103 protein-coding genes, 3 pseudogenes and 1 riboswitch (1 of these 107 running past the window's edge) are annotated in these 111,509 nt (G+C 71.1%); of the genes and pseudogenes, 55 read left to right on the top strand and 51 right to left on the bottom strand.

The genetic code is table 11. The features are described 5' to 3' along the window. The 10 genes in view from C7444_RS09520 to C7444_RS09475 are tightly spaced (at most 17 nt apart) and all read left to right on the top strand, a layout consistent with a single transcriptional unit that may run on beyond the window. Window positions 1-1,830 carry the 3' portion of a hypothetical protein gene (locus tag C7444_RS09520; protein WP_170130694.1) on the top strand. Its footprint begins 378 nt before the window's first position, so the window shows 1,830 of its 2,208 coding nt (coding positions 379-2,208); its start codon lies beyond the left edge, outside the window; it ends in the stop codon at window positions 1,828-1,830. A 17-nt stretch (window positions 1,831-1,847) separates the two neighbouring features. Continuing rightward, window positions 1,848-3,332, top strand: a complete 1,485-nt coding sequence (locus C7444_RS09515; RefSeq protein WP_110400618.1) for an O-antigen ligase family protein — start codon at window positions 1,848-1,850, stop codon at window positions 3,330-3,332. Further along, window positions 3,329-4,756 carry a lipopolysaccharide biosynthesis protein gene (locus C7444_RS09510; protein WP_110400617.1) on the top strand — a complete coding sequence of 476 codons (1,428 nt, stop codon included), beginning with the start codon at window positions 3,329-3,331 and terminating at the stop codon, window positions 4,754-4,756. The genes C7444_RS09515 and C7444_RS09510 overlap by 4 nt, the downstream gene beginning before the upstream one ends. Window positions 4,757-4,762: 6 nt before the next feature. Further along, window positions 4,763-5,908: a glycosyltransferase family 4 protein gene (locus C7444_RS09505; protein ID WP_110400616.1), complete on the top strand. Its 1,146-nt coding sequence runs from the start codon at window positions 4,763-4,765 to the stop codon at window positions 5,906-5,908. Beyond that, a complete protein-coding gene (locus C7444_RS09500) occupies window positions 5,895-6,764 on the top strand; it encodes a PIG-L deacetylase family protein (protein WP_110400615.1) in 870 nt (289 codons plus the stop codon). Before C7444_RS09505 ends, C7444_RS09500 begins: the two co-directional genes overlap by 14 nt. After that, window positions 6,761-7,402 carry a serine O-acetyltransferase gene (locus C7444_RS09495; RefSeq protein ID WP_110400614.1) on the top strand — a complete coding sequence of 214 codons (642 nt, stop codon included), beginning with the start codon at window positions 6,761-6,763 and terminating at the stop codon, window positions 7,400-7,402. The genes C7444_RS09500 and C7444_RS09495 overlap by 4 nt, the downstream gene beginning before the upstream one ends. Beyond that, on the top strand, window positions 7,395-8,012 hold the full coding sequence (locus C7444_RS09490) for a hypothetical protein (RefSeq protein ID WP_170130693.1): 618 nt from the start codon (window positions 7,395-7,397) through the stop codon (window positions 8,010-8,012). The genes C7444_RS09495 and C7444_RS09490 overlap by 8 nt, the downstream gene beginning before the upstream one ends. Next, window positions 8,009-8,971 (top strand): glycosyltransferase family 2 protein, encoded by a 963-nt coding sequence (locus tag C7444_RS09485; protein ID WP_110400612.1) that lies wholly within the window; start codon window positions 8,009-8,011, stop codon window positions 8,969-8,971. Before C7444_RS09490 ends, C7444_RS09485 begins: the two co-directional genes overlap by 4 nt. A 10-nt stretch (window positions 8,972-8,981) precedes the next feature. Further along, window positions 8,982-10,712: a hypothetical protein gene (locus C7444_RS09480; RefSeq protein WP_146219369.1), complete on the top strand. Its 1,731-nt coding sequence runs from the start codon at window positions 8,982-8,984 to the stop codon at window positions 10,710-10,712. After that, window positions 10,709-12,001 (top strand): glycosyltransferase family 4 protein, encoded by a 1,293-nt coding sequence (locus C7444_RS09475; RefSeq protein ID WP_110400610.1) that lies wholly within the window; start codon window positions 10,709-10,711, stop codon window positions 11,999-12,001. The genes C7444_RS09480 and C7444_RS09475 overlap by 4 nt, the downstream gene beginning before the upstream one ends. Before the next feature lie 9 nt (window positions 12,002-12,010). Here C7444_RS09475 and C7444_RS09470 read toward each other — a convergent pair whose 3' ends face one another. From C7444_RS09470 to C7444_RS09435, 8 genes are all read right to left on the bottom strand, one after another. Beyond that, window positions 12,011-12,724: an RNA polymerase sigma factor FliA gene (locus C7444_RS09470; protein ID WP_110400609.1), complete on the bottom strand. Its 714-nt coding sequence runs from the start codon at window positions 12,722-12,724 to the stop codon at window positions 12,011-12,013. Window positions 12,725-12,742: 18 nt separating this feature from the next. Next, window positions 12,743-13,573 carry a flagellar biosynthesis protein gene (locus tag C7444_RS09465; protein ID WP_245909487.1) on the bottom strand — a complete coding sequence of 277 codons (831 nt, stop codon included), beginning with the start codon at window positions 13,571-13,573 and terminating at the stop codon, window positions 12,743-12,745. 21 nt (window positions 13,574-13,594) lie between these two features. Further along, window positions 13,595-15,409 carry a flagellar biosynthesis GTPase FlhF gene (gene flhF / locus C7444_RS09460; protein WP_110400608.1) on the bottom strand — a complete coding sequence of 605 codons (1,815 nt, stop codon included), beginning with the start codon at window positions 15,407-15,409 and terminating at the stop codon, window positions 13,595-13,597. Further along, entirely contained in the window at window positions 15,406-17,499 is a 2,094-nt protein-coding gene (flhA, locus tag C7444_RS09455) for a flagellar biosynthesis protein FlhA (RefSeq protein ID WP_110400607.1), read from the bottom strand. Before flhA ends, flhF begins: the two co-directional genes overlap by 4 nt. Then, on the bottom strand, window positions 17,496-18,659 hold the full coding sequence (gene flhB, locus C7444_RS09450) for a flagellar biosynthesis protein FlhB (RefSeq protein WP_110400606.1): 1,164 nt from the start codon (window positions 18,657-18,659) through the stop codon (window positions 17,496-17,498). Before flhB ends, flhA begins: the two co-directional genes overlap by 4 nt. Before the next feature lie 207 nt (window positions 18,660-18,866). Beyond that, the gene (locus tag C7444_RS09445) at window positions 18,867-19,064 is read right to left on the bottom strand and encodes a heavy-metal-associated domain-containing protein (RefSeq protein WP_110400605.1); all 198 of its coding nucleotides are present in this window, start codon (window positions 19,062-19,064) and stop codon (window positions 18,867-18,869) included. A gap of 74 nt (window positions 19,065-19,138) precedes the next feature. After that, window positions 19,139-20,374, bottom strand: a complete 1,236-nt coding sequence (locus tag C7444_RS09440) for a cyclic di-GMP phosphodiesterase (RefSeq protein WP_110400604.1) — start codon at window positions 20,372-20,374, stop codon at window positions 19,139-19,141. Window positions 20,375-20,512: 138 nt separating this feature from the next. Beyond that, on the bottom strand, window positions 20,513-21,166 hold the full coding sequence (locus C7444_RS09435; RefSeq protein WP_110400603.1) for a c-type cytochrome: 654 nt from the start codon (window positions 21,164-21,166) through the stop codon (window positions 20,513-20,515). A 206-nt stretch (window positions 21,167-21,372) separates the two neighbouring features. On the opposite strand from C7444_RS09435, the gene C7444_RS09430 reads away from it, so the two are divergent. From C7444_RS09430 to ubiA, 3 genes are all read left to right on the top strand, one after another. Continuing rightward, complete coding sequence (locus C7444_RS09430; protein ID WP_110400602.1) at window positions 21,373-22,305, top strand: LysR substrate-binding domain-containing protein; 933 nt, start codon at window positions 21,373-21,375, stop codon at window positions 22,303-22,305. Window positions 22,306-22,502: 197 nt separating this feature from the next. After that, the gene (locus C7444_RS09425; RefSeq protein ID WP_170130692.1) at window positions 22,503-24,902 is read left to right on the top strand and encodes a putative bifunctional diguanylate cyclase/phosphodiesterase; all 2,400 of its coding nucleotides are present in this window, start codon (window positions 22,503-22,505) and stop codon (window positions 24,900-24,902) included. Window positions 24,903-24,939: 37 nt separating this feature from the next. After that, window positions 24,940-25,815 (top strand): 4-hydroxybenzoate octaprenyltransferase, encoded by an 876-nt coding sequence (gene ubiA, locus C7444_RS09420; RefSeq protein WP_110400600.1) that lies wholly within the window; start codon window positions 24,940-24,942, stop codon window positions 25,813-25,815. A gap of 10 nt (window positions 25,816-25,825) precedes the next feature. Here the strand turns inward: ubiA and pdxA are convergent, their stop codons facing one another. Continuing rightward, window positions 25,826-26,884: a 4-hydroxythreonine-4-phosphate dehydrogenase PdxA gene (gene pdxA / locus C7444_RS09415; protein WP_110400599.1), complete on the bottom strand. Its 1,059-nt coding sequence runs from the start codon at window positions 26,882-26,884 to the stop codon at window positions 25,826-25,828. 47 nt (window positions 26,885-26,931) lie between these two features. On the opposite strand from pdxA, the gene hisI reads away from it, so the two are divergent. From hisI to tatC, 7 genes and pseudogenes are all read left to right on the top strand, one after another. Continuing rightward, a complete protein-coding gene (gene hisI, locus C7444_RS09410; RefSeq protein WP_110400598.1) occupies window positions 26,932-27,324 on the top strand; it encodes a phosphoribosyl-AMP cyclohydrolase in 393 nt (130 codons plus the stop codon). Then, a complete protein-coding gene (locus C7444_RS09405; RefSeq protein ID WP_110400597.1) occupies window positions 27,321-27,671 on the top strand; it encodes a phosphoribosyl-ATP diphosphatase in 351 nt (116 codons plus the stop codon). The genes hisI and C7444_RS09405 overlap by 4 nt, the downstream gene beginning before the upstream one ends. A 22-nt stretch (window positions 27,672-27,693) precedes the next feature. Then, complete coding sequence (locus C7444_RS09400) at window positions 27,694-28,041, top strand: histidine triad nucleotide-binding protein (protein WP_110400699.1); 348 nt, start codon at window positions 27,694-27,696, stop codon at window positions 28,039-28,041. Window positions 28,042-28,081: 40 nt separating this feature from the next. Beyond that, on the top strand, window positions 28,082-28,321 hold the full coding sequence (tatA, locus tag C7444_RS09395; protein ID WP_110400596.1) for a Sec-independent protein translocase subunit TatA: 240 nt from the start codon (window positions 28,082-28,084) through the stop codon (window positions 28,319-28,321). Window positions 28,322-28,353: 32 nt separating this feature from the next. After that, a pseudogene (gene tatB / locus C7444_RS20990) lies at window positions 28,354-28,579 on the top strand (Sec-independent protein translocase protein TatB); the annotation flags it as partial. Between the two features lie 98 nt (window positions 28,580-28,677). Beyond that, window positions 28,678-28,836, top strand: a pseudogene (tatB, locus tag C7444_RS20985) (Sec-independent protein translocase protein TatB); the annotation flags it as partial. Window positions 28,837-28,881: 45 nt separating this feature from the next. Further along, entirely contained in the window at window positions 28,882-29,688 is an 807-nt protein-coding gene (gene tatC, locus C7444_RS09385; protein WP_110400594.1) for a twin-arginine translocase subunit TatC, read from the top strand. Between the two features lie 36 nt (window positions 29,689-29,724). Here the strand turns inward: tatC and C7444_RS09380 are convergent, their stop codons facing one another. After that, the gene (locus tag C7444_RS09380) at window positions 29,725-30,897 is read right to left on the bottom strand and encodes a S1C family serine protease (RefSeq protein WP_110400593.1); all 1,173 of its coding nucleotides are present in this window, start codon (window positions 30,895-30,897) and stop codon (window positions 29,725-29,727) included. 31 nt (window positions 30,898-30,928) lie between these two features. On the opposite strand from C7444_RS09380, the gene C7444_RS09375 reads away from it, so the two are divergent. Next, window positions 30,929-31,666, top strand: coding sequence for a Nif3-like dinuclear metal center hexameric protein (locus C7444_RS09375; protein ID WP_245909486.1), 738 nt, complete (start codon window positions 30,929-30,931; stop codon window positions 31,664-31,666). Window positions 31,667-31,706: 40 nt separating this feature from the next. Here C7444_RS09375 and C7444_RS09370 read toward each other — a convergent pair whose 3' ends face one another. After that, complete coding sequence (locus C7444_RS09370; RefSeq protein ID WP_110400591.1) at window positions 31,707-32,576, bottom strand: DODA-type extradiol aromatic ring-opening family dioxygenase; 870 nt, start codon at window positions 32,574-32,576, stop codon at window positions 31,707-31,709. Between the two features lie 100 nt (window positions 32,577-32,676). On the opposite strand from C7444_RS09370, the gene C7444_RS09365 reads away from it, so the two are divergent. Next, complete coding sequence (locus tag C7444_RS09365) at window positions 32,677-35,250, top strand: ABC transporter permease (protein ID WP_110400590.1); 2,574 nt, start codon at window positions 32,677-32,679, stop codon at window positions 35,248-35,250. A gap of 19 nt (window positions 35,251-35,269) precedes the next feature. On the opposite strand, the gene C7444_RS20780 is transcribed toward C7444_RS09365, so the two are convergent. The 7 genes from C7444_RS20780 to C7444_RS09330 all read right to left on the bottom strand — a co-directional run bounded on the left by C7444_RS20780 (window position 35,270) and on the right by C7444_RS09330 (window position 44,571). Then, the gene (locus C7444_RS20780; RefSeq protein ID WP_110400589.1) at window positions 35,270-37,207 is read right to left on the bottom strand and encodes a methyl-accepting chemotaxis protein; all 1,938 of its coding nucleotides are present in this window, start codon (window positions 37,205-37,207) and stop codon (window positions 35,270-35,272) included. A 73-nt stretch (window positions 37,208-37,280) separates the two neighbouring features. Then, the gene (locus C7444_RS09355) at window positions 37,281-39,005 is read right to left on the bottom strand and encodes a methyl-accepting chemotaxis protein (RefSeq protein WP_211317511.1); all 1,725 of its coding nucleotides are present in this window, start codon (window positions 39,003-39,005) and stop codon (window positions 37,281-37,283) included. A 28-nt stretch (window positions 39,006-39,033) separates the two neighbouring features. Beyond that, window positions 39,034-39,588, bottom strand: coding sequence for a chemotaxis protein CheW (locus C7444_RS09350; RefSeq protein WP_110400587.1), 555 nt, complete (start codon window positions 39,586-39,588; stop codon window positions 39,034-39,036). A gap of 45 nt (window positions 39,589-39,633) precedes the next feature. Further along, entirely contained in the window at window positions 39,634-41,415 is a 1,782-nt protein-coding gene (locus tag C7444_RS09345; RefSeq protein ID WP_110400586.1) for a methyl-accepting chemotaxis protein, read from the bottom strand. A 26-nt stretch (window positions 41,416-41,441) separates the two neighbouring features. Further along, window positions 41,442-43,595, bottom strand: a complete 2,154-nt coding sequence (locus C7444_RS09340; protein WP_110400585.1) for a chemotaxis protein CheW — start codon at window positions 43,593-43,595, stop codon at window positions 41,442-41,444. A gap of 78 nt (window positions 43,596-43,673) precedes the next feature. Next, entirely contained in the window at window positions 43,674-44,036 is a 363-nt protein-coding gene (locus C7444_RS09335; protein WP_110400584.1) for a response regulator, read from the bottom strand. Window positions 44,037-44,109: 73 nt separating this feature from the next. After that, complete coding sequence (locus C7444_RS09330) at window positions 44,110-44,571, bottom strand: hypothetical protein (protein ID WP_110400583.1); 462 nt, start codon at window positions 44,569-44,571, stop codon at window positions 44,110-44,112. Between the two features lie 206 nt (window positions 44,572-44,777). Between C7444_RS09330 and C7444_RS09325 the strand changes: the two genes are divergently transcribed. Then, complete coding sequence (locus tag C7444_RS09325) at window positions 44,778-45,956, top strand: hybrid sensor histidine kinase/response regulator (RefSeq protein WP_110400582.1); 1,179 nt, start codon at window positions 44,778-44,780, stop codon at window positions 45,954-45,956. Continuing rightward, the gene (locus C7444_RS09320) at window positions 45,953-46,582 is read left to right on the top strand and encodes a response regulator (protein ID WP_110400581.1); all 630 of its coding nucleotides are present in this window, start codon (window positions 45,953-45,955) and stop codon (window positions 46,580-46,582) included. The genes C7444_RS09325 and C7444_RS09320 overlap by 4 nt, the downstream gene beginning before the upstream one ends. 21 nt (window positions 46,583-46,603) lie before the next feature. Here the strand turns inward: C7444_RS09320 and hisF are convergent, their stop codons facing one another. The 11 genes from hisF to C7444_RS09265 form a co-directional block, all read right to left on the bottom strand. Next, on the bottom strand, window positions 46,604-47,383 hold the full coding sequence (hisF, locus tag C7444_RS09315) for an imidazole glycerol phosphate synthase subunit HisF (protein WP_110400580.1): 780 nt from the start codon (window positions 47,381-47,383) through the stop codon (window positions 46,604-46,606). A gap of 15 nt (window positions 47,384-47,398) precedes the next feature. Beyond that, the gene (gene hisA / locus C7444_RS09310) at window positions 47,399-48,148 is read right to left on the bottom strand and encodes a 1-(5-phosphoribosyl)-5-[(5-phosphoribosylamino)methylideneamino]imidazole-4-carboxamide isomerase (RefSeq protein ID WP_110400579.1); all 750 of its coding nucleotides are present in this window, start codon (window positions 48,146-48,148) and stop codon (window positions 47,399-47,401) included. Window positions 48,149-48,196: 48 nt separating this feature from the next. Next, window positions 48,197-48,859 carry an imidazole glycerol phosphate synthase subunit HisH gene (gene hisH, locus C7444_RS09305; protein WP_110400578.1) on the bottom strand — a complete coding sequence of 221 codons (663 nt, stop codon included), beginning with the start codon at window positions 48,857-48,859 and terminating at the stop codon, window positions 48,197-48,199. 1 nt (window position 48,860) lies between these two features. After that, the gene (gene hisB, locus C7444_RS09300) at window positions 48,861-49,466 is read right to left on the bottom strand and encodes an imidazoleglycerol-phosphate dehydratase HisB (protein ID WP_110400577.1); all 606 of its coding nucleotides are present in this window, start codon (window positions 49,464-49,466) and stop codon (window positions 48,861-48,863) included. Between the two features lie 13 nt (window positions 49,467-49,479). Next, entirely contained in the window at window positions 49,480-50,589 is a 1,110-nt protein-coding gene (gene hisC / locus C7444_RS09295) for a histidinol-phosphate transaminase (protein ID WP_110400576.1), read from the bottom strand. After that, entirely contained in the window at window positions 50,586-51,929 is a 1,344-nt protein-coding gene (hisD, locus tag C7444_RS09290) for a histidinol dehydrogenase (protein ID WP_110400575.1), read from the bottom strand. The genes hisC and hisD overlap by 4 nt, the downstream gene beginning before the upstream one ends. Before the next feature lie 29 nt (window positions 51,930-51,958). Then, window positions 51,959-52,600, bottom strand: a complete 642-nt coding sequence (gene hisG / locus C7444_RS09285; protein ID WP_110400574.1) for an ATP phosphoribosyltransferase — start codon at window positions 52,598-52,600, stop codon at window positions 51,959-51,961. Beyond that, window positions 52,597-53,877 carry a UDP-N-acetylglucosamine 1-carboxyvinyltransferase gene (gene murA, locus C7444_RS09280; RefSeq protein WP_110400573.1) on the bottom strand — a complete coding sequence of 427 codons (1,281 nt, stop codon included), beginning with the start codon at window positions 53,875-53,877 and terminating at the stop codon, window positions 52,597-52,599. Before murA ends, hisG begins: the two co-directional genes overlap by 4 nt. A gap of 105 nt (window positions 53,878-53,982) precedes the next feature. Then, window positions 53,983-54,258 carry a BolA family protein gene (locus C7444_RS09275; protein ID WP_110400572.1) on the bottom strand — a complete coding sequence of 92 codons (276 nt, stop codon included), beginning with the start codon at window positions 54,256-54,258 and terminating at the stop codon, window positions 53,983-53,985. Between the two features lie 65 nt (window positions 54,259-54,323). Beyond that, complete coding sequence (locus C7444_RS09270; RefSeq protein WP_245909485.1) at window positions 54,324-55,103, bottom strand: ABC transporter permease; 780 nt, start codon at window positions 55,101-55,103, stop codon at window positions 54,324-54,326. Continuing rightward, window positions 55,100-56,032 (bottom strand): ABC transporter ATP-binding protein, encoded by a 933-nt coding sequence (locus C7444_RS09265; RefSeq protein ID WP_110400571.1) that lies wholly within the window; start codon window positions 56,030-56,032, stop codon window positions 55,100-55,102. Before C7444_RS09265 ends, C7444_RS09270 begins: the two co-directional genes overlap by 4 nt. Window positions 56,033-56,142: 110 nt before the next feature. On the opposite strand from C7444_RS09265, the gene C7444_RS09260 reads away from it, so the two are divergent. From C7444_RS09260 to C7444_RS09240, 5 genes are all read left to right on the top strand, one after another. After that, window positions 56,143-56,826, top strand: coding sequence for a TetR/AcrR family transcriptional regulator (locus C7444_RS09260; protein ID WP_110400570.1), 684 nt, complete (start codon window positions 56,143-56,145; stop codon window positions 56,824-56,826). A 141-nt stretch (window positions 56,827-56,967) separates the two neighbouring features. Continuing rightward, a complete protein-coding gene (locus C7444_RS09255; protein WP_110400569.1) occupies window positions 56,968-57,984 on the top strand; it encodes a sulfate ABC transporter substrate-binding protein in 1,017 nt (338 codons plus the stop codon). Next, window positions 57,959-58,906, top strand: coding sequence for a sulfate ABC transporter permease subunit CysT (gene cysT, locus C7444_RS09250; RefSeq protein WP_110400568.1), 948 nt, complete (start codon window positions 57,959-57,961; stop codon window positions 58,904-58,906). The genes C7444_RS09255 and cysT overlap by 26 nt, the downstream gene beginning before the upstream one ends. Window positions 58,907-58,908: 2 nt before the next feature. After that, window positions 58,909-59,781 carry a sulfate ABC transporter permease subunit CysW gene (gene cysW, locus C7444_RS09245; RefSeq protein ID WP_110400567.1) on the top strand — a complete coding sequence of 291 codons (873 nt, stop codon included), beginning with the start codon at window positions 58,909-58,911 and terminating at the stop codon, window positions 59,779-59,781. A gap of 15 nt (window positions 59,782-59,796) precedes the next feature. Then, window positions 59,797-60,852 (top strand): sulfate/molybdate ABC transporter ATP-binding protein, encoded by a 1,056-nt coding sequence (locus tag C7444_RS09240; protein WP_110400566.1) that lies wholly within the window; start codon window positions 59,797-59,799, stop codon window positions 60,850-60,852. A gap of 208 nt (window positions 60,853-61,060) precedes the next feature. Here C7444_RS09240 and C7444_RS09235 read toward each other — a convergent pair whose 3' ends face one another. Both C7444_RS09235 and C7444_RS20565 read right to left on the bottom strand, forming a co-directional pair. Then, window positions 61,061-62,017: a CysB family HTH-type transcriptional regulator gene (locus C7444_RS09235; protein ID WP_110400565.1), complete on the bottom strand. Its 957-nt coding sequence runs from the start codon at window positions 62,015-62,017 to the stop codon at window positions 61,061-61,063. Window positions 62,018-62,146: 129 nt separating this feature from the next. Further along, entirely contained in the window at window positions 62,147-62,296 is a 150-nt protein-coding gene (locus tag C7444_RS20565) for a hypothetical protein (RefSeq protein ID WP_375136922.1), read from the bottom strand. 4 nt (window positions 62,297-62,300) lie between these two features. Here C7444_RS20565 and C7444_RS09230 point away from each other — a divergent pair, with 4 nt between their 5' ends. Further along, the gene (locus C7444_RS09230) at window positions 62,301-62,753 is read left to right on the top strand and encodes a Bug family tripartite tricarboxylate transporter substrate binding protein (protein ID WP_245909483.1); all 453 of its coding nucleotides are present in this window, start codon (window positions 62,301-62,303) and stop codon (window positions 62,751-62,753) included. A 12-nt stretch (window positions 62,754-62,765) separates the two neighbouring features. Here the strand turns inward: C7444_RS09230 and recG are convergent, their stop codons facing one another. Then, window positions 62,766-64,880: an ATP-dependent DNA helicase RecG gene (gene recG, locus C7444_RS09225; protein ID WP_110400563.1), complete on the bottom strand. Its 2,115-nt coding sequence runs from the start codon at window positions 64,878-64,880 to the stop codon at window positions 62,766-62,768. Between the two features lie 51 nt (window positions 64,881-64,931). On the opposite strand from recG, the gene queA reads away from it, so the two are divergent. Both queA and C7444_RS09215 read left to right on the top strand, forming a co-directional pair. Continuing rightward, complete coding sequence (gene queA / locus C7444_RS09220) at window positions 64,932-66,050, top strand: tRNA preQ1(34) S-adenosylmethionine ribosyltransferase-isomerase QueA (RefSeq protein WP_110400562.1); 1,119 nt, start codon at window positions 64,932-64,934, stop codon at window positions 66,048-66,050. A 196-nt stretch (window positions 66,051-66,246) separates the two neighbouring features. Next, window positions 66,247-66,654, top strand: a complete 408-nt coding sequence (locus tag C7444_RS09215; protein ID WP_245909482.1) for a c-type cytochrome — start codon at window positions 66,247-66,249, stop codon at window positions 66,652-66,654. Window positions 66,655-66,683: 29 nt separating this feature from the next. Here the strand turns inward: C7444_RS09215 and C7444_RS09210 are convergent, their stop codons facing one another. The 7 genes from C7444_RS09210 to C7444_RS09180 form a co-directional block, all read right to left on the bottom strand. After that, on the bottom strand, window positions 66,684-67,352 hold the full coding sequence (locus C7444_RS09210; RefSeq protein ID WP_110400561.1) for a LuxR C-terminal-related transcriptional regulator: 669 nt from the start codon (window positions 67,350-67,352) through the stop codon (window positions 66,684-66,686). Between the two features lie 61 nt (window positions 67,353-67,413). Next, entirely contained in the window at window positions 67,414-68,547 is a 1,134-nt protein-coding gene (locus tag C7444_RS09205) for an alpha-hydroxy acid oxidase (protein ID WP_110400560.1), read from the bottom strand. Between the two features lie 10 nt (window positions 68,548-68,557). Beyond that, window positions 68,558-68,977, bottom strand: a complete 420-nt coding sequence (locus C7444_RS09200; protein ID WP_110400559.1) for an ExbD/TolR family protein — start codon at window positions 68,975-68,977, stop codon at window positions 68,558-68,560. 24 nt (window positions 68,978-69,001) lie between these two features. Beyond that, window positions 69,002-69,787, bottom strand: a complete 786-nt coding sequence (locus tag C7444_RS09195) for a MotA/TolQ/ExbB proton channel family protein (protein WP_245909481.1) — start codon at window positions 69,785-69,787, stop codon at window positions 69,002-69,004. Window positions 69,788-69,864: 77 nt separating this feature from the next. Further along, window positions 69,865-70,578 carry an energy transducer TonB gene (locus tag C7444_RS09190; RefSeq protein WP_110400557.1) on the bottom strand — a complete coding sequence of 238 codons (714 nt, stop codon included), beginning with the start codon at window positions 70,576-70,578 and terminating at the stop codon, window positions 69,865-69,867. Window positions 70,579-70,610: 32 nt separating this feature from the next. Continuing rightward, complete coding sequence (locus tag C7444_RS09185; RefSeq protein ID WP_110400556.1) at window positions 70,611-71,315, bottom strand: Fe2+-dependent dioxygenase; 705 nt, start codon at window positions 71,313-71,315, stop codon at window positions 70,611-70,613. A 34-nt stretch (window positions 71,316-71,349) separates the two neighbouring features. Then, window positions 71,350-73,674 carry a TonB-dependent receptor gene (locus C7444_RS09180; protein ID WP_245909480.1) on the bottom strand — a complete coding sequence of 775 codons (2,325 nt, stop codon included), beginning with the start codon at window positions 73,672-73,674 and terminating at the stop codon, window positions 71,350-71,352. A gap of 649 nt (window positions 73,675-74,323) precedes the next feature. Between C7444_RS09180 and C7444_RS20225 the strand changes: the two genes are divergently transcribed. Beyond that, the gene (locus C7444_RS20225; protein WP_170130691.1) at window positions 74,324-74,467 is read left to right on the top strand and encodes a hypothetical protein; all 144 of its coding nucleotides are present in this window, start codon (window positions 74,324-74,326) and stop codon (window positions 74,465-74,467) included. A 26-nt stretch (window positions 74,468-74,493) separates the two neighbouring features. After that, window positions 74,494-74,877, top strand: a complete 384-nt coding sequence (locus tag C7444_RS09175; RefSeq protein ID WP_110400555.1) for a hypothetical protein — start codon at window positions 74,494-74,496, stop codon at window positions 74,875-74,877. 50 nt (window positions 74,878-74,927) lie between these two features. Here the strand turns inward: C7444_RS09175 and C7444_RS09170 are convergent, their stop codons facing one another. From C7444_RS09170 to C7444_RS09155, 4 genes are all read right to left on the bottom strand, one after another. Then, window positions 74,928-76,163, bottom strand: a complete 1,236-nt coding sequence (locus C7444_RS09170) for a DUF2325 domain-containing protein (RefSeq protein ID WP_146219367.1) — start codon at window positions 76,161-76,163, stop codon at window positions 74,928-74,930. A 105-nt stretch (window positions 76,164-76,268) separates the two neighbouring features. Further along, window positions 76,269-77,378: a ChuX/HutX family heme-like substrate-binding protein gene (locus C7444_RS09165; protein ID WP_110400553.1), complete on the bottom strand. Its 1,110-nt coding sequence runs from the start codon at window positions 77,376-77,378 to the stop codon at window positions 76,269-76,271. 105 nt (window positions 77,379-77,483) lie between these two features. Beyond that, a complete protein-coding gene (hemP, locus tag C7444_RS09160; protein ID WP_110400552.1) occupies window positions 77,484-77,660 on the bottom strand; it encodes a hemin uptake protein HemP in 177 nt (58 codons plus the stop codon). 109 nt (window positions 77,661-77,769) lie between these two features. Then, the gene (locus tag C7444_RS09155; RefSeq protein ID WP_110400695.1) at window positions 77,770-78,198 is read right to left on the bottom strand and encodes a Fur family transcriptional regulator; all 429 of its coding nucleotides are present in this window, start codon (window positions 78,196-78,198) and stop codon (window positions 77,770-77,772) included. A gap of 127 nt (window positions 78,199-78,325) precedes the next feature. Between C7444_RS09155 and C7444_RS09150 the strand changes: the two genes are divergently transcribed. The 11 genes from C7444_RS09150 (at window position 78,326) to C7444_RS09100 (ending at window position 92,846) form a co-directional block, all read left to right on the top strand. Continuing rightward, window positions 78,326-79,495 (top strand): imelysin family protein, encoded by a 1,170-nt coding sequence (locus C7444_RS09150; protein WP_110400694.1) that lies wholly within the window; start codon window positions 78,326-78,328, stop codon window positions 79,493-79,495. Between the two features lie 8 nt (window positions 79,496-79,503). After that, window positions 79,504-80,988 carry a di-heme oxidoreductase family protein gene (locus tag C7444_RS09145; protein ID WP_110400551.1) on the top strand — a complete coding sequence of 495 codons (1,485 nt, stop codon included), beginning with the start codon at window positions 79,504-79,506 and terminating at the stop codon, window positions 80,986-80,988. Next, entirely contained in the window at window positions 80,985-82,085 is a 1,101-nt protein-coding gene (locus C7444_RS09140) for an imelysin family protein (RefSeq protein ID WP_110400550.1), read from the top strand. The genes C7444_RS09145 and C7444_RS09140 overlap by 4 nt, the downstream gene beginning before the upstream one ends. Next, entirely contained in the window at window positions 82,072-83,199 is a 1,128-nt protein-coding gene (locus tag C7444_RS09135) for a DUF1513 domain-containing protein (RefSeq protein WP_110400549.1), read from the top strand. The genes C7444_RS09140 and C7444_RS09135 overlap by 14 nt, the downstream gene beginning before the upstream one ends. Window positions 83,200-83,334: 135 nt before the next feature. Next, window positions 83,335-83,817, top strand: coding sequence for a bacterioferritin (bfr, locus tag C7444_RS09130; protein ID WP_110400548.1), 483 nt, complete (start codon window positions 83,335-83,337; stop codon window positions 83,815-83,817). Window positions 83,818-83,955: 138 nt separating this feature from the next. Then, a complete protein-coding gene (locus tag C7444_RS09125; RefSeq protein ID WP_110400547.1) occupies window positions 83,956-84,162 on the top strand; it encodes a (2Fe-2S)-binding protein in 207 nt (68 codons plus the stop codon). Between the two features lie 55 nt (window positions 84,163-84,217). Further along, on the top strand, window positions 84,218-85,357 hold the full coding sequence (gene tgt / locus C7444_RS09120; RefSeq protein WP_110400546.1) for a tRNA guanosine(34) transglycosylase Tgt: 1,140 nt from the start codon (window positions 84,218-84,220) through the stop codon (window positions 85,355-85,357). Then, window positions 85,347-86,702: a leucine-rich repeat-containing protein kinase family protein gene (locus C7444_RS09115; protein ID WP_245909479.1), complete on the top strand. Its 1,356-nt coding sequence runs from the start codon at window positions 85,347-85,349 to the stop codon at window positions 86,700-86,702. The genes tgt and C7444_RS09115 overlap by 11 nt, the downstream gene beginning before the upstream one ends. An 84-nt stretch (window positions 86,703-86,786) precedes the next feature. Beyond that, window positions 86,787-88,169 carry a response regulator c-di-GMP phosphodiesterase, NosR family gene (gene nosR / locus C7444_RS09110; protein ID WP_110400545.1) on the top strand — a complete coding sequence of 461 codons (1,383 nt, stop codon included), beginning with the start codon at window positions 86,787-86,789 and terminating at the stop codon, window positions 88,167-88,169. Beyond that, the gene (locus tag C7444_RS09105) at window positions 88,166-90,328 is read left to right on the top strand and encodes a PAS domain-containing sensor histidine kinase (protein ID WP_110400544.1); all 2,163 of its coding nucleotides are present in this window, start codon (window positions 88,166-88,168) and stop codon (window positions 90,326-90,328) included. Before nosR ends, C7444_RS09105 begins: the two co-directional genes overlap by 4 nt. Next, on the top strand, window positions 90,321-92,846 hold the full coding sequence (locus C7444_RS09100; protein ID WP_110400543.1) for an EAL domain-containing protein: 2,526 nt from the start codon (window positions 90,321-90,323) through the stop codon (window positions 92,844-92,846). Before C7444_RS09105 ends, C7444_RS09100 begins: the two co-directional genes overlap by 8 nt. Here C7444_RS09100 and C7444_RS09095 read toward each other — a convergent pair. Continuing rightward, complete coding sequence (locus C7444_RS09095; RefSeq protein WP_110400542.1) at window positions 92,838-93,761, bottom strand: LysR family transcriptional regulator; 924 nt, start codon at window positions 93,759-93,761, stop codon at window positions 92,838-92,840. The two genes, C7444_RS09100 and C7444_RS09095, sit on opposite strands and share 9 nt — an antisense overlap. 107 nt (window positions 93,762-93,868) lie before the next feature. On the opposite strand from C7444_RS09095, the gene C7444_RS09090 reads away from it, so the two are divergent. Then, on the top strand, window positions 93,869-94,174 hold the full coding sequence (locus C7444_RS09090; protein ID WP_110400541.1) for a YjiS-like domain-containing protein: 306 nt from the start codon (window positions 93,869-93,871) through the stop codon (window positions 94,172-94,174). Here the strand turns inward: C7444_RS09090 and C7444_RS09085 are convergent. The 3 genes and pseudogenes from C7444_RS09085 to C7444_RS09075 form a co-directional block, all read right to left on the bottom strand. Further along, window positions 94,107-95,474 (bottom strand): annotated as a pseudogene (locus tag C7444_RS09085) (MFS transporter); the annotation flags it as partial. The gene C7444_RS09090 and the pseudogene C7444_RS09085 sit on opposite strands and share 68 nt — an antisense overlap. Then, entirely contained in the window at window positions 95,474-97,420 is a 1,947-nt protein-coding gene (locus C7444_RS09080; RefSeq protein ID WP_110400539.1) for a PhoX family protein, read from the bottom strand. The pseudogene C7444_RS09085 and the gene C7444_RS09080, both read right to left, overlap by 1 nt. A 30-nt stretch (window positions 97,421-97,450) precedes the next feature. Beyond that, window positions 97,451-98,656 (bottom strand): CaiB/BaiF CoA transferase family protein, encoded by a 1,206-nt coding sequence (locus tag C7444_RS09075; RefSeq protein ID WP_110400538.1) that lies wholly within the window; start codon window positions 98,654-98,656, stop codon window positions 97,451-97,453. Between the two features lie 346 nt (window positions 98,657-99,002). Here C7444_RS09075 and C7444_RS09070 point away from each other — a divergent pair, with 346 nt between their 5' ends. Both C7444_RS09070 and C7444_RS09065 read left to right on the top strand, forming a co-directional pair. Next, the gene (locus tag C7444_RS09070) at window positions 99,003-100,181 is read left to right on the top strand and encodes a chymotrypsin family serine protease (protein ID WP_110400537.1); all 1,179 of its coding nucleotides are present in this window, start codon (window positions 99,003-99,005) and stop codon (window positions 100,179-100,181) included. Window positions 100,182-100,253: 72 nt separating this feature from the next. Next, window positions 100,254-100,547: a hypothetical protein gene (locus C7444_RS09065; protein WP_110400536.1), complete on the top strand. Its 294-nt coding sequence runs from the start codon at window positions 100,254-100,256 to the stop codon at window positions 100,545-100,547. A 33-nt stretch (window positions 100,548-100,580) separates the two neighbouring features. On the opposite strand, the gene lysM is transcribed toward C7444_RS09065, so the two are convergent. Beyond that, entirely contained in the window at window positions 100,581-101,090 is a 510-nt protein-coding gene (gene lysM / locus C7444_RS09060) for a peptidoglycan-binding protein LysM (RefSeq protein ID WP_110400535.1), read from the bottom strand. Between the two features lie 123 nt (window positions 101,091-101,213). Beyond that, entirely contained in the window at window positions 101,214-101,819 is a 606-nt protein-coding gene (locus C7444_RS09055; RefSeq protein WP_110400692.1) for an MOSC domain-containing protein, read from the bottom strand. A gap of 46 nt (window positions 101,820-101,865) precedes the next feature. Beyond that, window positions 101,866-102,014, top strand: a riboswitch (yybP-ykoY riboswitch). Between the two features lie 86 nt (window positions 102,015-102,100). Between C7444_RS09055 and C7444_RS09050 the strand changes: the two genes are divergently transcribed. After that, window positions 102,101-102,673, top strand: coding sequence for a TMEM165/GDT1 family protein (locus tag C7444_RS09050; RefSeq protein WP_110400534.1), 573 nt, complete (start codon window positions 102,101-102,103; stop codon window positions 102,671-102,673). A gap of 7 nt (window positions 102,674-102,680) precedes the next feature. Here the strand turns inward: C7444_RS09050 and C7444_RS09045 are convergent, their stop codons facing one another. Together C7444_RS09045 and C7444_RS09040 are read right to left on the bottom strand one after the other, a co-directional pair. Next, complete coding sequence (locus C7444_RS09045) at window positions 102,681-103,079, bottom strand: hypothetical protein (RefSeq protein ID WP_110400533.1); 399 nt, start codon at window positions 103,077-103,079, stop codon at window positions 102,681-102,683. Then, window positions 103,076-103,822, bottom strand: a complete 747-nt coding sequence (locus tag C7444_RS09040; RefSeq protein ID WP_110400691.1) for a TetR/AcrR family transcriptional regulator — start codon at window positions 103,820-103,822, stop codon at window positions 103,076-103,078. The genes C7444_RS09045 and C7444_RS09040 overlap by 4 nt, the downstream gene beginning before the upstream one ends. 240 nt (window positions 103,823-104,062) lie before the next feature. Between C7444_RS09040 and C7444_RS09035 the strand changes: the two genes are divergently transcribed. From C7444_RS09035 to C7444_RS09010, 6 genes are read left to right on the top strand one after another with little or no spacing between them, the layout of a single operon-like run. Next, window positions 104,063-105,235 carry an isovaleryl-CoA dehydrogenase gene (locus C7444_RS09035; protein WP_110400532.1) on the top strand — a complete coding sequence of 391 codons (1,173 nt, stop codon included), beginning with the start codon at window positions 104,063-104,065 and terminating at the stop codon, window positions 105,233-105,235. A gap of 1 nt (window position 105,236) precedes the next feature. After that, complete coding sequence (locus C7444_RS09030; RefSeq protein WP_110400531.1) at window positions 105,237-106,859, top strand: carboxyl transferase domain-containing protein; 1,623 nt, start codon at window positions 105,237-105,239, stop codon at window positions 106,857-106,859. A gap of 40 nt (window positions 106,860-106,899) precedes the next feature. Then, entirely contained in the window at window positions 106,900-107,694 is a 795-nt protein-coding gene (locus C7444_RS09025; RefSeq protein ID WP_110400530.1) for an enoyl-CoA hydratase/isomerase family protein, read from the top strand. Further along, a complete protein-coding gene (locus C7444_RS09020) occupies window positions 107,685-108,335 on the top strand; it encodes a DUF4126 domain-containing protein (RefSeq protein WP_110400529.1) in 651 nt (216 codons plus the stop codon). The genes C7444_RS09025 and C7444_RS09020 overlap by 10 nt, the downstream gene beginning before the upstream one ends. Window positions 108,336-108,348: 13 nt before the next feature. Further along, window positions 108,349-110,394, top strand: coding sequence for an acetyl/propionyl/methylcrotonyl-CoA carboxylase subunit alpha (locus tag C7444_RS09015; RefSeq protein ID WP_110400528.1), 2,046 nt, complete (start codon window positions 108,349-108,351; stop codon window positions 110,392-110,394). 4 nt (window positions 110,395-110,398) lie between these two features. Next, complete coding sequence (locus C7444_RS09010) at window positions 110,399-111,313, top strand: hydroxymethylglutaryl-CoA lyase (protein ID WP_110400527.1); 915 nt, start codon at window positions 110,399-110,401, stop codon at window positions 111,311-111,313. Window positions 111,314-111,509 lie beyond the last annotated feature (196 nt).

Below are 111,509 nucleotides of genomic sequence, written 5' to 3'. Positions count from 1 at the left end.
CTGGTGCGCTCGCCGCTGCAGGTGATCGGCGACCAGCTGCCGGCGCTGCCGCTGCCGCTGGCCGGGCGCACGCCGGCGCACGACGAGAGCAGCCAGCAGCAGGCGCTGATCGACAGCTTCATCAAGAGCTTCCGCATCGAGCCGCTGCGCTCCAAGGGCGCGGACACGACCTCCAACGTGCTGGAGATCCGCTTCAGCGCCACCGATGCGGACCTGGTGCCGGCCGCCGTCAACAGCCTGCTGCAGCACTACATCGAGCAGGCCTCGTCCCACAACCGCCAGCTCGGCCAGGCCACCTTCGAGCTGCTGGAAGCACGTGCCGAGGAGGCCCGCCGCGACCTCGCCGAGTCGGAGCGCGCGATGGTCGGCTTCCTCGCCGCCCAGGGCGACCGCGTCTCGCGCGCCGGGGGCGGGGGCACGCCGGGCTCGCAGGTGGTCGCGTCGATGCAGTCGCAGAACAGCGACCTGAAGCAGCGCCTGGACGACCTGCGCCAGATCTACACCGAAGAGGCGCAGAACGTGAAGGCGCTGGACCGCTCCATCTCGACGCTGCAGGAACGCCTGCGCCGCGAGGTGCGGGCCAACGCCGAGGCCGATGCCGAGCTGGCGCGGCTGGAACGCCGCCGCAGCCTGGCGCAGGAGCGTTTCGTCGAGCTGCGCAAGCGCCTCGACCAGATCGACATCTACCTGCAGGTCAACCCGAGCGAGGCCGAGAGCCGGGTCGTCACCCAGCGTCCGGAGCGCCCGACCCTGCCCGACGGCAAGCAGCGCCAGCTCGCGCTGGTGCTGGGACCGCTGGCGGGCCTGCTGCTGGGCCTGGCCCTGGCCGCGCTGCGCCAGATGGGCGACCGCCGCATCGAGACCCCCGAGGAGCTCGCCCGCTGGCTGGGCCTGAACACGCTGGCCGCCGTGCCGGTGCTGTCGCCGGACCGGCCGGTCGCGCACCAGCTCGACCGCGCCGACGGTCGGGACTCGCCCCGCACGCTCGATCCACGCGCGCTGGTCGAGCAGGAGGAGGCCCGCGCCCGCGTGCTGGCCGAAGGGGTGAGCCTGCTGCCCGACACCGAGGACCTGCACCGCCAGGCGCGCGAGCCGCACAGCCTCGTGGCCGGCGGCACGCTGTCACCCGATGCCCCCGACAGCCGCTCGCCTGCCGGCCGCGACGTGCTGGCCGACGTCGCCCGCCAGCCGCGCCCGGTGCAGCACGCCAGCGACCGCGGCCTGCTGATGCACCGCCTGGCGCTGCGGGTGCGTGAAGCCCTGCCCCGCAGCGGCCATGGCCGCATCCTGGTGGTGGCCAGCGCGCGGCCGGGCGAGGGCAAGAGCGTGATCGCCCGCTCGCTGGCCAAGCGCCTGATGCAGCAGCAGGGCGGCCGGGTGCTGCTGATCGACGGCAGCGCCGAGGCGCCCGCCGGCCACGCCGGCAGCCGGGGCGCGGGCAAGCCCGGCTTCTTCGACCTGCTGCGCCATGCCGGCACGCGCGCGGCGGCCATCGCCAGCCGCAGCGACGACCGGCTGCACCTGCTGCCGGCCGGCCAGGGGGTCGCGGGCAGCCTGCTGTTCCACGAGGCCGCCGTGCACGAGCTGTTCGGCAAGCTGCGCGAGCGTTACCGCTGGACCGTGGTCGACGCCGGCACGCTGGCGCAGATCGGCTGCCTGGGGGCCCAGGCCGACGGCGTGCTGCTGGTGGTCGACGCCGACAGCACCCGCCGCGAGGTCGTGCGCGGCGCGCTGGACACGGCCCGCCTGCCCGCCGGGCGGCTGCTGGGCGCGGTGCTGAACCGCCGGCCGCAGTACGTGCCTGCCTGGGCCTACCGGCACTGGCTCTGAGGCCCGGAGCGCCGCTGGTGTCACGCCCTTCCCGTCCCCTGCGCTGGCTGCTGCCGCTGCTGAGCGGCTGCGCCGGCCTGCTGCTGGCCGGGCTGCTGCTGCAGGGCGCCTGGGAGTCGCCGCTGCTGATCGCAGCGGCCCTGGGCGCCCTGGCGCTGCCGCTGCTGCGGGTCGGGCTGGGCTCGGGGCGCCGCCTGCTGATCGGGCTGTTCTTCCTGAGCGCGGCCTTCGACATCAGCAAGGCGATCGTGCCGCCGCTGGACCGTTTCTACTCGCCCGGCCTCTACCTGACGCCCGCCCACCTGCTGCTGCTGGCCTGGGCGCTGGTCTGGGGCATCGGCGAGCGGGCGCGGCGGCGCGAGGCCCTGCCGCTGACCGGGCTGGACCGGGCCGCGCTGGGCTTCCTGCTGCTGATCTGGTGGGCCGCCCTGCGGGCCCCCGCCGGGCTGCTGGCGCTGGCCAGCGCCGTGGCCTACAGCCTGGCGGTGCTGGCGTTCTACGTCGTCTCGCATGCACTGCGCAGCGCGGCCGACGTGCGCCTGGCGGTGCAGGCGGTGCTGACCGGCTTCGTGCTGCAGGCCGCGGTCACCGCCGCGCAGATGGTCAAGCGGGGTCCGATCGAGATCCCGGGCATCAAGGTCTCCGACCTGTCGGCGATGACCGTGGGCCTGGGCGGCGGATCGGCCTTCCGGCCCTTCGGCCTGTTCAACCACCCCAACGTGATGGCCGACTACGTGCTGTGGCTGCTGCTGCCCGCCGCCGCCGTGTGGCTGCTCGGCGCGGGCCGGCTGCGACCCGCCGTGCGCCAGGGCGCGCTGGCCGTCGCGCTGGCCGCCGCGGCCATGCTGCTGGCCTCGCTGTCGCGCGGCGGCTGGGCCGCGGCGGTGCTGGGCGCGGTCGTGGCGGCGACGATGATGGCCCGCCGCGGTCTGCTGGGCCGCCGCCATGCGATCGCCGCGCTGCTGCTGCTGATCGCCGCCGCAGGCACCGTCGCCGTGGTCTACCCGGAGGTCTTCCTGCGCCTGACCGAACCGGACGGCCGCTCGACCGAGTCGCGCCTGCTGCTCAACGACCAGGCCTTCATGATCATCGCCCACCACCCGTGGCTGGGCGTGGGGCTGGGCGGCTACAACGAGGCGGCGCAGGCCCACATCCCCGCGTCCTGGGCCGACATCTCGCCCGACTACCAGCGCGCGCTGTCGCACCTGGTGGTGCACAACAGCTACCTGCTGACCGCCGCCGAGCTCGGCCTGCCCGGTGCGCTCGCCTGGGCGCTGCTGCTGCTGGCCATGCTGCGCCAGGCCTGGCCGCTGGCGCAGTGGCGGCAGCCGGGCACCTTCGCGCTGGCCGCCGGGCTGGCCGGGGCGCTGGCCGCCCACCTGCTCTACCTCGCCTCGGACAACTACTACGTCGACATCCGCATCTTCCTGCTCTGGCTGGCGGCCGGGGTGCTGCAGGCCCTGCGGCTGCAGGCGCAGGGCGCCGCGAGGATCACGCGATGAAGCTGCTGCACGCCCTGAGCTCGTCCTTCGGTGCCCGGCTGCTGATGGCCGCGCTGAACTACGGCCTGTTCTGGCTGCTGTCGCACCGGCTCGGCGCCAGCGAGCTGGGCGGCTATTCGCTGCTGATGAACCTGTTCTTCATGCTGCAGATGCTGCCGCTGCTGGGGCTGTCCACGCCGCTGACCCGCCACGTCGCCACCGCGCGCACGCCGCTGGCCGGCGAGCTGAGCACCGCGCTGGCGCTGGCGCTGCCGGTGGCCGCGCTGATCGCGCTGGCGCTGGGGCTGACGGGCCGGCTGGCCTACCCGCCGGCGCTGCACGGGCCGTTCTGGCTGCTGGCCGCCAGCCTGCTGCCCAGCGCCTGGACGCTGGTGGCCGAAGTCGGCCTGATCGGGCTGGAGCGCATGAGCCTGATCGCCCGGGTGCAGTGCGCCGAAGCGCTGGGCCGCACGCTCGGCTCGGCGCTGGTGGTGCACTCCGGCGGCGGACTGGACGCGCTCTTCCTCGTCTTCCTGGTCGGGCGCTGCCTGACCGCGCTGGTCTACCTGCGCCAGCCCGCCCTGCCGCGCCCGCGCTGGCAGGCGCTCGACGCGGCCATCGCGCGGCGCTTCCGGCGTGAGGTGCCGGTCTTCCTGGGCATCGCGGTGCTGGCCGGGGTGGCCGGGCGCCTCGACCTGGTGCTGCTGTCGCGGCTGGGCGGGCTGGCCGAGGCCGGCATCTACGCCGCCTCGGCCCGGCTCTACGAAGCCGCGCTGATGCTGCCCACGATCGCGGCGATGGTCATGCTGCCCACGCTGTCGCGCCTGTACCGGCAGGACCGCGGCGAATTCATCCAGGTGCTCGCGCGCAGCCTGCAGATCGCGCTGGCCGGCGGCCTCGTGGTCGCGCTGGGGGTGGCCGCGCTGGCCGGGCCGCTGATCGACCTGCTCTACGCCCCCGGACTGCAGGCGGCCGCCGGCCCGCTGCGCTGGCTGATCTTCGCGGCCGTGCTGATGACGCTGGACCAGACGCTGTCGTCGACCATGGTCGCCGCCGAGGCCCAGCGCGAGGACCTGCGCACCATGGGCCTCGCGCTGCTGGCGCTGACCGCCGGCCTGCTGCTGCTGGTGCCCGCGCTCGGCCCGCTCGGCGCGGCGATCTCGGTGCCGCTGGCGCTGGCCGTGCGGGTCGCCTGGCGGCTGCGCTGGCTGCTGCGCCACCACCCCTGCCCGGAGCTGCTGCCCCGGCTGCTGCGCACGCTGCTGGCCGGCGCGCTCGCGACCGGCGCGCTGGTGCTGACGCTGCCGCACCACCCGGCGCTGACGCTGGCCGCCGCCCTCGCCACCTACGCCCTCGCGCTGCTGGGCTCGGGGGTCGTGCGGGGCCGCCATCTCGCCCGCCTCGTGGCCTGGCGCCGCCCGGCGCGCCCCTCGACCTCCCGCTGAATCCCCATGCGCATCCTGCACCTCGACCCCGACGACATGGACAACCCGCTGGCCGGTGGGGGTCCCGTGCGCACCTACGAGATCTGCCGCCGCCTGGCGCGCCGCCACGAGATCACCGTGCTGACGCCGACCTTCCCCGGCTCGACGCCAAGCAAGGAGCGCGACGGCATCCATTACCTGCGCCTGGGCCGCAAGGTGGGCGAGCACGGCTCGTCGCACCACCTGACCTTCCTGGCCAGCCTGCCGCGCGCGGTGCGCCAGCACGACTACGACCTGCTGGTCGAGGACTTCATGCCCCCGGCCTCGGCCACCTGGACGCCGCTGTTCCGGCGCCGCAGCGCGGCGCTGGTCGGCTCGGTGCAGTGGTTCTCTGCACGCAGCTACACCCGCCAGCTCAAGCTGCCTTTCCACTGGGGCGAGACCCATGGCGTGCGGCTCTATCCGGCGCTGGTCGCGCTGACCGAGTCGATGCGCCGCTACCTGAGGAGCCGCCACCCGGGCGTGCACTGCGAGGTGATCGGCAACGGGGTCGACGACGCCCTGTTCGAGACACCCCCCGGTCCCGGCCGCGGCCTGCTCTTCCTCGGCCGGCTGGAGCTGCACGCCAAGGGCATCGACCTGCTGCTGCAGGCCTACGCCGGGCTGGCCGAACACGAACGTGAGCCGCTGACGCTGGCCGGCACGATCCAGGAGCCGCAGGCGCTGCAGGCGCTGATCGAGCGTTTCGGCCTGGGCCGCTGGGTCCGGGTGACCGGAGCGTTCGATGCAGCACGGCGCCTGCGCCTGCTGCAGGACTGCCGTGCGCTGGTCATGCCCTCGCGCCAGGAGACCTTCGGCATGACGCTGAGCGAGGCCAACGCCGCCGCCCGCATCGCCGTGCTGTGGGATCGCGAGCCGATGAACGAGGTGGCCTCGCCGCAGAGCCTGCGGGCGCCGGCCTTCGAGGTCGCGGCCTACACGCAGGCGCTGCGCGAGGTGCTGGCCATGGGCGACGACGAGCTGCTGGCGCGCGGCCTGGGCTCGCGCGCCTTCGCCCGGCGCTACTGCTGGGACGAGGCCGCCGCCGCGCAGGAACGTTTCTACCTCGAGGCCCATGACCGCCAGGTGATGCAGCGCCGCCGCACGACCGGGAGCGTCCATGCCGGTCGTTGAAGGCCTGCGCCGGCTGCTGCGCCGCTGGGTCCGCCCGGACGCCCGCAACTCGCTGGCCGTGGCGCTGCTGCTGGCCGGCCACGACCGCTGGCCGCGCCGGGTCGACCAGTGGCAGGAGGCCCGGGTGCTGGTGCTCAGCCCGCATCCGGACGACGAGGCGATCGGCTGCGCCGGGGCGGTGCTGCAGCACGTCGCACAGGGTGCGGCGGTGCATGTGGTGCAGCTCAGCGACGGCGCGCTGGGCGACCGGCGCCTGCACGACCCGGCCCTCGACGCCCCCGGGCGCGAGGCGCTGCAGCGCCGGCTGCGCGACACCCGGCGCCAGGAAGCGCTGGCCTGGGGCCGCGCGGCCGGGGTCACGCAGGTGCGTTTTCTCGAGGCGCCCGACGGCGGCATCGGCCCGCACGAGCCGCAGGTGCGGCGTCTGGCGCTGTGGCTGGACGAGCTGCAGCCACGGCTGATCTACCTGCCCTTCGTGACCGACCTGCTCGAGGACCACTGGCAGACCAGCCGCCTGCTGGCCGCGGCCCTGGCGCGCTGCGGCGCCTGGCAGCGTTCGCTGGTGCTGCGCTGCTACGAGGTCTGGGCGCCGCTGCCCGCCAACCGGGTCGTCGAGCTCGACGACCCGCTGGCCGAGCGCAAGCAGGCGCTGCTGTCGATCTACGCCAGCCAGCTGCGCGACGTCGACTACCGCCGCGCCATCGCCGGCCTGAACACCTACCGCTCGATGCTGCTGCCCGACACCGGAGCGGGCCAGGCCGAAGCCTATGTCGAAGCCAGCCTGCCCGGCTGGCTGGACCTGATCCGCCGCGCGGCCCAGCCGCCGCACGCCCCCGACACGGACCGCCCCCGATGAACGACACCCTGCCTGCCGCGGCCCGAGCCGCCCCCTGCCCGAGCCGGACCGAAAGGGCCGACGCCCCCCCGACCTGGCGCGAGACCCGTGCGCTGATCGGCTCGGACTTCCAGCGCCTGAGCGAACACCTCGGTGGCGCCGACGGCCTGGCCCACCGGCTCTACTACGCCTGCCTGCCCGGTTTCCAGGCCCTGCTGTGGCACCGGCTGTCGCGCCACCTGCTGCTGCGCGGCTGGCGCGGCAGCGCCCGGCTGCTGTCGCTGATGGCCATCTACCTGACGCGCGCCGAACTGCCCCCGACCAGCTCGATCGGCCCGTCGGCGCTGATCGCCCACGCCACCGGCGTCTACGTGTTCGGCCGCGTCGGCGCCCGCCTGACGATCCGCGGCGACGGCGGTCTTGGCGGCGGCTTCGGCACCGAGGACATCGGCGGCGGCCCGGGCTACCCAGTGGCAGGCGACGACGTGGTGATCGCCTTCGGTGCGCGGGTGCTCGGGCCGGTGCGCATCGGCAGCGGCGTGCACGTGGGCCCGGGCGCGCTGGTGACCGAGGACGTGGCGGAAGGCGCGCTGGTGATGTGGCCGCGCGCCCGCGTGATCGCCGGCGGGGCCCAGGCCCATGGAGGTGCCCGTGGCTGAAGCGCTGATCTCGCCGAACGACGAACCGCCGCTGAGCTGGGCCGAGACCCGCGCGCTGATGCGCTCGGACTTCCAGCGCACCGTCGAGTCGATGGGCAACGAGGGCAGCGCGCTGAAGCGCCTGTTCTGGCGCCTGCTGCCGACCAGCCAGGCGCTGTTCTGGCACCGCATCAGCCGCCACCTCTTCCTGCGCGGCTGGCGCAACACCGCCTGGGTCATCTTCCTGGTCAACACCTACCTGACGCGCATCGAGATCGCGCCGACCACCTCGATCGGCGCGGGCTGTTTCCTCGGCCACGCACCGGTGGTGCTGTGCGGGCGCATCGGCAGGCGTTTCACGCTCTACGGCTACGGCGGCCTGGGCGGGGGCATGGAGTCGCGCGACATCGGCGGGGGCAGCGGCCTGCCGGTGGTCGGCGACGACGTGCTGATGGCCATCCGCGCGATGGTGCTCGGACCGGTCCGCATCGGCGACGGGGCCCGGATCGGCCCGAGCTGCACGGTGACCCGCGACGTCGCCGCCCGCGCCGTCGTGGCCAGCGCCCCGCCACGCACCCTGTCCACCGCGGCGGCAGCGGACCACCCGGCCTCGAACCAGGAACAGCCATGAGCCAGAAGAATCCCATCGACGCCAGCGTCATCATCGTCAACTGGAACGTGCGCGAGCTGCTGCGGGTGTGCCTGCAGTCGCTGCACGACGACGGAGGCGTGGCGGCCGGTCGGCTGCAGGTCATCGTCGTGGACAACGACTCGCGCGACGGCAGCGTGGCCATGGTGCGCGAGCAGTTCCCGCAGGTCGAGCTGGTCGCCAACGGCGACAACGTCGGCTTCGGCCGGGCCAACAACCAGGCGCTGCCGATGTGCCGCGGCCGCCACGTCGTGCTGCTGAACCCCGACACCCGGGTGCTCGACGGCGCGATCGGCCGCATGGTCGAGATGATGGACGCGGAGCCAGCGGTGACCGTGCTGGGCTGCCGTCTGCTCAACGGCGACGGCACGCTGCAGCGCTGGACCGCCGGCGCCTACCCGCGCCTGGCCAATCTGCTCAACCACTACTTCTTCCTCGACCGGCTGCTGCCCCGCGCCCTGCGGCCGATGCCGCTCTACCTGGATCACGACGTGAGCCAGGACATCGAGGTCGACTGGCTCTGCGGCGCCTGCATGGTCATGCGCACCGCCGACCTCGGCGGCCAGCTGTTCAACCCGGACTACTTCATGTACGGCGAGGACATGGAGCTGTGCCACCGCCTGAAGCAGGCCGGGGGCACCGTGCTCTACACGCCACGCGTGTCCATCGTGCACTACCAGGGTGAAAGCATGAAGCAGCAGCAGGGCGACGTGCTGCTGTCGGCGCTGAAGGGGCCGCGCCAGTTCTACCGCCAGATGCGCGGCGGGCGCGGCCTGTGGCTCTATGACCTGGTCACCGTCGCCGGCTTCGGCCTGCGCGGCGCCCTGTACCGGCTGGGCGCGCTGCTGCGCCGGGCCACGCCGCAGCAGGCCGTGCTCGAGGCCAAGGCCCGCTCCAGCGAGGACCTGATGCGCCGCGCCTGGCGTGTCCGGTCGGCATGAGGACCGCGCCATGAGCCCCCCGGGATCCCGCCAGGGCCGGCACCGGTCGATGCCGGCCGGCGGCCACGAACCGCGCCAGGACCGCCGCCACCTGCTGCTGGGCAGCGGGCTGGCGCTGCTGGGCGGCACCGGCGCCTGGGCCACGCTGACCGTGCCCGGCTGCAGCGACGGCGCGCTGGCCACGCCGCCCGACCACCTCTCGCGCTTCGACGTGCACATCGACGTCGACGACCCGGGCGCGCCGCTCAACGCCGAACTGCTGGGCCACAACGTGCAGTGGGTCGACCGGGGCGACGACCTGCTGCGCCCCGACGGCCGGCCCGAGCCGGCGATGCTGGCCCGGCTCGCCCAGCTGGCGCCGACGGTGCTGCGTTTCCCGGGGGGGGCGCAGTCCGACGTCTACCACTGGCAACGGGGCGTCGGCCCACTGGCGCAGCGGCGCAGCAACGAGCACTTCCACAACCGCCAGCAGCAGCCCAGCATCCTGGGCACGGCCGAATTCCTCGACCTGTGCGAGCGCACCGGCGCCCAGCCGGTGATCACGGTCAACGTGCCCAGCGGCACGCCCGAGGAGGCCGCCGCCTGGGTGCGGGCGGTCAACGTCGACGGCCTGCGCTCGCCGCAGACCGGCCGGCGCCTGCGTCAGGTGCAGCGCTGGGAGATCGGCAACGAGCCCTACCTGAAGGACGAGGCCCGCCCGGAGCTGGCGATGGAGCCCGAGGCCTTCGCCCGCCAGGCCGACCGCATCATCCGGGCGATGCGGGCCGTCGACCCCTCGCTGCTGATCGGCCTGCCGCTGTCCAACGACCGGCGCAACGGCGTGCCGGTGGTGCACTTCACGAACTACGCCCGGCGGGTGCTGGCCACGCTGACCGAACGGGTGGACATCGCCTGCGTGCACAACGCCTATCTGCCCTTCGGCTACGACCGGCTCGACGATCCGCAGGCGCTGTACTGGGCCACGATGGGCGGCAGCCGCACGGTGATGGCCGACCTCGACGCGCTGCACCGACTGATCGCCGAGGCCCGTCCCGGCCTGGTGCTGCCGGTGGCGCTGACCGAATACCACGCCATCTTCAGCCTCGGACGCGGCGCCAGCGACGAATGGACCGGCAGTCCGGCCGCCGCGCTCTACGTCACCGACCTGCTGATGATGCTGGCGCGGCGTGACGACGTGCGCTGGGCCAACCTCTGGTCGCTGTCGGGCAACTGGCGCTTCGGCGCCATCCACGGCCAGGGCTGGCTGCGGCCGGTCGGCGAGGTGCTGGCGCTGATGCGCCCGCTCTTCAACGGCGAGCGGCTGCCCGCCCGCGGCAGCGCCACCACCGCGGCCACGCCGGCGGCCGGGCTGGTCGCGGCCGTGGCGGCGCTGCCGCTGGTCGAGACCCTGGCCACGCTCGAGCCTGGCACCGAGCAGGACTGCATCCGCCTGCTGCTGCTGCACAAGCACCCGACCCAGGCCGCCAGCGGCACGCTGCGCCTGACCGGCCTGCACCAGCCGGGCCGCCACCGCCTGCGGCTGCACAGCCTGTCGGCGCCATCGGTGATGCGGGCCGACGACGCCACCGACCTGTTCGTGCGCCAGCGCACGACCCCGCCGGCCGACGCCGTGCAGATCACCGACGACACCCTGACCCTCGACCTGACCCTGCCCCCCGCCAGCGTCAGCCTGCTGGAGTGCTGGCTGCCGGCTACGCACCGGCCGGCCTCCCTCCACCGCCCCCTCTCCGACCTGACATGACCACCATGGCACGCTCGCAGCCCACCGCCTCCACCGCCCGGCGTCCGCGCATCGGCGTGGACTTCCACACCTTCGACGGCATCTTCCAGGGCAGCCGCAGCCACCTGCTGGGCGTCTACCGCGAGGCGGTACGCACGGCGCTGGACATCGACTTCGTCTTCTTCGTCGGCGACCCGGAGCGGCTGCGGCGCGAGGATCCGGCCTTCAGCCTGCCCAACGTCACGCTGGTGAGGATGAAACACCGCAGCGCCTTCGCCCGCCTGGGCTGGCAGCTGGCCTGGGCGCAGCTGCGTCACCGCATCGACCTGCTGCATGTGCAGTACCGCCTGCCGCTGCTGCCGCTGGGGCCCTGCGCGGTGACGGTGCACGACGTGCTGTTCGAGACCCATCCGCAATACTTCAGCGCCGGCTTCGCCCGCATGGCCCGCTGGACCGGCCGCTGGGCGGCCCGGCACGCCCGGCTGCTGTTCACGGTCAGCGACTATTCACGCTCGGAGATGATGCGGCTCTACGGCCTGGCGCAGGAGCGCATCCACGTCACCTGCAACGCCGTGGACAGCAGCCGCTTCCTGCCGGGGCGGCAGGGCATGGACCTGGTGCGCCGGCGCGGCCTGACGCCGGGGCGCTACCTCTGCACGGTGGGTCGGATCGAGCCACGCAAGAACCACCTGAAGATCCTGCAGGCCTATGCGCTGCTGGTGGAGCAGCACGGCCCGGCGCTGGCCCAGCACGGCATGGCCCTGCCACCGCTGGTGGTGATCGGGCAGCGCGACTTCGGCGATCAGGCGGTCTTCGACGAGGTGCGGCGCCTGGGCATCGAGACCCAGGTCGTGTTCCTGGAGACCGTCACCGACGAGGAGCTGCCGGCGCTGATCCGCCATGCACGCGTGTTCACCTACCTCAGCCTGGCCGAAGGCTTCGGCATGCCGGTGCTCGAGGCGATGGCCTGCAGCGTGCCGGTGATCACCTCCAACACCACCGCACTGCCCGAGGTGGCCGGTGATGCGGCGCTGCTGGTGGATCCGGAAGACGCGCAGACGATCTCGCTGGCGATGGCGCGGCTGATGCTCGATCCGTGGATGTCGGCCGACCTCGGCCGGCGCGGCGTCGAGCAGGCGGCCCGCTTCCGCTGGACCTCGGCGGCCCGCTCGCTGGTGTCGGCCTTCCGGCAGCACTTCAACCTGGAGCCGCCGCTGGAGGAGCAGCCCCAGCCCTGGCCCGACCACCTGGCGCCGATCCAGCAGCGCGCGCCGTCCTACCGCGTGCTGTCGTGGCCCAACGCGGCCTGATCGACCCCCTCACCAGGTGCGCAGCTTGACGCGCAGGCGGGCGATGGACTGGCTGTGCAGCTGGCAGACGCGGGACTCGGTCACGCCCAGCACGGCCGCGATCTCCTTCAGGTTCATGTCCTGCTCGTAGTACATGCTCATCACGTACTGCTCACGCTCGGGCAGGTTCTTGATCGCGTCGACCAGCGCCGAGCGCATGCGGTAGTCGTTGAGCTGGGTCAGCGGGTCGCTGCCCTCGTCGGCCACGTGGCGGTCGAGGTAGTCGTTGTCACCGTCGTCGCCGCCCATGTCCTCGAGGTAGATCAGCTGCGTGCCACGGACGCGGTTGAGCAGGTCCTGGTAGTCGGCCAGCGAGATCTCCATCTCCTTGGCGATCTCGCTCTCGGAGGGCGCTCGGCCCAGGCGCTGCTCGAGGCGGTGCACGGCGGTCTCGATGTCACGCTGGTGCTTGCGGTTGCCCCGGCTCATCCAGTCCGAGCCCCGCAGCTCGTCGAGCATCGCGCCGCGGATGCGCTGCGTGGCGAAGGTCTCGAACTGCACCCCCTGTCCCACGTCGAAGCGGCTCAGCGCATCGGTCAGGCCGATCATGCCGACCTGGATCAGGTCATCGATCTCGACGTTGGCCGGCAGCTTGGCGATCATCTGGTGGGCCAGGCGGCGCACCAGCGGGCTGTACTGCTTGAGCATCGTGTTGACGTCGAGGCGACCTTTGGCGGTATACATTCGTCGGCTCCATCACATTCAGGTCATCGACGGCTGGCGGTGCGAGGGCAGAGCCACCCGCAAGCCGGCACGTTCGCTTTCGCCGGGGTTGAGCACCGCGGCCGAGGACAGCAGCTGCTCCACCAGGCCGACCAGCGCCGCGGACGGCGTGGCCGTCGGCGGTTCGGCCGGATCGACCTGCACCCAGTCACGCTGCACGCCACCGAGGAACAGGTCCGAGCAGTGCGCCAGGCGCTCCGCGACCAGCCGGGCGTGGGTGGATTGGCGGGGGGCGCACATGAGCAGGTCATGGATGCGCCAGTCGGCACGCTGCGCAAAGATCTTCAGGGCCGCATAGGCGTGGGTCATCGATTCGGGTCGGTCATCGCACAGCACCAGCGGGCGGGGGCGGCTGACCCCCTCGTCGCCGCGGCCGAACAGCCGGGCCAGCTCCAGCGCGCTGGCATGCACCAGCACCACCTGGGTGCTGGGCAGCGCCTCGGCGATCGCGTCCAGGAAGCCGCGGGTCGAGCCCTGGCTGTCGACCCAGCGGGCCGGCAGGCCACGCGCGCCGAGGTAGGCCACCCGCTCGGACAGCACCTCGATGCCTTCGGCCAGGTCGAAGTTGGCCAGCTCCTTGGGCGCGGCCCCACGTTCGGACGCGTCGACCAGCAGGGTGTCGAGCTCCATCTCGTCGAGCACGGTGCACAGGCGTTCGATCAGCACCCCGCCATGCGCGATGAAGGGGTTGGACACCACGGGCACGAAGCGCATGGAACGCGAGGAGAACAGGCGGCGCAGGCCGTCGGCCTGGTCGGCCGGGGCGGTGCGGCGGAAGGGCGGTGGTGGCGGCGCGGAGGGCATGGTCATCGCGAAAGCTCCCTGCATCGATCAGACGTCGGTGTTGCGTGTCGAGCGACCGCGCGGGGCTGCCGGGGCGGCCTGCGGAGCGGCGAACAGCAGGTTCACGTCGTTGACGTCCATGCGCCAGGCCTGCGAGCCGGTGGTGCGCATCGCGCGCTGGATCAGCGCCTGGGCCGTCAGCCGGTGCCAGTCCTCGGGCACACGCTGGCCGTTGGCGACCGCGACCACCTTGACGCGGTGGCGGATCAGCGCGTCGAGCGCCGGGCCGAGCTTGACCGCCTCGTCCATCTTCGACAGCACGATGCCCTTGGCCTGCGTGGCCTTGTAGGCCGACAGCACGTCCTCGATGGTCTCGCCCTGCTGCGCGGCGTTGACCACCAGCAGGCGCTTGATCGCGCGGTGCTGCAGCATCTCCAGCAGCTCGCGGGTGCGGGTGTCACGCTGGGCCAGGCCGGCGGTGTCGATCAGCACCATCTTCTTGGCCGACAGCAGGTCGAGCAGGTCCTCGAGCGCCACGCGGTCGTGCGCGGTGTGCACCGGCACGCCCAGGATGCGGCCGTAGGCGCGCAGCTGCTCGTGGGCGCCGAGCCGGTAGGCGTCCAGCGTGATCAGGCCGAGGTTGCCCGCGCCGTGGCGGGTGGCGAAGGCCGCCGCCAGCTTGGCGGTCGACGTGGTCTTGCCCACGCCGGTCGAGCCGACCAGCGCGAACACGCCGCCCTGGTCCTCGAGGGCCGGATCGTCCTCGCCGGTCAGCAGGTTGCGCTGCAGCACCGAGGCCGACCAGGCCAGCTCGTCGGCGGTGTCCTCGGGCAGGCCGTCGGCCAGCTTGCGGATCAGCGCGGGCGAAAAGCCGCAGTCGAGCAGGCGGGTGATCAGCTGGGCCTGGCGCGGGCTCTTCTGCAGCTTCTCCATGAACGCCAGGGTGCCGAAGCGCTCCTCGATCATGCCCTTCATGGCACGGATCTCGTTCATCATCGCGTGCTGCTCGTCGGACGGTGCCGCAGCGACCGCCGGCTCGCGCGGAGCACGGGCCGCCCGGGGGGCCGGAGCCGCCGCGCGCACCGGCGCCTCGGCGAAGGCATCCATCAGGCTGTCGGGCGCATCGCCCAGGTTCAGCTCGGGCTCGACCGGACGCTCGCGGCGGCTGGCGCGTGGTGCCGCGGCCTGGGCCGCCGCCTCACGCTGGGCCTGCAGCGCCGCGCCGGTGGCCATCATCTTCGGATAGGTCGGCAGGTCGTCGGCGTCGTGGGCCTCACGGGCCTCGGCCGCCTCGCGCTGCGACAGGCGCTGCTCGATGGCCGCCGGCGACACCGGCACCGGACGGGCCGCCTGCTCGCGCAGCTCGGTCTCGCGCTTCTTGAGCATGCGCTCGCGCACGTAGTCCTGGAAGGACAGCGTGCTCATCGCCAGCGTGCCGACGTCGTCCTGCACCTGGCCGTCGACCGGGTCGGGAAAGCGCGACAGCGGCGCGGCCGGCGGGGTCGCGGCCGGGCCGACGCTCGGCACGGCCGCACGCAGGCGGGCCAGCAGGCCACCGCGGCTGGCCGCGGGTGCGGCCACCGGAGCCGACGGCTCCTGGGCGGCCCGCCAGTGCTCGGGCGCCGGGGCCGGGGCGGGACGCTGCGGCTGGGGGGCTGCGGCGGCCGGGGCCGGCGAGGCCATCGCCCGGCTGTCGTCGCCGAAACGCTCGATCGCATCGATGCTCTCGGGCGGCATCGCAACGATCTCGATGCCTTCGCTGCACGGCTTGGTCGACAGCACCACGGCGTTGTCACCGAAGGCCAGGCGCACTTTCTGCATGGCCTCACGCGAGTTGCGGCCGATGAAACGTTTGACGTTCATGTGCTGGCTCCGATGATCGAACCGATGCGGATCGAATGGGTATCAGGAATCTCGCTGTGGCCGAGCACCCGCAGGCGGGGCGCGGCGCGGCGCAGCAGGCGGGCCACCGGGGCACGGATCGGATCGGGCACCAGCAGGCACGCGGGATGACCGAGGTCTTCCTGGCGGCGGGCGGCATCGTTGGCGCCACGCGCCAGGTGATCGGCCACGCCCGGGTCGAGCGCGGCGCCATGCTGGGCGCTCAGCGCCTGGGTCAGCAGGCGCTCGAGTTCGGGTTCGATGGCGATGACGTCGAGTTCGCGCTGCGCGCCGTAGATCTGCTGCACGATGGCCGGGGCCAGGGCGATGCGCAGGCGCCGGGCCAGCTCCATCGGATCGGACAGGCCGCCACCGGCATGTTCGGCCAGGGCTTCGATGATCGAGCGCATGTCGCGGATGTGCACGCCTTCTTCCAGCAGCAGCTGCAGGACCTTCTGCAAGGGGGCGATGCCGATCATCTTGGGAACCACGTCTTCTATGAGTTTGGGAGCCAGCTTCGTCACGTGTTCCACCAGGGCCTGGGTTTCGACTCGCCCCAGCAACCTGGCCGCGTGCAGTTGCATCAAGTGTGAAAGATGGGTGGCCACGACGGTCGAGGAATCAACGACGGTGTACCCGGCCATTTGGGCGCTTTCTTTCTGCCGGTCGTCGATCCAGACCGCCGGCAGGCCGAAGGCCGGATCGGTGGTGGCCTGTCCCGGCAGCTGGGCGGTGACGTGGCCGGGGTTGATCGCCAGGTGCATGCCGGGGAAGGACTCGCCCTCGCCCACCACCGCGCCACGCAGCGTGATGCGGTACATGCTCGGGCGCAGTTCGAGGTTGTCGCGGATGTGCACGGCCGGCGGCAGGAAGCCGACGTCCTGGGCGAACTTCTTGCGCACGCCCTTGATGCGGTTGAGCAGGTCGCCACCCCGCTCCTTGTCGACCAGCGCGATCAGGCGGTAACCCACCTCCATGCCCAGCGTGTCGACCGGCTGCAGGTCGTCCCAGCTGGCCTCGGCGTTGGCCGCGGCGGCCTGCTGCGGATCGGGCGGCGGCGGGGCCACCGCGGCCGGGCGGTGATCGCGCACGTACATCCAGCGCGCCAGCGCGGCCATGCCCCCGCCCACCAGCAGGAACACCAGGTTGGGCATGCCGGGGATGACGCCCAGCAGGCCGATGACCCCCGCGGCGATGCCCACCGACTGCGAGGACTTGAACATCTGGCCCATGATCTGGGTGCCGACGTCCTCTTCCTTGCCCACGCGCGAGACCACCATGGCCGCGGCCACCGAGATCAGCAGGCCCGGGATCTGCGCGACCAGCGCGTCACCGACGGCCAGCAGCACGTAGGTGCTGGCCGCCTCGCCGGCACCCAGGCCGTGCTGGACCACGCCGATGATGAAACCGCCGACGATGTTGATGAACAGGATCAGCAGCCCGGCGATCGCGTCGCCACGCACGAACTTCGACGCACCGTCCATCGAGCCGAAGAACTCCGCCTCGTCCTGCACCTCGGCGCGGCGGCGCTTGGCGGACGCCTCGTCGATCAGGCCGGCGTTCAGGTCGGCGTCGATCGCCATCTGCTTGCCGGGCATCGCGTCCAGCGTGAAGCGGGCGCCCACCTCGGCGATGCGCTCCGCGCCCTTGGTGATGACGACGAAGTTGATGACCACCAGGATGCCGAAGACGATCAGGCCGACCGCGAAGTTGCCCCCGATCAGGAAGTGGCCGAAGGACTCGATCACCGCACCCGCGGCGCCCGGGCCGGTGTGGCCCTCCATCAGCACCACGCGGCTGGAGGCGACGTTCAGCGACAGGCGCAGCAGCGTGGTCAGCAGCAGCACCGTCGGGAAGGCGGCGAAGTCGAGCGGGCGGACCATGTAGGCGGCCACCAGCATCACCATCAGCGCCAGCGCGATGTTGATGGTGAAGAACACGTCCAGGGCGAAGCCCGGCAGTGGCAGCACCATCATGGCCAGGATCATGATGATGAAGACCGGGGCGGCCACCGCCTTCATCGCGGCGGCATGGCGGCCCAGCAGGCCTTGCAGAGTGGTCAGCGCGTTCATGCGGGTTCAGTCGTGGGCGGCACAGCGCTGGGGTGATGGGGATCGAGCTCGGGCGGGATGTCCAGCGGCACCAGATCGGCCGGCCAGGGGCTGCGGCCGGCCAGCGCATGGCGCAGCTGGAACACGTAGGCCAGCACCTGCGCCACCGCGCTGAACAGCGCGAACGGGATCTCGCGGTCCAGCTCGCCATGGGCGTAGAGCGCCCGGGCCAGCGGCGGCGCCTGCAGCACGGGCACCTTGGATTCCTTGGCGATGTCGCGGATCTTCATCGCCAGCAGGTCGGCGCCCTTGGCGACCACCCGCGGCGCCCCCATCGAGGCCTCGTCGTAGCGCAGCGCGACGGCATAGTGGGTCGGGTTCATGACCACCAGGTCGGCCGTCGGCACCGCGGCCAGCATGCGCCGGCGCGAGGCCTCGCGCATCTTGGCCTTCATGCGGCCCTTGACCTCCTGGTTGCCCTCGAGCTGCTTGAATTCTTCCTTGACTTCCTGATGGCTCATCTTCAGGCGCGAGCGGTGCATGAACCGCTGCAGCGGCACGTCGATCAGCGCGGCCGCGGCCAGCACCAGCACCAGCAGCCACAGCCCGGAGGCCATGCGGGCGACCGTGGTCTCGATGGCCAGCGGCAACGCCATCGACTGGGCCAGCACGAAGTCCTCGACGTGGGCCCACAGGTAGCTGGCCCCGACGATGCCCAGGATCAGCGCCAGCGCACAGGCCTTGAGCGTGTCGCCGAGCTGCTGCTTGGAGACGATGCGGCCCAGCCCGGCCAGCGGGTTGAGCTTGCCGAAGTTCGGCATCACCGCCTTCATCGTGAAGATCCAGCCGCCCGACAGCACGCCGGAGGCCACGGCGGTCACTCCGGTGATCAGGCAGATCACCAGGCCGAAGCCGATGGCCGGCAGCATCAGCGTGACCAGGCGCTCCAGCATCAGGCGGGGCGTGGCGACGGTGCTGGCGTCGAAACGCAGGCCGTCGGCCATCAGCTGGGTCAGCCAGGCGGCGACCGGCGCCGCCGCGGTGGCCAGCGCCGCCAGCCCGGCGGCCACGACGCCGAAGTGGCTCAGGTCCCGCGAGCGCGCGACCTGGCCCTCTTCACGCGCCTTGCGCAGGCGGTGTTCGGTCGGGTCAAGCTGCTTGTCCTGGGCGCTGTCGGCCATGATCGGGATTCCGGAAGGGTCTGGGGGGATTCTTCCGGCCCGGCTTCCAGGACTTGAGCCCGATAAACGTGGTGTTTACTGCGGTGTTCCGGCCGGTGTGGTTCCGGCCCGACCCAAAATGAACAAATCCGGTCCGATCATGAAAAAAGCGCAGCGATGCCGGTGCATCACTGCGCTGCGCGCCGGCACGAAGCCGGGACCGGTCGATCAGGCGTCGGCCGGCGGGTAACCCTCTTCGGTCAGGGCGGCACGCACGGCCGCCTCGCTGGCACGGGTCTGGATGGCGACCCGGTGCTGCGGCAGGTCGAAGCGCAGTTCGGCCTGGCCGTCGAGCGCCAGCACCGTCTTCTCGACCGTGGCCTTGCAGTGGCCGCAGGTCATGTCGGGCAGGGTGAGTTCAAGCATGGGCAATCCTCGGGGTGGACCGTGAGACACCCGCACAGGTTAGCGCCGGCCCGGTGCGCCGGCCATGACCGCCATCACACCGGCTGGGCACGCACCCGCTTGGGCTCGAGCCAGAGTTCGTCGAGGTCCTTGAATTTCCACTTCTCGGTCGATTCCACCGACAGGATGCGATCGGGCGACCGCCCGGGCCCCAGGTCGATCACCTCGGGCGGGATGCGCATCATCGACTTGGTCGAGAAGAACACCTTGACCCGCGGCGCCAGCAGCGACTGCTCGTTCTGGTCCATCACCACGCCCAGGCGCCCCGACTGCAGCCGCACCAGCGAGCCCATCGGGTAGATGCCCACCGTCTTGACGAAGGCCTGGAAGATGATCGGGTCGAAATGGCCCTTCCACTGCGCCATCTGCCGCACCGCCTCGCCCGGATCCCAGGCCGCCTTGTAGGGTCGCGCCGAGGTGATCGCGTCGTAGACGTCGCACACCGAACCCATGCGCGCGTGCAGGCTGATCTGGTCGCCCGCCAGGCGGTGCGGATAACCGGTGCCGTCGATGCGCTCATGGTGGTGCAGGCACACGTCCAGCGCCACCTCGGAGGAGCCGCCTTCGGTCAGCAGCATCTCGTGGCCGAACTCCGGGTGGCGCTTCATCAGCGTGAACTCGTCGTCGGTCAGGCGGTCGGGCTTGTTGAGCACCTCCAGCGGCACCCGGGCCTTGCCCATGTCGTGCAGCAGGCCGGCCAGGCCGAGCTGCTGCAGCTCGGCCTGCGGCAGGCCCAGCGTGCGCCCCAGCGCCACCATCAGCGTGCAGACGGCCACCGAGTGCAGATAGGTGTATTCGTCCTGGCTCTTGAGCCGCACCAGGCTGGCCAGCGCCCCGCTGTTGCGCGACACCGAGGCGATGATGTCGTCGACCAGCGCCGCGCAGCCCTCGGTGTGGATGGCCTGCCCCATCCGGGCCTCCTGGAAGAGGCTCTGGACCTTGACCTTGGCCTGCTGGCAGATCTGCGAGGCGCGGCTGAACTCTTCCTGGGCCGAGATGCGCTGCTCGGGCAGCGGCGTGGTGACGGCCACGACCAGCTCCTCCTCGACCTCGGAGGCCACCTGCTCCTGCGACAGGCCGCCGTCGACGTCCAGGCCCTTGCCGGTGTCGATCCAGAGCTCGCCGATGCCGCAGTCCTTCAGGCGCTGCAGGTCCTGCGGGTCGCTGAGCAGGAACTTGCTGCGCCAGAACGGGTGATCCATCCACGAACCGCACAGTTCATGGACGTGCATGCCCAGTCGGAGCTGGTCCATACGGATACGTTTTAGCATCGACACGCTGCAGGCGCTGATCGCGCACTCCCTTCAGGACGAGGAGTATCAAGCACGCCGGACCGCTCCCGGACACTGCTCGTGTGCAGACACGCACGCTATCGCGCAGAAAGATCGCCGGGGCGGGCCCACGGCAGCTCAACGGAATTTGGCGTTCGGTACCGTCTGGAGTTCTCCGGGCAGGCTGGCGATGTAGGTCGACAGCGCCTTCAGCTCGGCCGGGGTGTAGGGCTTGGCCTGCGCGGCCATGATCGCGTTGGCCCGACCGACCTGCGGATGGTTCTCGACCCGGTAGGCCCGCAGCGCCGCGTAGAGGTAGTCGCCGTGCTGGCCCGCCAGCTTGGGGTAGCTGGCGTCGATGGGCTTGTTCAGGCCCTCGCCGTGGCAGGCCGCGCAGTTGCCCCGCTTGAGCAGGTCCGCCACCTGGGCGTCGGGCGCCGCGGCGGCGGCCGGCGGGGGCGCGGCCGGCAGCTGGGCGGCATAGAACGCGGCCAGGTCCTCGATGTCCTGATCGCTCAGCGAGCCGGCGATGCTGCGCATCGTCGGGTGCCTGCGATCGCCCTTGCGGTAGGCCTGCAGCGCCGCGCTCAGGTAGCGGGCGCCCTGCCCGGAGATCATCGGCACCTGGTAGACCTCAGGAAAGCTGGCCCGGTAGCCGACGATGCCGTGACAGCCGATGCACATCGCCGCCTTGGACCGACCGGCGGCCGCATCACCGGACGACTGGCCCCACGCAGCGGAGGTCGCCGCCAGGACCGCACAGACAAGGACGTGTTTCATGGACTGATTCATGGCGCTGGGGCAATCGAAGATCAAGTCGGATGCAGTCCAGTTTAGGAAGTCTTGCTGCGGCCTGACAGGCGGAAAACACCCAGTGCAAATCCGGGCTGGCCGATACTCGGGACCTGCAGCCGGGTGGTCAGCGGCCGCAGCCGCCGGTTTATTGACGACAATCCGGCGGCACCAGTCTTGTCAACCAGGGATATTGGACGGCGACGATGACCCTCACCGAGTTGCGATACATCGTGGCGGTGGCGCGCGAGCGCCATTTCGGCCGCGCTGCCGAAGCCTGTTTCGTCTCGCAGCCGACCCTGTCGGTGGCGATCAAGAAGCTCGAGGAGGAACTCGAGGTCAAGCTGTTCGAGCGGGGCGGCGCCGAGGTCAGCGTCACGCCGCTGGGCGACGAGATCGTGCGCCAGGCGCAGGCCACGCTGGAGAGCGCCGCCTCGATCAAGGAGATCGCCCGCCGCGGCAAGGATCCGCTGGCCGGCCCGCTGCGCCTGGGCGTGATCTACACCATCGGCCCCTACCTGCTGCCGGCCCTGGTGCGCCAGACCATCGACCACCTGCCGCAGATGCCGCTGATGCTGCAGGAGAACTTCACCGTGCGCCTGCTCGAGATGCTGCGCACCGGCGAGCTGGACTGCGCCATCCTGGCCGAGCCCTTCCCCGACACCGGCCTGGCAATCGCGCCGCTCTACGACGAGCCCTTCCAGGTGGCCGTGCCGCACCGGCATGCGCTGGCCGACCGCCCCAGCATCACCTCGGCCGAACTGAAGCAGGAGACGATGCTGCTGCTGGGCACCGGCCACTGCTTCCGCGACCACGTGCTCGAGGTCTGCCCGGAATTCGCCCGCTTCGCGAGCCATGCCGAAGGCATCCGCAAGAGCTTCGAGGGCTCGTCGCTGGAGACCATCAAGCACATGGTGGCCGCCGGCATGGGCATCACCGTCGTGCCCGGCCTGTCGGTGCCCCCGCCAGGAGCGCCCAGCGACGGCCTGGTGAACTACGTGCCGTTCGCCGATCCGGTGCCGACGCGGCGCGTGGTGCTGGCCTGGCGACGCAGCTTCACGCGCTACGAGGCGATCGCGGCCCTGCGCAACGCGATCTATGCGTGCGCATTGCCCGGGGCGACCCGCCTGAGCAGCTGAATTTCATGTTTCCCCCGATCCGGGCGCTCAAGGCCTGATCAAAACGACCGAAGTCAGAGGAGCCGGGGCACCGCATCGTGCCTCCATCTCCTCCGACCATGCCAGCGCCCACCTCCAGCCCCAGCTCCGTTTCACCGTCCCGCAAGAAACCCGCTCGCCGGGTGGGCGAACGACGCAAGGACGACCGCCGACGCGCGATGCTGACGTCCGACGAGTCGATCGCCTCCCTCGTGCGCAGCAAGCAGTACGACAGCGTGATGCGCTCGGTCCCGCTGGCCACCGCGGCCGTGGTGCTGAACTCGCTGATCGTCGGCGGCATGCTGTCGGGCGACCTGCCCGACCTGTGGCTGCTGTGCTGGACGGTGCTGACCGTGACGCTGGGCCTGTGGAACCTGCAGCAGTGGAGCGTCTGGCGCCGGCGCAAGCGCCCGGCCCGCGTGAGCAGCTCGCGCATGCACAAGCTCACGGTCGTCGGCGGCGTCTGGGGCCTGCTGTGGTCGGCGCTGCCGGCGCTGCTGCTGGCCCATGACGCCGACGGCCGCCACCAGGGCCTGCTGGTGGCCACGATCACCGTCACGCTGGGGGTCGGCAGCGTCTGCCTGGGCGGGGCGCCGCGCGCGGCCTATGCCTACGTCGCCGCGATGAGCCTGGGCGCGCTGACCGGTTATGTCGCCAGCAGCGGGGCGCTGCAGGTGCTCGGGCCGCTGCAGTGGCTGCTGTATGCCGGCCTGATCATCACGGCGGTGCGGGCGGTCAACCTCAATGTGCACGCCCGCATGAATGCCGAGGTGCGCGCCGACCACCAGAACCAGCTCATCGGCCTGCTGCTGCGCGACTTCGAGGAACAGGGCAGCGACCTGCTGTGGGAGATCGACGCCAGCGGCCGGCTCTGCCATGTGAGCGAGCAGCTGGCCGTCTCGCTGGGCAGCAAGGCCGAGCTGCTGAACGGCCGCTCGCTGCTGGCCATGCTGGGCGAGCTGCAGACCGACCTGCGCGAGGCCGACCGCGAGTCCGCCCACACCCTGCACCAGCGCCTGACCGAAGGCCAGCCCTTCCGCGACGTGATGCTGCCGATGAAGGTCGGCGGCCAGCAGCGCTGGTGGTCGGTCACCGCCAAGCCGGTGGTCGACGAGCGCGGCACGGCGCTGGGCTGGCGCGGCGTGGCCCGCGACGTGACCCAGGCGCGCATGGCCGACCGCCGCCTGGCCTGGCTGGCGCACTACGACACGCTGACCGGCCTGACCAACCGGGCCCATTTCCGGGTGCTGCTCGAGCAGGCGCTGCAAAACTGCCGGCGCCTGAAGACCGCCGGCGCGGTGATGTGCCTGGACCTGGACAACTTCAAGGGCGTGAACGACACCCTCGGCCATCCGACCGGCGACGCGCTGCTGATCGAGGTCGGCCGGCGCCTGAAGGAAGCCGTCGGCAAGGCCGACGTGGTCGCCCGGCTGGGCGGCGACGAATTTGCCGTGCTGCTGCGCACGACGGGCGAGGAGGTCGAGGTCAGCGCCGTCGCGCAGCGCATCCTCGACGCGCTGCGCGAGCCCTGCATGGCGCTGGGCTCGACCGTGCCGGTGCGCACCAGCATCGGCGTGGCCCGCTTTCCGCAGGACGGCACCAGCGTCGACGAGATGATGCAGCACGCCGACCTGGCGCTCTACGATGCCAAGGCCAACGCCACCGGCACGATGCGCTACTTCGTGCAGCGCATGGGCGAGCAGGTGCGCCGCCGGCTGGTGCTCGAGCGTGACCTGCGCGATGCGCTCGAACTCAACCAGCTCAGCCTGCACTACCAGCCCAAGGTCGACCTGGCGACCTGGCGCATCATCGGCTTCGAGGCGCTGCTGCGCTGGCAGCACCCGCAGCACGGCAACATCCCGCCGTCCGAATTCATCACCGTGGCCGAAGAATGCGGCCTGATCCTGTCGATGGGCGCCTGGGCGCTGCAGCATGCCTGCGCCGAGGCGGCGACCTGGCCGGAGCACCTGCAGGTGGCGGTCAACATCTCGCCGCTGCAGGTGATGACCGAGGACCTGCCCGCCACCGTCGAAGGCGCGCTGCGCCTGAGCGGCCTGGCACCGCACCGGCTCGAGCTGGAGATCACCGAGTCGGTCTTCATCAACGAGACCCGCGGCACCGTCAACCGGCTGCACGCGCTGCGCAAGCTCGGCATCCAGATCGCGCTGGACGACTTCGGCACCGGTTATTCGTCGCTGGCCTACCTGCGGCGCTTCCCCTTCGACACGCTGAAGATCGACCGGGCCTTCGTGCGCGAGCTGCTGATCAGCCGCGACGCCCGGGCCATCGTGCGCAACATCCTGGCGCTGGCCAAGTCGCTGCGCATGGCCACGGTGGCCGAGGGGGTGGAGGAGCCGGCCCAGGTCGCGGTGCTGTCGGCCGAAGGCTGCGACATCGTGCAGGGCTACTTCGTCGCCCGCCCGCTGCCCGCCCACGAGGTGCTGCCCTTCGTGCGCCAGTTCCGCGAGCGCTCCCGCCCGCACATGCCCACCGGCTTCCACCTGGGATCGACCGAACACGCCACGCTGGCCGGGGCGACGACGCTGTCGAGCGTGACCCAGCCGGCCACGCTGGCCTGAGCGCCGGGGCGGGCGGGCGACGCCGGATAATCCGGCCATGGACACGACCGACCCGGCCCCCTCCCGCCTCTCGCTCTGGCTCGACCTGATCCGCTGGAACCGCCCCGCCGGCTGGCTGCTGCTGCTGTGGCCCACGCTGTCGGCGCTGTGGCTGGCCGCCGGCGGCTTCCCGGGCCTGCACCTGGTGCTGGTGTTCACGCTGGGCACGATCCTGATGCGCAGCGCCGGCTGCTGCATCAACGACGTGGCCGACCGTGAATTCGACCGCCACGTGAAACGCACCGCCCGGCGCCCCGTCACCAGCGGCGCGGTGTCGGTCGGCGAGGCCCTGAAGCTGGGCGCCGCGCTGGCGCTGCTCGCTTTCCTGCTGGTGCTGAGCACCAACACGCCGACGATCCTGTTCTCCCTTGCCGCGCTGGCCATCACCATCGCCTACCCCTACGCCAAGCGCTGGGTCTCGATGCCGCAGGCGGTGCTGGGCGTGGCCTTCGGCTTCGGCATCCCGATGGCCTGGAGCGCGGTGACCGGCACGGTGCCGGTCGAGGCCTGGCTGCTGTGCCTGGGCAACCTGTGCTGGGTGCTGGCCTACGACACCGAATACGCGATGGTCGACCGCGACGACGACCTGAAGATCGGCATCCGGACCTCGGCGATCACGCTGGGCCGCTTCGACGTGCCCGCGGTGATGGCCTTCTACCTGCTGTTCGTCGCGCTGTGGGCGCTGGTCGGCGCCCGGGCCGGGCTCGGCCTGCCCTACGCGCTGGGCCTGGCGGCCGCGCTGGTGCAGGTGGGCTGGCATTTCCGGCTGATCCGCGACCGCAGCCGCGACGGCTGCTTCCGCGCCTTCCGGGAGAACCACTGGATCGGCTTCAGCGTGTTCGCCGGCCTGGTGGTCGACCTGCTGCTGCGCTGAGGCGGCCCGTTCAGCCCGGCTGCTGCAGGCGGCGGGCCATCTGCAGCGCCGCCTGCAGGCTGGACGCATCGGCCAGGCCCCGACCGGCCAGGTCGAAGGCCGTGCCGTGGTCGGGGCTGGTGCGCACGAAGGGCAGCCCCAGGGTCACGTTGACCCCATGCTCCACGCCCATGTACTTGACCGGGATCAGCCCCTGGTCGTGGTACATCGCCAGCACCAGGTCGAACTCGCCGCGCCGGGCACGCATGAAGACCGTGTCGGGCGCATGGGGCCCGCGGGCGTCGATGCCCTCGCGGCGGGCCTGCTCGATGGCCGGGGCGATGACGTCGATCTCCTCGCGGCCGAACAGCCCGCCCTCCCCGGCATGCGGGTTCAGCCCGGCCACCGCGATGCGGGGCGACGGCTGCCCCCAGCGGGCCGCGCTGGCGTGGGCGATGCGCAGCGTCGACAGCACGGCCGCCTGATCCAGCCGCTCGATCGCCTCGCGCAGCGAACAATGGACCGTGACCAGCACGGTCTTGAGCTCCTCGTTGGCCAGCATCATGCGCACGTCGGCCGGCACGCCGTGGCGCGCGCTCTCGGCGGCGAGCATCTCGGTGTGGCCCGGGTAGGGCTCGCCGGCCGCCGACAGCGCCTCCTTGTGCAGCGGTGCCGTGACGATGGCCGCCACCCGCCCGGCCATGGCCAGCGTGACCGCCTCGCGCAGGCACAGGGCGGCGGCGGCCCCCGCACGCGCGTCGACCCGGCCCCAGGGCAGCGCGGCCAGTCCGTCGGGCAGGCCGGCGGGCTCCAGCACCGGCAGCACGCCCGGGGGCAGGTCCTGCACATCGTCCGGCGACTCGATGCGGGCGATCACCAGCGCCGGCACCCCGGCGCGGCGGCGCAGCAGGCGCGCCGCGCGCTGCATCACCGCCACCGAGCCCAGCACCAGCACATCGGCCAGCGCACCGCGGCCGGGATCGTCGAGGAACAGCCGGGCGATGATCTCCGGCCCGATCCCCGCGACATCACCCTGGGTGATCACGAGGGGACGGGCAGCGGAGGCGAGAGGGCGGCGGGTCGTGCTCATGCCGCCATTGTCGCGGCTGTGACGCGAGCGATTGCTACACTGTCCGGATGGAATGGCTGGATCAGATCACGTGGACGAGCGACGGCCTGGTGCCGGTCATCGCGCAGGAGGCGACGAGCAAGGATGTGCTCATGTTCGCCTGGATGAACCGCGAGGCGCTGGCACGCACCGCCGAACTCGGCGAGGCCGTGTACTGGAGCCGCTCGCGCGGGCGCCTCTGGCACAAGGGCGAGGAGTCCGGCCACGTGCAGAAGGTGCACGAGATCCGGCTCGACTGCGACAACGACGTCGTGCTGCTGATGATCGATCAGCTCGGCCACGAGCCCGGCATCGCCTGCCACACCGGGCGCCACTCCTGCTTCTATTCGGTCCTGCAGGACGGCCGCTGGACCCCGGTCGACCCCGTCCTCAAGGACCCTGCCAGCATCTACCACCGATGAACGCTCCCGAATCCCGTGACGACGTGCTGGCGGTGCTCGCCGAGGTGATCGCCTCGCGCCGCGCCAGCAGCCCGGACCAGAGCTATGTCGCCCGCCTGCTGCACAAGGGCACGGACGCGATCCTGAAGAAGGTCGGCGAAGAGGCCACCGAACTGGTGATGGCCGCCAAGGACGGCGAGGCCGACCAGATCATCTACGAGACCGCCGACCTGTGGTTCCACACGCTGGTGCTGCTCGAGCAGTTCGGCCTGAAGCCTCAGCAGGTGCTGGCCGAGCTGGCCCGCCGCGAAGGGGTGTCCGGGCTGGCCGAGTTCGCCGCCCGCAGCGCCCCGCCCCCTTCCCCCTGACCTCGCTCGAGAACCGATGACCATGCACAGCGATCCGGACTGCATCTTCTGCAAGATCGTCTCGGGCCAGATCCCGGCCGACAAGATCCACGAGGACGATGAGCTCATCGCCTTCAGGGACATCCGCCCGGCCGCGCCGGTGCACCTGCTGATCATCCCGAAGACCCACATCGCCGGGCTGGCCGACACCGAGGCCTCCCACGAGGCGCTGCTGGGGCGCATGATGACGCTCGCCCCCCGCCTGGCGCGGGAGCAGGGCGCCCTCGACGGCTTCCGCGTGGTGGTCAACACCGGCCGTGACGGCGGGCAGGAGGTCTACCACCTGCACCTGCACGTGATGGGCGGGCCGCGGCCATGGAAACACGGCTGACCTAGAATCATTTTTCCAACGACAGTTCAGGAGCAGCACCATGGGTCTGTCCACTACTCACCTCATCATCTTCCTGGTCATCATCGTCCTGATCTTCGGCACCAAGAAGCTCAAGAACATCGGCGCCGACCTGGGCGGCGCGGTCAAGGGCTTCAAGGACGGCGTGCGTGACGGCGACAAGGCCGCCGATCCCGCCGCCGCGACGACGACCGCCCAGGTCGCCGCCGACAAGCGCGCCGACGGCCAGACCATCGACGTCGAGGCCAAGACCCGTCAGTGACCGGTCCGAGTCCCCGCGTCTGAACGTCCGTCATGCTCGACATCGGCATCACCAAGATCATGCTCATCGGCGGCATCGCGCTGGTGGTCATCGGCCCGGAGCGCCTGCCCCGGGTCGCCCGCACCATCGGCACGCTGCTGGGTCGGGCGCAGCGTTATGTCACCGACGTCAAGGCCGAGGTGAGCCGCTCGATCGAGATCGAGGAGCTCAACAAGGTCCGCCAGGAGGTCGAATCGGCCGCCCGGGACGTGCACCAGTCGGTCCAGTCCGGCATCGAGAGTGCCAGCGAGGCGCTGGACCCCAACCGCGATGAGGATCACCCCGGTCCGTCCTCCGGCGAGTCGGAATGGTGGAACACCCCGACACCGGCCTACAAGCCCCCGCGCAAGAACTGGCGAGTCAAGCGGGGCGCGATGCCCCAGTGGTACAAGCAGCAACAGGGCGTCCGCCGCCATGTCCAGTCCGCCGCGGCCCGGGTGGCACGCCATCGCCCGCGGCCCGCACGACCCTTCTGACCGGTCGCCGCCGCCCGTCGGCGCGCGACGCTGACCCCCTCTGCCGTGAGCTCCTCTCCCCCCCCTCCCCATGACGGCCTGACCGGCACCGAACAGCCTTTCGTCAGCCACCTGATCGAGCTGCGCGACCGGCTGCTCAAGGCGGTCTACGGCATCGGCGCCGTCTTCGCGCTGCTCTGCCTGTACCCGGGGCCCTCCGGGCTCTACGACCTGCTGGCCCATCCGCTGGTGGCGGCCCTGCCCGCGGGCTCGAAGATGATCGCCGTGGGCGTGGTATCGCCCTTCCTGATCCCGGTGAAGGTCACGCTGCTCGCGGGCTTCGGCGTGGCCCTGCCCTGGGTGCTCTACCAGGTCTGGGCCTTCGTGGCCCCGGGCCTCTACCAGCACGAGCAGCGCCTGGTGCTGCCGCTGGTGGCCTCCAGCACGGTGCTGTTCTACACCGGCGTCGCCTTCTGCTACTTCTTCGTCTTCGGCCAGGCCTTTCCGGCCATCCAGTCGATGGCGCCGGAGTCGGTGGCGGTCAGTCCGGACATCGAGGCCTACCTCGACTTCGTCATCACGATGTTCCTGGCCTTCGGCATCGCCTTCGAAGTGCCGATCGCCATCATCGTGCTGGCCCGGCTGGGCGTGGTCAGCATCGAGCAGCTGCGCGAGTTCCGGCGCTATTTCTGGGTCGCCGCCGCCGCCGCCGCCGGCCTGGTGACGCCCCCGGACGCCGTGTCGATGGTGGCGCTGCTGATCCCGATGGGCCTGCTCTACGAGGTCGGCATCGTGGCCGCCCAGATGTTCATCAAGCACACCAAGGCACCGGACGCGACCAACCCCGATCCAGCCGATCCCGGCAAGCCCTGAGACCGGTACGGTCCGGCCCGCAGGCCGGACCCCGGCTCACTCGTCGGACGGGTTGCGACGCTGTGCCACCGCCTTGGGCCGCTGCGCCACCTTCACCTTGAGGTCGAGCGTCTGCTCGCCGCGGCGCACCTGGATGACCGCCGCTTCGGCCGGTCGCAGCGCCGCCACCGCATTGAGCAGCTGCGCCGTGCTGGCCACCGGCCGACCGGCCACCGACAGCACCACGTCACCGGGCTGCATGCCCGCCGCACTGGCCGGCCCGGCCTCCAGCACGCCGGTGATCAGCACGCCGTGATCGACCTTGAGCTTGAAGGACTCGATCATGTCGGCGGTCAGATCGCTGGGCTGCACCCCGATCCAGCCCCGCACCACCACGCCGTCGCGGATCAGCCCTTCCATGACCTGGCGCGCCGTGGTGACGGGGATGGCGAAGCCGATGCCCATGCTGCCGCCCGAGCGGGAGTAGATCGCGGTGTTGATGCCCAGCAGCTGGCCCGACGCATCGACCAGCGCCCCGCCGGAGTTGCCGGGATTGATCGCCGCGTCGGTCTGGATGAAGTTCTCGAAGGTGTTCAGGCCCAGGCCGGTGCGCCCGACCGCGCTGACGATGCCCGAGGTCACCGTCTGGCCGACGTTGAACGGGTTGCCGATGGCCAGCACCACGTCACCGACCTGCAGCGCGTCGGCATTGCCGAAGGTGATGGCCGGCAGGTCACGGGCGTCGAGCTTGAGCACGGCCAGGTCGCTGTCCGGATCGGTGCCGACGACCCGCGCCGGCGAACGCTGGCCATCGGCCAGCACGACCTGGATCTCCTGGGCGCCATCGACCACATGGTTGTTGGTCAGCAGGTAGCCGTCGGCCGACACGATCACCGCCGAGCCCATGCCCGAGCCCTGTTCGCCCTGGTCGCCGAAATGGCGCCGGAACCAGGGCTCGCTGCGCGAGCCGTCGCCGGCACCCGCGGTGCTGGTCACCACGCTGACCACCGACGGCGCGGCCCGGCGGGCGGCGGGGGCGTAGCTCAGCGCGGACGCCCCGGAGGCCGAGACGATCGGTGCGGCCGCCGCGCCGCCACCGCCGATCAGCACCGTGGTCGGGGCGCTGGCGCCGGAAGTGAGCAGCCAGCCCGGCTTGAGGGTCGACACGACGAAGACGATGGCCAAGGTGACCGTGACCGCCTGAGAAAATACCAGCCAGAGCCTGCGCATGAAGGAGAACGCCGTGGTGAGCCGCGATGAAATGAGCACTTCCCTGGATACCCTGCTGGAAGTGACCCGCTTTTCAGATTATGGGCCGAACGGCCTGCAGGTGGAGGGGCGCGCCAGCGTGCGCCGGCTGGTCAGCGGCGTGACCGCCAGCCGGGCGCTGATCGAGGCCGCCGTCGAGCGCGACGCCGATGCGCTGCTGGTGCACCACGGCCTGTTCTGGCGCGGCCAGGACGGGCGCGTGACCGGCTGGATGAAGCAGCGCCTGGCGCTGCTGCTGCGCCACGACATCAACCTGTATGCCTACCACCTGCCCCTGGACGCCCATCCCGTGCTGGGCAACAACGCCCAGCTGGGCGAGCGCCTGGGCCTGCGGCCCACGGGCACCTTCGGCGACAAGGCGCTGGGCTGGCTGGGCACGCCGGCCTCGGGCGTGGAGGTCGAACTGGCGACGTGGGCGCAGCAGGTGGCCACGGTGCTGCGGCGCCCCCCGATCGTCGTGCCGGGCGACGGCCGGCCGCTGCGCCGCATCGCCTGGTGCACCGGCGGCGCACAAGGCCACTTCGAGGCGGCCATCGCCGCGGGGGCGGACGCCTACCTGACCGGCGAGATCTCCGAGCCCCAGGCCCACATCGCGCGCGAATGCGGCGTGGCCTTCCTCGCCTGCGGCCACCACGCGACCGAGCGCTACGGCGCGATGGCCCTGGGCGCCCACATCGCCGCCCGGTTCGGACTCGAGCACGAGTTCATCGACCTCGACAACCCGGCCTGAGCCCCGGTGCGGCCGGCGGGCCTGCGCCCGCCTGCGCACGTCACGACGGCGATTGCAGCGCCCGCGCCAGGTCGGCGGCGGTCGCACCGAAGGCGTAGGCATCCATCGCGAGCACGCCTCCATCGACGCTGTCGTGCAGGCGCCGGCCCGCGACCTCGTGTCCGCCCGCACCGGCGGCCACATAGAACGGCAGCCAGTGCTCGTCGGTCGGGTGGTGGGCCACGGCACCGGGCGCCTGGCGGCGGTAGTCCCACAGCGCCGGCCAGTCCCGGGCCGCCACCCGGTCGGCCACCCACTGCTGGAAGGCCGACACGTCGGGCAGCACGTCCGCCCCATGGTCGGTCACGCGGCCGGCCGCCCGCACGGTCGTGAAATAACGCTGCAGGTTGTGGGTGAACGAGCCGCTGCCGATCACCAGCACGCCCCGGGCGCGCAGCGGCGCCAGCGCCTCGCCGATGGCCCACTGCTGGGCCGGGCTGGCAAAAGGCACCAGCGACAGCGGCACCAGCGGCACCTCGGCCCCCGGCCACAGGCGCTTGAGCGGGGTCCAGATGCCGTGGTCCACCCCCTCGGCGGCCTCGAGCGTGGCCGGGATGCCGGCGGCCTGCAGCAGCGCGAGCACCTCGGCCGAGCGCACCGGCGAGCCGGGCGCGTCGTAGCGCTGCCGATAGAGCTCGGCGGGGAAGCCGCCGAAGTCGTGGATGGCGCCATAACGCACCGCGCTGGAGACCATCGGCACCCGCGTGGCGGTGTGGGGTGACACCATCACGATCGCCTCGGGCCGCCCGAAGGTGGCCTCCAGCACCGGACCGAGCCGGTCCAGGAAACGGGCGGCGGGAGAGTCCTCGATGGCCAGCATCGGCGAGCCATGGGAGAGGAACAGCGAGGGGAGTTCGGGCCGTGTCTGCATGATGTCCTTATTGCAGCATGGGTCGTCGCTGCGGCGGTTCTGCGCATTTGCATGCTACGTTCAGCGCTTCCGGTCCGTGCGCCCCGACGCCTGATGCTCCATGACTGACTCCGTCGCCCTGTCCCCTTCCCCCTCTCGCCGCCCGCCCGGCCTGCTGCCGCAGGCCTGGCGCCAGCTGCGGCGCGACCTGCGTGCCGGCGAGCTGCGCCTGATGCTGCTGTCGGTCGTGCTGGCCGTCGCGGCCCTGACGGCCGTCGGCTTCTTCTCGGACCGTCTCCAGGCGGCGCTGCAGCGTGACGCGCTGTCGCTGCTCGGCGGCGACGCGGTGCTGGTCAGCGACCAGCCGCTGCCCGACTCCTTCCGGCGCACGGCCGCCGAGATGGGCCTGAGGTCGGCCCAGTCGGCCAGCTTCCCGAGCATGGCCCGCGCCTCGAACGCCCAGGGGGGCGGGGCGAAGCTGGTGTCGCTCAAGTCGGTCGAGCCGGGTTATCCGCTGAGGGGCCGGGTCGAGATCGCGGACGGCCCGGCACGGCCCGTCCGCCCGGGGGACGGCGGGCCGCCGCGTGGCACCGTGTGGGCCGACGCCGCCGTGCTCGAGGCGCTGGGGCTGAAGGTGGGGGATGCACTGCTGCTGGGTGACAGCACGCTGCGCATCGGCGCGCTGCTGATGGCCGAGCCCGACCGGGGCGCCGGCTTCCTGAGCTTCGCACCCCGCGTGATGATGGCCGCGGGCGACCTCGCCGCCACCGGACTGGTCCAGCCCGCCAGCCGGGTGACCTGGCGGCTGGCCGTGGCCAACGCCGAGGCAGGGGCCCGCGCCACCGCAGTGGGCGCCTACACCAGCTGGGCGCAGGAGACGCTGGACCGGCAGAAGATCCGCGGCGCGCGCATCGAATCGCTCGACAACGCCCGCCCCGAGATGCGCCAGACGCTGGACCGCGCCGGCCAGTTCCTGCAGCTGGTGGCGGTGCTGGCCGCGCTGCTGGCCGCGGTGGCGGTGGGCATCGCCGCGCGTGGATTCGCGCAGCGTCACCTCGACACCTGCGCGATGCTGCGCGTGCTGGGCCTGGCGCAGTGGCGCATCGCCAGCCTCTACGGCCTGGAGCTGCTGGGCATCGGGCTGATCGCCGGGGCGCTGGGGGTGGCCACCGGCCTGCTGGTGCACCAGGTGTTCGTCTGGCTGCTGGCCGGGCTGGTCGGCTCGCAGCTGCCGGCCCCCGGGGTCTGGCCCGGGCTGCTCGGCATGGCCGTGGGGCTGGTGCTGCTGGCCGCCTTCGGCCTGCCGCCGGTGCTGCAGCTCGCGCGGGTGCCGCCGCTGCGGGTGCTGCGCCGTGACCTGGGCGACCTGCGGCCGACCTCGCTGGGCGTGATGCTCGCCGGGGCGGCGGGTTACGCCGGCCTGCTGATGACGGTGGCCGCCGACCTGAAGCTCGGCGGCATCGCGCTGGCGGGCTTCGCGCTCGCCTGGGGGCTGTTCGCGCTGGCGGCCTGGCTGGCGGTGCGGCTGCTGCGGCGCTGGGTGCCCGAGGTGGGGGCACGCCGCTGGCTGCTGCTGGCCACCCGCCAGCTGGGCGCACGCCCCGGCGTGGTCGTGCTGCAGGTCAGTGCGCTGGCGCTGGGCCTGATGGCGCTGGTGCTGCTGGTGCTGATCCGCACCGACCTGATCACCAGCTGGCGGGCGGCCACCCCGGCCAGCGCCCCCGACCGCTTCGTCATCAACATCCTGCCCGAGCAGACCGACGAGTTCCGGCGCACGCTGGCCGAGGCCGGCGTCAGCGGCAACGACTGGTATCCGATGTTCCGCGGCCGGCTGGTGACGGTCAACGAACGTGCCGTCAGCCCGGCCGACTACCCGGCGGAGCGGGCCCAGCGGCTGGTGGACCGGGAGTTCAACCTCAGCCACGCCACGGCCCTGCCCGCGCACAACGAGCTGGTCGGCGGGCGCTGGGTGGGCGAAGAGGCCGACGGCCTGAGCGTCGAGAGCGGCCTGGCCGAGACGCTGGGCCTGAAGCTGGGCGACCGGCTCGGCTTCGACGTCTCCGGCCAGACGCTGTCGGCCCGCATCACCAGCCTGCGCAAGGTGAACTGGTCGTCGATGCGGGTGAACTTCTTCGTGATGTTCCCGCGCCAGCAGATGGCCGACCTGCCGGTGACCTACATCACCGCCTTCCGGGCCCCGGCTCGGCCGGGCCTGGACAGCGCGCTGTCGGCCCGCTTCCCGAACGTCACCGTGGTGGATGTCTCGGCGCAGATCCGCCAGGTGCAGGGCGTGCTCGACCAGGTGATCCGCGCGATGGAGTTCCTGTTCGCCTTCACGCTGGCCGCCGGCCTGCTGGTGCTGTTCGCCGCGCTGACGGCCACGCGGCAGGAGCGCGCGCGTGAATATGCGCTGCTGCGGGCGATGGGCGCCGGCAGCACGCTGCTGGCCCAGGTGCAGCGCGCCGAGCTGGTCGGCGTGGGGGTGCTGGCCGGCGTGCTGGCGGCGCTGGCCGCCTCGGCCACCGGCTGGGCGCTGGCCCGGTTCGTCTTCGAGTTCGTCTGGCAGCCGCCCTGGTGGGTGGTGCCCGCCGGCGGGCTGGCGGGAGCGCTGCTCGCGCTGGCCGCAGGCTGGTGGGGCCTGCGCGGCGTGCTGAGGCAGCCCGTCAGCGTCACGCTGCGCCAGGCCGGGGCCTGACGCACGAGGCGGTTCAGGCTCAGGCGGTGAGCCTGAATCCGTCGACCTCCTGAGCCAGCCGGCGCGACTGCTCGCGCAGGCTCTCGGCGGCCGCCGCGCTCTGCTCGACCAGCGCGGCGTTCTGCTGCGTCATCGCGTCGAGTTCGGTGACCGAGCGGTTGATCTCGCCCAGCCCCTGGCTCTGCTCGCCGGAGGCCGCGCTGATCTCGGCGATGATGTCGCTGACGCGCTGCACGCCCGAGACGATCTCGTTCATCGACACCCCGGCGGCCGTGACCAGCCGGCTGCCCGACTCCACCTTCTCCACGCTCGCGTTGATCAGGCTCTTGATCTCGCGTGCCGCGTTCGCGCTGCGCTGCGCCAGGTTGCGCACCTCGCCGGCCACCACCGCGAACCCGCGTCCCTGCTCCCCTGCACGCGCGGCTTCCACCGCCGCGTTCAGCGCCAGGATGTTCGTCTGGAACGCGATCCCGTCGATCACCCCGATGATCTCCGCGATCCTGCGGCTCGACGTCGTGATCTCCTCCATGTTCGTCACCACCTGCGACACCACCTCGCCCCCCTGGCGGGCCGCGTCGGAGGCGCAATGGGCGAGCTGGTTGGCGGTGCGGGCCGAATCGGCGGTCTGGCGCACGGTCGACACCATCTGCTCCATCGAGCTGGCCGCCTGCTGCAGATGGCTGGACGTGGTCTCGGTGCGCCCGGACAGGTCCTGGTTGCCCGACGCGATCTGCTCGCTGGCCGTCGAGATCGACTCCACCGAACAGCGCACCGCACCGAGCGTGGTGGTCAGCCGGTCGCGCATGCGCTCGACCCCGCGCACGATCTCGCCGATCTCGTCACGCTGGTCGCTGTGGAAGCTGCGGGTCAGGTCCCCTTGGCTGACGGCCTCGACCGCCTGCTGCAGCCGCACCAGCGGCTGGCCGACCCAGCGCGTCAGCATGGCGTGGATCATCACCGCCAGCAGCACGGTGGCCAGCACCATGCCCAGCCACAGGTAGCGCATCAGGCGCCAGACATCGGCCATCGCCTCGCTCTCGCTGGCCTGGGAGACGACCCACCAGCGACTGCCCGGCGTCTGGTGGGCCGCCAGCCACTGCGCGTCGGCGGCCCCCGGCAGGCGGGCGTCCTGCAGCAGGCCGCCCGGCGCTCCGGCCAGCTGCGCCGACAGCTCCGCCCATTGCGGCCAGAGCTCGATCACCTTCTGGCCGCGCGCCGTGGGGTGGGCGGCGAACACCGCCTCCTGCGGCCCCTTGCGCGGATCGATCACCACCAGACGGCCGCTCTCGAAGAACCGCACCTCCTTGGCCAGGCGGGCGATGGTCTCGTCGAACACGCCGACATCGAAGCCGACGAACACCAGGCCGATCACCTGACCGGTGCCGTCCTTGATCGGCTCGTAGCGGGTCATGTAGGCCTTGCCGAACAGGTTGGCACGACCGGCATAGGCCTGTCCGCCCATCAGCGTGGCGTAGGCCGGATGCTGCAGCCCGAGCTTGGTGCCCACGGCCCGCTCGCCGTTCTCCTTCTTCAGCGAGGTCGTGATGCGCAGGAAGTCATCGCCCTGGCGCAGGAAGATCGTCGCCACGCCACCGGTGTGCGTCGCGAAGGCATCGACCGCCTCGAAGTGATCCTTCAGCCCCGTCTCGCCGTTCAGCAGGTCGTCACCGGCCGGCGACAGGCGCAGGTCGCTCGCCAGCCCGGCGCGAAAGCTGGTGTAGAAGGTGCGTGCCATCACGCGCGCCGTCGCGTCGTAGGACTCGACCGTGTCGGCCACCGAGCGGTTCTTCTCGGCCATGGCCTCCTGCGCATGCTCGCGGAACTGGTCGATGGACGCCCAGGCCAGCGCGGCACACACGACCATCAGCACCAGCGCCAGCGCGGTGCTGGCCCAGAAGGACACCTTGCTCGCCACGCGACGATGGAGGGACCCGGAAACGACGGAAGCAGCGGACATGGACGATCGACCTCGTGCGGCAGAAGCGGAAAACGGATCGCCCCGGGCGTATGACACGCAACCGGGGCGGTGATCAGAAGGTTTCCCAGTCGCCGGCGTCGGCGGTGGCCACCTCTCTGGCGGGGGCAGGGGCCGGAGCCGGTGCTGGAGCACGAGGCACCAGCCGCGACTGCGGCGGCCGGGTGGCCACGACGGGCGACGGGCTGCGCAAGCCCGTGGACGCCGGCGCGGGGGCCGGTGCCGGCGGGCTGAAGACATCCCTGCCCTGCTGCAGGCGGAAGATGGTCACGACCGAAGCCAGGCGCACCGCCTGATCCTTCAGGCTCTCGGCCGCGGCCGCGCTCTGCTCGACCAGCGCGGCGTTCTGCTGCGTCATCTGGTCCAGCTGGGTCACGGCCATGTTCACCTGGCCCAGCTCGTTGCTCTGCTCGGTCGCCGCCGCGGTGATCTCGCCGATGATGTCGCTGACGCGCTGCACGCCCGAGACGATCTCGTTCATCGTCACCCCGGCGTCCTGCACCAGCTTGCTGCCCGACTCCACCTTCTCCACGCTCGCGTTGATCAGGCTCTTGATCTCGCGTGCCGCGTTCGCGCTGCGCTGCGCCAGGTTGCGCACCTCGCCGGCCACCACCGCGAACCCCCGTCCCTGCTCCCCTGCACGCGCGGCTTCCACCGCCGCGTTCAGCGCCAGGATGTTCGTCTGGAACGCGATCCCGTCGATCACCCCGATGATCTCCGCGATCCTGCGGCTCGACGTCGTGATCTCCTCCATGTTCGTCACCACCTGCGACACCACCGCTCCGCCCTTGCGCGCGGCCTGCGCGGCCGAGCTCGCCAGCTGGTTGGCCGTGCTGGCCGAGTCCGCCGTCTGGCGCACCGTGCCGGTCAGCTGCTCCATCGAGCTGGCAGCGTTCTGCAGGTTGCTGGCGGTCTGTTCGGTGCGGCCCGACAGGTCCTGGTTGCCGGTGGCCACCTCGCTGCTGGCCACCTGGATGGACTCGGCCGACTCGCGCACCTGGGACACGGTGCGGCGCAAGGCCGTCTGCATCGCCGACAGCGCATCCAGCACCGCGCCGACCTCGTCCGCCCGACCGGCGGGCATGTCCTGCGTCAGGTCACCCTCGCCGATGCGCTGCGCCGCCCGGGCCACGTCGGCCAGCGGCACGCAGATCAGGCGCACCAGCAGCACCGTGCCGGCCATCAGGCCGGCGACCACCGCCGCCAGCACGCCGATGACCGCCCAGACCGTGCGCATGCGCTGCGCTCCCATGTCGGCGCGCAGCTGGGCCGAGCGGGTCTCCTGGAGGTGCACATAGGCCTTCTGCGCCTCGGTGTAGGCCGCCAGCGCAGGCCGGAACTCGCTGTTCATGCGCTGCATGATGTCCGCCCCGGCAGCGGCCTTGCCAGCCGCCAGGGTGTCGCGAACGGCCAGGTAGTCCTTGCGCCGCTGCGCCACGGTCGCCAGCGCCTGGCGCTCGTCCTCCGTGACACTGAGGGCCACGATGCGCTCCTGCAGGCCGGAGATCTCCGCGCTGGTCGCTTTGATGTCCGCCTTGATGGCGGCTTCGACCTGGGCCTCGCCCGTCATCAGCATCGCGGACGTGCGGGCCGCGTTGGTCTCGGTCAGCCCGCTCCAGCGGGAGGCGAGGGCCAGCTTCTCCTGCTGCTGCTGCTGGCTCCCTTCAGCCTCAGCCAGGTTGGTGCGGGTGCGCATCATCGTCGCCGAACCCACGACGACCAGCACCATCGCCATCATCGCAGGCTGTATCCACAGCTTGCGCCGGATCGTCCATTGCATGTTGATCATCCGTTCATGTGCCCTGCGTTCAGAACGCGGCTTCCAGCGCACCCAGTTCGGTGCTGGAGAGAATCGACTCGATGTCCATCAGGATCAGCATGCGCTCGCCCACGTTGGCGATGCCCTGGATGAAACGCATGTCGACCATCGCGCTCATCTCCGGTGCCGGCTGGACCATCTGGGCATCGATCTGCAGCACGTCGGAGACCGAGTCGACCACCGCACCGACGACCCGACCGCGCATGTTCAGCACGATGACGACCGTGATGGCATTGACCTCGGCCGTCTCGCAGCCCAGCTTGATGCGCAGGTCCAGCACCGGCACGATCACGCCGCGCAGATTGACCACCCCCTTGAGGAAGGGCGGCGCGTTGGCGATGCGGGTCGGCTGCTCGTAGGAGCGGATCTCCTGCACCTTGAGGATGTCGATGCCGTACTCCTCCTGCCCGAGCCGGAAGGTGAGGAACTCGCCACCCAGCGTCGTGGAGCCGCCCGCGGCCGCCGCAGCCGTGCGCTTGGCACTGGCACTGGAGAAGGAGGTGGAGCTCATCTGGCGAACGGGGGCGTCATGGAGCAAGCTCATGATGAATCCTTGTCTGGAATTCGGTGTAAGGGCGCGGATGCGGAATCAGAAGGTTTCCCAGTCGTCACCGACCGGCGCCGTGGCGGCACTGCCCGATGACGACCTGGCGGCGGGAGCCGGTGCAGGTACTGGCGCCGGTGCCGGTGCGAACGCAGGGGCCGCAGGCCGGTCCGCGATGACCGCAGCCGGTGCGGCAGGTCGATGGCTCACGGCTCGAGCCACTGGAGCCGCATGCGTGTGGCCGAAGGGATGCGCCTGATCCTCCGCGCCGCGGAAGGTCGAGATCATCTCGGTCAGGCGCCGGGCCTGGTCGGTCATGCTCTGGGCCGCGGCCGCGCTCTGCTCGACCAGCGCGGCGTTCTGCTGCGTCATCTGGTCCAGCTGGGTCACGGCCATGTTGACCTGCCCCAGCTCGTTGCTCTGCTCGGTCGCCGCCGCCGTGATCTCGCCGATGATGTCGCTGACCCGCTGCACGCCCGAGACGATCTCGTTCATCGTCACCCCGGCGTCCTGCACCAGCTTGCTGCCCGACTCCACCTTCTCCACGCTCGCGTTGATCAGGCTCTTGATCTCGCGTGCCGCGTTTGCGCTGCGCTGCGCCAGGTTGCGCACCTCGCCGGCCACCACCGCGAACCCGCGTCCCTGCTCCCCTGCACGCGCGGCTTCCACCGCCGCGTTCAGCGCCAGGATGTTCGTCTGGAACGCGATCCCGTCGATCACCCCGATGATCTCCGCGATCCTGCGGCTCGACGTCGTGATCTCCTCCATGTTCGTCACCACCTGCGACACCACCGCTCCACCCTTGCGCGCGGCCTGCGCGGCCGAGCTCGCCAGCTGGTTGGCCGTGCTGGCCGAGTCCGCCGTCTGGCGCACCGTGCCGGTCAGCTGTTCCATCGAGCTGGCGGTCTGCTGCAGCGCGCTGGCGGTCTGTTCGGTGCGGCCCGACAGGTCCTGGTTGCCGGTGGCGATCTCGCTGCTGGCCATGGACATCGATTCGCTGGTCGTGCGGATCTCGCCGACCATCGAGCGCAGCGACTGCTGCATCTCGAGCAGCGCACGCATCAGGTCGGAGGTCTCGTCCTGCCCGACCACCTCGACACGCGAACCCAGATCACCCGCGGCGATCGACTGGGCGATCGAGCGGGCCTGCAGCAGCGGCTGCACGATGGAGCGGGAGTTCATCAGCGTCAGCGGCACGACCAGCAGCACCACGACCACCAGCACGATCAGGAAGGCCCAGGTGGCCCGACGCATGCTGACGCCGAATTCAGCCTTCGTGGACTCCGCCTCGGCCTGCACGATCGCATCGATCTTGTGCACGGCTTGTTCGACCGCGTGGATCTCCATCTTGGCGCGGTCGAGCACCCGGTCGACCGTGATCGCGCTGTCGTAGACACCGAGCTCGATGTTGCGGACCGTGGCTTCGGAGCTGCTGCGGTAGGCCTTCAGACGACCGATCGCGTCACGGGCCAGCTGATTGTCCTCGTCGTCCTCCCCAGCGAGCATCGCCTCGAAGGCCGAACTGGTGCGGTCGATCGCCTTCGACCACAGCTCGCGATGGCCGGTCACGGCCTTCGAGTCCTCGTAGTGGATCACCATGTCCTTCTCGTGGCGACGGATGTCGCCGAGTCCGGCCCGGATGTCCGAGACGTTCTGGGCCTCCTTGACGGAATGCCCCATGAACTCCGTGTTGAGCTCCTGCAGGTGCTGACCGGCGAACAGGCCGGTCAGGCCGACCAGCGCGAACAAGGCCAGCACCAGGGCAATGGCACCATTCATCCGGAAGCGGATCGAGAAGCGCCTCATCATCGTCGACAGGAAGCCCATGGGACCCTCCACTTGTGCAAAATCTGTCAGTGCCGCGAACGGCGAACCAGTGAACCGGTATCCAGGATCAGCGCCACCCGGCCGTCACCCATGATGGTCGCGCCCGAGACGTCCTGCACCTTGCGGTAGTTGGCCTCGAGGTTCTTGACCACCACCTGCTGCTGGCCGAGCAGTTCGTCGACCAGCAGGGCGACACGCCCGCCTTCGGCCTCGACGACGACCATGATCGAGGAGACCCGCTCGAAGTCGAAGCGCGGCACCTCGAACACGCGTTCGAGCTCGATGACAGGCATGTACTCCTCGCGCACCTGCACGACGCGGCCAGTGCCGCCGATGGTCTTGACGGTGTCGTCGTTGACCTGGAAGCTCTCGACCACCGAGGCCAGCGGCAGGATGTAGACCTCGTCACCCACGCCCACGCTCATGCCGTCCATGATGGCCAGCGTCAGCGGCAGGCGCACCTTGACGCTCATGCCGTAGCCTTCGGCCGAATCGATCTCGACCGTGCCGCCCAGGCTGGTGATGTTCTTCTTCACCACGTCCATGCCCACGCCACGCCCGGACACGTCGGTGACCTGCTCGGCGGTGGAGAAGCCCGGGGCGAAGATCAGGCCCCAGACGTCGGCATCGGCCATGCCGTCGGGCGCGTCGATGCCCCGCTCGCAGGCCTTGCGGATCAATTTGTCGCGCGACAGGCCCCGGCCATCGTCACGCACCTCGATGACGATCGAGCCGCCCTGATGCGAGGCCGACAGCATGATCGTGCCGGTCTCGGGCTTGCCATGGGCGAGCCGGTCGGCCCCCATCTCGATGCCGTGGTCGCAGGAGTTGCGCACCAGGTGCGTCAGCGGATCGGTGATCTTCTCGATCAGGCCCTTGTCGAGCTCGGTGGCCTCGCCCTGCGTGACCAGCTCGACCTTCTTGCCCAGCTTGCTGGCCAGGTCGCGCAGCATGCGCGGGAAGCGGCTGAAGACCGTCGACATCGGAATCATCCGGATCGACATCACGGCTTCCTGCAGGTCGCGGGTGTTGCGGTCCAGGTCGTTCAGGCCCGCCACCAGCTGCTGGTAGACGACCGGGTCGAGGTCACGGCTGTTCTGCGCCAGCATGGCCTGCGTGATGACCAGTTCGCCCACCAGGTTGATGAGCTGGTCGACCTTCTCGACCGCCACGCGGATCGTGGTCGAGTCCAGGCCGCCCGAAGAGGACTTTTCCTGGCGGGCCGCCGGTCGGGCGGGCGCGGGTGCCGGAGCGGCGACCGCCGGTTCGGGCGCGGCGGCGACCGGATCGGCCGGCGCGGCGGCATGGGCCGTCGACGGCGCGCCGGGCGCGTTGTCGAAGAAGCCGTAGCCGGGGTCACGCACGGGCGTGACCTGGGGCTCGGTCTGGGCCTCGGCCCCGTCGGGCACGCCCGGATTGCCACGGTGGAAGCCGTAACCCGGACCGAAAGGAACGATCTGCACCTGTTCACGCGAGACGTGGAAGGTGAACAGGTCCATCAGGTCGTTGTCGGCGCTGGAGGTGACGACGCGGAAACGGCGCATGCCATCGGCCGCCTGGCCCTTGTCCAGCGGCTCGATGGTGCCCAGGTCGGTGATTTCCTTGAACAGGTCGATCAGGTTGTCGGCCTGGGCCGGATCGCTCAGCGGGCCGACCCGCAGCTCCAGCTCACGGGTGCCGGCCTTCGGCTCGACCGCCGCCGGTGCAGGCGCCGGAGCCGGGGCGGCTGCGGCCACCATGGCGGCCGCAGCCGCGGCCTCGCCACTGGCCAGCGCCCGGATGTGGATCAGCAGTTCGGTCGTCTCGACGACGTCGGCACCGGACCCCTGGTGGCGACCCAGCTGCGCGCGCAGCGCATCGCCGGCGGCCAGCAGCACGTCCACCATCGTCAGCGTGGGCTGCAACTCGTGGCGGCGCAGCTTGTCCAGCAGCGTCTCCATCTCGTGGGTGAGCTCGGCCACATCGCTGAAACCGAAGGTCGCCGCACCGCCCTTGATCGAGTGGGCGCAACGGAAGATGGCGTTCATCTCCTCGTCGTCGGCGGCGGTGATGTCCAGCTCGAGCAGCAGCTGCTCCATGCGCTGGAGGTTCTCACCAGCTTCTTCGAAGAAGACCTGATAGAACTGGCTGAGATCGATGCCGGCACCGGAGCCGGATCCCTCTGATGTCGTTTCTGCCATGGCAAATCCCTTGAACCCTGAGTCAGCGCAATGTGGTCGGACGCGGCGTCCCGGACATCGGGACGTCGTCGCGACGCGTCAGCGAATCACCTTCTTGATCACCTCGATCAGCTTGGCCGGATCGAAGGGCTTGACCAGCCAGCCGGTTGCACCCGCGCCACGTCCGGCCAGCTTCATCTGGTCACTGGACTCGGTGGTCAGGATCAGGATGGGCGTGCTCTTGAACTGCGAGGTCTCGCGCAGCTTCTTGGTCAGGCTGATGCCGTCCATGCGGGGCATGTTCTGGTCGGTCAGCACCAGATCGAAGGTGCGGCTGCCGGCCTTCTCCCAGGCGTCCTGGCCGTCCACCGCCTCGACGACGTTGTAGCCAGCGCTCTTGAGCGTGAAGGAGACCATCTGGCGCATGGACGCCGAGTCATCCACAGCGAGGATTGAATGCATTTGCTCTCTCCGGGAGGGTTCTGGATTTACCGAAAGGGTTATCGACTGGAAACGTCAGGGCTTGAATCGGGGCTTAAAAAAGCTCGATCGAACCGGCGTCCATCTCGTCCTGCGTGACCGGGTTGGGCCGCAGTGGCGCGCTCTCCACGACCGCTTCGCCCTCGGGGTCCTGCCCCATGGCCTCGCGGGCGATCTGGTCGGCACAGGCGCGCAGGCGGATGTGCGTGTGGTTGATGAGCTGGGAGGCCATGTCCTGGAACTGCATCGCCGTCACCGCGCCGCTGAGGTTCTGCATGGCTTCATGCAGGGCTGCGGTGTCCACCTCGGGGGCGGCGGCACCGTCGCGCAGCAGCTGGCGCAGGCTCTGGTTGGCCCCGTAGAAGTGACCCATCAGCGCCTCGCTGGCGTCCGACAGAAGTCGCTGCAAGCGCTCCAGATCGTTGTTGGCGGTGAGCAGGTGGTCCTGCAACTCCGCAGCCACCATCAGCGACAACGCTGACGGTGCAGGCTCGCTCTGAGCTTCGTTCATCTGCATCGCGGCTCCAATATGGCGATTCTTACTGCGCGGGAGATCAGCAAGCGGAGCGACACGCCACCCTGGGCCGACACCGCTTTCCGTACGTGCTTCGATTGGTAGAATTTTTGCAATACGGCCCGTTTCCATTGGTCGGATCACATGGTGATTCCGGGCCCATTTCCCGACATCCCAACCCCCTTCCGGACCGCCCGCGGGCGCCACTGATGCCACGAGCCACCTCTGTGCGCCGCCTGCGCCTGCTGCACCTCGAAGACTCCGAGCTGGACCACCAGCTGGTGCTCGCCCACCTGCGCCGGGGCGGCATCGAAGCGACCATGCACCGCGTGGACAACGAGACCGACTTCCTCGGCGCGATCGGCGGCGGGGGCGGCTGGGACGCGGTCATCTCCGACTACAACCTGCCCGGCTTCTCGGGCCTGGTGGCGCTGGAGCTGCTGCGCCAGCGCGACACGCTGATGCCCTTCGTGCTGGTGTCGGGCGAGATCGGCGAGGACACCGCCGTCGAGGCGATGCGCAACGGCGCCTCCGACTACCTGCTCAAGAGCAACCTGAACCGCCTGGTGCCGGCGGTGCTGCATGCGGTCGACGCCAGCGAGAGCCGGCGCGCGCGCCAGCGGGCCGACAGCGAGCTGGCGCAGTCGCGCAAGCGCCTGTCCGAACTGGCCCAGCACCTGCAGACCAGCATCGAGATGGAGCGGGCCGCCATCGCGCGCGAGATCCACGATGACGTCGGCGGCTCCTTGACGGCCGTCAAGTTCGACCTGGCCTGGATCTCGCGCCACGGCGGCTCGACGGCGGTGATCGAGCGGGCCCGGCAGGCGCTGGAGACGGTCAACCACGCGATCGAGGCCAGCCAGCGCATCATGCACAACCTGCGTCCGGCCATCCTCGAGCAGGGCCTGATCGCGGCGCTGCAGTGGATGACGCAGCGTTTCGAGCGCCGCACCGGCATCTCCACCGTCTTCCGCACCAGCCACGAGCACCTGAACCTGCCCGCCGGCGTGCCGCTGGTGGCCTACCGCACCGCCCAGGAGGCACTCACCAACATCTCCAAGCATGCCCAGGCCACGCGGGTGCAGGTCGACCTGACGGTGGCCGCCAGCGTGCTGTCGCTGGAGATCAGCGACAACGGCCGCGGCCTCGCCCGGGGTGACCTGGGCAAGGACAGATCGTTCGGAATCCGCGGTTTGCATGAACGCGCGGACACCGTGGGCGGCTGGGTGGACATGAGCAGTTCGCCCACGGGCACGACCCTGATACTCTCGGTGCCTCTGGACATGCCGGGAGGACCGGACAGTCAGCTGATGGACGACACGGATGACGACGACGCCGGCGGCCCGCTGACGAGTCCTCACGATCCTTCGACCTGGGGAGACCTATGACCCGCGTGATGCTCTGCGATGACCACGCCCTGATCCGGCGCGGCATCCGCGATACGCTGGCGGAACAACCCGACATGCAGGTGGTCGGCGAGGCAGGCGACTACGGCGAGCTGCGCGCGCTGATGCGCCAGCAGGGTGCGGACGTGCTGGTGCTCGACATCAACATGCCCGGACGCAGCGGTCTGGACGTGCTGCACGCGCTCAAGGAAGAGGGCTCGGCACTGAAGGTGCTGGTCGTCTCGATGTACCCCGAGGACCAGTACGCGCTGCGCGCGCTGCGCGCGGGTGCCTACGGCTACGTCAACAAGGGCGGTGATCCGGCCCAGATCGTCGCGGCGGTGCGCATGGTCGCGCAGGGCCGCAAGTACGTGACGCCGGAGATGGCGCAGATGCTGGTCGAGAACCTGACCGCCCCGGCCGCCGAGACCGCGCACGACAAGCTCTCGGACCGCGAGCTGCAGACGCTGACGCTGATCGCGTCGGGCAAGCGCCTGTCGGACATCGCCGAGGCGCTGACGCTGAGCCCGAAGACGGTCAGCGTCTACCGCGCCCGGGTGCTGGAGAAGCTCGGCCTGACCAACAACTCCGAGCTGACCGTCTACGCCATCCGCAACGGCCTGGTCTGAGAGCGGCCGGACCGCGCGAGCTCAGATCCGCACCGGGATGCCGCGGGCGGCCATGACCGCCTTGGCCTCGGCCACCGTGTGGTCGCCGTAGTGGAAGATGCTGGCCGCCAGCACCGCGTCCGCCCCGCCCTGCTGCACGCCGTCGGCCAGGTGGTCGAGGTTGCCCACGCCGCCGGAGGCGATCACCGGCACCGACACCGCATCGGCCACCGCACGCGTGAGCGCCAGGTCGAAGCCGCTCTTGGTGCCGTCGCGGTCCATGCTGGTCAGCAGGATCTCGCCGGCGCCGTGCTCGGCCATCTGGCGCGCCCACGCCACCGCATCGAGGTGCATGTTCTTGCGCCCGCCATGGGTGTAGACGTCCCAGCCCGGACCCTTGGTGGCCAGGTCCTCGCCGACGCGCCGCTTGGCGTCGATGGCCACGACGATGCACTGCGCGCCGTAGCGGGCCGAGGCGTCGCGGATCACCTGCGGATTGGCCACCGCCGCCGAGTTGAAGCTGACCTTGTCGGCCCCGGCGTTGAGCAGGCGGCGCACGTCCTCGACCACCCGCACCCCGCCACCGACCGTCAGCGGGATGAAGACCTGCGAGGCCACCGCCTCGATGATGTGCAGGATCAGGTCACGGCCGTCGCTGGTCGCGGTGATGTCGAGGAAGGTCAGCTCGTCGGCCCCCTGGTCGTTGTAGCGGGCCGCGATCTCGACCGGGTCGCCCGCATCACGCAGTTCGACGAAGTTGATGCCCTTGACGACCCGGCCCCCGGTCACGTCGAGGCAGGGAATGATGCGTTTGGCGAGCATGTGGGGGAGGCTTTCTCAGGCCGTCGTGCCGTTGAGGTCGTCGGCACGCTGCTGGCCGGCGGCGAAGTCGAGGTCGCCGGTGTAGATGGAGCGGCCGCAGATCACGCCCTGCACGCCTTCCTTCTCGACCGCGCACAGCGCGTCGATGTCGGCCAGGTTGGACAGGCCGCCCGAGGCGATCACCGGGATGGTCAGCGCCTGCGCCAGCGTGACGGTGGCCTCGACGTTGATGCCCGTGAGCATGCCGTCGCGGCCGATGTCGGTGTAGATGATGCTCTCGACGCCATAGCCCTCGAACTTCTTCGCCAGGTCGACGACCTCGTGGCCGGTCAGCTTGCTCCAGCCGTCGGTGGCCACCTTGCCGTCCTTGGCGTCGAGGCCGACGATGATGTGGCCCGGGAAGGCGGTGCAGGCGTCGCGCAGGAAGCCGGGGTTCTTGACCGCGGCCGTGCCGATGATCACGTAGGTGATGCCCGCGTCGAGGTAACGCTCGATGGTGTCGAGGTCACGGATGCCCCCGCCCAGCTGCACCGGGATGTTGCCGCCCACCTCCGCGAGGATGGACTTGATCGCCCCGGCGTTGACCGGCTTGCCGGCAAAGGCACCGTTGAGGTCCACCAGGTGCAGGCGGCGCCCGCCTGCATCGAGCCAGCGGCGCGCGACCACGGCCGGATCGGCACCGAAGGTGGTGGAGTCGTTCATGTCGCCTTGCTTGAGGCGTACACATTGGCCGTCTTTGAGATCGATCGCCGGAATCAGCAGCATGGCTGTCGCGCAGGGTTGCGGTTGATGGAAAAAACGCCGGACAGCCGCTCAGGGCTTCCAGAAGAGGAAATTGCGATAGAGCGCCAGGCCGTGGTCGGCGCTCTTCTCGGGGTGGAACTGCGTGGCAAAAATGTTATCCCGAGCCACCGCGCAGGTAAAGCTGGCGCCGTAGTCGGTTTCACCGGCGGTGTGGCGCGCCTCGTGCGGATCGGCGTAGTAGCTGTGCACGAAATAGAACCAGGCCCCGTCGGGCACGCCGGCCCAGACCGGATGCGGCGCGCCGTCGTGCGCGACCTGGCGCACCCGGTTCCAGCCCATCTGCGGCACCTTGTAGCGGCTGCCATCGGGCTGCAGGCGGCCCTCGAGCTGGAAACGCTTCACCCGACCGGGGATCAGGCCCAGGCCGGGCGTGTCCTGCTCTTCGGAGTGGTCGAGCAGCATCTGCATGCCCACGCACACGCCCATCAGCGGCTTGCTGGCAGCCGCCTCGAGCACGGCCTGCCTCAGGCCGGAGTCGTGCAGCTCGCGCATGCAGTCGCGCATCGCGCCCTGCCCTGGCAGCACGACCCGCTCGGCAGCACGCACCTCGTCGGGCCGCGAGGTGACGATCACCTCCAGCCCCGAGCCCTGCGCCACGTGCAGCACCGCCTGCGAGACCGAGCGCAGGTTGCCCATGCCGTAGTCGACGACGGCGACGGTTCGTTGGCTCATCTCAGAGACATCCCTTGGTGGACGGAATCACGCCGGCCGAGCGCGGATCGGGCGTCAGCGCCATGCGGATCGCGCGGCCGAAGGCCTTGAAGATCGTCTCGCACTGGTGATGGGCGTTGTGGCCCTTCAGGTTGTCGATGTGCAGGCTGACCAGCGCATGGTTGACGAAGCCCTGGAAGAACTCGTAGACCAGCTGCGTGTCGAGCGCGCCGATCATGCCGGAGGTGAACTTCACGTCCATCTCCAGCCCCGGGCGGCCCGAAAAATCGACCACGACCCGCGACAGCGCCTCGTCGAGCGGCACATAGCTGTGGCCGTAGCGGGTGATGCCCTTCTTGTCACCGATGGCCCGGGCGACCGCCAGGCCCAGCGTGATGCCCACGTCCTCGACCGTGTGGTGGCCGTCGATGTGCAGGTCGCCGTCGGCCTCGATCTCCAGGTCGATCAGCCCGTGACGGGCGATCTGGTCGAGCATGTGGTCGAAGAAGCCGATGCCGGTGGCCAGCCTGGCCACGCCGGTGCCGTCCAGATTCACGCGCACGCGGATCTTGGTCTCGTTGGTGTCGCGCCGGATCTCGGCGATGCGCGATGGGGTGTCGGTGCTCATGGTCGGTTCGTCTTCAGATCGATGCACGCAGCGCGTCGATCATGCGGGTGTTCTCTTGCGGCGTGCCCACGGTCAGGCGCAGGCAGTTCGCCAGCAGCGGGTGCAGTGCCGCGACATGCTTGATCAGCACGCCACGCTGCTTCATGCCCTCGAAGGTCGCCTTCGAATCCGGCACCCGCACGAGGATCATGTTGGCCTCGCTGGGCCAGGCCTTGACCCCGGGCAGGGTGAGCAGCGCCGCCTGCAGCCGCTCGCGCTCGGCACGCAGGATCTGCGCCTGCCGAGCGTACTCGTCGGCGTGTTCCAGCGCAAACAGGGCGGCCTCGGCGTTGAGCACGCTCACGTTGTAGGGCGGGCGCACCTTGTCGATCTCGTGGATCAGCGCGGCCGGCCCGGCCATGTAGCCCAGGCGCAGGCCGGCGAGGCCGAACTTGCTGAGCGTGCGCATCACCAGCACGTGGTCGGACTCGCCGGCACGGGGCATCCAGCTGCGCGAGGAGAACGGCTGGTAGGCCTCGTCGAACACCACCAGGCCGTTCTGCGCGCCGACCGCGGCGATGATCTTCTCGATCACCGCGTCGTCGAACAGGTTGGCCGTAGGGTTGTTCGGGTAGGCGATGTAGGTGATGGCCGGGCGGTGGCGCTCGATGGCCGCCAGCATCGCGGCCTCGTCGAGCTCGAAGTCGGCCGTCAGCGGCACGCCGACGAAATCGAGCCCCTGCAGCTGCGCCGACATCGCGTACATCACGAAACCCGGCACCGGCGCGAGCACGGTCGCCCCGGGCACGTCGCAGGCCAGCGCCAGCAGCGCGATCAGCTCGTCGGAGCCGTTGCCCAGCATCAGGCTGCAGCCCTCGGGCAGCGCGACGTGCTCGGCCAGCGCACGCTTGAGGTCGTCCACGCGCGAGCCCGGGTAGCGGTTGATCGCCACCTGCGCGAGGCGGCTGCCCAGCGCCTGCTGCAGCTCGGGCGGCAGCAGGAAGGGGTTCTCCATCGCGTCGAGCTTGATGTAGCCGGCGCTGGGCTGCACCGCGTAGGCGTGCATGCCCTGCACGTCGGAGCGCAGCGTCGCGCCCAGGCGGGGTGCCAGCACGGCCGGCGTCGGGGAAGAAGACTGGTTCATCGGGTCACTCCGTCGGATCCATCGGCTGGCTTCAGGCGCAGTTCGGCGGCCCGGGCATGGGCCTGCAGGCCTTCTCCGTAGGCCAGCTCCGCGGCGATCAGACCCAGCGTCTGCGCGCCCTGCTCGCTGACCTCGATCAGGCTGCTGCGCTTCTGGAAGTCGTAGACCCCCAGCGGCGACGAGAAGCGTGCGGTGCCCGAGGTCGGCAGCACATGGTTCGGCCCGGCACAGTAGTCGCCCAGCGATTCGCTCGTGTATGCGCCCAGGAAGATCGCCCCGGCGTGCCTGAGCAGCGGCTCCCAGCGATGCGGGTCGGACGAGCTGACCTCCAGATGCTCCGGCGCGATGCGGTTGCTGATCGCGCAGGCCTGCGCCATGTCCTGGGTCAGGATCAGCGCGCCACGGCCTTCCAGCGAGGCGCGGATCACGTCGCGGCGCGGCATGCCGTCGATCAGGCGGTCGATCGCGGCCTGCACCTGGTCGATGTAGGCGGCGTCCGGGCACAGCAGGATGGACTGGGCCAGCTCGTCGTGCTCGGCCTGGCTGAACAGGTCCATCGCGATCCAGTCCGGGGGGGTCGTGCCGTCGGCCAGCACCAGGATCTCGCTCGGCCCGGCGATCATGTCGATGCCGACCTGGCCGAAGACGCGCCGCTTGGCGCTGGCCACGTAGGCATTGCCCGGGCCGGTGATCTTGTCCACCCGCGGCACCGTCGTGGTGCCGAAGGCCAGCGCGCCGACCGCCTGCGCCCCGCCGATGGTGAACGCCCGGCTGACGCCGGCGACGTAGGCTGCCGCCAGCACCAGCGCATTGCGCTCGCCCCTGGGCGTGGGCACGACCATGATGATCTCGCCGACCCCCGCGACATGCGCCGGGATCGCGTTCATCAGCACCGAGGACGGGTACGCCGCCTTGCCGCCGGGCACGTAGATGCCCACGCGGTCCAGCGGCGTGACCTTCTGGCCCAGCAGCGTGCCGTCCTCGTCACGGTACTGCCAGCTCAGGCCGCAGGCCTGCAGCTGGCGCTCGTGGTAGGCCCGCACCCGCCGGGCCGCCGCCTCGAGCGCATCGCGCTGGGCCGGCGTGATCGCCTCGAAGGCGGCCTTCAGCTCGTCGCGCGTCAGCTCCAGCGCGCCCATCGAGTCGACCTCGAGGCCGTCGAAGCGGGCGGTGTACTCGAGCACGGCCGCATCACCCCGCTGGCGCACGTCGGCCAGGATGGCGGCCACCCGCTCCTCGATCGCATGGTCCGTCTCCGCCGACCAGTGCAGCACCCGATGGAACGCCTGCTCGAAGTCCGGGGTGCTGGTGTTCAGGTGGCGGATGGAGACGGTGGACATGAGCGTGGTCGGGTTGGTGGTGGAAGCGGTCAGCGGTTCGGGACGGCCGACGCGAAGGCGTCGATCAGCGGGCGCAGCCGGTCGCGCTTGAGCTTGAGCGCGGCCTGGTTGACGATCAGGCGCGAGGAGATCTCCATGAAGGGCTCGACCTCGCGCAGGTGGTTGGCGCGCAGCGTGCTGCCGGTGGAGACCAGGTCGACGATCGCGTCGGCCAGGCCGGTCAGCGGCGCCAGCTCCATCGAGCCGTAGAGCTTGATCAGGTCGACGTGCACGCCCTTGTCGGCGAAGTGCTGCTGCGCGATGCGGGTGTACTTGGTGGCCACGCGGATGCGCGAGCCCTGGCGCACCGCGCGCTCGTAGTCGAAGTCGTCGCGCACGGCCACGCTCATGCGGCAGCGGGCGATGCGCAGGTCCAGCGGCTGGTAGAGGCCCTCGCCGCCATGCTCGATCAGGATGTCCTTGCCCGCCACGCCCAGGTCCGCACCGCCGTGCTGCACGTAGGTCGGCACGTCGGAGGCGCGCACCAGCACGACCCGCACATCGGGCCGGTTGGTCGGCAGGATCAGCTTGCGGGACTTCTCCGGATCCTCGGTGACCTCGATGCCGGCGGCGGCCAGCAGCGGCAGCGTCTCCTCGAAGATGCGTCCCTTGGACAGCGCCAGCGTGATCATCCCTTGATCCTTTCGATGTCCGCGCCGAGGCCGCGCAGCTTGGCTTCCATCTGGTCGTAGCCGCGGTCGAGGTGGTAGATGCGGTCGACCACCGTCTCGCCGTCGGCCACCAGGCCGGCGATGACCAGGCTGGCCGAGGCGCGCAGGTCGGTGGCCATCACATGGGCACCGGACAGCTGCGCGATGCCCTCGACGATGGCGGTGTGGCCGTCCACGGCGATGTGCGCCCCCAGGCGCACCAGCTCGTTGACGTGCATGAAACGGTTCTCGAAGATGGTCTCGGTCACCCGCGACGTGCCCTGGGCGATGCAGTTCAGCGCCATGAACTGCGCCTGCATGTCGGTCGGGAAGGCGGGGTATTCGCTGGTGCGGAAGTGGACCGACTTCATCCGGCCCGAAGCCTGGACACGGATCCAGTCGTCGCCGGCCTCGATCACGGCACCGGCCTCGCGCAGCTTGTCGATCACCGCGTCGAGGTGGTCCGCGCGCACGCGGCGCAGCGTCACGTCCCCGCCGGCGGCGGCCACCGCGCACAGGAAGGTGCCGGCCTCGATGCGGTCGGGCACGATGTGGTGCGGGCGGACCGGCGAGTGCAGGCGCTCCACGCCCTGGATGCGGATGCGGCTGCTGCCGTGGCCCTCGATCTTCGCGCCCATGGCGATCAGCATCTCGGCCAGGTCGGGGATCTCGGGCTCCTGGGCGGCGTTCTCCAGCACCGTCTCGCCCTCGGCCAGCGTCGCGGCCATCATCAGGTTCTCGGTGCCGGTGACCGTCACCATGTCGGTGGTGATGCGCGCGCCCTTCAGGCGGCCGGTGCCGGCCGGAGCGGCGGCGTTGATGTAGCCGTGCTCGACGGTGATCTGCGCACCCATGGCCTGCAGGCCCTTGATGTGCTGGTCGACCGGACGCGAGCCGATGGCGCAGCCGCCGGGCAGCGACACCTTGGCGGTGCCGAAACGCGCCAGCAGCGGGCCGAGCACGAGGATGGAGGCCCGCATCGTGCGCACCAGCTCGTAGGGCGCTTCGGTCGAGTTCAGCTGACCGGCGTCGATGCGCACCTCGTCGGGGCGGGACTCGCTGCGCTCGGCCGTCGCACCGAGGTGGCGCAGCACCTTCAGGGTGGTCGAGACGTCCTGCAGGCGCGGCACGTTGACCAGCGTGACCGGCTCGGCGCACAGCAGCGCGGCGCACAGTTCGGGCAGCGCGGCGTTCTTGGCGCCGGAAATGACGACATCGCCCTGGAGGGCGTGTCCGCCGCGGATCAACAGTTTGTCCATGGTGGGGCAAGGGTTGCCCGCGTTCAACCCCTGGACTGCCGAGGGGGTGAACGCCGTGCGCGACCGCTGCTCACCCGCCTGCCACAGCCGCCGAGGCCGCGCAGGTCAGTGATGGGAAGGAGTGGCTGCGGGCACGGTGCCGGTCGCAGCCCATTCGGCGGGGGTCAGGGTCTTCATCGACAGAGCGTGAATTTCAGCGCGCATTCTATCGCCCAGGGCCGCATAGACCCGCTGATGTCGCATCACGCGGCTCTTGCCCTCGAATTCGGACGAGACGATGGTGGCGTAGAAGTGCTCGCCGTCGCCCTCGACCTCGAGGTGCTCGCATGGAAGTCCGGCGGCCACGTAGGCGCGGACTTCGTCTGGGGTGGGATTTGCCATGGTGCCGCGATTGTAGTGCGGGCCTGCCGGGCGCGCCGGACGGGGCATTCGTCCGGGCGGCACGCTCAGGATCTCAGCTTGTAGCCCCGCTCCAGCAGGCGAAGGGCGATGATGGAGACGATCAGGAAGCTGCCGCCGACCACCGCGAAGCTCTGCCAGGGGTTGACGTCGCCCACGCCGAAGAAGCCGAAGCGGAAACCGTCGATCATGTAGAAGAACGGATTCAGGTGACTGGCCCCCTGCCAGAACGACGGCAGGCTGTGCACCGAATAGAAGACGCCCGACAGGAAGGTCATGGGCATGATGATGAAGTTCTGGAACGCGGCGAGCTGATCGAACTTCTCGGCCCACAGGCCGGCGATCAGGCCCAGCGAACCCAGCATGCCCGCCCCGAGCACCGCGAACGCCAGCGCCCACAGCGGCGCCTCCAGCCGCAGCGGCGCGAACCACAGCGTCACGAGCATGACGCCGGCGCCGACGAACAGGCCGCGCACCATCGCCGCGCCGACATAGGCGGCGAACCAAGCCCAGTGCGACAGCGGCGACACCAGCAGGAAGACCAGGTTGCCGGTGATCTTGCTCTGGATCAGGCTGGACGAGCTGTTGGCGAACGCGTTCTGCAGCACGCTCATCATCACCAGCCCGGGAATCAGGAAGCTGGTGTAGCCCACGCCGTCGTAGACCCGCACATGGTCCTCGAGCACATGGCCGAAGATCAGCAGGTAGAGCACCGCCGTCAGCACCGGGGCGGCCACGGTCTGGAAGCTCACCTTCCAGAAGCGCAGCACCTCCTTGTGGAACAGGGTCGAGGCGCCGGACAGGCGGCCCATGCGGGTCGGGTTCATGCGCTCACCTGCTCGGCTGCGGAGGGGCTGCTGCCCATGATGGAGAGGAAGACGTCCTCCAGGTCGGCGCGGCCGATCTCCAGGTCCTCGATGCGGATGCCGGCGGTGCGCAGCTCGGCGAGCAGGCGCTCGACCTCGGCCGCATCCCGGGCGGTGACCTGCGCCACCCGGCCGGTCACCCGGGCGCGGGCCGCGATCGCCGCCGGCAGCACGTCGTCGGTCTTGAAGCGCAGCATCGTGCCCGCGGCGCTGGCCAGCAGCGCCGAGGTGCGGTCCAGCGCCACCACCCGGCCCTGCTTGAGCATCGCGATGCGCCCGCACAGCGCCTCGGCCTCTTCCAGATAGTGGGTCGTCAGCAGCACGGTGTGGCCCTGGCGGTTGAGCTCGGCCACGAAGTGCCACAGCGTCTGGCGCAGCTCCACGTCGACGCCGGCCGTCGGCTCGTCGAGCACGATCACCGGCGGACGGTGCACCAGCGCCTGCGCCACCAGCACCCGGCGCTTCATGCCACCCGACAGCTGGCGCATGTTGGCGCCAGCCTTGTCGGCCAGGCCCAGGCCCTCGAGCAGCTCGTCGATCCAGCGCTCGTTGTCGCGCACGCCGAAGTAGCCGCTCTGGATGCGCAGCGACTCGCGCACGCTGAAGAAGGGGTCGAAGACCAGCTCCTGCGGCACGATGCCCAGCGAGCGGCGCGCCATCGCGTAGTCGTCGACGACGTCGTGGCCCATCACCCGGACCCGGCCGGTGCTGGCGCGGGCCAGGCCGGCGAGCACGCTGATCAGCGTCGTCTTGCCCGCGCCGTTGGGGCCCAGCAGACCGAAGAACTCGCCCTCCTCGATGTCGAAGTTCACGTCGCGCAGCGCGTGCAGCTCGCCGCGGGGCGTCGGGTAGGTCTTGCAGACCTTCTGGAAGGATATGGCGACTGTCATCGGGGCGCGATTGTAGGCAGCCCGGGAATCGGCGCCGGGGCACGGCTTTTCCACAGGAACGCGGCGGGCGGGGCGGTGCTAGATTGTGAGCCGGAGACCACACGACAACGATGACCACCACCGAACGGGCCACGACCAGAAAACCCCCGCGCCGCACCGCCGAGCGCATCCTCGACCACGCGCTCGCGCTGTTCAACCGCTACGGCGAACCCAACGTCTCGACCACCCTGATCTCCGCCGAGCTGAGCATCAGCCCCGGCAACCTCTACTACCACTACCCGGCCAAGGAGGCGCTGGTCAACGCCCTCGTCGGGCGCTACGAGGCGGCCCTGGCCGAGGCCATGTCGGCGGCCGGACCGGCCAACGATGCCGAAGGCGCGTGGCAGCTCGTGCCCGGCCTGCTGCGCCTGGCCTGGGACTACCGCTTCATCTTCCGCGACCTCAACGACCTGCTGACGCGAAACCGCCACCTCGAGACCCGCTGCCAGGCCGCGCTCAAGCACCAGCAGGCGGCGATCCGGGAGCGGGTGCTGCGGCTGTGCGTCATCGACGGCATCGGCCTGTCACCGGAAGAGGCCGACGCGCTGTCGACCTCGATCGTGGTGCTGCTGACCTACTGGCTGAGCTACGAATACGTGCGCGACCCGCGCCGCGCGCTCGAGCCCGACAACGCCGACGCGGCCGTGCGGCGCGGCACCCGCCAGGCCATGGCGCTGCTGTGGCCCTACCTGAGCGCGCAGCAGCGCCAGCAGCTGCGGCCCTCCCACATGGCCCAGATGCAGGCCGACCTCTGATCGGTGGGGCCGCGGCAGGGGCGGCGGCGGCCCCGCGTCGCTTTATGCGTTTTCCAGATAAGTTAGCTCGCAATCTGTCCTTCTTGACGGCTGGCGCGACCTCTAGCATCTGAGTCCTGCGCATAAGCCGACGAGAAATCGATGAAGAATCTTCTGAAGTCACGCCGCCACCTGCTGGTCTGCGGCCTCGCCGCCGCGGCGGCGCTGGGGGCCCCGCTCAGCCGGGCAGCCGGCACGCCCCTGCTCAACGTCAGCTACGACGTGTCGCGCGAGTTCTACAAGGACTACAACAAGGCCTTCGCCGCCCACTGGAAGAAGACCAGCGGCGAGGACCTGACGCTGAACCAGTCGCATGGCGGCTCCAGCGCCCAGGCCCGCGCGGTGATCGACGGCCTCGATGCCGACGTCATCACGATGAACCAGGCCCTGGACATCGACAAGGTGGCCGAGGCCGGCCTGATCGGGGCCGACTGGGCCCGGCGACTGCCGGGCAACAGCGCGCCGACCTCGTCGGTCACCGTCTTCATGGTGCGCAAGGGCAACCCCAAGGCCATCCGCGACTGGGCCGACCTGGCCCGTCCGGGCACCGGCGTGGTGATCCCCAACCCCAAGACCTCGGGCAACGGCCGCTACAGCTACCTGGGCGCCTGGGGTTCGGTGATCAAGGCCGGCGGCAGCCCGGCCCAGGCCCGCGAGCTGACCGCGAAGATCTTCGCCAACGTGCCGGTCTTCGACGGCGGCGGGCGCGCGGCCACCACCACCTTCGCGCAGCGCCAGATCGGCGACGCGCTGGTGACCTTCGAGAGCGAGGTGCAGTCGATCCTCGAGGAGTTCGGCCGGAACTTCGACATCGTCTACCCGAAGCACACGGTGCTGGCCGAGAACCCGGTGGCGGTCATCGACAAGGTCGTCGACCGCAAGGGTTCGCGCAAGGCGGCCGAGGCCTACGTCAAGTACCTCTACTCGGACGAGGCGCAGCAGATCGCCATCAAGCACAACCTGCGCACGTTCAACGAGAAGATCCTGGCCGCCCACGCGGGCGAGTTCCCGAAGGTCTCCACCTTCACCGTCGACGAGGTGTTCGGTGGCTGGCGCAAGGCCCAGGCCGAGCATTTCAAGGATGGCGGCCTGTATGACCAGATCCTGCCCAAGCGATGAGGCCCGCCCCGTGAGTGCCGCGCCCGTCCCTTCCCCTTCCCCGTCCCGGCCGACGCCGCGGCCGAGCCGCCCGGCCGGCGGCTCCGGCAAGCTGCTGTCGCGCTGGCTGATCAAGCGCCACACGGTGCTGCCCGGCTTCGACCTGGCGCTGGGCTTCACGCTGTTCTACCTGAGCCTGATCGTGCTGGTGCCGCTGTCGGCCACCTTCCTGAAGACGGCCACGATGACCTGGCCGGCCTTCTGGGAGGCGGTCGCCTCGCCCCGGGTCGTGGCCAGCTACCGGCTGACCTTCGGCGCCTCGCTGGCGGCGGCGCTGATCAACGCCGCGTTCGGACTGGTCATCGCCTGGGTGCTGGTGCGCTACGACTTCTTCGGCAAGCGCTTCATCGACGCGCTGGTGGACCTGCCCTTCGCGCTGCCCACCGCCGTGGCCGGCATCACGCTGACCGCGCTGTACGCCCAGAACGGCCTGATCGGCCAGTGGCTGCCGTTCAAGGTCGCGTTCACGCCGCTGGGCGTGTTCGTCGCGCTGCTGTTCATCGGGCTGCCGTTCGTCGTGCGCACGCTGCAACCCGTGCTCGAGGACCTGTCCTCCGAGTTCGAGGAGGCGGCGGCCACGCTGGGCGCCACACGCTGGCAGACCTTCCGGCACGTGATCCTGCCGATCGTCTCGCCGGCGCTGATCACCGGATTCGCGCTCGCCTTCGCCCGCGCGCTGGGGGAATACGGCTCGGTGATCTTCATCGCGGGCAACCTGCCGATGGTCAGCGAGATCACGCCGCTGCTGATCATCACCAAGCTCGAGCAGTACGACTACCAGGGCGCCACGGCCATCTCGGTCGTGATGCTGCTGATGAGCTTCGTCATGCTGCTCGTCATCAACCTGCTGCAGGCCTGGACGCGACGACGCCAGGGCCAGTGACCATGAGTGCATCCTCCACCTCCAGCACCGCCACCCGGGAAGCCGCCTGGGTGCGGCGCAGCCTGATCACGATCGCGCTGCTGTTCCTCTCGCTCTTCCTGTTCCTGCCCCTGGCCACCGTGTTCTACGAGGCACTGAAGAAGGGCGTGGACGTCTACCTGGCCGCCATCACGGAAGACGACGCCCTGTCGGCCATCAAGCTGACCCTCATCGCCGCGGCGATCTCCGTGCCGCTGAACATGGTCTTCGGTGTCGCCGCCGCCTGGTGCATCGCCAAGTTCGAGTTCCGCGGCAAGAGCGTGCTGCTGACGCTGATCGACCTGCCCTTCTCGGTCAGCCCGGTCATCGCCGGCCTGATCTACGTGCTGGTGTTCGGCCTGCAGGGCTGGCTGGGCGAGTGGCTGCGCGACCACGACCTGAAGGTCATCTTCGCGGTCCCGGGCATCGTGCTGGCCACGGTGTTCGTGACCTTTCCCTTCGTGGCGCGCGAGCTGATCCCGCTGATGCAGGCCCAGGGCCGCGAGCAGGAAGAGGCAGCGACCGTGCTGGGCGCGAGCGGCTGGCAGATGTTCCGCCGGGTCACGCTGCCCAACATCAAGTGGGCGCTGCTCTACGGCGTGATCCTGTGCAACGCCCGCGCCATGGGCGAGTTCGGCGCCGTCAGCGTGGTCTCGGGCCACATCCGCGGCCAGACCAACACGCTGCCGCTGCACATCGAGATCGTCTACAACGAGTACCAGTTCGCGGCCGCCTTCGCCGTGGCCTCGCTGCTGGCCGGCCTGGCGCTGGTGACGCTCGCCCTCAAATACCTGGTCGAGCAGCGTGTCAAGCGCCAGCTCGCCGCCGCTCGCGCCGACGCGGCGAGCGGGGTCTGATCCCTGGAGTCCTTCATGAGCATCGAGATCCGCGACCTGAACAAGAAGTTCGGCCACCTGACGGTCTGCGACCAACTCAACCTGACCATCGGCTCGGGCGAGCTGGTGGCCCTGCTCGGCCCGTCGGGCTCGGGCAAGACCACGCTGCTGCGCATCATCGCGGGGCTGGAGAAGTCCGACTCGGGCAGCGTGCTGTTCCACGGCGAGGACGCCACCGACGCCACGGTGCGCGAGCGCCAGGTCGGCTTCGTCTTCCAGCACTACGCGCTGTTCCCGCAGATGACCATCTTCGAGAACGTCGCCTTCGGCCTGCGCGTGCGGCCCCGGTCCACCCGCCCGAGCGAGGCGAAGATCCGCGAGAAGGTGCACGAGCTGCTGCAGCTGGTGCAGCTCGACTGGCTGGCCGACCGCTACCCGCACCAGCTCTCCGGCGGCCAGCGCCAGCGCATCGCGCTGGCCCGCGCGCTGGCCGTCGAGCCCAAGGTGCTGCTGCTCGACGAACCCTTCGGCGCGCTCGACGCCAAGGTGCGCAAGGAACTGCGCCGCTGGCTGCGCCGCCTGCACGACGAGATGCACGTCACCAGCGTCTTCGTCACGCACGACCAGGAAGAGGCGATGGAGGTTTCCGACCGCATCGTCGTGATGAACCAGGGCCGCATCGAGCAGGTCGGCTCGCCCGACCAGGTCTACGACCAGCCCGCCACGCCCTTCGTGCTGCAGTTCCTGGGTGACGTGAACCTGTTCCACGGTCGTCGTGACCATGCGCCGGGCCAGTCGGCGCCGGGCGGGGACGTCACCTACGTGCGGCCGCACGAGATCGACATCGTCACCACGCCGGCGGCCGATACCTGGCCGGTCACGCTGGCCCACGTGCTGACCGTCGGCCCGAACACGCGGCTGGAATTCCGCCGCCAGGAGGACGAGGCCCTGGTCGACGTGGAGCTGTCGCGCGAGGCCTGGAACGCCTTGCGCGATCGCCTGCAGCTGCGCCCCGGCAGCGCCGCGCACCTGCGCCCGCGCCGCATCACCCGCTTCGAGGACGTGGCCGACGATCCGGCCGCCGCCATCTGAGCCGCACCGGGCGGGCGCCCTGCCCGCCCGCGCCGGTCGGCCCGCGTGACCCGCGCGATCCGGTCACGCACCGACCTCTGCCGCAGCCCCCCCTGGCCGGCGGACAGTCCATCGGCCGTCTCGGGTCGCGGCGCGGGCCACCGGGCCACCGCCACGCGGTCCGGCGCACCCGCGGCCAGGCGGGCGCGCCGATGACGGCACCGGCCGCTCAGATCTCGAAGCGACTGCCTTCACCCTCGTTCATCGCCTGCGCGATCAGCTCGCGCGTCAGCGGGGGCGCGAAGCAGCGGATGAACTCGTAGACGTAGCTGCGCAGGTAGGCGCCGCGGCGCAGCGCCAGCCGCGTCATGTTGGTGGCGAACAGATGGCGCGCGTCGATGGCACGCAGCGCGGTGTCGCGCTGGTCGTCGTAGGCGATCGAGGCCACCAGGCCCACGCCCATGCCCAGCTCGACGTAGGTCTTGATCACGTCGGCGTCCATCGCGGCCAGCACGACATTGGGCTTGAGTTCGTGGCGATCGAAGGCCTCGTCGATGTGGCTGCGGCCGGTGTAGCCGGTCTCGTAGGTGATCAGCGGGAAGGCGGCCAGGCGCTGCAGCGTCAGCGGCTCGCCCCGGTCGGCCTCGTCGACCAGCACATGGCCGCGCGGCACGACCACCGAGTGCGTCCAGCGGTAGCAGGGCAAGGCCAGCAGGCCTTCGTAGCTGGCCAGGGCTTCGGTGGCCACGCCGATGTCGGCCTCGCCGCTGAGCAGCAGCTGGGCCACCTGCTGCGGCGAGCCCTGGTGCATGTGCAGCACGACCTCGGGATGCGCGGCGCAGAAGTCGCGCACCGCCGGCGGCAGGGCGTAGCGGGCCTGCGAGTGGGTGGCCGCGATCGTCAGCGTGCCGCGGTCCTGCGAGGCGTAGTCGGCGCCGGCACGGCGCAGGTTGTCGGCCTCGACCAGCAGGCGCTCGACGATGGGCAGCACGACCTCGCCCGGCGGGGTCAGCCCCGTCAGCCGCTTGCCAGCACGCACGAAAATCTCGACCCCCAGCTCGTCCTCGAGCTCGCGGATCTGGCGGCTGACGCCGGGTTGGGAGGTGTGCAGCACCTGCGCCACCTCGGTCAGGTTGAAGCCGCAGCGGACGGTTTCGCGCACGGAGCGCAGTTGCTGGAAGTTCACGGGGCCGCCCGGTATAGAAAGAATCCTCATTATCAAAGCCGGACAAAGTGCAAGAAACGACTGTTCGCTTCTTTGCTTATTCGCCAAACGGATAAGGATTCTCTGTCACGGGCCCCGAGCCCGCGAACCTCAGTCCGGACGGATCTTGTCGCGCGCGATGACCGCCTTCCAGCGGTTCTGCTCCACGGCGATGAACCGGGCGAACTCGGCCGGCGTGCTGCCGACGGCGATCGCCGCGTCATGCGACAGGCGCTCGATGGCGGCCGGCCTCAGCCCCAAGGCGATGCGGCTGGTCGCCTTCGAAGGGGGCGGCGAGGCGCTGGAGGCGCTGGCGGGCCGCCATGTGCAGGTGGTGGCGGGCGACGTGGCCGAGGTCGCCGGCCTGCTCGAGGCGGGCCGGCCGCTGCGGGTGCTGGCGGTGCTGGCCGCCCAGCGCCTGCCCGGCCGCTGGGCCCGCGTGCCGACCGCCCGGGAGCAGGGCTACGACATCCGCTGGCCCATCCTGCGGGGCCTGTACGTCGGCGCAGGGGTGCCCGACGAGCTCGTGCGGCGCTGGCAGGACCTGATGCTGCCAGCGCTGTCGACGCCGGCCTCGGTCGCGGCCCGCGAGCCGCTGGGCCTGCAGGCCTCGCTGGTCTCGGGCCCGGCGCTCGAGCTGCTGGTGGCACGGCAGATGGACGAGTACCGCCGGATGGCCCGCGACATCGGCCTGCCGCCGCTGCCGGCCGGACGCTGAACGGCGTCCGGCTCAGGCCTTCAGGAACTCCATCTTGCCACCCAGCCAGCGGGCCACCAGGTCCTGGGCGGCGCGGGCATGGTGGTCGAGCAGGCGCGGCGCGAGCTCGTGCGCCACGTCGAGCAGCCGGGTGTCCTCCTGCAGGTCGGCAAAACGCAGCAGCGCGTCGCCCGACTGGCGCGCGCCCATGAACTCGCCGGGCCCCCGGATGTCGAGGTCACGGCGGGCGATCTCGAACCCGTCGGTGGTCTCGGCCATGGCCTTCAGGCGCTCGCGGCCGGTCGACGACAGCGGCGAGGTGTAGAGCAGCACGCAGACGCTGGCCACCGCACCGCGCCCGACCCGCCCGCGCAGCTGGTGCAGCTGCGCCAGGCCGAAGCGTTCGGCGTGCTCGATGACCATCACGCTGGCGTTGGGCACGTCCACGCCGACCTCGATCACCGTGGTCGCCACCAGCACGCCGATGCGCCCGGCGGTGAACTCGGCCATCACCGCGGCCTTCTCGGCCGCCGGCATGCGCCCGTGCAGCAGGCCGACCGCCGCGGGCGCGAAGGTCTCGGCCAGCAGCGCATGGGTCTCGGTGGCGTTCTGCAGGTCGAGCGCCTCGGACTCCTCGATCAGCGGCACCACCCAGTAGACCTGCCGGCCCTTGCCGATCTCCTCGTGCACCCGCTCGATCACGTCCTCGCGCCGGCCGTCGGCGAACACGCGGGTGACGATGGGCGTGCGCCCGGGCGGCAGCTCGTCGATGGTGCTGACCTCGAGGTCGGCGAAGTAGGTCATGGCCAGCGTGCGCGGGATGGGGGTGGCGCTCATCATCAGCAGGTGCGGCTCCAGCGCCTGCGACGCCAGCTTGCGGCGCAGCTCCAGCCGCTGCGCCACGCCGAAGCGGTGCTGCTCGTCGATGATGGCCAGGCCCAGCCGGGCGAACTGCACGTCGCCCTGGATCACCGCATGGGTGCCGACCACCAGCTGCGCCTCGCCGCTGGCCACCCGCTCGATCATCTGCGCGCGCGCCTTGCCCTTGCGGCTGCCGGTCAGCCAGGCCACGCCGACGCCCAGCGGCTCGAGCCACTGCAGCAGCTTGCGGAAGTGCTGCTCGGCCAGGATCTCGGTGGGCGCCATCAGCGCGCACTGCCAGCCGGCATCCATCGCCACGGTGGCGGCCAGCGCGGCCACCACCGTCTTGCCCGAGCCGACGTCGCCCTGCAGCAGGCGGTGCATCGGCTGCGACCGGCCGAGGTCGGCCGTGATCTCGGCCACCACCCGCTGCTGCGCTCCGGTCAGCTCGAAGGGCAGCACGCCGCGAAAACGCTCGCTCAGGCCGCCATCGACCGCCCGCAGCACCGGCGCCCGCAACCGGGCCCGCTGGCGCTGGGCCTGCAGCTGCGACAGCTGCTGGGCCAGCAGCTCCTCGAACTTCAGGCGCTGCCAGGCCGGGTGGCTGCGGTCCTCCAGCGCCGCCACGCTGGTGCGCGCGGGCGGGTGGTGCAGGAACTGCAACGCATCCTGGAGCGAGGGCAGCCGTGCCAGCTCGCGCGGCAGCAGCCCGGGCGGCAGCAGCTCCTGCACCGGCGCGCGCCACAGCGCGGCCGCGACCGCCTTGCGCAGATAGGCCTGCGGCAGCTGGGCGCTGGTGGAGTAGACCGGCGTCAGCGCCGTGGCCAGCGGGGCGTCGGCCTGCACCGCCCGCACCTGCGGATGCACCATCTCCCGGCCCCAGAAGCCGCCCCGCACCTCGCCACGGGCCCGTGCCAGCGCGCCCTCGGGCAGGGCCTTCTGCTGGTTGGGATAGAAGTTCAGGAAACGCAGCACGATCTGGCCGCTGTCGTCGGCCACCGTCAGCAGCCACTGGCGGCGCGGCCGCAGCTCGATGCGCGAGGCCAGCACCCGGCCTTCGATCTGCGCCACCTCGCCCTCGCGGGCCTGGGCGATCGGGGTCAGGCGGGTCTCGTCCTCGTAGCGGATCGGCAGGTGCAGCGCCAGGTCGATGTCGCGGGTCAGGCCCAGCTTGTCCATCGCCTGCTGCGGCGCGGAGCGCGCCCTGGCCGCCGGCGCCACGACTCCGGTCGCCGGCGGCGGGGTCACAGCCACGTGGGCACTCGTTCGGGAAGGGGACTCGGACATGGAACAATTCTGCCCCCACCGAGCACCAGGCCGGTCCAGCCTGCCCCGACGATGAACCTCCCCCCCTCCCCCGCCCGCCACGACCATGTGGTCGCCGACTTCGACTTCGAGCTGCCGCCCGAGCTGATCGCCCAGCAGCCGGCGGCCGAGCGCACCGGCTCGCGCCTGCTCGACGGCCGCGCCTGGCCGCCGGTGGACCGCCCGTTCGCCGACCTGCCCGGGCTGCTGCAGGCCGGCGACCTGCTGGTGTTCAACGACACCCAGGTGATCCGCGCGCGGCTGCACGGCCACAAGGACACCGGCGGCGGCGTCGAGGCGCTGATCGAGCGGGTGCTGCCCGGCGCCGGCGCCCGCCACGAGGCCTGGGCCCACCTGCGGGCCAGCAAGTCGCCACGGGCGGGCCAGCGGGTGCGTTTCGGCCCGGCCGGCGCCCAGGTCGAGGCCGAGGTGCTGGGCCGCTGCGGCCCGGAGGACTCGCTGTTCCACCTGCGTTTTCCGTCCGACGTGTTCGAGGTGCTCGAGCGCATCGGCCACGTGCCGCTGCCGCCCTACATCACGCACGACGACAGTGCCGACGACGTGCGCCGCTACCAGACCGTGTTCGCCCGCGAACCCGGGGCGGTGGCCGCCCCGACCGCGGCGCTGCATTTCGACGAGGCGATGCTGGCCCGGCTGGCCGACGCCGGCATCGGCCAGGCCCGCGTGACGCTGCACGTGGGCGCGGGCACCTTTCAGCCGGTGCGGGTCGAGCGCCTGGCCGACCACCGCATGCACAGCGAATGGTTCGAGGTGCCGGCCGACACGGTGGCGGCCATCGCGCGCACCCGGGCCGCCGGCGGGCGGGTGGTCTCGGTGGGCACGACCACGCTGCGCGCGCTGGAATCGGCCGCCGCGGACCCGACCCTGCCGGTCGACGCGAGCGGACGCCGGCTGCCGCTGGCCGGGGCCCGCGAGACCGAGATCTTCATCACCCCGGGCTTCGAGTTCCAGGTGGTCGACCGGCTGATCACCAACTTCCACCTGCCCCGCAGCACGCTGCTGATGCTGGTCAGCGCACTGGCCGGACACGCGCACATGCGCGCGCTCTACCAGCACGCCATCGAGCAGCGCTACCGCTTCTTCAGCTACGGCGACGCGATGCTGCTCGACCGGGTGGCGACGCCGCGCTGAGCGGTGCGCCCGCCACTGTGGCCCGGGCGCCACAGCGGCGGACCGGCGGATGCTCCACGCTGCCACACGGGCCGGTGCAGCGCGTCACAGCGCTGCTCCATCGCGACAAATCGGCCGGCGGACTTGATCCGGCGCAAGTCCGGGCCGGGCCGGCGGTCTACCTTGAGGGCATTCGTGCATCGACAAGGAGCCTCTGATGACCCGCATGATTCCCCGCCTCTCCCGCCAACGCCTGCTGCCCGTGCTGGGCCTGGCACTCGCCCTGGGCGCCACGGCCGCATCGGCCGACGGCCGCGACGACGCCATGCTCAAGCTGGCCAGCCAGAGCGGCTGCATGACCTGCCACCACATCGAGCCGGGCGGCAAGGGCCCGCAGGGCCTGGCCCCGATCGGCCCGGCCTGGCGCTCGGTGGCCGCCAAGTACAAGGGGGACGGCAAGGCCCAGGACACGCTGACCACGACCGTGCTGAAGGGCTCGAACCCCTACGACAGCCACTGGAAGGGCCAGGCCAGCGGTCTGGCGATGCCGCCGAACGCCGTGGCGATCCAGGCCGAGGATGCCAAGGCCCTGGTGCAGTGGATCCTGCAGCTCGGCCCGCGCTGAGCCCTCGGGACGCCGGGCACCCGCCCGGCTCAGGCCGCCTCGTCGCGGCCGAAACGCAGGCCCAGCTTCGCCGCGGCCAGCACAGCCTCGGTGCGCGTGGTCACCTGCAGCTTGCGGAACAGGCCCAGCACATGGGTCTTGACGGTGGACTCGGCCAGATCGAGCTCGCGGCCGATCACCTTGTTGGTGCTACCTTGCGCCAGCAGGCGCAGCACGTCGACCTGGCGTGGCGACAGGTCCAGGTCGGCGATCACGCGGCGCGCCACCGCGTGGTCGGCCTCGTCGTCATCGTCCGGGCCCCGGACCGGATCGGCGGGCGACGGCAGGTACAGCCCGCCGCCCAGCACCACCTGCAGCGCATGGGTGACGACCTCCGGGGACGAGGTCTTGCAGATGAAGCCCGCCGCGCCTTCGTGGATGCAGGAGACGATGGTGCCGGGGCGCTGGTCGCCGGACACCACGACGATGAACCGCTGCGGCAGCAGGGCCTTCAGCTGCCCGACCGCCTCGACCTCCCCGCCATCCTGCGGATTCCAGCCCAGCAGGACCAGCTCGATGTCGGGCTCGGCCTGCAGGCAGGCCTGCGCGGCCTCGAGATCGACGGCCTCGCGCAGCACGGCCTCGGGAAACCGCTCGCCCAGCAGCATCGACAGCCCGCAGCGGAACAGCTCGTGATCATCGACCAGCAGCGTCTTCACGACTCATCAGGGTTAGTCTGGATGGGCCCAGCATACCCGAGGTCCGGGCCCGTCCATGGGCTCAGGGGGATCGGGCGTCCGGCGACCACAGCGAGGCCGCATCGATGCGGTCCAGCGTCGCACAACCGGTCAGCGCCATCACGATCTCCAGCTCGTCGCGCAGCAGCCTCAGCACATGAGCCACCCCCAGCGCACCGGCCACCGCCAGGCCATGCACCTGGGGCCGGCCGACCAGCACCGCGGTCGCACCCAGCGCCAGCGCCTTGAACACGTCGGTGCCGCGCCGGATGCCGCCGTCGACCAGCACCGGCACCGCGCCGGCCACGGCCCGGACCACCGCCGGCAGCAGGTCGGCGGTCGCCGGCAGCGTGTCCAGCGTGCGCCCGCCGTGGTTGGAGACGATCAGCCCGGCCACCCCCAGCGCCACCGCCTGCCGGGCATCCTCCGGGTGGGTGATGCCCTTGAGCAGCAGGGGCAGGCGGGTGTGCGCACGCAGCCAGGCCACGTCGTCCCAGGTCGCGGCCGTGGGCATCAGGCCGTCGAACAGCAGGCTGCCGCCCGGGGGCAGCGGCAGCGCGGGGGGGGGCACCAGACCCGCCAGGTTGACCGCCGTGACCCCGGCCGGCAGCCGGAAACCGACCCGGCGTTCCCGGTCCCGGGCGCCATGCACCGGGGCGTCGACCGTCAGCACCAGGGCCTCGTAACCCGCGGCCTCGGCACGCCTCACCAGCGCCAGCGTGTGCGAGCGGTCCTGCTGCAGATAGAGCTGGAACCAGAGCGGGCCGTGGTCCGGCTCGGGCAGCACCAGCGCCGCCACCTCCTCCAGCGCCACGCTGGACTGGGTGCTCAGCACCATGCCAGCCTGCAGCGCGGCGGCGGCGCGGGCCGTGGCCCGCTCGCCGTCGGGATGCGCCATGCACTGGTAGGCCACCGGCGCCAGCAGCACCGGATGCGCGAGCGGGCGGCCCAGCAGCGTCAGGCGGGTGTGGCCGCCACCGAGCGGGCGCAGCACCCGCGACTGCAGCCGCAGCCCGTCCCAGGCCAGGCGGTTGGCCTGGCAGGTGATCTCGTCGGCCGCCGCGCCGTTGAAATAGGCTTCGGCGCTGACGGACAGGCGGTCGCGGGCGACCCGCTCGTGGTCGCCCAGCGTGACGACGTCGGCCGGGATGCCCCCGGCGGCAGGCGAGCGGTTCACGTTCGCCGGCTCAGCGCCGCTCGGGCTGGCTGACGAAGCCGACCTTGCTCAGGCCGGCGGCCGAGGTGTCGGCCAGCGTCTCGGCGACATGGCGGTAGGCCACGTCCTGGTCGGCCCGCAGGTGCACCTCGGGCGCCACCGGCTTGAGGCCTTCGGCCTTGAAACGGGCGGCGGCCTCCTCGCGGCTGACCTGCTCGCCGTTCCAGTAGCGCAGGCCCTGGGCGTCGATGGCGAACTCGATCTTCTGCGCCACCGGCGGGTTGACCTGGCTGCTGGCCTGCGGCAGCTCCAGCTTGACCGAATGGGTGAGCAGCGGCGCGGTGACGATGAAGATCACCAGCAGCACCAGCATCACGTCGATGAGCGGCACCATGTTGATGTCCGACACCGGGGCGCTGGACGACTTGCGATCGAAGCTGGCAAAGGCCATGGGACTCTCCGGTGGATGCGTGGATCAGGTGTTGGCCGCCAGGGGCGCCGGGCGCAGCGGCTGCACGCTGGGGGCCGCCGACTTGCCGGACTTGCCGTTGTCGGCCAGGGGCGAGCCCATCGACAGGAAGGTCATCAGCTCGAAGGCGAAGGCATCCAGCTTCGCGTTGAGCACCCGGTTGCTGCGGGTGATGGCGTTGTAGGCCATCACCGCCGGAATCGCCACGCCCAGGCCGATGCCGGTCATGATCAGCGCCTCGCCCACCGGGCCGGCCACCTTGTCGAGCGTGCCCGACCCGCTCATGCCGATGGCCAGCAGCGCGTGGTAGACCCCCCAGACCGTGCCGAACAGGCCCACGAACGGTGCGGTCGCCCCGATGGTGGCCAGCGTCGTCAGGCCGTTCTCCAGGCGGGTGGTCTCCTCGTCGAGCACCTTCTTGATCGTGCGGGTGACGAAGTCCTGGGCCGAGCCGGCCTCGGCCAGCTTGGCCGCGCCGTAGCGGGCGTGGTGCGCCTGGGCATGGATGGCGTGCGCGGTCAGGTGGCCGAAGGGGTCGTGCGCCCCGTGGGTCTGGATCTCGCCGGCCACCTCGTCGAGCGAGCGGGCGTTCCAGAAGAAGCCCAGGAACTTCTCGCTGCGGCGCTGGCGCACGATCTGCGTGATGCCCTTGATGAGGATCAGCGCCCACGACAGCACCGACATGATCACCAGGATCGCCAGCAGCGTCTTGCCGACGGCGTCGGACTGGGCGATGAAATGGCCGAAGCCCATGCCGGCCTGGACGGCGGCTTCAGGGGTGGCAGTGGACATCTTGGACTCCTGGAGGGACAGAGGAAAGAAGAAGGAAAAAGCAAGAAGGAAAGCGACGAGGGCGGCCGGTGCCGGCCTCAGTCGTCGAGCACGAACGCCAGCGGCATCAGGATCACGAACTCGAACGGCACGCCGTTCTCGGTGCGCGGCTTCACGCGGGCCGTCAGCGCCTTGGCGAGCGCCTCCTGGTCCAGCCGGGCGAAGCCGGAGCTGCGCTGCAGGCTCACCTGGCGCGGCACCCCGCGCACGTCGATGAGGGCCCGCACGACCACCGTGCCCTGCTCGCGCAGGCGCTCGGAGGCGCGGGGATAGGTCAGCGCCGGCTCGCGGATCCAGTCGCTGTCGGTCAGCACGACGGTGCGTGGCGCCGCGGGCGCCGGGGCAGGCGGAAGCGGCGGTGAAGGCGGTGCCGGCGGTGAAGGCGGCGCCGTGGGGGCCGCCAGCGCCGGCGGTTCCGGCGGTGGAGGGGGGGCGGTGAACACCGGTGCGGCCTGCGGCACCGGCGGCGCGGCCGCCAGCAACGGGGCCGGGGGCGGCGGCAGCTTGCGCGGCTGCACCTTGGGCGGGGGCGGCGGCGGGGCCACCGGCTCCGGGGCGATCAGCTCGACCATGATCGGCGCCATCTCGCCGACGGCCTGCTGCACCGCGGGCACCTGCAGCAGGGCCCAGCCGGCCAGCACATGGGCGCCGAGCATGCCGGCCACCACCCCGCGCCGGGCCATCGGGCCCAGGGTCTCGCCGGAGCCGGAAGGCGGGCCGTTCCAGCCGGACAGGACCGCGGCGGACACCATCCCCGTGGCCTCGGAAGTTGAAGACGAATCCATCATGTGTCGGCCCACAGCCGCAGGAGGTTGTGATACGTGCCGGTGAGACCGACCACGCCCGGGTCGGTCTCGCCGACGGTGGCACGCAGGTGCATCAGCGCCTGGTCCATGTCGTGGAGCAGGCGGCGCTGCTCGTCGCTGCGCACCATGCTCTCGATCCAGAAGAAGCTGGCCACCCGCGCCCCGCGGGTGACCGGCTCGACCCGGTGCACGCTGGTGCCCGGGTAGAGCACGGCGTCTCCGGCCGGCAGCTTGACCCGCCGGGGACCGAAGGTGTCCTCGATCACCAGCTCGCCGCCGTCGTACTCGTCGGGGTCGGCGAGGAAGAGCGTGCAGCTGAGGTCGGTGCGCACCCGCTCGCCCTGGCGGCGCGAGTGCATCACCGCGCTGTCGACGTGATTGCCGTAGTGGTGCGGGCCCCCTTCGGCGCCCTCCCCGGCGGCATAGCGGTTGAACAGCGGGTTGAAGACCTTGCGCGGCAAGGCCGCGGAGAAGAACGCCGCATGCCCCTCCAGCGCCTGCAGCACCAGCGTCTGCAGCGCCTGCGCCACCTCGCTCGTCGCCGCGAGCTGCTCGTTGTGCTTGACGCCGACGGCCTGGCCGCCGGCCGTGCGCCGGCCGTCGATCCAGTCCGCATCGGCCACCAGGGCACGGGCCTGCCGAAGCACCGTCGGCGTCAGGACATTCTTCAAGTGCAGCAGCATCGCGGCATCCGGTTCGGTGGTGACGAGGCGCAGGTCAGAACTTCGCCTTGAGCTGCAGCTGCGCGGTGCGCGGTGCGCCCGGGGTGTAGAAACCGCGGTACAGGCTGTCGGCGTAGAGCTCGTCGGTCAGGTTGGCGACGTTGAACTTGACCGACACGGCCTCGCTGAAGCTGTACTCGGCCATCGCGTCGAGGGTCGTGAAGGCCTGCGCGGTCACCTGGCGGGCCCCTTCGGGGTTCTGCTCGCCGCGGTAGTTCAGGCCACCACCGATGCGCAGCTTGGGCAGCAGGCGATAGGTCGTCCACAGGCTGGCGCTGTGCCGGGGCGTCAGGCCCGGCCGATCGCCCTTGACCTGGGCCCCGCTGCCGCTGGCCGCCAGGGCCACGTTGCTCTCGTCGATCTTCGCGTCCGGGATCCAGGTGTAGGACACGAACATCTCCCAGTCGGGCGTGATGCGGCCGGCCACGTTCAGGTCCATGCCGCTGGCGTGGCGCTTGCCCGACAGCAGCTCCTGCGTGGCGGCGGTGTCCGGATCGGTGTTGCGCTCGTTGTACTTCTCGCTGCGGAACAGCGCGGTGCTCAGCGACATGCGGCCCTCGAACAGGTCGAACTTGGCGCCGACCTCGAAGTTGCGGCTCTTCTCGGGCGCCGTGTTGGCCACTCGGGCGCTGACCGTGCCCGGCGAGAACTGGTAGGTGTCGCCGGCGGTGTTGTACGAGGTGCCGTAGGACGCGTAGTAGGACGCCCACTCGTTGGGCTGGAACAGCGCACCCAGGCGCGGGCTCCACAGCGAGTCGCTGCGCGAGTTGCTGGTCGAGGCCGCCGTGGCGGTGGCCGCGTTGACGTAGTCCGCCTGGAAGCGGTCGAAGCGCAGGCCGGCCACCAGCTTCAGCGCCTCGGTCAGCGCCACCGTGTCCTGCGCATACAGGCCCAGGTTCTTCGCGGTGAAGGTGTTGAAGGTCGGCGTGCCGCGGGTGTCGGCAACGCTGTCGCCATCATTGGGCGTGCCGACCGTCGAGGTCAGACCCGAGGCGGTGCCAGCGAAGTTGTTGTTGCGCTTGGCCCCTTCATGCGACAGATCGATGCCGGTGATCAGCTGGTGGCGCAGGCCCAGCGCCTGGAAACGGTCGCTGTAGTCGCTCTGCACCAGCGTGGTGTCGCTGACCGCGACCCGGCCCTTGGGCGTGCGGGTGATGAGGGTGTCATCGCTGAGGTTGGCCAGCGTCGTCGTCGCGCCGTTGGTGGTGCCGAAGCGGATCACGCTCGTCCACAGGTCACGCTTGTAGCGGCCGTGGCGCACGGTGGTGCGCAGCTCCGAGGTCGGGCTGAAGCGGTGCGTGTGGGTGAAGGTGCCGTAGGTGGCCGAGCCCTTCAGGTAGTCACTCGCCAGGCCGTAGTAGTTCTTGGCCGCCAGCGTGGGCACCAGCTTGCCGTCGACCACGAACCACGGGTGGTTGTAGTTCGGACGGTTCTCGTACTCGAGGTGATAGAGGCTGGCCGTGACCTCGTCGGGCGTGCCCATGCCCCAGGTGTAGGTCGGCGCGATGCCGGTCTTGTCGACCTTGGCGCCCCAGTTGTCGGCCTTGTGCACCATCGCGTTGACGCGCAGGCCCTCGGTCTCGCCGGTCTTGAAGTTGAAGTCGCCGGTGAAGCGCCACTCGTTGCCCGTGCCCACCTGGCCGGTCACCTCGTGCTGGGTGAAGGGCAGCACCTGCTTGTTGGCCTGGTTGACCACGCCGCCGGTCGAGCCGCGCCCGAACAGCATCGACGCCGAGCCCTTGAGGATCTCGACCCGGTCGTTGTTGAAGGTGTCGCGCTCGTAGAGCGACGAATCGCGCATGCCGTCGACGTAGATGTCACCGGCCTGCACCAGCGAGAAGCCGCGCAGGCGGATGTCCTCCTCACCGGTCTCGCCGGCGAGGAAGGAGATGCCCGCGGTGTTGCGCAGCACGTCCTTGAAGTCGTCGAGGTTGCGGTCGTCCATCAGCCGCTCGGTCAGCACGGTGACCGACTGCGGAATGTCACGCAGCTCCTGGTTGCCCTTGCCGATGCGGGAGGTCTCGGCCTTCAGGTTGTCGCGGCCCTGCTCGACGGTGCCCTTGCCCTTGACGGTGATCTTGCGCAGCGCCGACTCGGCGGGCGTGGCGCCCTGGGCCTGCGCCGCCGCGGGTGCACTCGCGGCCGCAGCCACCGGCGGCGCGACTTCCTGAGCCTGCACCAGCCCCATCAGGCCGAAGCCGGCGGCCAGGGCACCGAGGGGAAGCACATGCGCCAGGCTGGAATGCCCGTGCTGGGGCGGCGATGCCGGGGCCGCGGTGCGCAGCGGATGGACAGGGCGGGAGGGGCGACGACGTGCCATGGGGGTGAATCCTGAAAGAGGCCAGAACGGATCGTGAGCACCTCGGAGGGTGCGATGCACGGAGGGTTTCAGAGCGTCCTGGCGTCGGCTTGGTCGCTTTCGTTAATGCTAACGATTCGCATTATTTGACGCAAATCACCACGGCAGCACTGATGCGTAATCACCACACAACACGACTGGCCACCACACGCACGCCGGACCGGCCATCGATCCGGATCCCGCGCCCCGGTTCACCTTGCGGTCCAATTCCCCAAACAATGCGAATGATTCTCATTACAATGAAGTCTCGCCTCGAGGTCACATGCCCTCCTCTCCCCTCCACCATGCCCCCCCTGACGTCATGCCCGACACCTCGCCCCTGCAACACGAATCACTGAAGGCCCGACGGGCACGCCGGGCGATGCAGTCACGCTGCGACTGCGGCTGCGAGCCCGCCCCTGCGCCGGTCGGGCCGCGCGGCCGGCTGAACACCATCGCCCGCGCGGCGCGCGACGCCTCGCTGCAGCTCGGCGCCGACGCACGGACGCACGGCCGGACGCACCGCCGCCGTACCGGACGATGAACATCACCACCGGCCGCACGACCTTCGCCCCACCACCCTTGCGCCAGCCCGACGCCAGCACGCACCCCATCCACCAGGGAGCTGCCCATGGTCCACGGACCCTTCGCCCGATCCGGCACTCGCCGGACCGCACCGTCCACCTCGCACCGCACCAAGGCCATCCTCGACTGGTCGATCGTGCTCGGCGTGATCACGCTGGTGTGGCTGGTGGTGCCGGTGCGGCACCCGTGAACCCCGAGCCCGGACTGGATCACGCCATGAGCCCATCCATCGAATCACGCCGGAACGGCGACGGCGAGCTGCTGCGGATGTACGTGCGCTGCGGCCTCGACACCCGCGACGCGTCCGTCGTCTGCCGCTACCTGCAATGGGGCCACGAGGCCTCGGCCGCGAACCCGGCGACGCAGGTCTCGATGCAGCTGCGCATGCTGCAGACCCTGCTGCAGACGGCACACGACACTGCCCTGCCCTGGCACTGGCGCAGCACCTGTCTGGAACACGCACGCTGCTTCCTGCACCCCCGCCATCCCCTGCGCGAGCTGCTGGGCGTGCACGACCCGCTGGCGCTGCGCGCCATCGAGGCCGCCGTGCAGACCTGCCGTGACCGGCTGCCCAGGCCGGGACAGCCGGACCGGGGCTGAACCGAGGACCTGCACGGACCGCCATCACGGTCAAGGCCGGCACCGACCCGTCAGTCGTCGCAGGCCGGTGCCGTCGCGAGTCCGCCGCTCAGGGTCTCCAGGCCGCGTGCCAGCCCCGAGGCGCTGGGCCGGTCGACGAAGACGCAGCGCTTGCCGGTGCGCTTGCAGTGGTCCTTGACCCGCCAGTAGGCACCGTGGCTGATGCAGCCGGCCTGGCAGATCACCAGGTCGGCCGAGGCCAGGTGGCACTCGAGCTGGGCCGCGTTGTCCTCCTCGCCACCGTCGTGGTGCATGAAGCGGGCACCGCTGGTCTCGACCAGCCGGCGATAGACCGGCACGATCGCCGCCTTGCCACCGACGCACAGCACCGCCTTGTCGCGCAGGTCCACCGCCGCCACCAGCGGGATCACCCGCTGAGCCTGCGCCGCGGGGGGCTGCGGCTCGACGGCCTCGCGCTCGAGGCGCTCTTCCAGCTGGTGGACACGCTGCTGGCTGCGCATCAGGTGGCGCTCCAGGTCGTGGACCCGCTCCTGCTGCGCCTCGAGACGGCGCCCCAGCTCGACCCGGCTGCGCAACGACGGAATCTGCTGCTCGAGCTGCGCCAGCTCGTCGCGCAGGGAGGACACCAGCGTCTCGCGGGTGATGAGCTGCGCCCGCAGGCGCACCAGCTCCGACTGCTGGCGCTCGATCTGTGCCGTCTTGCCGGCCAGCAGGCGGGTCACGCGCTGCTGGGCAGCCGCCAGTTCACGGGTGAGCACGCCATTCTCGTGCGCGAGGTCCTGCAGGTGCTGCGCCTCGGCCCGGGTGCCGATGCCGATCTGGTGCTGCAGCATGTGGATGTCACGCAGCACCCGCTCCTCGAGGGCGGCATCGCAGCGGGGGTGCGTGAGCGTGACCCACAGGGCCGCCCCCACTTCGCTGCCGCGGGTGGCTCGGGCCCAGTGCTCGGACAGGGCCTCGGTGCTGCGGATCTGGCGGGCCCGCTGCAGCTCGATCGCATAACGCTGGTCGAGGTCACGCTGGAAGCGCTCGGACAGGTCGCCGCGCCGGCTGCACTCGTCGACCGCCCCGCTGTGCAGCGCATAGTCGTCGGCCTGGACCCGGCCGCCGAGCACCTTGTCGGCCAGGCGGCGCAACTGATCGATGGGAATGCAGGTGCCCAGCACCGGGCAGAACGCGTTGCGGGGCAGCTCCCACAGGCGCCGGCGTCGCGAAGATCCGCCGGTCGGGCCGTCGGACACCGGTGCCACGCCCGCCTGGGCACCATCCACGGATCGAAGGCTCATTCTCTGAGCCACACCGGGCAGCGGACCTTCGTCCGCCGGTTCGGCGCCGGATTGCAGCAGGGCCAGGAATCCCGGCCGATCGGATTGACACATGTCGTCTTCCTTTCAATGCAAGGTGCTGCCGAACCGCTGCTCCAGCAGCAGACGCCAGGCACAAGGATCACCACGCAGCGTCTCGTGCCGCGCCGCCACGCGGGCCAGCCGCTGGCCGCTGGCCGCGAAGAGTTCCAGCGACGTGCGCAGGCCGTAGGTCGACGGCCGGCGCACCAGCCATGCCCGGTGCAGCGGCGACTCGCACAGCCGCCAGTCCATGCCCGGACCGCTCACATGCAGGCGCGGACAGCGGCAGCTGCCGTCGAGCCGAACGCCGGCGGCCTCGCTGCGGACCGTCAGCCAGGCCGATCCGCAGCCGGTAGACACGTCCAGCGACAGGCCCTGCAACGCGGCATCGGCGAGCACCTCGGACAAGGCCTCGCTGTCCACCGGCTGGGCATAACGGGCGCCGACCAGCTGCAGCGCGGCTTCGGCCGACAGACCCAGGTCGACGCCGGCCTCGTGCAGCGCCTGTTCGTGACGGGAGCTGGCCCAGGTGCGCCGCCAGGCCAGCGCGTCGACCACGGGCGACACGACCCGCGTGGCCACGCTCGCGGGACGCACGGACAGCAGGCCACCCGGCCGCTGGTCCGGATCGGCCCAGCGGGCGACCAGCGCCAGCCAGGCGGTGACGTCCCCGTCGCCCGGCAGCGTGAGGCTGCACAGCCGCTCGCCGCGGTCGTCGAAGAACTGCAGGCGACGCACCACCCGGCAGGCGTGCGCTTCTTCGGTGGCATAACCTTGATGCCACGAACGGGTCGTGCAGTGCAGCCGGTGACGAAGCGGCCCGTCGAAGCCGAGCAGCTCGAGATCGGCACCCTCGAGGTCCCCCGGCTGCCAGCAGGCCGTCACGCTCAGCTCGCCGGCCTCGTTGCGCGTCGACAGCGTCAACTCGCCCAGCGACTCCAGCCGGGCGAGCAGGCCGAGCCAGCGTGGCCGCAGCCGCACCGCCTGGAGCGGCACGCCGGCCGAGGGCCGGTGCCGGGGGCCGGCCCCGACATGGGCGGCCATCAACTCACCTTCGCTGAGGCCCATCTCGGCCGCCAGCTCATGCAGAGGCGGGCGACGCCGCGCCACCGCACCCGCCACGCAGGCGCGCACACCCAGGACATTCAGACCCATGGACAGTCTCCTTCTTCAGGCAGAGGCAAGACACGGGGCTGGCGGTGGGGCATGAGGCCCCGGGCTGGCTGGTGCAGGACAGGACGGGCCGTCGGGCCCGGTGCATCACTTCGTCAGGATCAGCTTGCCCAGTGCGGTGACACGCAGGCGGTAGATCGCGCCGTGGTGCTCGATCTCCACTTCACGGGCGTCGGCCAGCAGCACCCGGCTGGACAGACGGGGCACGGGCGACGGCACGCCCGGGCCTCCTCCGCCATCGGCCTCGCGGTCGGGAGCGCTCATCGGGAGCGGAGAGGCGGGAGCGGCTGCAGGGGACATGTGCGATCTGGAAAAAGACATCTTTCGTCGGGTTCGGACGGCATTCGTCGTCCGGGCAAAGGGCAGGAGGAACTCACACCGATCCGGTGACGGCGCGGCACGCGGCGCAATGGCCCAGCAGGACGAGCCGGTGGTCGACCACCACGAAGCCCTTCGAGCCGGCCGCCTCGATGCGCCGGGCCTCGATCTCCGCATCGCTGAAATCGATCACCCGGGCGCAGCGGGTGCAGACCAGGTGGTCGTGGCGCGGCCCGCGGCTGATCTCGAACACCGAGCGCCCCGCTTCCAGCACGCTGCGCTGGACCAGCCCCACCTGCTCGAGCTGCGCCAGCACGCGATAGACGGTCGCGCGACCGATCTCGAGGCCGGCCATGCCCAGGCGGGCATGGACCTCGTCGGCGTTCAGGTGGCCGGTGGCCTGGCGCAGCACGTCCAGCACGCTCACGCGAGGGGCCGTGACCTTCAGTCCGTGATCCCGCAATCGTTGGTCGACATCCAGCATCAGCAAATGATAATTGATCTCATTCGCGATGTCGCAAGGTCGCCACGATAAATTTGCGAATGCGATTTGTTCTCGTTCATTGTTTATCATCGACCATCCCTCGTTTCCACGGAGTCCTGCCCCCATGATGAACAAGCGCCACTTTCTGCAACTCGGTGCCGGAGCGCTGCTCGCCGGGGTCGCCCTTCCGATGCGGGCCCAGGCGCCAGCCCAGGCCGACGTGACGGCCGTGGTGGCGCACTACGCCGAACTCGTGCAGGCCGGCTACGCCGACACGCTGGCCGCGGGCCAGGCCCTGCAGGCCTCGATCGCGACGCTGACCGGCGCGCCGTCGGCCGCCGCCCTGGAGGCCGCACGCCAGGCCTGGCTGTCGGCACGGGAGAGCTATGGCCAGACGGAGGCCTTCCGCTTCTACGGCGGGCCGATCGACGACGACAAGGGCCCGGAGGGCCGGCTGAATTCCTGGCCGCTGGACGAGTCCTATGTCGATTCGGTCAAGGGCAAACCGAGCTCCGGGCTGATCCACAACGGCAAGTTCAGGATCACCAAGGCCAGCCTGAGCAAGTTCAACGAGCGGGGGGGCGAGGAGAACATCAGCGCCGGCTGGCACGCGATCGAGTTCCTGCTGTGGGGCCAGGACCAGAGCGAGACCGGCCCGGGCAACCGCTCGTTCGAGGACTTCGTCGACGGCAAGGCCGCCAACGCCGACCGCCGGCGCCAGTACCTGTCGGTGGCCACCGAACTGCTGGTCGACGACCTGGGCTTCCTGGTCAAGGCCTGGGCGCCGGGCGAGCGCAACTACCGCGCGAAGTTCGAGAAGGGCGGCAAGGAATCGGTGCGCAAGATCATCGTCGGGCTGGGCTCGCTGTCGCGCGGCGAGCTGGCCGGCGAACGCATGGAAGTGGCGCTGAACTCGCAGGACCAGGAAGACGAGCACTCGTGCTTCTCGGACAACACCCACCGCGACATCGTCACCAACGCGCTGGGCATGCAGAACGTCTGGCTGGGGCGCTACAGGAAGCGTGACGGCAGCGTGCTCGAGGGCCCGGGCCTGCGTGACCTGGTGGCCGCCGCCCGGCCGGAGCTGGCCGAGCGCACCACCGCCCAGCTGGCCGCGTCGGTCAGCGCGGCCGAGGCCATCCAGGCGCCGTTCGACCGTGAAGTCATCGGCGGCAAGGACGCGCCGGGCCGCCAGCGCATCCGCAAGACCATCGACAGCCTGGTCGCGCAGTCCAGGCTGCTGGTCGACTCGGCCGCCGCCATCGGCATCACCCGGCTGACGCTGGTCCAGCCCTGAGGTCGGTGATGCGTCCACGCTCCCTGTCGCCCGCGCTGCGGGCACTGTCCCTGGCCTCGGTGTTCGCGCTCGGCGGCCTGGGCTCGCACTGGTTGAGCGCCAGCGAGGTGGACGATGCGCTGGGCGAGAAGCCCGGCGGGGCCACCACCGTGCCCGCCAACGGGCGCAACGCCTTCTCCTTCCCCTTCGCCAACCTGGAGGACGAGGAGCGCACCCGCTTCGCGATCGGCAACTCCTTCTTCCGGCGCAACTGGGTCGAGGCCCCGGCCTCGACGACCGCCCGCGACGGCCTGGGGCCGCACTTCATCGCCCGCTCCTGCGGGGGCTGCCATGTGCAGGACGGCCGCGGCGCGCCGCCCGACCTGCGCCGCACGCTCAAGGGCGATCACGAGGCGCCGGTGGCGCTGCTGGTGCGGCTGTCCGTGCCGGGCACGGGGCCGCACGGCGGGGTCATGCCCGATCCCGTCTACGGCGACCAGCTGGACAACGCCGCCATCCAGGGGGTGAGCCCCGAAGGCCGGGTGCGGATCCGCCAGCGCGCCCTGCACGGCCGTTTTGCCGACGGCAGCCGCTACACGCTGCAGCAGCCGGTCTACACGCTGACCGACCTGGCCTACGGCCCGCTGGCCGCGGGCGCGATGATGAGTCCGCGCATCGCGCCGCAGCTGCCCGGGGTCGGCCTGCTCGAGGCCATTCCGGAGGCCGAGATCCTGCGCAACGCGGCCGACCAGGCCAGCGCCCCAGGCTCGGTCAAGGGCCGGCCCAACACCGTCTGGGACGCCTTCGCCGGCGAGATGCGCATCGGCCGGCTGGGCTGGAAGGCCAATGTCGCGACGCTGGCGCACCAGACGGCCGGCGCTTTCCTCGGTGACATCGGCATCACCTCGAGCCGTTTCCCGGACGAGGCCTGCACCCCGTCGCAGCAGGACTGCCTGGCGGCGCCCCACGGCGGCGGCAAGGGCAGCTCGACCGCCGCGCAGACGCGCGCCGGCGCGCCGGAGATCGACGACGACACGCTGGCCCAGGTGATCTTCTACCAGGCCACGCTGGCCCCGGCCGCCCGCCGCGACGCCCGGGACCCGCAGGTGCTGCGTGGCCAGGCCCTGTTCGCCCAGGCGCAGTGCGCCAGCTGCCACCGGCCGAGCTACGTGACTGGCGACGGGCCGTTCCCGGCGCTGACCAGCCCGAAGGTCGCCGGCCAGAGGATCTGGCCCTACACCGACCTGCTGCTGCACGACATGGGCCCGCAGCTGGCGGACGGCCGCCCCGACTTCGCCGCCGATGGCCGGCAATGGAAGACCCCGCCGCTGTGGGGCATCGGCCTGATTCCCGAGGTCAACGGCCACCGGCGGCTGCTGCACGATGGCCGCGCCGACGGGGTGCTCGAAGCCATCCTGTGGCACGGCGGAGAAGCCGAGCCCGCCCGCCAGCGGGTGTTGAAGATGAACCGGTCCGAGCGCGCCGCGCTGGTCCGTTTTGTGGAGTCGCTGTGAACCTGCCCCCGATCGTGCACCTGCCCTCGCGCCGACGTGCCACCCGCACCCTGCTGGGGGCCACGCTGGCCCTGGCGCTGCCCCGGCTGGCCGGCGCCGCCAGCCGGGACCTGGTGACCCCGCTGTACGGCGCCGACGGTTTTGTCCGCTGCCTGTGGCAGTTCGTCTGCGTGCCGGCCGCCGGCGACTTCCGGCGCGAGGCCGAGGCGCTGGCGACGGCGCTGACGCCGGCCCAGGCCACGGCGGGTGAAGCCGGCGAGCACCTGCTGCGGGCCGGGCGCTATGCCTGGACACGCACGCTGCCGGCCTGGCTGCGGCTGGCCAGCGTGGCCACCGGCCCGCTGATCGAGCGGCGTTCGCTGCGGGCGCTGGACTTCCAGCCCACCCGCCCCGAGCTGATCGGCCGGGCCGTCGCCCAGGCCGCGGCCGGCCCGCTGGACGAGCCGGCGATGGAGCGCATCGGCAGCCCGGCCAAGGGCCTGCCGGCGCTGGAGCACCTGCTGTGGTCGTCGGCGGACGAGTTCCCGCGGGAGCCCGCGCTGTTCCACTACCTGGCCTCGGTGGCCCGGGACCTGGCGCGTGAAGCCCGCGCGATCGAAGCGGCCTGGCAGGCCCGCCTGGACGCCGAGCTCGACGAGGACACGGTGATCGCCGGCATGGCCGAGTTCATCAACCAGCTGCTCGGTGCGGTCGAAGGGCTGCGCTGGCGCGACATCGAACACCCGCTGCGGGCCGCCTCGCCCACGAAGCAGCCCTACCCGCGGCAGCGCAGCGGCCAGACCGCCCAGGCCTGGGCCGCCGCCTGGCAGACGTTGCGCGAGCTCTGCCTGACGCCGTCCGTGTGGCCCGAGCCCGGACAGGACCGGGTGCCGCTGGGCCTGTACCTGCGCAGCATCGGCCTGCTGCAGGTCGCCGACCGCCTCGATGCCCTGGTGGACCAGACCGACCGCCTGATGCAGGGCCTGACGCCCCGGGACCGGCCCGACCGGCTGCGCCAGGCCACCCTGTCGCTGGCCCGGCTGAAGTCGCTGATCGAGAACGAAGTGGCCACCGGCGCCAAGGTGCGCATCGGCTTTTCCGACAATGACGGCGACTGACGCGGGCCGCCGCCGCTGGCTGCGCGCGGCCCTGTCGGCCGGTGCCGGACTGGGGCTGGGACTGGGCTGCGGCCTGGTCGCCGCGACGCCCGGACGCCGTGGCGAGCCGCGCTGGGCAGCCGCCTGGAACGGCCCCTCCGGCCATCAGGTCGGCCTGCTGGCCCGGGCCGCGGACGGCCGCTGGCGGGTGGAGGCCAGCGTGGCCGTGCCCACCCGGTCACACGGGCTGACCGCGCTGCCCGATGGCAGCCTGCTCACGATCGCCCGCCGCCCGGGCGACTGGCTGCTGCGCTGGCATCCGGATCGCCGCCACGAACAGCTGGTCTGGAACGACGCCGGCAGCACGTTCAACGGCCATGCCGTGCTGCTGCCCGGCGGACGGCAGCTGCTGACCAGCGAGACCGACACCGAGCTCGACCAGGGCCGGCTCGTGCTGCGGCGCCTGGACACGCTGGAGCCGCTGCAGCGCTGGGCCACCGGCGGGCGTGACCCGCACCAGCTGCTGGTGGCCGAAGAGGGTCGCAGCGTGTGGGTGGCCAACGGCGGCGTGGCCTCGCAGCCCGAGACCGGCCGCGCCCGGGTGGCCGACGCCACGCTGGACTCCAGCATCGTGCGGCTGGACCTGCGCAGCGGCCAGCCGCTGGGGCACTGGACGCTCGACGACCCGTGGCTGAGCCTGCGCCACCTCGCCTGGCACGCGGGCAGCCGCACGCTGGGGGTGGCGCTGCAGGCCGAACATCCGCAGGCCTCGCGGCGCCCCGACGCCCCGGTGCTGGCCCTGCTCGACGTGGCGCAGGACCGCCTGAGCTGCCCGCAGGCCCCGCGGGCGATGGCCGGCTACGGCGGCGACATCTGCGCCACGCCACGCGGCTTCGCGGTGAGCAGCCCGCGGGCGCACCGGGTGGCCTTCTGGGACCACGCCGGCCAGCCCGACGGCGAGCTGCAGCTGCCCGAGGCCTGCGCGCTCAGCTACAGCGACGCCGGCCTGCTGGTGGGCGTGCGCCAGGGCGGGCTGCGCCGCCCGGCCGAGGTCCCGGATTCGCCAGGACCGACGCTGGCCGCCGCGGACGCGCTGCCCTTCAGCCCGGACAACCACTGGATCCGCTGGCGCTGAGCGCGCCCGGCCCCGGGCGGGGACGACAATCATTCGTACTCAGACCGGGCCCGCGGGGGCGCTCGAGGATGGACGTCCGGAAACAGGCTTCCCATGGACAATGGGGGCTTACAGATCATCCGCAGGAGCACCCCCATGCAAGGCGACGCCAAGGTCATCGAGTACCTGAACGCACAACTCAAGAACGAACTCACCGCCATCAACCAGTACTTCCTGCACGCGCGCATGCTGAAGAACTGGGGCCTGAAGAAGCTGGCCAAGCACGAGTACGAAGAGTCGATCGAGGAGATGAAGCACGCCGACAAGCTGATCGAGCGGGTGCTGATGATCGAGGGCCTGCCCAATCTGCAGGACCTGGGCAAGCTCTACATCGGCGAGACCCCGGTCGAGACGCTGCACTGCGACCTGAAGATCGAGATGGCCTCGCACCCGCTGCTCAAGGAAGCCATCGCCCACTGCGAGAGCGTGCGCGACTATGTCTCGCGCGACATCCTGCTGCAGATCCTCGACGACACCGAGGAGCACATCGACCATCTGGAGACCGAGATCGGCCTGGTGGCCCAGGTCGGCGAGCAGAACTGGCTGCAGAGCCAGATGGGCGACGGCAGCAACTCCTGAGTCCGGGCCGGCCGCGCCGGCCCCAGGATTCCCCCGAGGGCCGAGGCCCTTTTTTTGTCGTGGTATTTGAGAAGTATTCGCATTTCGTTTATGCTGAACCCGCGTTCCGGCCCTCCCCCACTACCGCGCAGGTTCCCCATGATCGTCTGCCTCTGCAACCGCGTCAGCGACCGCGACATCCACCACGCCGTGAAGACCCACGGCGTGCGGGACTTCGAGGTGCTCAAGGACATGACCCGGGCCGCCTCCTGCTGCGGCTGCTGCCACGACTGCGCGCGCGAGGTCTTCGACGACGCCTGCCAGCGCCACGCCGAGCCGGTCGGCACGATCTCCCAGCACAACTGAGCACGGACACGCCGCCGGGCGGTCGCCGACCCAGCCGGCAGGCGACAATCGGGGCATGCTGAAGTTCGACCTCCTGGGCACCGACGGCCATGCGCGCCGCGGACGACTGACCCTCAACCACGGCATCGTGGAAACCCCCATCTTCATGCCCGTGGGCACCTACGGGACGGTCAAGGGCGTGATGCCCCGCGACCTCGAGGCGATGGGCGCGCAGATCATCCTGGGCAACACCTTCCACCTGTGGATGCGCCCGGGCCTGGACGTGATGGCCCAGTTCGGCGGCCTGCACCGCTTCGAGAACTGGCACAAGCCCATCCTGACCGACTCGGGCGGCTTCCAGGTCTGGAGCCTGGGCGAGATGCGCAAGATCAGCGAAGAAGGCGTGCGCTTCGCGTCGCCCGTCAACGGCGACAAGCTGTTCCTGACGCCCGAGACCAGCGTGCAGATCCAGACGGTGCTCAATTCCGACATCGTCATGCAGTTCGACGAATGCACGCCCTACTGGCAGGGCGTCAAGGGCAGCGGCCACATCACGACCGAGGCGGAGGCCCGGGTGTCGATGGAGCTGAGCCTGCGCTGGGCCCGGCGCAGCCAGGCCGAGTTCGAGCGGCTGGAGAACCCCAACGCGCTGTTCGGCATCGTGCAGGGTGGCATGTTCGAGTCGCTGCGCCAGGAGTCGCTGGACGCGCTGGTCGAGCTGGACCTGCCGGGCTACGCCATCGGCGGCGTGTCGGTGGGTGAGCCCAAGGATCTGATGCTGCAGATCATGGCGCACACGCCGCACCGCCTGCCCGCGCACAAGCCCCGCTACCTGATGGGCGTGGGCACGCCCGAGGATCTGGTCGAGGGCGTGGCCTGCGGGGTCGACATGTTCGACTGCGTCATGCCCACGCGCAACGCACGCAACGGCCACCTCTTCACCCGCTACGGCGACCTGAAGATCCGCAATGCGCGCCACAAGTCCGACGAGCGTCCGCTCGACGAGACCTGCGGCTGCCACACCTGCCAGAACTTCAGCCGGGCCTACCTGCACCACCTCGACCGCTGCGGCGAGATGCTCGGCCCGATGCTGACCAGCATCCACAACCTGCACTACTACCTGAACCTGATGAAGGAGGTCCGGGCGGCGCTGGACGCCGGCACGTTCGGCGCCTTCGTGCAGCAGTTCAAGGCCGACCGGGCGCGTGGTGTCTGACGCGGCCCGCACGCCGCAGGACACGCTGGAACGCCTGCGCCGCGGGGCGCTGGCCGGCGCGGTGCGGCTGGACCTGGACCACGCGGGGCTGAGCACGCTGCCACCCGAGGTCTTCGGGCTGGCCGACACGCTCGAGGTGCTCAACCTCAGCGGCAATGCGCTCGACGCACTGCCCGAGGCGCTGCCGCGGCTGCACCGGCTGCGGGTGCTGTTCTGCTCGGACAACCCCTTCACCGAGCTGCCCGAGGTGCTCGGGCGCTGCGCGTCGCTGGAGGTGGTGGGCTTCAAGGCCTGCCGGATCCGGCGGGTCGCCGCCACCGCGCTGCCGCCCCGGCTGCGCTGGCTGATCCTGACGGACAACCAGCTCGAGTCGCTGCCCGACGAGCTGGGCCGCCGGCCCGGGCTGCACAAGCTGATGCTGGCCGGCAACCGGCTGGACACGCTGCCGCGCACGCTGTCGGGCTGCCACGGGCTGGAGCTGCTGCGCCTGTCGGCCAACCGCTTCGAGGCCCTGCCCGAGCTGCTGCTGGACCTGCCGCGGCTGACCTGGCTGGCCTGCGCCGGCAACCCCTTCGCCGATGCGATCGAGGCCGAAGCCGTCGCGGGCCGGCAGGCCCCCGGCATCGCCTGGTCCGACCTGGCGCTGGGCGAACGGCTGGGCGAAGGCGCTTCCGGCGTGATCCACCGGGCCTGCTGGCAAGGTGCCGACGCCGGCACCGAGGACGTGGCCGTCAAGCTGTTCAAGGGCACGATGACCAGCGACGGCCTGCCGCGCTGCGAGATGGACGCCTGCACCGCCGCGGGCTGCCACCCGGCGCTGATTCCGGTGCACGGCCGCCTGGACGCCCATCCGGACGGCGTCGACGGGCTGGTGCTCGGCCTGATCGATCCGGTCTGGCGCAACCTGGCCGGGCCGCCCAGCCTGCACAGCTGCACCCGCGACGTCTACGACCCGGCCTGGCGCCTCGACGTGGATCGGGCCCTCCGGCTGGCCGGTGACATCGCCTCGGCGGCGGCCCACCTGCACGCGCGAGGCCTGGTGCACGGCGACCTGTACGCCCACAACATCCTGTGGCGCGCGGACAGCGGCGCGGCGCTGCTGGGCGACTTCGGTGCCGCCACCTTCCACCGCCCCGACGGCAGCGTGCTGGCACGCACGCTGCAGGCCATGGAGGTGCGCGCGCTGGGCCTGCTGTTAGGTGAACTGGTGCAGCACCTGGACGCCGTGCCCGGCGACCCGCGCGCCGCGGCACTGGAAGCGCTGGCCACCCGCTGCCTGCACCCGGTACCGCTGCAGCGCCCGACGGCGGCGACCCTGGCCGAGGCGCTGCAGCGGCCGCACTGACCCGCCGGGAGGACGGCAGGCTCAACTGTGCAGCGGGCCTGCCGAAATCGTTCTGACACCTTCGTCCGAACGCCAGACCCCCGAATGACCGAAACCGCCCCGTCCGGACCGCCCCCTCCCGTGGCCGACGCGCCCACCGTGCTGCTGGTCGATGACGAGCCGTCGGTGCTCAGCGCCCTGCGGCGGCTGTTCCGGCCGCACGGCTACCGGATCCTGCAGGCCACCGGCGGCCCCGAGGGGCTGGAGCTGCTCGGCCAGCACACGGTCGATCTCGTGATCTCCGACATGCGCATGCCGGTGATGGACGGCGCCCGCTTCCTCGAGGCCGTGCGGCTGCACGACCCGGGCATCGTGCGCATCCTGCTGACGGGTTACGCCGACATCAGCTCGACGGTCGCGGCGATCAACCGCGGCGAGATCCACCGCTACATTTCCAAGCCGTGGGACGACCAGGACATGCTGCTGGTCGTGCGGGAGGCGCTGAGCCGCCGCGCGCTGGAGCGGCACAACGCGGAACTGGTCGCGCTGACGCAGGCCCAGAACGACCAGCTCAAGGCGCTGAACCAGACGCTGGAGGGCCGGGTGGCCGCACGCACGGCCGAGCTGGAGCAGGTCAACGCGATGCTGACCCGCTCGTTCGCCGACCTCGACAGCAACTTCACGCTGGCGCTGACCGTGTTCTCGGGGCTGATGGAAATGCGCCAGGACGGCATCGCCGGCCACTCCCGACGGGTGGCCGCGCTGAGCCGGGCGATCGGCCAGCGCCTCGACCTGGACGCGCAGACGCTGCAGGACATCTACCTGGCCGCGCTGCTGCACGACATCGGCAAGATCGGCTTCCCCGACCGGATGCTGGGCAAGCCGGTGTCGACCTACGGCCCCGAGGAGCTGTCGCGCTACCGGCGCCACCCGCAGGACGGCGAGGCCGCGCTGATGCCGCTGGCGCGGCTGCAGGGCGCCGCCCGCATCATCCGGCAGCACCACGAACGCCTGGACGGCCTCGGTTTTCCGGACGGACTGTCCGGCCTGGAGATCACGCTGGGGGCGCGGATCGTCACCGTGGTCAGCGACTACGACGGGCTGATCAGCGGCAACCTGGCCGAGCGGCGCTGCACCGGCGACATGGCGCTGCAGGCGCTGCGCGGGGGCATCGACACCCACTACGACCGCCGCGTGGTCCAGGCGCTGGCCGACGTGCTCGCCGAGCGCCGCACGGACGACGACCGCTCGGCCGCCGACATCGAGGCCCGGGAACTGCAGCCCGGCATGGTGCTGGCGCAGGACCTGCTCACCAGCCAGGGCGCGATCCTGCTGACCGCCGGGCATGTCTTCGACGAACGCATCGTGCGGCTGGTCGGCGAGTTCGCCAACCGCCTGGGCGGCCGCCTGACGCTGAAGATCCGCAGCGATTCGATCGCCGTCCCGATGGCCGTGCGCACGCCGGCCCACCAAGGAAGCACGACATGAGCCCCCCGGCCACAGCCCCCGCCCACGATCCGGGCCTGCAGCCGCTGCTGGACGCGATGGCCGTGCCGGTCTGGCTGCACCGCGGCGGCGACCTGGCGATCCAGGCCAACACCGCCCTGCACCGGCTGATCGGCCACGATGCGGCCACGCTGGCGGGCCGATCCTCGCTGTCGCTGGTCGTCACCGAAGACCGCCAGGCCCTGCAGCGCGCGATCGAGGACTGCCTCGCCGGCAGCGGATCGCCCCCGGCCCATGCCGCCCGGCTGCAGGTCCACGACGGGGACGTGCGCCAGGTCGAGCTGACGCTGCGCCGGGTGCAGCACGACGGCACGCCGACCGTGCTGGTCACCTGCATCGACCACAGCGACGTGCACCATGTGCAGAACAGCCTGCAGGCCATGAGCGGCCTGCTGCGCCAGATCGTCGACGGTGCCCCGGTGGCCTCGTTCGTGCTCGATGCGCAGCGCCGCGTGACCCACTGGAACTTCGCCTGCGAGCGACTGACCGGCCGGACCGCCCACGAGATGATCGGCTCGACCGACGCCTGGAAGGCCTTCTACGCCGACTGCCGCCCGCTGCTGGCCGACCTGATCATCAGCGGCATCGACGAGACCGAACTGCTGGCGCTCTACCAGGGCAAGGCGCGTCCGTCGTCGCTGATCGCCGGGGCCTACGAAGCCGAGGGCTTCTTCACCCACTTCGGCCCGGGCGGGCGCTGGCTCTACTTCACCGCCGCGCCGCTGCGCGACGACGACGGGCAGGTGATCGGCGCGATCGAGACGCTGCAGGACGTCAGCCAGCGCCGCTGGGCCGAGGAGGAGCTGACCCGGCACCGCAACCAGCTGGAGCAGCGCGTCGAGGAACGCTCGGCGGCGCTCGCCGCCAGTGCACGGGAGCTGGAGACCTTCATCAGCAACGCGCCCATCGGCGTGCTCTACACCAGCCGCGGCAAGGTGCTGCGCAGCAACCGCAAGGTGGACCTGATCTTCGGGCTGGACGGGGGTTCGGCCGTGGGCATGTCGGCCGCCGACTTCTACCTGTCGCCCGACGACTACGCGGCCCTGGGCCGCATCGCCCACCCGCTGCTGTCCCGGGGGCTGCCGCTGCACCACGAGATGTGGATGCGCCGCCGTGACGGCCAGCCGGTCTGGATCCAGCTGAGCGCCTACGTCTCGGACCACCGGAACACCGCCGCCGGCGCCTGGTGGATGCTGCAGGACCGCACCGAGATGCGCGCGGCCGAAGACGAGCTGCGCACCCGCTTCGAGCAGCTGCAGGACACCAACCGCAAGCTCGAGGAAGCGCAGAACCAGCTGCTGCAGTCCGACAAGATGGCCTCGATCGGCCAGCTCGCGGCCGGGGTCGCCCACGAGATCAACAACCCGGTGGGCTTCGTCAGCTCGAACCTGAACACGCTGCGCCAGTACACGGGCGAGCTGCTGTCGCTGGTCGATGCCCATGCCCGGGTCGACGCGTCGCCGGCCGATGCCGAAGCGGCCGCGCACCTGGCCACGACCCGCGAACGTGTCGAGCTCGACTACCTGAAGGAGGACCTGCCGCAGCTGCTCGACGAATGCACCGACGGACTGGGCCGGGTCAAGAAGATCGTCCAGGACCTGAAGGACTTCTCCCGCGTCGACCAGCCGGACTGGCAGGAGGCCGACCTCAATGCCGGGCTGCAGTCGACCCTCAACGTGGTGCGCCACGAGGTCAAGTACAAGGCCGAGGTGCTGCTGCGGCTGAGCCCGCTGCCGGCGGTGAGGTGCCTGGCCGGCCAGCTCAACCAGGTGTTCATGAACCTCATCGTCAACGCCTCCCAGGCCATCGCCGGGCAGGGCACGCTGACCCTGTCGTCAGGGACCGGGGGCGACTGGGTCTGGATCCAGGTCGACGACGACGGCTGCGGCATGAGCGAGGAGGTGCGACGCCGCATCTTCGAGCCCTTCTACACCACCAAGGACGTCGGCAAGGGCACGGGGCTGGGCCTGTCGCTGTCGTTCTCCATCGTGCAGAAGCACGGCGGGGCCATCCAGGTGCGCTCGACGCCCGGGGTGGGCAGCTCGTTCCGGGTCTGGGTGCCGATCGCCGGGCCCTCGGGCGCCGGGGGCGGCCCACCCGCCCTGCCCGACTGGCCGGAAGCCGGACCTGACCATGAATGAGATGCTCGACCGCTCCGGTGCCGCACCGATCCTGTCGGACCACACGGCGCAGCGGCTGCTGGCCGCGGCCCGCACCGGGCTGCTGGTCGTCGATGGCACCGGCATCCGTTACGCCAACCCGGCCGCCATGGCCCTGTTCGGGCACGAGCTCACCGGCCTGATCGGGCGCCGTTTCACCGAGCTGATCGCCCCGGAGGATCGCCCGCGCGTGGCCGAGCAGCTGCAGCGCCGCCTGGCCGGCGAGGCCGGGCGGCCCTACGAGGTGCGCTGCCTGCGCCGCGACGGCAGCGTGTTCGACGGCCGGGTCTGCGGTCAGCTGCTGTGCCTCGAGGGCAAGAACGTCAACCTGGTCACGCTGACCGACGTGACCGAGCTGAAGGACGCGCTGCGGCGGGTGAAATGGAGCGCCGGCATGCTGGCCGAGAGCGAGGCGCTGTGCGGCTCCGGCTCCTTCGAGCTGCACTGGCCGGACGGCGAGATCGCGCTGTCGGACGGCCTGCGCGCCCTGGTCGGCCTCGGCCCCGACGACGGCCGTCCGGGAACGCTGGCGCAGGCGCCCTGGATCCCGGCCGAGGAGCGTGAGCTCGTGGCCGGCATCTGGCGCCACGCCAGTCCGGGCGAGCCCTTCGAGCTGGTGCACAGCGTGACCTGCAGCGACGGCAGGCGGTTGATGGTGCTGCACCGCGGGCTGCTGACGGCGCCGGCCGAACACCACCTCGCCCACCGCGGCATCGCGATCCTGCAGGACGTCACCGCCCGGCGCGAGGCCGAGCAGCGCATCCAGGAACTGGCCAACTTCGACGAGATCACCGGGCTGGCCAACCGCACCCACCTGCTCCAGCAGATCGAGACCGCGATCGTCGCCTCGCGCTGGGACGGCCTGGCCTTCAGCCTGATGTCGATCGAGGTGCCTCGCATCTCCCGGCTGGTCAGCACCATGGGCTTCGGCGCCGGCGACACGCTGGCCATGTCGATCGCGGCCCGGCTCGGCAGCCTGTGCGCGGAGCACGAACAGGTGGCGCGGCTGGGGGGCAGCGAGTTCGCGCTGCTGATCCGGCACGCCAGCGAGCAGGACCGCGCCTGCACCCTGCAGCGCGGGCTGGCGCTGCAGGCCGCGCTGCAGCAGCCGGTCCGGCTGGGGGACTCGGAGGTCTTCCCGCTGTGCCGCATCGGCATCGCCCGTTTCCCCGAGGACGGCCGCGGCGCGACCCAGGTGCTCGAGGCGGCCCAGACCGCGCGCCTGGGCGCACCACCCAGCGACGGCATCTGCTTCTTCAAGCCGGCCTCCAACACGCAGGCGCTGCGCGAACTGCAGCTCGACGCCGCGCTGCGCCAGGCGCTGTCGCGCGGCGAGCTCTCGCTGGCCTACCAGCCGCAGGTGTGCCTGGGCAGCGGCGCGGTCATCGGCACCGAGGCGCTGCTGCGCTGGCATTCGCCGGAACTGGGCGTGGTGTCCCCGGTCGAGTTCATCCCGGTGGCCGAACGCACCGGCCTGATCGCGACCATCGGCCTGTGGGTCATGCACGAGGTCTGCGCGCAGTCGGTGCGCTGGCGCGAGGCCGGGCTGCCGCCGCTGCGCATCGGCATCAACATCTCGCCCGTGCAGTTCCAGCTGGGCGACGTCGCGGCCAGCCTCGACCAGGCCCTGCAGGCCACCGGGGCCCTGCCGGCCTCGATCGGCGTGGAGATCACCGAAAGCGCGCTGGTGCAGGACAGCGAACGGGTCGCGGCCACCCTGAGGACCCTGCAGCAGCGAGGCATCGAGATCTCGCTGGACGACTTCGGCACCGGCTACTCCAGCCTCAGCCTGCTGCGCAGCCTGCCCATCGACGTGCTCAAGGTGGACCGGGCCTTCGTCAGCGACGTCACCGCGGCGCCCGAGAGTGCCTCCGTCACCCGCTCCATCATCCACCTGGCGCACGGGCTGCAGATCCGCGTGCTGGCCGAAGGGGTGGAGACCGAGGACCAGCTGAACATGCTGGTCGCCAGCGGCTGCGACCAGATGCAGGGCTACTGGTTCAGCCGCCCGCTGGCGGCCGATGCCATGGCCGAGCTGCTGCGCGCGGGCCGGCAGCTGCCCGTCCACCTCACCCGCCGCAGGGACCGCTCGCGCACGCTGCTGCTGGTCGACGACGAGCCCCACATGCTCGCGGCGCTGCAGCGGCTGTTCCGGCGTGAGCGCTACCACGTGCTGACGGCCCGCGATGGCGAGCAGGCGCTGCGCCTGCTGGCGGCGTCGGACATCGACGTGATCATCTCCGACCAGCGCATGCCGGGCATGAGCGGCATCGAGTTCCTGCGCCAGGCCAGGACGCTGTATCCGGACACCGTGCGCATGATCCTGTCGGGCTACACCGACCTGCAGTCGATCATCGACGCGGTCAACGAGGGTTCGGTGTTCCGCTTCCTGACCAAACCCTGGGACGACGATCGCCTGCGCGAGCAGGTCGCCCAGGCCTTCCGGCACAAGGAGGCGATCGTCGACGCCCGCACCGCCGGGCCGCGGCCGTCACGCTGAGCCCGCACCCGCCCCGACGGCCGCTGGCGTGAAGTCGAGCAGCACCCTCAGCACCTCGGCGGTGGCCGCATCCAGCAGCGCCCGGGGGCGATGGGCCAGGCCGAGGTGGCGGGTCAGCGGCGGGTCGAGCGGACGCATCTGCAGCCGCGCCACGTCGGCCGGCACCTCGTCGAGCCATTCCATGGGCAGCACCGCCGCGCCATAACCGGCGGCCACCAGGCTCTTCATCGCCTCGGTGTAGTTGAGCTCGATGCGCGCGCGCGGCTGCAGGCCGGCCTCGCCGAACCAGCCGGCGGTCAGGCGGTGCATCAGCGTGCTCGCGTCGTTGGCCACCAGCGGCCGATCGGCCAGCCAGGCCGGGGTGACGCTCGCGGGCACGTCGGTCCAGCGGGGCGGCAGGAAGGCCATCATCGGGTCGCTGCGCCAGGGTTGCACGTCCAGGCCCGGGCTGCCCGCCTGCGGCAGCGCGACGATGCCCAGGTCGAGCGTGCGCGCCTGCAGCCGGGCCATGGTCTCGCCCGACCCGAGGATGACGACGTCGACCTCCACGTCCGCCACCGCCCGCGCCAGCCGCTCCAGGACCTGCGGCAGCAGGTGCACCAGCACGCCGGTGGACGTGCCCAGGCGCACCTTGCCCGCCCGCCCCTCGGCCACGCGGCGCACCTGCTCGAGCGTGGCATCGGCCTCCTTGAGCAGCTGGCGGCCCCGCTCGACCAGCACACCCCCCGGGGCGGTGAGCCGCACGCCCCGCGAACCGCGCTCGAGCAGGCTCGCCCCGAGCCGGGACTCCAGCTCGCCGATGTGCAGGCTGACCGTGGGGGGCGCCAGGTGCAGCGCCCGGGCCGCCGCGGCGAAGGTGCCGAGATCGGCGATCGTCACCAGCGTGCGCAGCTGGTCCAGGTTCAGTTCACGCATCGGATCCGGCCCCTCGGCTCATCAGGAATCCTGAATGTACAGCTCAGATCATTCAACTTTTCAAAATCAGCGGCCGCCTTGACCATGGCGTTCCCAAGGAGGTCGCCATGTTCCACACGCTCCCCGCTCCCGCCCCTCTCTCCGAAACCCGCCGGGCGCTGCGCCGCAGCGCGCGTCACCTGAGAGCCGCCTGGCTGGCGCTGCGCCTGGCCTGGAGCGGCGGTCGGCGCCGACGCGCCGATCGCCGCACGCTCGAGGCCATGGACGACCGCGAGCTGCTCGACCTGGGCCTGGGCCGCTCGGACATCGAGCGCATCGTCGCCGCGCCCCCGCCGCCCGGGCTCAGCGGTGCAGCAGCCAGGCCCGGCAGCGCTGACCGTACGCCGGCACCGACACGAACACCGCGCCGCTGACCAGCAGGTTGAGCAGCCCGGTCGCCAGGAAGACCTGGGTGATGCCGGCACCACGCGACAGCATCGCGCCGGCGGCCAGCGAGCTGACGATCATGAACAGCGCGTTGAGGATGTTGTTGGCCGCGATGATGCGGGCCCGGTGACTGGCCGGCGAGCGCGACTGCACCAGCGCATACATCGGCACGCTGTAGACACCGGCCGACAGCGCCAGCAGCGCCAGGTCGACCATGACCCGCCAGCGCGCCGGGCTGGCGACGAAGTCGCCAACGCCGATCAGGCCGCTCAGGCCGCCCTCCGGCGACGGCAGCGCCTGCACGGCGAAGTGCAGGTCGACGGCGAACAGGCTCATGCCCAGCGCCCCCAGCGGCACCAGGCCGATCTCGATCTGCCCGCGCGAGCAGCGCTCGCACAGCAGCGCTCCGGTGCCCACGCCGAGGGAGAACACCACCAGCAGCAGCGAGGCCACCCGCTCGTCGCCGTGCAGCACCTCCTTGGCGAAGGCCGGGAACTGGCTCAGGAAGACCGCGCCGAAGAACCACATCCACGAGATGCCCAGCAGCGAGCGGAACACCACCGGATCGGTGCGGGCGAGCTGCAGGTTGCGCCAGGTCTCGCCGGCGGGGTTCCAGTTCATGCGCAGGCCGGCGGCGGCCGGCGGCGAGTCGGGCACGCGGCGGGCGGCCTGCCAGCCCAGCAGCGCCAGCAGCAGGCAGGCCGCGGCCACCAGCTCGCTGCCATGCCGGGGCACCGACACCAGCAGCCCGCCTGCCAGGTTGCCCATCAGGATGGCCACGAAGGTGCCCATCTCGACCATGCCGTTTCCGCCGGTGAGCTCGCCGGGCTGCAGGTGCTGGGGCAGGTAGGCGAACTTGACCGGGCCGAACAGCGTGGAATGCACCCCCATCAGCCCGACGCAGGCCAGCAGCACCCCGGCCTTCAGATCCCCCTGCAGGCCGACCAGGGCCACGGCCGCCAGCGCCATGATGGCGATCTCCAGCACCTTGACCGCCCGCATGATGCGCGCCTTGTCGAGGCGGTCGGCCAGCTGCCCGGCGGTGGCCGACAGCAGCACGAAGGGCAGGATGAACACCGCGCCGATCACCAGCCCGGCCATGGCCGGGGGCAGCCAGCTCACCTGCAGCTGGTAGGTCACCAGCACGGTGACCGCGAACTTGTGCAGGTTGTCGTTGGCCGCGCCGAGGAACTGGGTCCAGAAGTACGGCGCGAAACGGCGCTGGCGCAGCAGCGCGAACTGGCCGCCGGAGGCGGGCGCGACGGGGGGGCGGGGGTCGGCAGGCATCACAGCCCGATGATCCCACCATCGTCCTTCGTGATCGCGACGGTGGCCGAGCGCGGCCGCACGCCCGGCTCGGGCCACGCGCCGCCGAAGGTGACGCCCGGCAGGCTGTGCTCGTCGTCGGTCTCGCCCGGATGCTGGAGGTTGACGAACAGCGTGCGGCAGTCGGGCGCCATCACCGGACCGGTGACCTCGCAGCCGTTGGGCCCGATCAGGAAGCGGCGGATCCGCGGCCCGCCCTCGAGGGTCGGGTCGCAGGCCAGCAGCTGGTTGCGGGGCAGCTGCTCGTGGCCGGGCCCGCCGCCGTCGGTGCAGATCCACATCACGCCGCGCGGGTCGATCAGCAGTCCGTCGGGGCTGCCGAAGGCGTCCCCCTGCACGTTGCCGCGGGCCAGCGGCTGCGGCGACTGCGCATCCCCCGCCAGCACGAACAAGTCCCAGTCGAAACGCTCGGCGGCCAGGTCCGCGCCATGGCGCCAGCGCAGGATGTGGCCCATCAGGTTGGGCGCGCGCGGATGGGCGGCGTCCGCCCCCGGCAGACCGGCCTGGCCCCGGGCGCTGTTGTTGGTCAGCGTGACGTAGACCTCGCCGTTGAGCGGGTCGATCGAGGTCCACTCCGGGCGATCCATCTTCGTCGCGCCCAGCAGGTCGCTGGCCTGGCGGGTCTTGATCACCACCTCGCCCTGGTCGGCGAAGCCGTTGGCCACGGTCAGCGGGCCCTGACCGTGCACCAGCGGCAGCCAGCGACCGGTGCCGTCGGCGTCGAAGCGGGCGACGTACAGCGTGCCGTGGTCGAGCAGCTCGCGGTTGGCGGCCAGGCCGCCCGGGCGCACCGCGTCACGGCTGACGAACTTGTAGATGTACTCGAAGCGGGCGTCCTCGCCCATGAAGATCGCGACCCGGCCGTCGCGGGTCAGCGCGCTGGCCGCCCCCTCGTGCACCGCCCGGCCCAGCGCGGTGCGCTTGACCGGCATCGCGTCCGGATCGGCCGGGTCGATCTCGACCACCCAGCCGAAGCGGTGGAACTCGTTGGGGTGGCGCCGCAGGTCGAAACGCTCCTCGTGCTCGTGCCAGCGCATCCAGTTGCCGCCTTTTTTCAGGCCCCAGCGCTGCTGGTCGGCGTCGGGCTGCTCCGGCGGCTCGAAGTAGAACTGGAAGTTCTCCTCGCAGGTCAGGTAGGTGCCCCAGGGGGTCGCGCCGCTGGCGCAGTTGCCGAAGGTGCCCAGCACCCGCGTGCCGGCCGGGTCGGCGGCGGTGCGCAGCAGGCGGTGGCCGGCGGCCGGACCGGCCACCTGCATCGGCGTGCTCGCGGTGATGCGGCGGGCCAGGCGCGAGGGCCGCACCACCGCCCAGGCCGGCGCCTGGCGGCCGGTGGCCGCGGCCACCTCGACGATGGACACGCCATGCGCGGCCATCGACTTGGCCACCTTGGCGGCCGTCCAGGTGCTGCGTCCGTCCGGATGCAGCAGGCCTTCGTCGGTGTATTCGTGGTTCATCGCCAGCAGGCCGTGCCGGGCCGAACCCGCCAGCGGGAAGTAGGCCATGCCGTCGTGGTGCATGCCCGCCTGCAGCGCCTGCTCGGCCGCGCTGTTGGAGGCGTCCGCCTTGAAGGCCGGCATGCGGCCGGGCACGCCCACCGGGTCGCCCCAGCGGTAGATCACCCGGGCGGTGTAGCCCGGCGGCACGAGCAGCGCCGGCATCGGGCCGGCCATCGACAGCGGCGTGAAGCCGAGGCGGCGGCCGACGGCCGACCACGGGTGGCGGCCCGCGGCGCCGGTCTCGCGGCTGCCGGCCGCCAGCGCGAGCGGCGCGATCAGCCCCGCGGCCAGGCAGGCCAGCCCGCCCTGCAGCCAGCGGCGCCGGGTCGGATCGATCTGCGCAGCCAGGTCCGCCCAGCTCGGGTTGCCGCTGCGGTTGGAGTCTTCCATCAAGGTGTGGTCTTTCGGCATGGCGGCATTCTCGGTGCTGTCGCGGCCCGCTCAGCGGGGCCGATGTCGCAGCACCTCGTCCGTGTGCTGGCCCAGCGTCGGGGCCACGGTGCGGATCGAGCCGGGCGTGGCGCTGAGCCGGGGCACGATGCCCGGCACGTCCAGCGCCAGCCCGTCGGCGGTGACGATGCGCTCGATCATCTGCCGCGCGCGGTAGTGCGGATCGGCGGCGATGTCGCGCACGGTGTAGATGCGCCCGGCCGGCACGCTCACCGCCTGCAGCACGGCCACCACCTCGTCGACCGGACGCTGCACCGTCCAGGCGGTGATGGCCGCGTCGATCTCGTCGATGCGCGCCACGCGGCCGGCGTTGCTGGCCAGGTCGGGCGCCTCGGCCAGGTCGGGCCGGCCGATCGCCGCCATCAGGCGGCGGTAGATCGAGTCGCCGTTGCCACCGATCACCGCCTGCCCGTCGGCGCAGCGGTAGACGTTGCTGGGCGCGATGCCCGGCAGGGCCGAGCCGGCCGGCTCGCGCACCGTGCCGAAGGCGCTGAACTCGGGCAGCAGGCTCTCCATGCAGTTGAACACCGCCTCGTAGAGCGCGACGTCGACCACCTGGCCGCGCCCCCGGGGGGCCTCGGGCGAGACGCTGGCCGCGCGCGCCTGCAGCGCCAGCAGCACGCCGATCACGCCATGCAGCGCCGCCAGCGTGTCGCCCAGGCTCACGCCCGCACGCACCGGCGCGCGGCCGGGCTCGCCCATCAGGTGGCGCAGGCCGCCCATCGCCTCGGCCACCACCGCAAAACCGGGCAGGTCGCGGCACGGCCCGGTCTGGCCGTAACCGCTGATGCGCAGCAGGATCAGCCCCGGGTTGTCGGCGCCCAGCACCTCGGGGCCCAGGCCCCACTTCTCCATCGTGCCGGGCTTGAAGTTCTCGATCAGCACGTCGCACTCGGCCGCCAGCGCCCGCACGTCGGCCCGGCCGGCCTCGGTGCGCAGGTCCAGCACCACGCTGCGCTTGTTGCGGCTCTGCACCTGCCACCACACGCTGGTGCCCTCGTGCAGCAGGCGCCACTGGCGCAGCGGATCACCGCCGCCCGGCGGTTCGATCTTGATCACGTCGGCACCGAAGTCGCCCAGCGTCTTGCCGGCAAACGGACCGGCGATGAGCTGGCCGAGCTCGAGCACCTTCAGGCCGGCGAGCGGGCCGCGCGCAGCAGCGGCAGGCGGGGGGACGGGAGCATGTTCAGCAGTCATCGTTCGGGGTGGCGATCCGGGCGATCGCGCGGCAGCACATCGGGCCGGTGATCTTGCCATCGACCACGACCGCCCCCGCGGTGCGCCGACTCGCCTTGCGCGTTCCTCGCCTGCGGCAGGTCTCGCCACCCTGCGGGTAAGCGCGCCCCGGATCGACCCGGAGGCCGGCCGGTGAGCACGGTGCCGGTGAGCACGCTCAACGGGCGGCCGATCACCGCGACCTACAGTTTTTTCAAAGGCGGTTCCGGGGGCCCGTCTTCCGCAGTCGCGTGCCCTGGCCACCGGCCGGGTGCCGCACGCCCCCGTCCTGAACAGCAGCCCGCAAGGGCATGTCAAGGAGACCATCATGGCGACCAAGAAGCCGCAAGGCGAATTCCAGTCCCCGGGCACGGAGTCGGAGGCCCCCGCCAGTTCCGACGATCTGTCGGGCTTCGAGTCCCCGGACCAGGGCGAGGACGCGATGAGCGCCGAGGCGTCGGAAGCCGAGGTGGGCACCTGGGTGTCGGGCGTGGACAGCCAGATCCTGGGCGTGAAGACCGAGCTGGAGAAGCTGCTGGTGTCGATGAGCGGCGAGTCGACCGGCGCGCGCTCCCAGTCGGAGCTGGAGGCCAACATCGTGGGCGTGGGCATCGGCATGGGCGACGGCACCTCGGTCGCGGCCTCGGGCGGCGCCCCCGGCGACCCGGTGCTGGAGGTCTACACGCTGGAGCCGGCCTCGGCCGCCGAGACCCGCGCCCGGCTCGCGTCGGTGGCCGGGATCGCGGCGCTGGCCGACAGCGACTTCCCGATCCTGTCGGTGCACACCGGTGCGATCGACGCCCAGCCACACCGCATGCGGCTGCGCGCGGCCCCCGGGGGCATCAGCTGCGGGCACCACGCCATCACCGCCGGCACGCTGGGCTGCCTGGTGCGCGGGCGCAGCGCGCCGCGCTCGAACCGGCTGATGGTGCTCAGCAACAACCATGTGCTGGCCAACACCAACGGCGGGCCGCTGGGCGCGGCGATCCTGCAGCCGGGGCCGTACGACGGGGGCCGCCATCCGGCCGACCAGATCGCGATCCTGGAGCGTTACGTGCCGATCAACTTCGCCGCCGGCGCCTCCAACCGGGTCGACTGCGCCACCGGCTGGGCCTGGGCGGACCGGGTGCGGCGCGAGCTGATGTACGTGTCGGGCGGGGTGGTGCGCTACTTCCGGGTGGGCGCGACCCCGGTGGCCCCGCAGGTGGGCATGCCGGTGGGCAAGTCGGGGCGGACCACCCAGCTGACCAGCGGGCGCATCACCGCCGTCGGCGTCACGATCAACGTCAACTACGGCAGCGGACGGGTGGCCCACTTCGTCAACCAGATCGCGGTGCGTGCCGCCAGCGGCGATTTCAGCGCCGGGGGTGACTCCGGCTCGCTGATCTGGACCTGGGACGCCCGGCGGGCCCCGGTGGCCCTGCTGTTCGCCGGCGGTGGCGGCACGACCTTCGCCAGCCTGATCGGCACCACGCTGGCCGCGCTGGACGTGCAGCTGGTGGTCTGAACGCCCGATAATCGGCCGTGGCCGGCGCAGGCGCCGCCACGGCCCGTGCAACCCACGAATGGCGAGGACGTGATGGCAACCGGCAACCCCCCTGGCCCGCTCGATTTCCTGTCCGGCGACCCCGTTCCGGTGGCGCCCGAACACGCCCTCACCTCACCCGATGCGGCAGATCGGCTGCCCCGTGCCGTGGTCGAGGACCTGATGCGCCACCCCGGCGTGGACGGGGTCTGGATCGAGCACGAGACCTCCGGCGAGCGGGTGGTGGTGATCCACTACACCCCCGGGGGCGACCTGTCGCGGCTGCCCGCCCGGGTGTCGGGCATGCCGACCCGGCTGGTGGGCGGCGAGCCCATCGTCGCGCTGTGAAGCGGACCGGCGCGTGACGCGCCGGGACCGTCCTCAGGCCGGGATGCGCAGCACCTGACCCGGGTAGATCTTGTCCGGGTGGCCCAGCATCGGGCGGTTGGCCTCGAAGATCTTCGGGTACTGGCTGGCGTTGCCGTACTGGTCCTTGGCGATCGCCGACAGGGTGTCACCCTTCTTCACGGTGTACCAGCGCGATTCGTCAGCCGGCTCGCTGACGGTCAGCAGGTCGTTGACGCCCTGCACGCCGGCCACGTTGCCGCAGCACAGCAGGATCTTCTCCTTGGTGGCCTGGTCGGCGCAGGCGCCGCTGACGGTGACGGCACAGCTCGCCCCGTCGAACTCGACGCTCAGGCCGTCGGTCGGCAGGCCCTGGGCCGCGATGTAGCCGGTGATGGCGGTCGCGGCCTTCTGGTTGGCCTCGGCGGCCCGGGCCTGGGCGGCTCCGTCATCGGGAGCGGTCTGCGCGGCCTGGGCGGCGGCTTCGGTGTCCTTGTGGCCGAACAGCTTTTCGCCGGCGTCCTTGAAGAAGCTGATGAGGCTCATGAGTGAACTCCTGTGTGAATGCTTGTGGGAACACGCGCGGCACGAGCGAGGTGCCGCAGCGGCAGGAGCTTACCCCGGCGCCCACCAGACGTGATGAATTTCACGGATGACAGCCGTGTCGACTCAATCGTCGCGGGTGATGCGGCGGGCCTTGGGCAGGAAGACCTCGGGCAGCGAGCGCTGGCGCGCCCCGGGCACCAGCTCGAAGGCCTGGCCGGCCTGCAGCGTGCCGGCCTGCTCCACGCTCAGGTAGCAGCCACAGAAGCCGCTCTCGGCCATGACCTTGGCCGCGTGGGCAAACCCCATCACGGCGTTGAACTTGAAGCACGGCTGGCGCGGCTCGCTGACCACCAGCACGCAGTCGGGGAAGACCAGGCGATCGCCGATCCAGAGCTCGGTCTCGAGCAGACCGCGCAGCGTCAGGTTCTCGCCGAAGCGCCCGGGAGGCAGGGGTTCGTCGAACAGGCCGGCTCCCGCTTCAGCCCGGGCCCGCTGCCAGAACGCGGCATGTTCGGCGGGATAGGCATAGACCGCCTTGGACAGGCCGCCATGCACCGACAGGTCGGCCTGCTCGTCGCCGGCCAGGCCGAGCGCACGCACCTCGACCGGCCCGTCGACCGGCCGCTTGCCGATGGCCGACAGCACCCGGCGCCCCTGGGCCAGCAGCGGCCGGGCGGTGCCGACGTTGATGGAGACGATCTGGCGCACGACGGGCGGGGAGGAAGACATGGTGGGCAGGTTCCGGATCGGCAAAGCCCGATGGTAGACTCTCGCCGCTCTCGTCATTGGGGAGTAGCTGCCCGGGCGCACCACACGGCGGCACGATCCCCTCGTGCCCATCGTCGGTGACCCTCCGGGGCGGATGTCAACACACTTGGCCGGTGAGGCCATGGCATCCGCAGCACCACGTTCGCCGTGGCGCCTGGCAAGACCTTTGACCGCAACGCCTCCGGTTCGGGCCGGGAGGCGCTGTGGTCATGCTCGTCTTCAGGCCCCGGAACTCATCGAACGTGGAAGCTTTTTTTGTCTCGACCGGCATCGTCGCCCTGGGTGAAATGGGTGACAAGACCCAGTTGCTGGCCCTGCTGCTGGCCGCCCGCTTCAAGCGCCCCCTGCCCATCATCCTCGGCATCCTGGTGGCCACGCTGGCCAACCATGCGATGGCCGGCGCCGTGGGCGACTGGGTCGCCAAGGCCATGGGTCCGGACCTGCTGCGCTGGGTGATCGGCGGCTCCTTCCTGGCCATGGCGGTGTGGATGCTGATCCCCGACCAGATCGACGACGACGAGGGCACCGGCAAGGAACGCTTTGGCGTGTTCGGCACCACGGTGATCGCGTTCTTCGTGGCCGAGATGGGCGACAAGACGCAGATCGCCACCGTCGCGCTGGCCGCACGCTACACCGACCTGCTGGCGGTGGTGGCCGGCACGACGCTGGGCATGATGCTGGCCAACGTGCCGGCGGTGTTCCTGGGTGACCAGGTGGCACGCAAGGTGTCGATGAAGCTGGTGCATGCGATCGCCGCGGCCATCTTCGCGGTGCTGGGCGTGCTGACGCTGCTCAACATCGGCAAGCTGTTCTGAGCCGGGCTCAACAGGCCCAGGACTCCATGAACCGGGCGCCGTCGGGCACGACGGCCTCCAGCGCGACCGCCTCCACCACCAGCGCCGTGCCGTGGCCCAGGCGCAGCTCCAGACGAACCGGGGCCTGCACCCGGCCCGGGGCCTCCAGGGCGGCGCTCCAGGGGCCGGTCGCGGCCCGCCAGCGCCCCCAGGCGATCGTGCCGAAGGCCTCGTCGAGGCGTCCATCGACCTCGATGCGGGCCCCCTCGAGCCGCAGCAGCACCGGCCTCAGGTGACCGGTGCGGCCGTCCGCCCGCGACACGGCGGCCGCCGACAGCACGAGGGTCAGCAGACCCTCGTCCCCCAGCTCGGCGGACCGGACCTCGCTGCCCTGGAACTCGAGCCGGTCGGGTGGACGGGCGTTCATGCCTGGGCGCTGCGCGCCAGCGCCGCCTGCACCTCGGCACGCAGCATGCGCAGCGCGCCGAGCTCGGCCTGCGGCGCGCACAGCGCCGGCCACAGCAGCGCGATCACCGCGTCGGCCGCCCCGTCGATGTCGAGCTGGCGCTCGCTGCCGATGGTCTCCCACAGGATGTGCTCCATCGGCCCGTACACCAGCGAGCGCAGCAGGCGCAGCGGCAGGTCGGTGCGGATCTCTCCGCTGGCCTGGCCACGCGCGAGCACGTCCATCAGCGGCGCGGTGTAGCGCCGCTGCAGCGGCGCGAGCACGTCGGCGAAGTCCTGCCCGCGGGATCGCCCCTCCGACAGCACCAGGGCGCACAGGCCCGTGCCCTGCTGCAGGAACAGGCGCAGGTGGGTGCGCACGATGAACTCGACCTGCAGGCGCACCGGCCCCTGCTGCGGCAGCCCGGCCTCGATCTCGGCGACGATCTCGTCGTACCAGTCGACGATCACCCGGGTGCAGAGCTCACGCTTGCCGCGGAAGTAGGTGAAGACGGTCGCCTCGCTGATGCCCAGCCGCTGGGCGATCTCGGTGGTGGTGGCGTGCTCGTAACCCCGGGCGGCAAACACCTGCCGGGCCTCGCGCAGGATGTCACGCACCCGCTGCTCCGACTTGGCGCGCACGGCGGGCCGGCGCAGGCGGCTGACGTCGGCCGCCACGCCGGCAGGCGCGAGCTCGGGAGGGGAAGGATCGGGACGTGCGTTCATGGTGTCGGGCAAGCGTATCCGAAGCGGCGTCGCCCATGGGTGAGTCCAGCTCACTTTTTGATGCCGACCGAGTGGAAGACCCGCCACCCGACCCGATGCATCCGGACCATCCGGTGCGCCAGGGTATGCACCTAGTCGTGGATTGAGCGTCATCCATGGACATTGAGCTTTACTCAATTTATTCTGCACCACACGCTCAACGCGTCCGACCCGCCCGCCCATCGACCGCCGGAGTTCCCCATGTTCGAGTCCACCTTCACCTTCCCGCTCGGCGACGACATCGCCTCGCTGCGCGAGGCCGTGCGCGACTTCGCCCGGCACGAGATCGCCCCGCGGGCCGCCGGGATCGACCGCGACAACCTGTTCCCGGCCGACCTGTGGAAGAAGCTGGGCCACCTCGGCGTGCACGGCCTGACCGTGGACGAGGCCTGGGGCGGCACCGGCATGGGCTATGTCGCCCACATGGTGGCGATGGAGGAGATCAGCCGGGCCAGCGCCTCCGTCGGCCTGAGCTACGGCGCCCATTCCAACCTCTGCATCAACCAGATCCACCGCAACGGCACCGAGGCCCAGAAGGCGAAGTACCTGCCGGGACTGATCAGCGGCAAGCAGGTCGGCGCGCTGGCCATGAGCGAGCCGGGCGCCGGCTCGGACGTGGTCAGCATGAAGCTGCGCGCCGAGCGGCACGGTGACCACTACCGGCTCGACGGCAGCAAGATGTGGATCACCAACGGCGGCGATGCCGACACGCTGGTGGTCTACGCCAAGACCGAGCCGGCGATGGGCGCCCGCGGCATGACCGCCTTCCTGATCGAGAAGGGCATGAAGGGCTTCAGCAAGGGCGAGCACCTCGACAAGCTGGGCATGCGCGGCTCCAACACCTACCCGCTGTTCTTCGACCGCTGCGAGGTGCCGGTGGAGAACGTGCTCGGCGGCGAGGGCAACGGGGCCAAGGTGCTGATGAGCGGGCTCGACTACGAGCGCATCGTGCTGTCGGGCGGGCCGCTGGGCATCATGGCCGCATGCCTGGACGTGGTCGTGCCCTTCGTGCACGAGCGCAAGCAGTTCGGCCAGAGCATCGGCGAGTTCCAGCTGATGCAGGGCAAGCTGGCCGACATGTATTCCACCTTCCAGGCCTGCCGCGCCTACGCCTACGCGGTGGCGCAGGCCTGCGACCGCGGCGACCACAGCCGCACGCTGCGCAAGGACGCCGCCGGCGTGATCCTCTACACCGCCGAGAAGGCCACCTGGATGGCCGGCGAGGCGATCCAGGCACTGGGCGGCGTGGGCTACACCAACGACTATCCGGTCGGGCGGCTCTGGCGCGACGCCAAGCTCTACGAGATCGGCGCGGGCACCAGCGAGATCCGCCGCATGCTGATCGGCCGTGAGCTGTTCGCGGAGACCTGCTGACATGAGCACCCTCGCCTCCCGGCTCAACCCGCGCTCGGCCGAATCGCTGGCCAATGCGGCCGCCATGCGCCAGCTGATCGACGACCTGCGCGCCCGGCTGGCCCGGATCGCCGAAGGTGGCGGCGCCACTGCCCGGGCCCGGCACCTCGCCCGCGGCAAGCTGCTGCCCCGCGACCGGGTCGAGCTGCTGCTGGACCCGGACACGCCCTTCCTCGAGATCGCCCCGCTGGCGGCCCTGGGCATGTACCCCGACAAGGACGGCAGCGATGCCGCCCCCTGCGCCGGCCTGGTCGCCGGCATCGGCCGGATCTCGGGCGTGGAGTGCGTGATCGTCTGCAACGACGCCACCGTCAAGGGCGGCACCTATTACCCGCTGACCGTCAGGAAGCACCTGCGCGCGCAGGAGATCGCCCAGCAGAACCGGCTGCCCTGCGTCTACCTGGTCGACTCCGGCGGCGCCAACCTGCCCAACCAGGACGAGGTCTTTCCGGACCGGGACCACTTCGGCCGCATCTTCTACAACCAGGCGACGATGAGCGCGGCCGGCATCCCGCAGATCGCGGTGGTGATGGGCTCGTGCACCGCCGGTGGCGCCTACGTGCCGGCGATGAGCGACGAGACCATCATCGTCAAGAACCAGGGCACCATCTTCCTGGGCGGGCCGCCGCTGGTGAAGGCGGCCACCGGCGAGGTGGTCAGCACCGAGGACCTGGGCGGAGGCGACGTGCACACCCGCCTGTCGGGCGTGGCCGACCACCTGGCCGACAGCGACCTGCATGCGCTGGCCATCGCCCGCCAGGTAGTGGCCCACCTGAACTGGCGCAAGGACGTGCCGCTGCGCCTGGCCGAGCCCCGCCCGCCGCGCTTCGATGCCGCAGAACTGCTGTCCGTCATCCCGACCGACACCCGCAAGCCCTTCGACGTGCGCGAGATCATCGCCCGCATCGTCGACGGCTCCGACTTCGACGAGTTCAAGGCCCGCTACGGCGCCACGCTGGTCTGCGGCTTCGCCCACCTCGAGGGCATGCCCGTGGGCATCGTCGCCAACAACGGCATCCTGTTCGCCGAGAGCGCCAACAAGGGTGCGCATTTCATCGAGCTGTGCTGCCAGCGCAAGATCCCGCTGGTGTTCCTGCAGAACATCACCGGCTTCATGGTCGGGCGCAAGTACGAGAACGAGGGCATCGCCCGCGCCGGCGCCAAGATGGTGACGGCCGTGGCCTGCGCCAACGTGCCCAAGTTCACCGTCATCATCGGCGGCAGCTTCGGCGCGGGCAACTACGGCATGTGCGGCCGGGCGTTCTCGCCGCGTTTCCTGTGGATGTGGCCCAACGCCCGCATCAGCGTGATGGGGGGCGAGCAGGCCGCCAGCGTGCTCGCCACGGTCCGGCGCGACGGCATCGAGCTCCAGGGCGGCCAGTGGAGCGCCGACGAGGAAGAAGCCTTCAAGCGCCCGATCCGCCAGCAGTACGAGGTGCAGGGCCACCCGTATTACGCCAGCGCCCGGTTGTGGGACGACGGCGTGATCGACCCGCAGGACACGCGCCGCGTGCTGGCGCTGGGCCTGTCGGCCAGCCTGAACGCCCCCATCCCGGACGCGAGGTTCGGCATCTTCCGCATGTGAGCCTCGCTGCCCGCCCGCCCCCTTCGCCAGGACCTGCCCGATGAGCCCGACCCCCGCCACGACCCTCGAACTGCGCCGCCCGAGCGCCCATGTGGCCGAGGTCTGGCTCGACCGACCCGACGTGCGCAACGCCTTCAACGAGCAACTGATCGCCGAGCTGACGGCCACCTTCGAAGCCCTGGCCCGGGACGAGGCGCTGCGGGTGGTCGTGCTGGGCGGTCGAGGCAGGAGCTTCTGCGCTGGCGCCGACCTGAACTGGATGCGCGAGATGGCCGGCTACAGCCGCGCCCGCAACCAGGCCGATGCGCAGGCCCTGGCCGACATGCTGTGGACGATCCACCGCTGCCCGGTGCCGGTGATCGCCCGCCTGCATGGCGACTGTCATGCCGGCGGGGTCGGGCTGGCGGCGGTCTGCGATGTTCTGGTGGCCAGCAACACGGTGCACTTCTGCCTGAGCGAAGCCAGGCTGGGACTGCTGCCGGCGACGATCGGGCCTTATGTCGTGCGGGCCATGGGCGTGCGGGCGGCGCAGCGCTACTTCGTCACCGCCGAGCGCTTCAGCGCCGCCGAAGCCCACCAGCTGGGCCTGGTGCACGAGCTGAGCCCGCCCGACCAGCTCGACGACCGGGTGGCCGCCCTGGTGGCCGCGCTGGTGGCCAACGGGCCGGCCGCCGTGCGGGCGAGCAAGCGGCTGGTGCAGGACCTGGCGGTCGCACCGATCGATGCGGCCTTGCGCGAGGAGACCGCCCGTCGCATCGCCGACATCCGCAGCAGCCCGGAGGGCCGGGAAGGCGTGTCATCTTTCCTGGAAAGGAGGCCCCCTTCATGGACCTGAACTTTCCCGGACTCGGCCCGGCCACGGCACGGCTCGACACCACCCATCTGTTCAGCATCGCCGCCGCACTCGGCTGGGCCAGCGGTCTGCGGCTCTATGCGGTCGTCTTCCTGACCGGCCTGGCCGGCTGGCTGGGCTGGGTTCCCCTGCCCCCCGGCCTGCAGCTGCTGCAGAGCCCGGTGGTGCTGGGCGCCTCGGCGCTGATGCTGTCGGCCGAGTTCCTGGCCGACAAGATCCCGCTGGTCGACTCGCTGTGGGACACGGTGCACACCGTCATCCGCATCCCGGCGGGGGCCGCGCTGGCCGCCGGTGCGCTGGGCGCCGACGCCGGCTCGTGGCAACTGGTGGCCGCGCTGATGGGCGGCACGCTGGCGGCCACGGCCCATGTGGCCAAGGCGACGACCCGGGCCGCGGTCAACACCTCGCCCGAGCCCTTCTCGAACCTCGGCCTGTCGCTGCTGGGCGACGCCGTGGTGCCGACGATGCTGTGGCTGTCCTGGACGCATCCGGGCGTGTTCTTCGTGGCCCTGGCCGCCGCGCTGGTGATCATGGCGGCGCTCACGCTGCTGCTGTTCAAGTTCGTGCGCCGCCTGGGGCGCACCCTGCAGGACAGGTTCGGCCCCGCACGGGCGTCGGCCTGAAGGAGATCCGTCGATGTTCAAGAAGATCCTGATCGCCAACCGGGGCGAGATCGCCTGCCGCGTGGCGCGCTCCGCCCGCCGTCTGGGGGTGCGCACCGTGGCCGTGCATTCCGAAGCGGATGCGCAGGCGCAGCACGTGCTCGCCTGCGACGAAGCGGTTCACATCGGCGGCGCCGCCGCACGGGACAGCTACCTGCAATGGCTGCGCATCATCGAGGCCGCCCTGGCCAGCGGCGCCCAGGCCGTGCATCCCGGCTACGGCTTCCTGAGCGAGAACGAAGCCTTTGCCCGTGCCTGCGCCGAAGCCGGCCTGGTCTTCATCGGTCCGCCCCCCGAGGCCATTGCCGCGATGGGCAGCAAGTCGGCCGCCAAGGCGCTGATGGAGCGTGCCGGCGTGCCCCTGGTGCCGGGTTACCACGGCGACGACAACGATCCCGACTTCCTGCAGGCACAGGCCGAACGCATCGGTTTTCCCGTCCTGATCAAGGCCAGCGCCGGCGGGGGCGGTCGCGGCATGCGGCGGGTGGACCACGCCGCCGATTTTGCCGCCGCGCTGGCATCCTGCCAGCGCGAAGCCCAGGCCAGCTTCGGCAACGCCCAGGTGCTGGTCGAGCGTTATGTGCTGCGGCCACGCCACATCGAGATCCAGGTCTTCGGCGACACCCAGGGCCACTGCGTGCACCTGTTCGAGCGCGACTGCTCGGTGCAGCGTCGTCACCAGAAGGTGCTGGAAGAGGCCCCCGCCCCCGGCCTGGGGGCCCGCCGACGCGCCGAGATGGGGGCGGCCGCCGTCGCCGCGGCACAGGCGGTGGGCTACGTCGGCGCCGGCACCGTCGAGTTCATCGCCGAAGAAGTCGACGACGGTGATCTGCGTTTCTATTTCATGGAGATGAACACCCGGCTGCAGGTCGAGCACCCGGTCACCGAAGCCATCACCGGCCACGACCTGGTCGAGTGGCAGCTGCGGGTGGCCAGCGGCGAGGCGCTGCCGGCGACCCAGGCCGACCTGCGTCTGCGCGGTCACGCGATCGAGGCACGCATCTGCGCCGAGAACCCCGACGCCGGCTTCCTGCCCGCCACCGGTCGGCTGGCGGTGCTGCGCTGGCCTGAGCACGTGGCCTTCGTGCGCAACGCCACCCAGGACAGCAGCCGCCCTCCTGCCCCCGTCCGGGTCGACACGGGCGTGAGCGAAGGCGACGAGATCAGTCCGCACTACGACTCGATGATCGCCAAGCTGATCGTCTGGGGCGAGGACCGGGCACAGGCGCTCGCCCGGCTCGACGCCGCGCTGCGCGACACCCACATCGTCGGCCCGGCCACCAACGTCGCGTTCCTGCGCCGGGTGGTCAACTGCCGCGCCTTCGGCACCGCCGACCTCGACACGGCGCTGATCGAACGGGAACGTGCCGTGCTGCTGGATCAGCCCGGCCTGCCCCTGATGCTGGCCGCCGCGGGCGTGGCCGCCCACATCCTGGCCGAGGAGCAGGCACCCGGTCAGGCCGGAAACCGGTCGGCGCAGGATCCGTGGGCACGCCGGGACGGCTGGCGACTGCATGGCAGCGCCCGTCGACGCCTGGATCTGCAGGTCGGCACGACCCATCACCTCGCCACGCTGGAGCGATCGCATGACGGCGCCCTGCAACTGACGCTGGACGGCAGCGGTGCCACGCTCGGCACACGCCCGCTGGGCGCCCACCGGCACGAGATCCTGCTGGACGGGCAACGCCAGGTGCTCAGCGTCCACGCAAACGGCGAACGCATGGCCGTCTTCGGAGAACACGGATCGCTGGAACTGCAGGAGTTCGATCCCGTGGCCCACGCCAGCGAAGCCGCCGGCAGCGAAGGCCGGCTCAGCGCCCCGATGCCGGGCAGGATCATCGGCTTCCTGGCCCAGCCCGGGCAACGGGTCCAGGCCGGACAGGCGCTGGCGGTGATGGAAGCCATGAAGATGGAACACACGCTGACGGCACCACGTGACGGCGTGGTCGCGGAGCTGATGTTTGCCGCCGGGGACCAGGTCAGCGAAGGGGCGGAGCTGCTCAGCCTCGTCGGAGAATGATCCCATGAGCAACGCACATTTTCCGAGCCGGGTCACGCTGGTCGAGGTCGGCCCCCGTGACGGACTGCAGAACGAAGCCAGGCCGGTGGCCACGCAGGCCAAGATCGAACTGATCGGGCGCCTGCAGGCCGCAGGGCTGACCGAGATCGAGGTCACCAGCTTCGTCAGCCCCAGGTGGGTGCCACAGATGGCGGACAACACGCAGGTGATGGCCGGCCTGCCGCGCCAGGCGGGCGTGCGCTATGCCGTGCTCACGCCGAACCTGAAAGGTTTCGAGGCCGCGCTCGCCACCCGACCCGACGAGATCGTCGTCTTCGGCGCCGCCAGCGAAGCCTTCAGCCAGAAGAACATCAACTGCAGCATCAGCGAATCGATCGAACGTTTTGCCATGGTGTGTGATTCGGCCCGCAAGGCCGGCATCAAGGTGAGAGGCGCCATTTCATGCGCGCTGGGCTGCCCCTACGAAGGAGAAGTGGCGCCGGAACGCGTCGGATGGGTGGCCAGTCTGATGAAGGACATCGGCGTGCAGCATGTCGGCGTGGCCGACACCATCGGCGTGGGCACGCCCAGAAAAGTGCAGGCGGCACTGGCGGCCGCCCTCCAGCACTTCCCGCTGCACGAGGTCAGCGGTCATTTCCACGACACCTACGGCCAGGCGCTGGCCAACATCTACGCCAGCCTGGAGCTGGGCGTGCACACCTTCGACACCAGCATCTCCGGGCTGGGCGGCTGTCCCTATGCCAAGGGGGCCACGGGCAATGTCGCGACCGAAGACGTGGTGTATCTGCTCGAAGGAATGGGCATCACGACAGGCATCGACCTGCCGCGTCTGGTGCAAGCCGGCGAATACATTCGTGGCGTGCTGGGCCAGGCCAATGGATCGCGGGTCGCACGAGCCTTGATCGGCCAACGCGGCTGAACTCATCGAGTGAGGCCCGAGGGGCGGCGTGGAGCCGCCCTGTGGGGATGAGGGAGGAATGTTTTCCTGCAAAGCAAAACGCCCCTCAGCGAGGAGCTGAGGGGCGTTTTCCGAATAATAGCCTGACGATGACCTACTTTCACACGCGAATGCGCACTATCATCGGCGCGAAGGCGTTTCACTGTCCTGTTCGGGA

It is taken from the genome of Sphaerotilus hippei, from assembly GCF_003201595.1.
Taxonomy (GTDB): Bacteria; Pseudomonadota; Gammaproteobacteria; order Burkholderiales; family Burkholderiaceae_C; genus Sphaerotilus; species Sphaerotilus hippei.
Note: the sequence above shows the minus strand (reverse complement) of the source record. Positions and strands in the feature narration are given on the sequence as shown.

What these genes read in the sequence shown, in the direction of transcription:
- C7444_RS09510 (WP_110400617.1), top strand. Translation starts at nt 3,329, where the DNA reads ATGAAGCTGCTGCACGCCCTGAGCTCGTCCTTCGGTGCCCGGCTGCTG.
- C7444_RS09505 (WP_110400616.1), top strand. Translation starts at nt 4,763, where the DNA reads ATGCGCATCCTGCACCTCGACCCCGACGACATGGACAACCCGCTGGCC.
- C7444_RS09500 (WP_110400615.1), top strand. Translation starts at nt 5,895, where the DNA reads ATGCCGGTCGTTGAAGGCCTGCGCCGGCTGCTGCGCCGCTGGGTCCGC.
- C7444_RS09495 (WP_110400614.1), top strand. Translation starts at nt 6,761, where the DNA reads ATGAACGACACCCTGCCTGCCGCGGCCCGAGCCGCCCCCTGCCCGAGC.
- C7444_RS09485 (WP_110400612.1), top strand. Translation starts at nt 8,009, where the DNA reads ATGAGCCAGAAGAATCCCATCGACGCCAGCGTCATCATCGTCAACTGG.
- C7444_RS09480 (WP_146219369.1), top strand. Translation starts at nt 8,982, where the DNA reads ATGAGCCCCCCGGGATCCCGCCAGGGCCGGCACCGGTCGATGCCGGCC.
- C7444_RS09475 (WP_110400610.1), top strand. Translation starts at nt 10,709, where the DNA reads ATGACCACCATGGCACGCTCGCAGCCCACCGCCTCCACCGCCCGGCGT.
- C7444_RS09470 (WP_110400609.1), bottom strand. Translation starts at nt 12,724, where the DNA reads ATGTATACCGCCAAAGGTCGCCTCGACGTCAACACGATGCTCAAGCAG.
- C7444_RS09465 (WP_245909487.1), bottom strand. Translation starts at nt 13,573, where the DNA reads ATGACCATGCCCTCCGCGCCGCCACCACCGCCCTTCCGCCGCACCGCC.
- flhF (WP_110400608.1), bottom strand. Translation starts at nt 15,409, where the DNA reads ATGAACGTCAAACGTTTCATCGGCCGCAACTCGCGTGAGGCCATGCAG.
- flhA (WP_110400607.1), bottom strand. Translation starts at nt 17,499, where the DNA reads ATGAACGCGCTGACCACTCTGCAAGGCCTGCTGGGCCGCCATGCCGCC.
- flhB (WP_110400606.1), bottom strand. Translation starts at nt 18,659, where the DNA reads ATGGCCGACAGCGCCCAGGACAAGCAGCTTGACCCGACCGAACACCGC.
- C7444_RS09445 (WP_110400605.1), bottom strand. Translation starts at nt 19,064, where the DNA reads ATGCTTGAACTCACCCTGCCCGACATGACCTGCGGCCACTGCAAGGCC.
- C7444_RS09440 (WP_110400604.1), bottom strand. Translation starts at nt 20,374, where the DNA reads ATGCTAAAACGTATCCGTATGGACCAGCTCCGACTGGGCATGCACGTC.
- C7444_RS09435 (WP_110400603.1), bottom strand. Translation starts at nt 21,166, where the DNA reads ATGAATCAGTCCATGAAACACGTCCTTGTCTGTGCGGTCCTGGCGGCG.
- C7444_RS09430 (WP_110400602.1), top strand. Translation starts at nt 21,373, where the DNA reads ATGACCCTCACCGAGTTGCGATACATCGTGGCGGTGGCGCGCGAGCGC.
- C7444_RS09425 (WP_170130692.1), top strand. Translation starts at nt 22,503, where the DNA reads ATGCTGACGTCCGACGAGTCGATCGCCTCCCTCGTGCGCAGCAAGCAG.
- ubiA (WP_110400600.1), top strand. Translation starts at nt 24,940, where the DNA reads ATGGACACGACCGACCCGGCCCCCTCCCGCCTCTCGCTCTGGCTCGAC.
- pdxA (WP_110400599.1), bottom strand. Translation starts at nt 26,884, where the DNA reads ATGAGCACGACCCGCCGCCCTCTCGCCTCCGCTGCCCGTCCCCTCGTG.
- hisI (WP_110400598.1), top strand. Translation starts at nt 26,932, where the DNA reads ATGGAATGGCTGGATCAGATCACGTGGACGAGCGACGGCCTGGTGCCG.
- C7444_RS09405 (WP_110400597.1), top strand. Translation starts at nt 27,321, where the DNA reads ATGAACGCTCCCGAATCCCGTGACGACGTGCTGGCGGTGCTCGCCGAG.
- C7444_RS09400 (WP_110400699.1), top strand. Translation starts at nt 27,694, where the DNA reads ATGCACAGCGATCCGGACTGCATCTTCTGCAAGATCGTCTCGGGCCAG.
- tatA (WP_110400596.1), top strand. Translation starts at nt 28,082, where the DNA reads ATGGGTCTGTCCACTACTCACCTCATCATCTTCCTGGTCATCATCGTC.
- C7444_RS09380 (WP_110400593.1), bottom strand. Translation starts at nt 30,897, where the DNA reads ATGCGCAGGCTCTGGCTGGTATTTTCTCAGGCGGTCACGGTCACCTTG.
- C7444_RS09375 (WP_245909486.1), top strand. Translation starts at nt 30,929, where the DNA reads ATGAGCACTTCCCTGGATACCCTGCTGGAAGTGACCCGCTTTTCAGAT.
- C7444_RS09370 (WP_110400591.1), bottom strand. Translation starts at nt 32,576, where the DNA reads ATGCAGACACGGCCCGAACTCCCCTCGCTGTTCCTCTCCCATGGCTCG.
- C7444_RS09365 (WP_110400590.1), top strand. Translation starts at nt 32,677, where the DNA reads ATGACTGACTCCGTCGCCCTGTCCCCTTCCCCCTCTCGCCGCCCGCCC.
- C7444_RS20780 (WP_110400589.1), bottom strand. Translation starts at nt 37,207, where the DNA reads ATGTCCGCTGCTTCCGTCGTTTCCGGGTCCCTCCATCGTCGCGTGGCG.
- C7444_RS09355 (WP_211317511.1), bottom strand. Translation starts at nt 39,005, where the DNA reads ATGCAATGGACGATCCGGCGCAAGCTGTGGATACAGCCTGCGATGATG.
- C7444_RS09350 (WP_110400587.1), bottom strand. Translation starts at nt 39,588, where the DNA reads ATGAGCTTGCTCCATGACGCCCCCGTTCGCCAGATGAGCTCCACCTCC.
- C7444_RS09345 (WP_110400586.1), bottom strand. Translation starts at nt 41,415, where the DNA reads ATGGGCTTCCTGTCGACGATGATGAGGCGCTTCTCGATCCGCTTCCGG.
- C7444_RS09340 (WP_110400585.1), bottom strand. Translation starts at nt 43,595, where the DNA reads ATGGCAGAAACGACATCAGAGGGATCCGGCTCCGGTGCCGGCATCGAT.
- C7444_RS09335 (WP_110400584.1), bottom strand. Translation starts at nt 44,036, where the DNA reads ATGCATTCAATCCTCGCTGTGGATGACTCGGCGTCCATGCGCCAGATG.
- C7444_RS09330 (WP_110400583.1), bottom strand. Translation starts at nt 44,571, where the DNA reads ATGCAGATGAACGAAGCTCAGAGCGAGCCTGCACCGTCAGCGTTGTCG.
- C7444_RS09325 (WP_110400582.1), top strand. Translation starts at nt 44,778, where the DNA reads ATGCCACGAGCCACCTCTGTGCGCCGCCTGCGCCTGCTGCACCTCGAA.
- C7444_RS09320 (WP_110400581.1), top strand. Translation starts at nt 45,953, where the DNA reads ATGACCCGCGTGATGCTCTGCGATGACCACGCCCTGATCCGGCGCGGC.
- hisF (WP_110400580.1), bottom strand. Translation starts at nt 47,383, where the DNA reads ATGCTCGCCAAACGCATCATTCCCTGCCTCGACGTGACCGGGGGCCGG.
- hisA (WP_110400579.1), bottom strand. Translation starts at nt 48,148, where the DNA reads ATGCTGCTGATTCCGGCGATCGATCTCAAAGACGGCCAATGTGTACGC.
- hisH (WP_110400578.1), bottom strand. Translation starts at nt 48,859, where the DNA reads ATGAGCCAACGAACCGTCGCCGTCGTCGACTACGGCATGGGCAACCTG.
- hisB (WP_110400577.1), bottom strand. Translation starts at nt 49,466, where the DNA reads ATGAGCACCGACACCCCATCGCGCATCGCCGAGATCCGGCGCGACACC.
- hisC (WP_110400576.1), bottom strand. Translation starts at nt 50,589, where the DNA reads ATGAACCAGTCTTCTTCCCCGACGCCGGCCGTGCTGGCACCCCGCCTG.
- hisD (WP_110400575.1), bottom strand. Translation starts at nt 51,929, where the DNA reads ATGTCCACCGTCTCCATCCGCCACCTGAACACCAGCACCCCGGACTTC.
- hisG (WP_110400574.1), bottom strand. Translation starts at nt 52,600, where the DNA reads ATGATCACGCTGGCGCTGTCCAAGGGACGCATCTTCGAGGAGACGCTG.
- murA (WP_110400573.1), bottom strand. Translation starts at nt 53,877, where the DNA reads ATGGACAAACTGTTGATCCGCGGCGGACACGCCCTCCAGGGCGATGTC.
- C7444_RS09275 (WP_110400572.1), bottom strand. Translation starts at nt 54,258, where the DNA reads ATGGCAAATCCCACCCCAGACGAAGTCCGCGCCTACGTGGCCGCCGGA.
- C7444_RS09270 (WP_245909485.1), bottom strand. Translation starts at nt 55,103, where the DNA reads ATGAACCCGACCCGCATGGGCCGCCTGTCCGGCGCCTCGACCCTGTTC.
- C7444_RS09265 (WP_110400571.1), bottom strand. Translation starts at nt 56,032, where the DNA reads ATGACAGTCGCCATATCCTTCCAGAAGGTCTGCAAGACCTACCCGACG.
- C7444_RS09260 (WP_110400570.1), top strand. Translation starts at nt 56,143, where the DNA reads ATGACCACCACCGAACGGGCCACGACCAGAAAACCCCCGCGCCGCACC.
- C7444_RS09255 (WP_110400569.1), top strand. Translation starts at nt 56,968, where the DNA reads ATGAAGAATCTTCTGAAGTCACGCCGCCACCTGCTGGTCTGCGGCCTC.
- cysT (WP_110400568.1), top strand. Translation starts at nt 57,959, where the DNA reads ATGACCAGATCCTGCCCAAGCGATGAGGCCCGCCCCGTGAGTGCCGCG.
- cysW (WP_110400567.1), top strand. Translation starts at nt 58,909, where the DNA reads ATGAGTGCATCCTCCACCTCCAGCACCGCCACCCGGGAAGCCGCCTGG.
- C7444_RS09240 (WP_110400566.1), top strand. Translation starts at nt 59,797, where the DNA reads ATGAGCATCGAGATCCGCGACCTGAACAAGAAGTTCGGCCACCTGACG.
- C7444_RS09230 (WP_245909483.1), top strand. Translation starts at nt 62,301, where the DNA reads ATGCGGCTGGTCGCCTTCGAAGGGGGCGGCGAGGCGCTGGAGGCGCTG.
- recG (WP_110400563.1), bottom strand. Translation starts at nt 64,880, where the DNA reads ATGTCCGAGTCCCCTTCCCGAACGAGTGCCCACGTGGCTGTGACCCCG.
- queA (WP_110400562.1), top strand. Translation starts at nt 64,932, where the DNA reads ATGAACCTCCCCCCCTCCCCCGCCCGCCACGACCATGTGGTCGCCGAC.
- C7444_RS09215 (WP_245909482.1), top strand. Translation starts at nt 66,247, where the DNA reads ATGACCCGCATGATTCCCCGCCTCTCCCGCCAACGCCTGCTGCCCGTG.
- C7444_RS09200 (WP_110400559.1), bottom strand. Translation starts at nt 68,977, where the DNA reads ATGGCCTTTGCCAGCTTCGATCGCAAGTCGTCCAGCGCCCCGGTGTCG.
- C7444_RS09195 (WP_245909481.1), bottom strand. Translation starts at nt 69,787, where the DNA reads ATGTCCACTGCCACCCCTGAAGCCGCCGTCCAGGCCGGCATGGGCTTC.
- C7444_RS09190 (WP_110400557.1), bottom strand. Translation starts at nt 70,578, where the DNA reads ATGGTGTCCGCCGCGGTCCTGTCCGGCTGGAACGGCCCGCCTTCCGGC.
- C7444_RS09185 (WP_110400556.1), bottom strand. Translation starts at nt 71,315, where the DNA reads ATGCTGCTGCACTTGAAGAATGTCCTGACGCCGACGGTGCTTCGGCAG.
- C7444_RS09180 (WP_245909480.1), bottom strand. Translation starts at nt 73,674, where the DNA reads ATGGCACGTCGTCGCCCCTCCCGCCCTGTCCATCCGCTGCGCACCGCG.
- C7444_RS20225 (WP_170130691.1), top strand. Translation starts at nt 74,324, where the DNA reads ATGGTCCACGGACCCTTCGCCCGATCCGGCACTCGCCGGACCGCACCG.
- C7444_RS09175 (WP_110400555.1), top strand. Translation starts at nt 74,494, where the DNA reads ATGAGCCCATCCATCGAATCACGCCGGAACGGCGACGGCGAGCTGCTG.
- C7444_RS09170 (WP_146219367.1), bottom strand. Translation starts at nt 76,163, where the DNA reads ATGAGCCTTCGATCCGTGGATGGTGCCCAGGCGGGCGTGGCACCGGTG.
- C7444_RS09165 (WP_110400553.1), bottom strand. Translation starts at nt 77,378, where the DNA reads ATGGGTCTGAATGTCCTGGGTGTGCGCGCCTGCGTGGCGGGTGCGGTG.
- hemP (WP_110400552.1), bottom strand. Translation starts at nt 77,660, where the DNA reads ATGAGCGCTCCCGACCGCGAGGCCGATGGCGGAGGAGGCCCGGGCGTG.
- C7444_RS09155 (WP_110400695.1), bottom strand. Translation starts at nt 78,198, where the DNA reads ATGCTGGATGTCGACCAACGATTGCGGGATCACGGACTGAAGGTCACG.
- C7444_RS09150 (WP_110400694.1), top strand. Translation starts at nt 78,326, where the DNA reads ATGAACAAGCGCCACTTTCTGCAACTCGGTGCCGGAGCGCTGCTCGCC.
- C7444_RS09145 (WP_110400551.1), top strand. Translation starts at nt 79,504, where the DNA reads ATGCGTCCACGCTCCCTGTCGCCCGCGCTGCGGGCACTGTCCCTGGCC.
- C7444_RS09135 (WP_110400549.1), top strand. Translation starts at nt 82,072, where the DNA reads ATGACGGCGACTGACGCGGGCCGCCGCCGCTGGCTGCGCGCGGCCCTG.
- bfr (WP_110400548.1), top strand. Translation starts at nt 83,335, where the DNA reads ATGCAAGGCGACGCCAAGGTCATCGAGTACCTGAACGCACAACTCAAG.
- C7444_RS09125 (WP_110400547.1), top strand. Translation starts at nt 83,956, where the DNA reads ATGATCGTCTGCCTCTGCAACCGCGTCAGCGACCGCGACATCCACCAC.
- tgt (WP_110400546.1), top strand. Translation starts at nt 84,218, where the DNA reads ATGCTGAAGTTCGACCTCCTGGGCACCGACGGCCATGCGCGCCGCGGA.
- nosR (WP_110400545.1), top strand. Translation starts at nt 86,787, where the DNA reads ATGACCGAAACCGCCCCGTCCGGACCGCCCCCTCCCGTGGCCGACGCG.
- C7444_RS09105 (WP_110400544.1), top strand. Translation starts at nt 88,166, where the DNA reads ATGAGCCCCCCGGCCACAGCCCCCGCCCACGATCCGGGCCTGCAGCCG.
- C7444_RS09100 (WP_110400543.1), top strand. Translation starts at nt 90,321, where the DNA reads ATGAATGAGATGCTCGACCGCTCCGGTGCCGCACCGATCCTGTCGGAC.
- C7444_RS09095 (WP_110400542.1), bottom strand. Translation starts at nt 93,761, where the DNA reads ATGCGTGAACTGAACCTGGACCAGCTGCGCACGCTGGTGACGATCGCC.
- C7444_RS09090 (WP_110400541.1), top strand. Translation starts at nt 93,869, where the DNA reads ATGTTCCACACGCTCCCCGCTCCCGCCCCTCTCTCCGAAACCCGCCGG.
- C7444_RS09080 (WP_110400539.1), bottom strand. Translation starts at nt 97,420, where the DNA reads ATGCCGAAAGACCACACCTTGATGGAAGACTCCAACCGCAGCGGCAAC.
- C7444_RS09075 (WP_110400538.1), bottom strand. Translation starts at nt 98,656, where the DNA reads ATGACTGCTGAACATGCTCCCGTCCCCCCGCCTGCCGCTGCTGCGCGC.
- C7444_RS09070 (WP_110400537.1), top strand. Translation starts at nt 99,003, where the DNA reads ATGGCGACCAAGAAGCCGCAAGGCGAATTCCAGTCCCCGGGCACGGAG.
- C7444_RS09065 (WP_110400536.1), top strand. Translation starts at nt 100,254, where the DNA reads ATGGCAACCGGCAACCCCCCTGGCCCGCTCGATTTCCTGTCCGGCGAC.
- lysM (WP_110400535.1), bottom strand. Translation starts at nt 101,090, where the DNA reads ATGAGCCTCATCAGCTTCTTCAAGGACGCCGGCGAAAAGCTGTTCGGC.
- C7444_RS09055 (WP_110400692.1), bottom strand. Translation starts at nt 101,819, where the DNA reads ATGTCTTCCTCCCCGCCCGTCGTGCGCCAGATCGTCTCCATCAACGTC.
- C7444_RS09045 (WP_110400533.1), bottom strand. Translation starts at nt 103,079, where the DNA reads ATGAACGCCCGTCCACCCGACCGGCTCGAGTTCCAGGGCAGCGAGGTC.
- C7444_RS09040 (WP_110400691.1), bottom strand. Translation starts at nt 103,822, where the DNA reads ATGAACGCACGTCCCGATCCTTCCCCTCCCGAGCTCGCGCCTGCCGGC.
- C7444_RS09035 (WP_110400532.1), top strand. Translation starts at nt 104,063, where the DNA reads ATGTTCGAGTCCACCTTCACCTTCCCGCTCGGCGACGACATCGCCTCG.
- C7444_RS09030 (WP_110400531.1), top strand. Translation starts at nt 105,237, where the DNA reads ATGAGCACCCTCGCCTCCCGGCTCAACCCGCGCTCGGCCGAATCGCTG.
- C7444_RS09025 (WP_110400530.1), top strand. Translation starts at nt 106,900, where the DNA reads ATGAGCCCGACCCCCGCCACGACCCTCGAACTGCGCCGCCCGAGCGCC.
- C7444_RS09020 (WP_110400529.1), top strand. Translation starts at nt 107,685, where the DNA reads ATGGACCTGAACTTTCCCGGACTCGGCCCGGCCACGGCACGGCTCGAC.
- C7444_RS09015 (WP_110400528.1), top strand. Translation starts at nt 108,349, where the DNA reads ATGTTCAAGAAGATCCTGATCGCCAACCGGGGCGAGATCGCCTGCCGC.
- C7444_RS09010 (WP_110400527.1), top strand. Translation starts at nt 110,399, where the DNA reads ATGAGCAACGCACATTTTCCGAGCCGGGTCACGCTGGTCGAGGTCGGC.